Origin of the sequence: Bradyrhizobium iriomotense (genome assembly GCF_018129405.1) — a bacterium.
Taxonomy (GTDB): domain Bacteria; phylum Pseudomonadota; class Alphaproteobacteria; order Rhizobiales; family Xanthobacteraceae; genus Bradyrhizobium; species Bradyrhizobium iriomotense_B.
The window spans coordinates 56,975-169,023 of sequence record NZ_JAFCLP010000008.1 but is presented as its reverse complement, the minus strand read 5'-3'; the positions used below and the strand labels follow the sequence as shown (position 1 = coordinate 169,023).

Annotated in this window: 104 protein-coding genes (2 of these 104 running past the window's edge); 55 read left to right on the top strand and 49 right to left on the bottom strand. The window is 64.7% G+C overall.

The window, feature by feature from the left end:
* Positions 1 to 466, top strand: the 3' end of a protein-coding gene (locus JQ592_RS18990; protein WP_211404329.1) for a DUF2252 family protein. It extends 662 nt beyond the left edge of the window; only the last 466 of its 1,128 coding nucleotides appear in the window; its start codon lies off the left edge, out of view; the stop codon is at positions 464 to 466.
* 135 nt (positions 467 to 601) lie between these two features.
* Complete coding sequence (locus tag JQ592_RS18985) at positions 602 to 1,741, top strand: amidohydrolase/deacetylase family metallohydrolase (RefSeq protein ID WP_211404328.1); 1,140 nt, start codon at positions 602 to 604, stop codon at positions 1,739 to 1,741.
* Between the two features lie 7 nt (positions 1,742 to 1,748).
* Here JQ592_RS18985 and JQ592_RS18980 read toward each other — a convergent pair whose 3' ends face one another.
* Genes JQ592_RS18980 through JQ592_RS18970 form a run of 3 tightly spaced genes read right to left on the bottom strand, consistent with a single transcriptional unit; the run spans position 1,749 to position 3,245 of the window.
* Positions 1,749 to 2,342 carry a TlpA family protein disulfide reductase gene (locus JQ592_RS18980; protein WP_211404327.1) on the bottom strand — a complete coding sequence of 198 codons (594 nt, stop codon included), beginning with the start codon at positions 2,340 to 2,342 and terminating at the stop codon, positions 1,749 to 1,751.
* The gene (locus JQ592_RS18975) at positions 2,335 to 2,796 is read right to left on the bottom strand and encodes a DsrE family protein (RefSeq protein ID WP_211404326.1); all 462 of its coding nucleotides are present in this window, start codon (positions 2,794 to 2,796) and stop codon (positions 2,335 to 2,337) included. The genes JQ592_RS18980 and JQ592_RS18975 overlap by 8 nt, the downstream gene beginning before the upstream one ends.
* Before the next feature lie 20 nt (positions 2,797 to 2,816).
* Positions 2,817 to 3,245, bottom strand: a complete 429-nt coding sequence (locus JQ592_RS18970; protein ID WP_211404325.1) for a DoxX family protein — start codon at positions 3,243 to 3,245, stop codon at positions 2,817 to 2,819.
* 103 nt (positions 3,246 to 3,348) lie between these two features.
* Here JQ592_RS18970 and JQ592_RS18965 point away from each other — a divergent pair, with 103 nt between their 5' ends.
* Complete coding sequence (locus tag JQ592_RS18965) at positions 3,349 to 4,233, top strand: LysR family transcriptional regulator (protein ID WP_211404324.1); 885 nt, start codon at positions 3,349 to 3,351, stop codon at positions 4,231 to 4,233.
* Between the two features lie 34 nt (positions 4,234 to 4,267).
* Here the strand turns inward: JQ592_RS18965 and JQ592_RS18960 are convergent, their stop codons facing one another.
* Positions 4,268 to 4,993: an alpha/beta fold hydrolase gene (locus JQ592_RS18960; protein ID WP_211404323.1), complete on the bottom strand. Its 726-nt coding sequence runs from the start codon at positions 4,991 to 4,993 to the stop codon at positions 4,268 to 4,270.
* A 120-nt stretch (positions 4,994 to 5,113) separates the two neighbouring features.
* Here JQ592_RS18960 and JQ592_RS18955 point away from each other — a divergent pair, with 120 nt between their 5' ends.
* A complete protein-coding gene (locus JQ592_RS18955; protein WP_211404322.1) occupies positions 5,114 to 6,094 on the top strand; it encodes a helix-turn-helix domain-containing protein in 981 nt (326 codons plus the stop codon).
* Here JQ592_RS18955 and JQ592_RS18950 read toward each other — a convergent pair whose 3' ends face one another.
* On the bottom strand, positions 6,095 to 7,240 hold the full coding sequence (locus tag JQ592_RS18950; protein WP_211404321.1) for an acyl-CoA dehydrogenase family protein: 1,146 nt from the start codon (positions 7,238 to 7,240) through the stop codon (positions 6,095 to 6,097).
* A 126-nt stretch (positions 7,241 to 7,366) separates the two neighbouring features.
* On the opposite strand from JQ592_RS18950, the gene JQ592_RS18945 reads away from it, so the two are divergent.
* On the top strand, positions 7,367 to 8,044 hold the full coding sequence (locus tag JQ592_RS18945; RefSeq protein WP_211404320.1) for an alpha/beta hydrolase family protein: 678 nt from the start codon (positions 7,367 to 7,369) through the stop codon (positions 8,042 to 8,044).
* Between the two features lie 3 nt (positions 8,045 to 8,047).
* On the opposite strand, the gene JQ592_RS18940 is transcribed toward JQ592_RS18945, so the two are convergent.
* The gene (locus JQ592_RS18940; RefSeq protein ID WP_211404319.1) at positions 8,048 to 9,022 is read right to left on the bottom strand and encodes a ketopantoate reductase family protein; all 975 of its coding nucleotides are present in this window, start codon (positions 9,020 to 9,022) and stop codon (positions 8,048 to 8,050) included.
* 150 nt (positions 9,023 to 9,172) lie between these two features.
* On the opposite strand from JQ592_RS18940, the gene JQ592_RS18935 reads away from it, so the two are divergent.
* Positions 9,173 to 9,973, top strand: coding sequence for an enoyl-CoA hydratase-related protein (locus tag JQ592_RS18935; protein ID WP_211404318.1), 801 nt, complete (start codon positions 9,173 to 9,175; stop codon positions 9,971 to 9,973).
* A gap of 60 nt (positions 9,974 to 10,033) precedes the next feature.
* On the top strand, positions 10,034 to 10,954 hold the full coding sequence (locus JQ592_RS18930; protein WP_211404317.1) for a TonB family protein: 921 nt from the start codon (positions 10,034 to 10,036) through the stop codon (positions 10,952 to 10,954).
* Here JQ592_RS18930 and JQ592_RS18925 read toward each other — a convergent pair.
* On the bottom strand, positions 10,951 to 11,220 hold the full coding sequence (locus JQ592_RS18925; RefSeq protein ID WP_211404316.1) for a hypothetical protein: 270 nt from the start codon (positions 11,218 to 11,220) through the stop codon (positions 10,951 to 10,953). The two genes, JQ592_RS18930 and JQ592_RS18925, sit on opposite strands and share 4 nt — an antisense overlap.
* 161 nt (positions 11,221 to 11,381) lie before the next feature.
* Positions 11,382 to 12,266: a LysR family transcriptional regulator gene (locus JQ592_RS18920; RefSeq protein WP_211404315.1), complete on the bottom strand. Its 885-nt coding sequence runs from the start codon at positions 12,264 to 12,266 to the stop codon at positions 11,382 to 11,384.
* Positions 12,267 to 12,377: 111 nt separating this feature from the next.
* Here JQ592_RS18920 and JQ592_RS18915 point away from each other — a divergent pair, with 111 nt between their 5' ends.
* The 4 genes from JQ592_RS18915 to JQ592_RS18900 all read left to right on the top strand — a co-directional run bounded on the left by JQ592_RS18915 (position 12,378) and on the right by JQ592_RS18900 (position 16,506).
* Positions 12,378 to 13,745: an FAD-dependent oxidoreductase gene (locus tag JQ592_RS18915; protein ID WP_211404314.1), complete on the top strand. Its 1,368-nt coding sequence runs from the start codon at positions 12,378 to 12,380 to the stop codon at positions 13,743 to 13,745.
* Between the two features lie 33 nt (positions 13,746 to 13,778).
* Entirely contained in the window at positions 13,779 to 14,783 is a 1,005-nt protein-coding gene (locus JQ592_RS18910) for an ABC transporter substrate-binding protein (RefSeq protein WP_211404313.1), read from the top strand.
* Positions 14,784 to 14,915: 132 nt separating this feature from the next.
* Positions 14,916 to 15,689 carry an ABC transporter ATP-binding protein gene (locus JQ592_RS18905; RefSeq protein WP_211404312.1) on the top strand — a complete coding sequence of 258 codons (774 nt, stop codon included), beginning with the start codon at positions 14,916 to 14,918 and terminating at the stop codon, positions 15,687 to 15,689.
* Complete coding sequence (locus JQ592_RS18900) at positions 15,682 to 16,506, top strand: ABC transporter permease (RefSeq protein ID WP_211404311.1); 825 nt, start codon at positions 15,682 to 15,684, stop codon at positions 16,504 to 16,506. Before JQ592_RS18905 ends, JQ592_RS18900 begins: the two co-directional genes overlap by 8 nt.
* Positions 16,507 to 16,672: 166 nt before the next feature.
* Here the strand turns inward: JQ592_RS18900 and gtdA are convergent, their stop codons facing one another.
* Positions 16,673 to 17,713 (bottom strand): gentisate 1,2-dioxygenase, encoded by a 1,041-nt coding sequence (gtdA, locus tag JQ592_RS18895; RefSeq protein WP_211404310.1) that lies wholly within the window; start codon positions 17,711 to 17,713, stop codon positions 16,673 to 16,675.
* Positions 17,714 to 17,902: 189 nt separating this feature from the next.
* On the opposite strand from gtdA, the gene maiA reads away from it, so the two are divergent.
* Together maiA and JQ592_RS18885 are read left to right on the top strand one after the other, a co-directional pair.
* The gene (gene maiA, locus JQ592_RS18890; protein WP_211404309.1) at positions 17,903 to 18,535 is read left to right on the top strand and encodes a maleylacetoacetate isomerase; all 633 of its coding nucleotides are present in this window, start codon (positions 17,903 to 17,905) and stop codon (positions 18,533 to 18,535) included.
* Positions 18,525 to 19,037, top strand: a complete 513-nt coding sequence (locus JQ592_RS18885) for a MarR family winged helix-turn-helix transcriptional regulator (protein ID WP_211404308.1) — start codon at positions 18,525 to 18,527, stop codon at positions 19,035 to 19,037. Before maiA ends, JQ592_RS18885 begins: the two co-directional genes overlap by 11 nt.
* A gap of 209 nt (positions 19,038 to 19,246) precedes the next feature.
* Here the strand turns inward: JQ592_RS18885 and JQ592_RS18880 are convergent, their stop codons facing one another.
* From JQ592_RS18880 to JQ592_RS18860, 5 genes are all read right to left on the bottom strand, one after another.
* Entirely contained in the window at positions 19,247 to 20,860 is a 1,614-nt protein-coding gene (locus JQ592_RS18880; protein ID WP_211404307.1) for a benzoate-CoA ligase family protein, read from the bottom strand.
* Complete coding sequence (locus tag JQ592_RS18875; RefSeq protein WP_211404306.1) at positions 20,857 to 22,023, bottom strand: FAD-dependent monooxygenase; 1,167 nt, start codon at positions 22,021 to 22,023, stop codon at positions 20,857 to 20,859. Before JQ592_RS18875 ends, JQ592_RS18880 begins: the two co-directional genes overlap by 4 nt.
* A 189-nt stretch (positions 22,024 to 22,212) precedes the next feature.
* Positions 22,213 to 22,428: a hypothetical protein gene (locus tag JQ592_RS18870; RefSeq protein ID WP_008132706.1), complete on the bottom strand. Its 216-nt coding sequence runs from the start codon at positions 22,426 to 22,428 to the stop codon at positions 22,213 to 22,215.
* A gap of 120 nt (positions 22,429 to 22,548) precedes the next feature.
* Entirely contained in the window at positions 22,549 to 23,379 is an 831-nt protein-coding gene (locus JQ592_RS18865; RefSeq protein ID WP_211404305.1) for a hypothetical protein, read from the bottom strand.
* A 147-nt stretch (positions 23,380 to 23,526) separates the two neighbouring features.
* Positions 23,527 to 24,534 (bottom strand): NADP-dependent oxidoreductase, encoded by a 1,008-nt coding sequence (locus JQ592_RS18860; protein WP_211404304.1) that lies wholly within the window; start codon positions 24,532 to 24,534, stop codon positions 23,527 to 23,529.
* Between the two features lie 213 nt (positions 24,535 to 24,747).
* On the opposite strand from JQ592_RS18860, the gene JQ592_RS18855 reads away from it, so the two are divergent.
* From JQ592_RS18855 to JQ592_RS18840, 4 genes are all read left to right on the top strand, one after another.
* Complete coding sequence (locus tag JQ592_RS18855; RefSeq protein WP_211404303.1) at positions 24,748 to 26,043, top strand: dicarboxylate/amino acid:cation symporter; 1,296 nt, start codon at positions 24,748 to 24,750, stop codon at positions 26,041 to 26,043.
* 12 nt (positions 26,044 to 26,055) lie between these two features.
* A complete protein-coding gene (locus JQ592_RS18850) occupies positions 26,056 to 26,976 on the top strand; it encodes an amino acid ABC transporter substrate-binding protein (protein WP_211404302.1) in 921 nt (306 codons plus the stop codon).
* A gap of 119 nt (positions 26,977 to 27,095) precedes the next feature.
* Positions 27,096 to 27,281, top strand: coding sequence for a hypothetical protein (locus JQ592_RS18845; RefSeq protein ID WP_211404301.1), 186 nt, complete (start codon positions 27,096 to 27,098; stop codon positions 27,279 to 27,281).
* A 9-nt stretch (positions 27,282 to 27,290) separates the two neighbouring features.
* Positions 27,291 to 28,076: an IS5 family transposase gene (locus JQ592_RS18840; RefSeq protein WP_211404440.1), complete on the top strand. Its 786-nt coding sequence runs from the start codon at positions 27,291 to 27,293 to the stop codon at positions 28,074 to 28,076.
* A 276-nt stretch (positions 28,077 to 28,352) separates the two neighbouring features.
* Here the strand turns inward: JQ592_RS18840 and JQ592_RS18835 are convergent, their stop codons facing one another.
* Entirely contained in the window at positions 28,353 to 29,156 is an 804-nt protein-coding gene (locus JQ592_RS18835; RefSeq protein ID WP_211404300.1) for an ATP-grasp domain-containing protein, read from the bottom strand.
* 389 nt (positions 29,157 to 29,545) lie between these two features.
* Here JQ592_RS18835 and JQ592_RS18830 point away from each other — a divergent pair, with 389 nt between their 5' ends.
* The 3 genes from JQ592_RS18830 to JQ592_RS18820 all read left to right on the top strand — a co-directional run bounded on the left by JQ592_RS18830 (position 29,546) and on the right by JQ592_RS18820 (position 32,678).
* A complete protein-coding gene (locus JQ592_RS18830; protein ID WP_211404299.1) occupies positions 29,546 to 30,319 on the top strand; it encodes a ferredoxin--NADP reductase in 774 nt (257 codons plus the stop codon).
* Positions 30,320 to 30,715: 396 nt separating this feature from the next.
* Positions 30,716 to 32,377 carry an FMN-binding glutamate synthase family protein gene (locus tag JQ592_RS18825; protein ID WP_433996427.1) on the top strand — a complete coding sequence of 554 codons (1,662 nt, stop codon included), beginning with the start codon at positions 30,716 to 30,718 and terminating at the stop codon, positions 32,375 to 32,377.
* A gap of 61 nt (positions 32,378 to 32,438) precedes the next feature.
* A complete protein-coding gene (locus JQ592_RS18820; RefSeq protein ID WP_211404298.1) occupies positions 32,439 to 32,678 on the top strand; it encodes a PilZ domain-containing protein in 240 nt (79 codons plus the stop codon).
* Between the two features lie 200 nt (positions 32,679 to 32,878).
* On the opposite strand, the gene JQ592_RS18815 is transcribed toward JQ592_RS18820, so the two are convergent.
* The gene (locus JQ592_RS18815) at positions 32,879 to 34,174 is read right to left on the bottom strand and encodes a hemolysin family protein (RefSeq protein WP_211404297.1); all 1,296 of its coding nucleotides are present in this window, start codon (positions 34,172 to 34,174) and stop codon (positions 32,879 to 32,881) included.
* A 243-nt stretch (positions 34,175 to 34,417) separates the two neighbouring features.
* Between JQ592_RS18815 and JQ592_RS18810 the strand changes: the two genes are divergently transcribed.
* Positions 34,418 to 36,493: a methyl-accepting chemotaxis protein gene (locus JQ592_RS18810; RefSeq protein ID WP_211404296.1), complete on the top strand. Its 2,076-nt coding sequence runs from the start codon at positions 34,418 to 34,420 to the stop codon at positions 36,491 to 36,493.
* A 116-nt stretch (positions 36,494 to 36,609) separates the two neighbouring features.
* Positions 36,610 to 37,341 (top strand): sulfite exporter TauE/SafE family protein, encoded by a 732-nt coding sequence (locus JQ592_RS18805; protein WP_211404295.1) that lies wholly within the window; start codon positions 36,610 to 36,612, stop codon positions 37,339 to 37,341.
* 11 nt (positions 37,342 to 37,352) lie between these two features.
* Here the strand turns inward: JQ592_RS18805 and JQ592_RS18800 are convergent, their stop codons facing one another.
* From JQ592_RS18800 to JQ592_RS18790, 3 genes are all read right to left on the bottom strand, one after another.
* Positions 37,353 to 39,290, bottom strand: a complete 1,938-nt coding sequence (locus tag JQ592_RS18800; RefSeq protein ID WP_246820525.1) for a carbohydrate porin — start codon at positions 39,288 to 39,290, stop codon at positions 37,353 to 37,355.
* Between the two features lie 430 nt (positions 39,291 to 39,720).
* Entirely contained in the window at positions 39,721 to 39,984 is a 264-nt protein-coding gene (locus tag JQ592_RS18795) for a hypothetical protein (protein ID WP_211404294.1), read from the bottom strand.
* Between the two features lie 140 nt (positions 39,985 to 40,124).
* Positions 40,125 to 40,931, bottom strand: a complete 807-nt coding sequence (locus tag JQ592_RS18790) for a creatininase family protein (RefSeq protein ID WP_211404293.1) — start codon at positions 40,929 to 40,931, stop codon at positions 40,125 to 40,127.
* A gap of 153 nt (positions 40,932 to 41,084) precedes the next feature.
* On the opposite strand from JQ592_RS18790, the gene JQ592_RS18785 reads away from it, so the two are divergent.
* From JQ592_RS18785 to JQ592_RS18765, 5 genes are read left to right on the top strand one after another with little or no spacing between them, the layout of a single operon-like run.
* Positions 41,085 to 42,107 (top strand): ABC transporter substrate-binding protein, encoded by a 1,023-nt coding sequence (locus JQ592_RS18785; RefSeq protein WP_211404292.1) that lies wholly within the window; start codon positions 41,085 to 41,087, stop codon positions 42,105 to 42,107.
* Positions 42,108 to 42,117: 10 nt separating this feature from the next.
* Positions 42,118 to 42,933 (top strand): ABC transporter ATP-binding protein, encoded by an 816-nt coding sequence (locus JQ592_RS18780; protein WP_211404291.1) that lies wholly within the window; start codon positions 42,118 to 42,120, stop codon positions 42,931 to 42,933.
* Positions 42,930 to 43,748 carry an ABC transporter permease gene (locus tag JQ592_RS18775; RefSeq protein WP_211404290.1) on the top strand — a complete coding sequence of 273 codons (819 nt, stop codon included), beginning with the start codon at positions 42,930 to 42,932 and terminating at the stop codon, positions 43,746 to 43,748. Before JQ592_RS18780 ends, JQ592_RS18775 begins: the two co-directional genes overlap by 4 nt.
* Positions 43,748 to 44,737 (top strand): 2-hydroxyacid dehydrogenase, encoded by a 990-nt coding sequence (locus JQ592_RS18770; RefSeq protein ID WP_211404289.1) that lies wholly within the window; start codon positions 43,748 to 43,750, stop codon positions 44,735 to 44,737. The genes JQ592_RS18775 and JQ592_RS18770 overlap by 1 nt, the downstream gene beginning before the upstream one ends.
* Positions 44,737 to 45,429 carry an AprI/Inh family metalloprotease inhibitor gene (locus JQ592_RS18765; RefSeq protein WP_211404288.1) on the top strand — a complete coding sequence of 231 codons (693 nt, stop codon included), beginning with the start codon at positions 44,737 to 44,739 and terminating at the stop codon, positions 45,427 to 45,429. The genes JQ592_RS18770 and JQ592_RS18765 overlap by 1 nt, the downstream gene beginning before the upstream one ends.
* A 233-nt stretch (positions 45,430 to 45,662) precedes the next feature.
* Here the strand turns inward: JQ592_RS18765 and JQ592_RS18760 are convergent, their stop codons facing one another.
* Entirely contained in the window at positions 45,663 to 47,057 is a 1,395-nt protein-coding gene (locus JQ592_RS18760; protein ID WP_211404287.1) for a peptidoglycan-binding protein, read from the bottom strand.
* Positions 47,058 to 47,300: 243 nt separating this feature from the next.
* Here JQ592_RS18760 and JQ592_RS18755 point away from each other — a divergent pair, with 243 nt between their 5' ends.
* Both JQ592_RS18755 and JQ592_RS18750 read left to right on the top strand, forming a co-directional pair.
* On the top strand, positions 47,301 to 47,678 hold the full coding sequence (locus JQ592_RS18755; RefSeq protein ID WP_211404286.1) for a hypothetical protein: 378 nt from the start codon (positions 47,301 to 47,303) through the stop codon (positions 47,676 to 47,678).
* A 113-nt stretch (positions 47,679 to 47,791) separates the two neighbouring features.
* Positions 47,792 to 48,100, top strand: coding sequence for a hypothetical protein (locus JQ592_RS18750; RefSeq protein ID WP_246820511.1), 309 nt, complete (start codon positions 47,792 to 47,794; stop codon positions 48,098 to 48,100).
* Positions 48,101 to 48,168: 68 nt separating this feature from the next.
* Here JQ592_RS18750 and JQ592_RS18745 read toward each other — a convergent pair whose 3' ends face one another.
* Positions 48,169 to 50,076 (bottom strand): PQQ-binding-like beta-propeller repeat protein, encoded by a 1,908-nt coding sequence (locus tag JQ592_RS18745; protein WP_211404285.1) that lies wholly within the window; start codon positions 50,074 to 50,076, stop codon positions 48,169 to 48,171.
* Positions 50,077 to 50,372: 296 nt separating this feature from the next.
* On the opposite strand from JQ592_RS18745, the gene JQ592_RS18740 reads away from it, so the two are divergent.
* Positions 50,373 to 50,693, top strand: a complete 321-nt coding sequence (locus JQ592_RS18740; protein WP_211404284.1) for a YMGG-like glycine zipper-containing protein — start codon at positions 50,373 to 50,375, stop codon at positions 50,691 to 50,693.
* 18 nt (positions 50,694 to 50,711) lie between these two features.
* Here the strand turns inward: JQ592_RS18740 and JQ592_RS18735 are convergent, their stop codons facing one another.
* From JQ592_RS18735 to JQ592_RS18720, 4 genes are all read right to left on the bottom strand, one after another.
* Positions 50,712 to 51,497: a DUF4239 domain-containing protein gene (locus JQ592_RS18735; protein ID WP_211404283.1), complete on the bottom strand. Its 786-nt coding sequence runs from the start codon at positions 51,495 to 51,497 to the stop codon at positions 50,712 to 50,714.
* Between the two features lie 27 nt (positions 51,498 to 51,524).
* Positions 51,525 to 52,238 carry a RadC family protein gene (gene radC / locus JQ592_RS18730; RefSeq protein WP_211404282.1) on the bottom strand — a complete coding sequence of 238 codons (714 nt, stop codon included), beginning with the start codon at positions 52,236 to 52,238 and terminating at the stop codon, positions 51,525 to 51,527.
* Positions 52,239 to 52,329: 91 nt separating this feature from the next.
* Positions 52,330 to 53,148, bottom strand: a complete 819-nt coding sequence (map, locus tag JQ592_RS18725) for a type I methionyl aminopeptidase (protein ID WP_211404281.1) — start codon at positions 53,146 to 53,148, stop codon at positions 52,330 to 52,332.
* Positions 53,149 to 53,333: 185 nt separating this feature from the next.
* Positions 53,334 to 54,650 (bottom strand): mechanosensitive ion channel family protein, encoded by a 1,317-nt coding sequence (locus JQ592_RS18720; RefSeq protein WP_211404280.1) that lies wholly within the window; start codon positions 54,648 to 54,650, stop codon positions 53,334 to 53,336.
* 433 nt (positions 54,651 to 55,083) lie between these two features.
* Between JQ592_RS18720 and JQ592_RS18715 the strand changes: the two genes are divergently transcribed.
* Together JQ592_RS18715 and JQ592_RS18710 are read left to right on the top strand one after the other, a co-directional pair.
* A complete protein-coding gene (locus tag JQ592_RS18715) occupies positions 55,084 to 56,877 on the top strand; it encodes a potassium/proton antiporter (RefSeq protein WP_211404279.1) in 1,794 nt (597 codons plus the stop codon).
* Between the two features lie 276 nt (positions 56,878 to 57,153).
* Entirely contained in the window at positions 57,154 to 57,414 is a 261-nt protein-coding gene (locus tag JQ592_RS18710) for a PepSY domain-containing protein (RefSeq protein ID WP_211404278.1), read from the top strand.
* Positions 57,415 to 57,605: 191 nt separating this feature from the next.
* On the opposite strand, the gene modC is transcribed toward JQ592_RS18710, so the two are convergent.
* From modC to mepA, 5 genes are all read right to left on the bottom strand, one after another.
* Positions 57,606 to 58,268, bottom strand: coding sequence for a molybdenum ABC transporter ATP-binding protein (gene modC, locus JQ592_RS18705; RefSeq protein ID WP_211404277.1), 663 nt, complete (start codon positions 58,266 to 58,268; stop codon positions 57,606 to 57,608).
* Between the two features lie 2 nt (positions 58,269 to 58,270).
* Positions 58,271 to 58,966 carry a molybdate ABC transporter permease subunit gene (modB, locus tag JQ592_RS18700; protein WP_211404276.1) on the bottom strand — a complete coding sequence of 232 codons (696 nt, stop codon included), beginning with the start codon at positions 58,964 to 58,966 and terminating at the stop codon, positions 58,271 to 58,273.
* 26 nt (positions 58,967 to 58,992) lie between these two features.
* Positions 58,993 to 59,778 carry a molybdate ABC transporter substrate-binding protein gene (gene modA / locus JQ592_RS18695; RefSeq protein WP_211404275.1) on the bottom strand — a complete coding sequence of 262 codons (786 nt, stop codon included), beginning with the start codon at positions 59,776 to 59,778 and terminating at the stop codon, positions 58,993 to 58,995.
* Between the two features lie 192 nt (positions 59,779 to 59,970).
* Positions 59,971 to 60,474 carry a hypothetical protein gene (locus tag JQ592_RS18690; protein WP_211404274.1) on the bottom strand — a complete coding sequence of 168 codons (504 nt, stop codon included), beginning with the start codon at positions 60,472 to 60,474 and terminating at the stop codon, positions 59,971 to 59,973.
* Positions 60,475 to 60,795: 321 nt separating this feature from the next.
* Positions 60,796 to 61,740 carry a penicillin-insensitive murein endopeptidase gene (mepA, locus tag JQ592_RS18685; protein WP_211404273.1) on the bottom strand — a complete coding sequence of 315 codons (945 nt, stop codon included), beginning with the start codon at positions 61,738 to 61,740 and terminating at the stop codon, positions 60,796 to 60,798.
* Between the two features lie 417 nt (positions 61,741 to 62,157).
* Between mepA and JQ592_RS18680 the strand changes: the two genes are divergently transcribed.
* Complete coding sequence (locus JQ592_RS18680; RefSeq protein ID WP_433996425.1) at positions 62,158 to 64,368, top strand: EAL domain-containing protein; 2,211 nt, start codon at positions 62,158 to 62,160, stop codon at positions 64,366 to 64,368.
* A gap of 65 nt (positions 64,369 to 64,433) precedes the next feature.
* Here the strand turns inward: JQ592_RS18680 and JQ592_RS18675 are convergent, their stop codons facing one another.
* Positions 64,434 to 65,603 (bottom strand): acyl-CoA dehydrogenase family protein, encoded by a 1,170-nt coding sequence (locus JQ592_RS18675; RefSeq protein WP_211404272.1) that lies wholly within the window; start codon positions 65,601 to 65,603, stop codon positions 64,434 to 64,436.
* Positions 65,604 to 65,895: 292 nt separating this feature from the next.
* Between JQ592_RS18675 and JQ592_RS18670 the strand changes: the two genes are divergently transcribed.
* The 11 genes from JQ592_RS18670 to JQ592_RS18615 all read left to right on the top strand — a co-directional run bounded on the left by JQ592_RS18670 (position 65,896) and on the right by JQ592_RS18615 (position 78,893).
* Complete coding sequence (locus JQ592_RS18670) at positions 65,896 to 66,537, top strand: Spy/CpxP family protein refolding chaperone (protein ID WP_211404271.1); 642 nt, start codon at positions 65,896 to 65,898, stop codon at positions 66,535 to 66,537.
* A gap of 80 nt (positions 66,538 to 66,617) precedes the next feature.
* On the top strand, positions 66,618 to 66,872 hold the full coding sequence (locus JQ592_RS18665) for a DUF2933 domain-containing protein (RefSeq protein WP_211404270.1): 255 nt from the start codon (positions 66,618 to 66,620) through the stop codon (positions 66,870 to 66,872).
* Positions 66,872 to 67,546, top strand: coding sequence for a methyltransferase family protein (locus JQ592_RS18660; RefSeq protein ID WP_211404269.1), 675 nt, complete (start codon positions 66,872 to 66,874; stop codon positions 67,544 to 67,546). The genes JQ592_RS18665 and JQ592_RS18660 overlap by 1 nt, the downstream gene beginning before the upstream one ends.
* Positions 67,547 to 67,596: 50 nt before the next feature.
* The gene (locus JQ592_RS18655) at positions 67,597 to 68,304 is read left to right on the top strand and encodes an ABC transporter ATP-binding protein (protein ID WP_211404268.1); all 708 of its coding nucleotides are present in this window, start codon (positions 67,597 to 67,599) and stop codon (positions 68,302 to 68,304) included.
* A gap of 4 nt (positions 68,305 to 68,308) precedes the next feature.
* Complete coding sequence (locus JQ592_RS18650; RefSeq protein WP_211404267.1) at positions 68,309 to 70,672, top strand: ABC transporter permease; 2,364 nt, start codon at positions 68,309 to 68,311, stop codon at positions 70,670 to 70,672.
* A gap of 2 nt (positions 70,673 to 70,674) precedes the next feature.
* Complete coding sequence (locus tag JQ592_RS18645) at positions 70,675 to 71,913, top strand: efflux RND transporter periplasmic adaptor subunit (protein WP_211404266.1); 1,239 nt, start codon at positions 70,675 to 70,677, stop codon at positions 71,911 to 71,913.
* 95 nt (positions 71,914 to 72,008) lie between these two features.
* Positions 72,009 to 73,991 (top strand): class I SAM-dependent methyltransferase, encoded by a 1,983-nt coding sequence (locus JQ592_RS18635; protein ID WP_349630473.1) that lies wholly within the window; start codon positions 72,009 to 72,011, stop codon positions 73,989 to 73,991.
* A 227-nt stretch (positions 73,992 to 74,218) separates the two neighbouring features.
* Positions 74,219 to 75,631, top strand: coding sequence for an enoyl-CoA hydratase/isomerase family protein (locus JQ592_RS18630; protein WP_211404263.1), 1,413 nt, complete (start codon positions 74,219 to 74,221; stop codon positions 75,629 to 75,631).
* Between the two features lie 252 nt (positions 75,632 to 75,883).
* The gene (locus tag JQ592_RS18625) at positions 75,884 to 77,137 is read left to right on the top strand and encodes a serine hydrolase domain-containing protein (RefSeq protein ID WP_246820510.1); all 1,254 of its coding nucleotides are present in this window, start codon (positions 75,884 to 75,886) and stop codon (positions 77,135 to 77,137) included.
* 179 nt (positions 77,138 to 77,316) lie between these two features.
* A complete protein-coding gene (locus JQ592_RS18620; protein WP_211404261.1) occupies positions 77,317 to 78,279 on the top strand; it encodes a tetratricopeptide repeat protein in 963 nt (320 codons plus the stop codon).
* A gap of 200 nt (positions 78,280 to 78,479) precedes the next feature.
* Positions 78,480 to 78,893, top strand: a complete 414-nt coding sequence (locus JQ592_RS18615; protein ID WP_211404260.1) for an SRPBCC family protein — start codon at positions 78,480 to 78,482, stop codon at positions 78,891 to 78,893.
* A 245-nt stretch (positions 78,894 to 79,138) separates the two neighbouring features.
* Here the strand turns inward: JQ592_RS18615 and JQ592_RS18610 are convergent, their stop codons facing one another.
* The 4 genes from JQ592_RS18610 to JQ592_RS18595 form a co-directional block, all read right to left on the bottom strand.
* On the bottom strand, positions 79,139 to 79,933 hold the full coding sequence (locus JQ592_RS18610; protein WP_211404259.1) for an alpha/beta fold hydrolase: 795 nt from the start codon (positions 79,931 to 79,933) through the stop codon (positions 79,139 to 79,141).
* A 274-nt stretch (positions 79,934 to 80,207) separates the two neighbouring features.
* Complete coding sequence (locus tag JQ592_RS18605) at positions 80,208 to 80,921, bottom strand: helix-turn-helix transcriptional regulator (protein ID WP_211404258.1); 714 nt, start codon at positions 80,919 to 80,921, stop codon at positions 80,208 to 80,210.
* A 107-nt stretch (positions 80,922 to 81,028) separates the two neighbouring features.
* A complete protein-coding gene (locus tag JQ592_RS18600; protein WP_211404257.1) occupies positions 81,029 to 81,409 on the bottom strand; it encodes a nuclear transport factor 2 family protein in 381 nt (126 codons plus the stop codon).
* A gap of 112 nt (positions 81,410 to 81,521) precedes the next feature.
* The gene (locus tag JQ592_RS18595; RefSeq protein ID WP_246820509.1) at positions 81,522 to 82,100 is read right to left on the bottom strand and encodes a GNAT family N-acetyltransferase; all 579 of its coding nucleotides are present in this window, start codon (positions 82,098 to 82,100) and stop codon (positions 81,522 to 81,524) included.
* A 276-nt stretch (positions 82,101 to 82,376) separates the two neighbouring features.
* Between JQ592_RS18595 and JQ592_RS18590 the strand changes: the two genes are divergently transcribed.
* The 3 genes from JQ592_RS18590 to JQ592_RS18580 are packed head-to-tail and all read left to right on the top strand — an operon-like array spanning position 82,377 to position 84,863.
* Positions 82,377 to 82,796: a MarR family winged helix-turn-helix transcriptional regulator gene (locus JQ592_RS18590; RefSeq protein ID WP_211404256.1), complete on the top strand. Its 420-nt coding sequence runs from the start codon at positions 82,377 to 82,379 to the stop codon at positions 82,794 to 82,796.
* A gap of 27 nt (positions 82,797 to 82,823) precedes the next feature.
* On the top strand, positions 82,824 to 83,801 hold the full coding sequence (locus JQ592_RS18585; protein ID WP_211404255.1) for a Bug family tripartite tricarboxylate transporter substrate binding protein: 978 nt from the start codon (positions 82,824 to 82,826) through the stop codon (positions 83,799 to 83,801).
* 18 nt (positions 83,802 to 83,819) lie between these two features.
* Positions 83,820 to 84,863 carry an acetylserotonin O-methyltransferase gene (locus tag JQ592_RS18580; RefSeq protein ID WP_246820508.1) on the top strand — a complete coding sequence of 348 codons (1,044 nt, stop codon included), beginning with the start codon at positions 83,820 to 83,822 and terminating at the stop codon, positions 84,861 to 84,863.
* 228 nt (positions 84,864 to 85,091) lie between these two features.
* Here the strand turns inward: JQ592_RS18580 and lepA are convergent, their stop codons facing one another.
* Complete coding sequence (gene lepA, locus JQ592_RS18575; protein ID WP_211404254.1) at positions 85,092 to 86,903, bottom strand: translation elongation factor 4; 1,812 nt, start codon at positions 86,901 to 86,903, stop codon at positions 85,092 to 85,094.
* A gap of 114 nt (positions 86,904 to 87,017) precedes the next feature.
* Between lepA and JQ592_RS18570 the strand changes: the two genes are divergently transcribed.
* Entirely contained in the window at positions 87,018 to 88,643 is a 1,626-nt protein-coding gene (locus tag JQ592_RS18570; RefSeq protein WP_211404253.1) for a glycosyltransferase family 39 protein, read from the top strand.
* A gap of 94 nt (positions 88,644 to 88,737) precedes the next feature.
* Here the strand turns inward: JQ592_RS18570 and JQ592_RS18565 are convergent, their stop codons facing one another.
* From JQ592_RS18565 to JQ592_RS18545, 5 genes are all read right to left on the bottom strand, one after another.
* Positions 88,738 to 89,055 (bottom strand): HPr family phosphocarrier protein, encoded by a 318-nt coding sequence (locus JQ592_RS18565; RefSeq protein WP_080140673.1) that lies wholly within the window; start codon positions 89,053 to 89,055, stop codon positions 88,738 to 88,740.
* Complete coding sequence (locus JQ592_RS18560) at positions 89,052 to 89,453, bottom strand: PTS sugar transporter subunit IIA (RefSeq protein WP_007597752.1); 402 nt, start codon at positions 89,451 to 89,453, stop codon at positions 89,052 to 89,054. The genes JQ592_RS18565 and JQ592_RS18560 overlap by 4 nt, the downstream gene beginning before the upstream one ends.
* A 208-nt stretch (positions 89,454 to 89,661) precedes the next feature.
* Positions 89,662 to 90,090, bottom strand: a complete 429-nt coding sequence (locus JQ592_RS18555) for an HPr kinase/phosphorylase (RefSeq protein ID WP_349630472.1) — start codon at positions 90,088 to 90,090, stop codon at positions 89,662 to 89,664.
* A gap of 17 nt (positions 90,091 to 90,107) precedes the next feature.
* Complete coding sequence (locus tag JQ592_RS18550) at positions 90,108 to 91,904, bottom strand: sensor histidine kinase (protein ID WP_211404251.1); 1,797 nt, start codon at positions 91,902 to 91,904, stop codon at positions 90,108 to 90,110.
* Positions 91,905 to 92,023: 119 nt separating this feature from the next.
* The gene (locus tag JQ592_RS18545) at positions 92,024 to 92,725 is read right to left on the bottom strand and encodes a response regulator transcription factor (RefSeq protein ID WP_008542552.1); all 702 of its coding nucleotides are present in this window, start codon (positions 92,723 to 92,725) and stop codon (positions 92,024 to 92,026) included.
* Positions 92,726 to 92,966: 241 nt separating this feature from the next.
* On the opposite strand from JQ592_RS18545, the gene JQ592_RS18540 reads away from it, so the two are divergent.
* The 3 genes from JQ592_RS18540 (at position 92,967) to JQ592_RS18530 (ending at position 98,273) form a co-directional block, all read left to right on the top strand.
* Positions 92,967 to 93,716, top strand: coding sequence for a HugZ family protein (locus tag JQ592_RS18540; RefSeq protein WP_211404250.1), 750 nt, complete (start codon positions 92,967 to 92,969; stop codon positions 93,714 to 93,716).
* Positions 93,717 to 93,780: 64 nt separating this feature from the next.
* On the top strand, positions 93,781 to 96,372 hold the full coding sequence (locus JQ592_RS18535) for a CHAT domain-containing tetratricopeptide repeat protein (protein WP_211404249.1): 2,592 nt from the start codon (positions 93,781 to 93,783) through the stop codon (positions 96,370 to 96,372).
* Positions 96,373 to 96,656: 284 nt separating this feature from the next.
* On the top strand, positions 96,657 to 98,273 hold the full coding sequence (locus JQ592_RS18530; RefSeq protein WP_211404248.1) for a phosphoenolpyruvate carboxykinase: 1,617 nt from the start codon (positions 96,657 to 96,659) through the stop codon (positions 98,271 to 98,273).
* A 248-nt stretch (positions 98,274 to 98,521) separates the two neighbouring features.
* On the opposite strand, the gene JQ592_RS18525 is transcribed toward JQ592_RS18530, so the two are convergent.
* Together JQ592_RS18525 and JQ592_RS18520 are read right to left on the bottom strand one after the other, a co-directional pair.
* On the bottom strand, positions 98,522 to 99,337 hold the full coding sequence (locus JQ592_RS18525; protein ID WP_211404247.1) for an acyl-CoA thioesterase: 816 nt from the start codon (positions 99,335 to 99,337) through the stop codon (positions 98,522 to 98,524).
* A gap of 94 nt (positions 99,338 to 99,431) precedes the next feature.
* Positions 99,432 to 101,948, bottom strand: coding sequence for a glycogen/starch/alpha-glucan phosphorylase (locus JQ592_RS18520; RefSeq protein WP_211404246.1), 2,517 nt, complete (start codon positions 101,946 to 101,948; stop codon positions 99,432 to 99,434).
* Between the two features lie 202 nt (positions 101,949 to 102,150).
* Here JQ592_RS18520 and JQ592_RS18515 point away from each other — a divergent pair, with 202 nt between their 5' ends.
* Complete coding sequence (locus tag JQ592_RS18515; protein WP_211404245.1) at positions 102,151 to 102,384, top strand: hypothetical protein; 234 nt, start codon at positions 102,151 to 102,153, stop codon at positions 102,382 to 102,384.
* Positions 102,385 to 102,475: 91 nt separating this feature from the next.
* On the opposite strand, the gene JQ592_RS18510 is transcribed toward JQ592_RS18515, so the two are convergent.
* A complete protein-coding gene (locus tag JQ592_RS18510; RefSeq protein ID WP_211404244.1) occupies positions 102,476 to 102,766 on the bottom strand; it encodes a GIY-YIG nuclease family protein in 291 nt (96 codons plus the stop codon).
* A 193-nt stretch (positions 102,767 to 102,959) separates the two neighbouring features.
* Between JQ592_RS18510 and JQ592_RS18505 the strand changes: the two genes are divergently transcribed.
* Positions 102,960 to 103,391 carry a hypothetical protein gene (locus tag JQ592_RS18505; protein WP_211404243.1) on the top strand — a complete coding sequence of 144 codons (432 nt, stop codon included), beginning with the start codon at positions 102,960 to 102,962 and terminating at the stop codon, positions 103,389 to 103,391.
* A 148-nt stretch (positions 103,392 to 103,539) separates the two neighbouring features.
* Here JQ592_RS18505 and JQ592_RS18500 read toward each other — a convergent pair whose 3' ends face one another.
* Both JQ592_RS18500 and pyrE read right to left on the bottom strand, forming a co-directional pair.
* Positions 103,540 to 104,316, bottom strand: a complete 777-nt coding sequence (locus JQ592_RS18500) for a DUF2865 domain-containing protein (protein ID WP_211404242.1) — start codon at positions 104,314 to 104,316, stop codon at positions 103,540 to 103,542.
* Positions 104,317 to 104,563: 247 nt separating this feature from the next.
* Positions 104,564 to 105,127, bottom strand: a complete 564-nt coding sequence (gene pyrE, locus JQ592_RS18495) for an orotate phosphoribosyltransferase (protein WP_018647906.1) — start codon at positions 105,125 to 105,127, stop codon at positions 104,564 to 104,566.
* Between the two features lie 203 nt (positions 105,128 to 105,330).
* Here pyrE and JQ592_RS18490 point away from each other — a divergent pair, with 203 nt between their 5' ends.
* Positions 105,331 to 105,957 (top strand): glutathione S-transferase family protein, encoded by a 627-nt coding sequence (locus tag JQ592_RS18490; protein WP_211404241.1) that lies wholly within the window; start codon positions 105,331 to 105,333, stop codon positions 105,955 to 105,957.
* Between the two features lie 120 nt (positions 105,958 to 106,077).
* Here JQ592_RS18490 and JQ592_RS18485 read toward each other — a convergent pair whose 3' ends face one another.
* From JQ592_RS18485 to JQ592_RS18475, 3 genes are all read right to left on the bottom strand, one after another.
* Positions 106,078 to 106,713: a LysE family translocator gene (locus JQ592_RS18485; RefSeq protein WP_211404240.1), complete on the bottom strand. Its 636-nt coding sequence runs from the start codon at positions 106,711 to 106,713 to the stop codon at positions 106,078 to 106,080.
* A gap of 149 nt (positions 106,714 to 106,862) precedes the next feature.
* Positions 106,863 to 109,940 (bottom strand): DNA polymerase I, encoded by a 3,078-nt coding sequence (gene polA / locus JQ592_RS18480; protein WP_211404239.1) that lies wholly within the window; start codon positions 109,938 to 109,940, stop codon positions 106,863 to 106,865.
* Positions 109,941 to 110,182: 242 nt separating this feature from the next.
* Entirely contained in the window at positions 110,183 to 111,250 is a 1,068-nt protein-coding gene (locus JQ592_RS18475; protein WP_211404238.1) for an acyltransferase family protein, read from the bottom strand.
* Positions 111,251 to 111,443: 193 nt separating this feature from the next.
* Between JQ592_RS18475 and JQ592_RS18470 the strand changes: the two genes are divergently transcribed.
* Positions 111,444 to 112,049, top strand: partial view of a UDP-glucose dehydrogenase family protein gene (locus JQ592_RS18470; protein ID WP_211404237.1) — the start only. 708 nt of this gene lie beyond the right edge of the window; only the first 606 of its 1,314 coding nucleotides appear in the window; the start codon lies at positions 111,444 to 111,446; its stop codon lies beyond the right edge, outside the window.

Below are 112,049 nucleotides of genomic sequence, written 5' to 3'. Positions count from 1 at the left end.
CGCGACGCGCGTGGCGGGTGTCGGCAGCCTGGGCCGGCCGCGTTTCCTTGTCATCGCCGATTGGTGTGGCGGCCAGATCGTCAGGGAAGCCAAGGCGCTGGTGCCGTCGGCCTGGGACTGGGCGCATGACCAGCAGGGCAGGCTGCGCTTTCTCGATCTCGCAAAAGGTTCGTATCGAGCCCCCGATCCGCACCTCGCACTCGAACGTCAAAGCGGCTTCGTGATCCGGCGCCTTGCCCCCGACTCGCGCAAGATCAATCTCGGGGATCACGCGAACATGCGTCTGGAGCTCGATCTGCTCAACGTCATGGGCTTCGACATCGGTGCCATTCACGCCGCCGAGGGTGCGTTTGCGAGGATTGCGGCGGACTTGGGTAGGCGCGACGATGATTGGCTCCATGCCGCCGCAAAGGCTGCTGCCGCATTCGTCGAAGATGATTTCAGGGAGTGGTGCAGGCACAATTGATCTGTGGGCGGCCCTCATTCACCATCATTCCCGTGCTTTGCTCGGTTGGTGCAAGATTTGCTATAGGCCGATGATCGAGGCAGGAAGTGGCTTGGGCCGCGCCTGCCACGCCTTGCCACAATTCCGGAGACCATGATGCCTTTTGACTTGATCCTGCGCGGCGGAAGGGTCGTTGACCCCTCTCAGAAGCTCGATGCCGTGACGGATGTCGCTTTTTCGGGTGGCAAGGTTGCCGCGATCGGCTCCGGACTCAAGGCGGATCCGGGCACGGATGTGCGCGATGTCTCGCAGTTCATCGTGACCCCGGGGTTGATCGATCTCCACACCCATGTCTATTGGGGCGGCACCTCGCTTGGCATCGATGCCGAGGAATTTTGCCGCCTCTCGGGCGTCACCACGGCGGTCGATACCGGCAGTGCCGGGCCCGGCAATTTCGCCGGTTTCCGCAAGCATGTGATCGAGCCGAGCCAGGTCCGCATTCTCGCTTATTTGCACGTCTCGCATGCCGGCATCTTCGGCTTCTCGCACCGGATCATGGTCGGCGAGAGCGAGGAGCTGCGGCTGATGAATCCGATCGAGGCGGCCAAGGTGGCCGATGCCAACCGCGATCTCATCGTCGGCATCAAGGTGCGCGTGGGCTTGCATTCCTCGGGCACCTCGGGGCTGGTGCCGCTCGACATCGCGCTCGAGGTTGCCAACGAGGTCGGCATGCCGCTGATGGCGCATATCGACCATCCACCGCCGAGCTATGAGGACGTGCTCGCACGCCTGCGCCCCGGCGACGTTCTCACCCACGCGTTCCGTCCCTTCCCCAATACGCCGGCGACCGCGCAGGGCACGGTCAAGAAGGTCGTGCTGAACGCGCGCGAGCGCGGCGTGCTGTTCGACATCGGTCACGGCAAGGGCTCGTTCGCGTTCAAGACCGCGCGTGCGATGCTCGCCAACGGCTTCTATCCGGACACCATCTCCTCCGATATTCACCAGCTCTGCATTGATGGCCCGGCTTTCGACCAGGTGACGACCATGTCGAAGTTCCTGTGCATGGGCATGGAGCTCTCCGATGTGGTCGCGGCCTCGACGGTGAACGCTGCGATGGCGCTGCGGCGTCCCGAGCTCGGCAGCCTCAAGCCGGGCAGCGTCGGCGACGCCACGCTTGTTACGGTCAGGCAGGGCCAGTTCGACTATGAGGACGTCGTCGGCGAGCACCTGATCGGCGACAGGAAGATCGTCTCGGAGGGCGTCGTCATCGGCGGCCGCTGGTGGCATCCGAATTGAGACGGCACTAGCCCTGCTCGCGATAGAATTGCAGCAGCCGCGCGCCCGCGGGTGAGAGCCAGTCGGGTGCGCCTGCGACGTAGCCCTCGATGCGCCCGCCCATCCCGACGAGATAAGTGATGGGCATGCCGACGAGCGAGAATACCGCGGCCGATGCTTCGGCTGCCGCGCCGTAGCTGTCGGCATAGCAGGCGAGGTTCTGCACGGCGAGGCCGCCGAGAAACGCGCGGATCTTGCGGAGGTCTTTGGTGTCCGTGCAGATCGCGACGATGTCGAGGTGGTCGGGTCGCGATCCCGCAAGGCTTGCGAGCATCGGCAGATCGAGCTTGCAGGCCGCGCACCAGGTCGCCCAGAAGTTCACCAGCGTGATGCGGCCCGGTTTTGCCGTCACGATCGCATCCCGGCCGTGCAAATCCTGAAGCCTGAGTTGTGGCATCATCGCCCGCGGCCGCACCACCGTGAACTGGCTGCGGTCGGCCTCGAACACCGGTGGCCAGCCGTCCTGCGCGCCGCCTGTGCGCGGGACAGCGAGTGAGGCTACCGCGGCCATCAGGATCGATCGCCGCGACAGCGCAACGCCTTCGTGCGCCGCCTTACGCATGGATATAAGCCCAGCCCTTCAGTTGCAGATCGACGACGCGGCCGATCCCGAACGGGACGAGGCTTGCGCCTGGGATCAGCGGAATCGAGATCTGCTCCTTGGCTTCCGCGATCGTCTTTGACGAGGCGCACATGCTGTAGGTGAGATTGGGCAGCGACTGCCGCAGCGTCGCGAGCGGCTCGACCAGCGGCGTTTTGTCGGCGCGGAACACGTCGATGCCCTTGCCGTTGGCGACGACCTCGATCTGCAATCGCGCGCCCCGCTCCGCAAAATGCTTTGAGAGGTTGGCCGAGTAGCTGATCGCGTGACCCATGACATAGGGCTCGTTGCTGTCGATCAGGATGACGACGCCATCGGCGAGGCGATCCTCCCTGGCGGCGGCGGCGCCGCCGGCCGTGAGGATCGCGGTGCCGGCGAGCAGGCCCCTGCGGGACCATCGATTGGCAGGGATCATGGCGACGGCGCTCCTGCCGGTCAGAACTGCCGCGGTGCGATCGGGGCCTTGTTGTTGCGTCCCCACAGCACGAACACGGCGAGCGCCAGCAGGACGACATTGAGCGGCGCCACCGCGGCCTCGCCGCGCGAGAGATGGAAGAGGAGCGCAATCACCTGCAATACCGAGCAGCCGAGCGCAGCGAGCACCGTCAGCCGCGGCAGGATCCGCGTCAGCGCCGGCAGCAGGATGCCGATGCCGCCGGCGAGATCGACCAGCGCGATGGATCGAACGAACGTCTCGGAATACTGGCCGGCCCAGGGCATCATCGCGGCCAGCTGGGGAATCGGTGTGGTCAGCTTCACGAATCCCGCCGAGATGAAGACGAAGGCAAGGACGATTTGGGCGGCCCAGAGGCCGATGCGAAGGGCGCGGCCGGGGGTGGGGGGTTCGAAGGTGGTGGCGGACATGGTGGTTCTCCAAACGGTGAGGGTTGCCACCATTTGATGGTTTCTCCATTTTTGATCATTATATGTTTCAGGATAGGTTCCTTTCCTGGATGTTGATGATCTCATGGATTCCCTGGTCAGCATGAGGGTGTTTTGCCTGGTCGCAGAGCTGAAGAGCTTTGCGGCTGCGGCGCAGCGCCTGCGCATCTCCCCCGCCATGGCGAGCAAGCACGTGATGCAGCTCGAGAAGCGGCTGGGCACGCGGCTGCTCAACCGGACCAGCCGCCGCGTCAGCCTCAGCGAGAGCGGCACGCTCTATTTCGAGCAGGCGCGGCAGATGCTGGATTCGCTCGATGAGGTCGAGGCCGCCGTCAGCCATGCCACCGTCGTGCCGCGCGGCACGCTGCGGCTGACCGCGCCGGTGTGGATGGCGAACACGATCTTCGCAAGCGTGCTGGCGGATTATCAGGCGCGATATCCAGATGTGCGCCTCGACGTCGATCTCAGCGGGCGGCTGGTCAACCTCGTGGAGGAGGGATTCGATCTCGCTTTGCGCGCGACCGCCGCGCCCGACGAGGCGCTGATCGCGCGTCCGATCACCAACGTTCCGTTCTACATGGTCGCCGCGCCGGCCTACCTCAAACGCGCAGGGCGCCCGGCCAGGATCGCCGACATCGCCGGCCACGCGCTATTGCACTACGCGCTTTATCCCGGCGAGAGCTTTTCCTTCCAGGGCGAGAACGGCCCCGAGACCATCAAGCTCGATCCGGTGCTGCGCAGCGCCAACGAGACGCTGCTGCACATGGCCGCGCTCGAAGGCATGGGCCTCGCCTTCCTGCCGAAATGGCTGGTCGCCGCCGACATCGCTGCGGGGCGTCTCGAACACGTCATGCCGGAGCACATCGTCTTCGTCGGCAAGCTGTTCGCGGTCTATCCCAGCCGCAAATATCTCTCCGCGAAGGTGCGGACCTTCATCGACTTCGTCGCCGCCGACAAGCGGATGAGGTAGCTCCAGCGGACCACGAGATCAGCTGCGGGGCCCGTCAGTCGCGTCCCGCCTCCATGATCGCCTTGGCGAGGCGGGCCGGATCGGAGAAGCACAGCTCGTGGCTTCCCGGCACCTGCACCAGGCGGAACAGGCCGAGCTTCTCCGACAGACGCGGATGCCAGCCATAGCTGTGCGGCAGCGCGGTGTCCTCGGTGCAGTTGATGTAGGATTTTGCCAGCGGCATTTCGGCCGGGTTGGCCTTGAGCGCGATCTTGTCGGTGAAGGTCGCGAGCGGATGCGGATTGAGCACGTCATAGGCGCGCTGCGCCGTCTCGATATCGGCATCGTTGATGAAGGCTTCGCGCCAGACCGGGAATGGCAGCACCACCGAACCATCGCCGCGCTCGGCCGCGATCGCGTCGAACAGCCCGATATAGTGCGGCGGCACCATGTCGTTGAGGCACTCGCCATTGTTGGGCACGAAGGCGTTCCAGTAGACGAGACGGCGGATGCGCTCGGGCGCGAGGTCGGCGACACCGGTGATGACCATGCCGCCATAGGAATGGCCGAGCAGGATGACGTCCGTGAGATTGTTCTCGGCGAGGTAGTCGGCGACCGATTGGATCGCTTCCTTCAGCCCGGTCGTCTTGGTGTCCCCCGGGCGGTTGCCCTTGATCGTCGGCGTGTGGACCTGATGGCCGTGGGCGCGGATCGGGGCCGCCACAGGCTCGAACTCCGTGCCGGTATGCCAGGCGCCGTGAACGAGGACGTAGGTCGACATGTTGTGGCTCCTCCCGTGGGTGTGTTTAGATCGGCGCAGCGTCGCCGCGCGGCAAATGTGGACCGGCGACTGATTTGTTGCTTGGCTGGAAGTGAACCGGATTGGTCTCGGAGTGAACCGATGCAGCAGATCGAGCGCGCCGTTCCGTCACGCCAATCGGCCTGGAATACCGCGGGCCTGCGGCCGAACGAGCAATTCGCCTATTACCGCGAGGCGATCTGCCAGGCATTCATGAATCTGACGCCGGAGCCGACGGCCGCGGCTGGCTTTCCAGCTAGCGTCGAGCACGTCCGTCTCGGCGATGCCGCGATCAACCGCGTCGGCTTTCCCGAGCATGTGGTGCGCCGCTCCGCTGCCGACATCGCGGCGTCCGACCGCAGCTGCTTCTACCTCAACCTGAAGCTGGCCGGCCGCTGCCGCATCCAGCAGGATGGCCATGAGATCAGCCTCTCGCCCGGGCAGGTCGGAATCTTCGACAGCGACCGGCAGTTCGCCCTGCTGCATGATCGTGGTCCGCAATTGCAGGTGGCCTCGTTCTGGGTGCCGGCAGGCGCACTGCGCGAGCGGTTGCCGGCGTCGTTCGACATCACCGCCTGCCGCGTCTCAGACGATCCGTTCGTCGGCAACCTCATCGTGGAGACGGCGCGCACGCTGAGCGACGGAGCGCTGCGCATGACCGAGGACGAGGGCGTGCGGCTGTTTCGGGCGCTGATCGAGCTGGTTGCCGTCAGCCTGTCGCGGTGCAGCCGGGCAGGTGCTGCGGAATCGGAGAGCCTCACTGATGCGACCACGCTGGCGTTGAAACGCGCCATTCACCGGCGGCTCCGTGAGCCCGGCCTTGCGGTTGCTGATGTCGCCGACGCCGTGGGGATCAGCGAGCGCTACGTGCATAAGCTGCTGGCGCGATCGGGCTCCAGCTTCACCGAATATGTGATCGAGCATCGGCTCGATGGCGCGGCCAGGAATCTCAGGGATCCCGCCATGGCGGATCGGGCGATCGGCGCCATCGCGTTCGACTGGGGTTTCTCGGACCTCTCCCACTTCACGCGGCGCTTCAAGCAGCGTTTCGGCTGCCGGCCGCGCGACTGGCGTACGCGGTGATCACAGCGACCGCGCGATCAGCAGCTTCATGATCTCGTTAGTGCCGCCATAGATCTTCTGGATGCGGGAATCGATGAAGATGCGCGAGATCGGGTACTCCTGCATGTAGCCGTAGCCGCCGAACAGCTGCAGGCATTCGTCGGCAGTCTGGACCTGCTTGTCCGAGCACCAGTATTTCGCCATCGATGCCGTCACGGTGTCGAGATCTTTTGCGATGAGCCGCTCGATGCACCAGTCGACGAAGACACGGGCGATCATCGCCTCGGTCTTGCGCTCGGCGAGCGTGAAGGCGGTGTTCTGGAAATCCATCAGAGGCTTGCCGAAGGCCTTCCGCTCCTTGGTGTACTCGGTGGTGAGTTTTACGGCCCGCTCCATCGAAGCGACGGCGCCGACTGCGAGCGCGAGGCGCTCCTGCGGCAATTGCTGCATCAGCTGGACAAAACCCTGGCCTTCCTCCTTGCCGAGCAGGTTTTCCGGGGCTACCTGCACATTGTCGAAGAAAAGCTCCGACGTGTCGGAGGCGTGCAGTCCGATCTTGTCGAGGTTGCGCCCGCGCTTGTAGCCGTCCGCACCCGCCGTCTCGACCACGATCAGCGAAATGCCTTTGGCACCTAGCTCGCCGGTGCGCGCGACCACGACGACGAGATCGGCAGCCTGGCCGTTGGTGATAAAAGTCTTCTGGCCGTTGATGACGTAGGAATTGCCCTGCTTCTTCGCGGTGGTCTTGACGGCCTGGAGGTCCGAGCCGGTGCCGGGCTCGGTCATGGCGATGGCACCGACCATCTCGCCCGAGGCCATCTTCGGCAGCCAGCGCTTCTTCTGCTCCTCCGAGCCGTAATTGAGGATGTAATGCGCGACGATGGCGCTGTGCACGGAGACGCCGGTCGTCAGCTCCGGCACGGTGCTCTCGAGATCGTCGAGCACCGCGGCGTCATAGGCGAAAGTTGCACCCAAGCCGCCATATTCCTCCGGCACGCTCGCCAGCAGCGCACCCATCTCGCCGAGCCCGCGCCAAGCGAAGCGGTCAACCATCTTCTGCTCGCGCCATTTTTCCGCATGCGGGGCCAGGTCCTTGGCAAGATACTTCCGGAACTGGTCGCGGAAGATTTCGAGCTCTTCGGTCATCCAGGAGGAGCGGTAGGACATGGTTACCTCGGTTGATGCAGCGTTCCGGCTTGGTAGGCTAGTCGGCGGCGGCAATTATTGTGTTTTCAGGCTGCGCCGGTGACGCTACCAAGGCGGCCGTAACAGCGTCTGTCGGGATGTCTGATTGTGGCGACCAAAACTCAAGAGCTCAAGCTCGACATCGAACGCATCGGCACGGTCTCGGCGATCCTGACGCTGCCGGCCGATGCGCGCGCCTGCTATGTCCTTGCGCACGGCGCGGGTGCGGACATGCGGCATTCCTTCATGGAGAAGGTCGCGGCGGGCCTCGGCGAGCGCGGCATTGCGACGTTCCGCTTCAATTTTCCCTATATGGAAGAGAAGAGGGGGCGTCCCGACCAGCCCGCCGTCGCGCACGCCGCCGTTCGCGCGGCTGTCGCGGAGGCGGCGCGGCGCTGCCCCAGTCTCAAGCTTGTGGCGGGCGGAAAGTCGTTCGGCGGGCGCATGACCTCACAGGCGCAGTCCAAGGCTGCATTGCCTGATGTCAAAGGACTCGCCTTCCTCGGCTTTCCCCTGCATGCCGACAAGAAGCCGTCGTCCGAGCGCGCCGAGCACCTCGCCGGTATCACGGTCCCCATGCTGTTCCTGCAAGGCACCCGCGATGGGCTTGCTGATCTCAGCTACCTCAAGCCTGTCGTCGAGAAGCTCGGCCCGAAGGCGACGCTGCATCAGGTCGAAGGCGGGGATCACTCGTTTGCGGTGCTGAAGAAGTCCGGCCGCAGCAATGACGAGGCGCTCACAGAGGTGCTGGACGCGCTCGCAGCCTGGATCGACCAAATCGCCTGAAGTTCACGCCGAATACAGCCCCTTGTCGCGCGCCTTCTGGATCGCCAGCGCCGCGATCAGGTCGAGCGTCGGCGTCGACAGGCCGGCGGTGCGCGCGAAGGCGGCCGGGGCCCTCACCAGCACATCGATCTCCATGGCGCGGCCGAGCTCGTAATCCTGCAGCAGCGACGGCTTGTGGTTGGGGGCGGGGCCGCTGCGCGTGACGCGCTTGACCTCGGGGATGAAGTGCTGGGCAATGTCGTTGGCCTCGTTCAGCATGCGCGGAATGACCTCGGCAAAAGCGGGGTCGTCGCGCACGGCGCGCGCGGTCTGGCCGGTGAGCAGGCACAGCACCGAGAGCGACATGTTGGTCAGCAGCTTTGACCAGATCGCCTCGCGGATCTCGGCCACCGGCGGTGATTCCAGCCGCGCGTCGTTGAGGACGTTGCGGAGCTTGGTGATGCGCTCGCAATTGCGATCGTCGCATTCGCCGATCAGGAGGCGGTTGCGGTCGGGCGTCAGGTTCTGCACGACGCCGGGTGCGGTCACCTCGTTGGAGGAGAAGATGACGCCGCCGATGATCCGCTCCTTCGGAATGCAGGCGCGCAGGCGGCCGCCGGGATCGAGGAACGAAATATCCGGCGGTGTCGGATGCCGGGGCGGCAGGCCGATGTTGTACCACCAGGGAATGCCGTTCTGGGCGAACACGATGGCGGTGTCGTCCTGGAGCAGCGGCTTGATGCTGGAGACCAGCCCCGTCAGCGCAGTTGCCTTCAGCGTGGAGATCACGACGTCCTGGGGGCCGAGCTGGGCCGGATCCCCTGATGCGTTCACCTTGGCGGAAACCTCGGAATCGCCGACCCGTAGCTTGAGGCCGCCCGCGCGCACCGCCTCCAGGTGCGCGCCGCGCATTACGCACGAGACCTCATGACCGGCGCGTGCCAGCCGTACCGCAATGTGGCTGCCGACGGCGCCCGCGCCGAAAATGCAGATGCGCATGTGATGTCCCGTCCTGATCCCTTGGTGCCGTCAGAAGGCAGCATGACACAAGCCGCCATGCGATGGACGCGGCTGCCCTACGCCGGAAAGATATGGATCAAGGCGCGCGGCCTCGGCCATAGTGCGTGGCAAACAACCGGAGGATCGCCGATGACTGCCAGCCCTGTCCTGTGGAGCCTCGATGAGCGCGGGGTTGCGACCGTCACGTTGAACCGGCCGGAGGTGAACAACGCCTATGACGGCGCGCTGATCTCGGGCGTGCTGGCGGCCATGGACGAGCTGGCTAAGAAGCCGGCCTTGCGGGTCGTCGTTCTCAGGGGCAACGGCAAGCATTTCCAGGCCGGCGCCGACCTCAAATGGATCAACGGCGTGCGGCCGCAATCGACGGAAGCCAACGAGGCGGCCTCGCGTGCGACTTTCGAAGCCGTGCAGCGGCTCAACACCTTGGCCGTCCCGACGGTCGCCCTGGTGCAGGGCGGCTGTTTCGGCGGTGGCACCGGCGTGATCGCAGCCTGCGACGTCGTGATTGCGGCGGATAACGCCCTGTTCTCCATCACCGAGGTGCGCTGGGGCCTGACCGCGGCGATCATCATTCCGCAGCTCTGCGACGCCATTGGTGTACGGCAAGTCCGCCGTTACGCGCTCACCGGCGAGCGTTTCGGCGCCGAGGACGCCCGCCGCATCGGCCTCGTGCATGAGGTGGTGCCGCTCGCCGACCTCGAGACCGCAGGCCGCAAGGTGGTCGAGCAGCTGCTCGCCAACGGACCGGAGGCGATGGCCGAGACCAAGAAGCTGGCGCTGGAGAGCTCGTTCGGCGGCATGGCGGTGGACGATGCCGCCTACACGCGGCTCGTGCAGCTGCATTCGCGCAAGCGCCAGAGCGCGGAGGCCGCGGAAGGGCTGGCCTCGTTCGCAGAGAAGCGGGCGGGGAATTGGAGCAACCAAGGGTAGATTTTGCTCCAGCGATGTGCAGGATGGCCGCCACTATCGAGAGTGTGGGGCCGAGAGGTTATGGGTCGGAAGTCCATTCTTGCGCTATGGTTGATCGTCACAATCTGGCCCGCTCATGCAAGCTCCGATGACATCGTCATCTGCAACGACGAGAAGGTCGCCTCCGCCATACGCATCGAAGTTTGCACAAGACTGCTCGATCAGGAAAAGAACCGGGAGAGCCGGTCCCGACTGCTGGCCCGCCGCGCCGATGCCTATTTTGACAAGGACGACTTCGCACATGCGCTGACCAATTTCGACGAGGCGATTGCAAGTCATCCGGGGAATGCTGACGCCTTCATGCGTCGCGGTTTCCTGCACTGGTACCGTCTCGAAGATGACGCCGCGTTCAAGGATTTCGATGCGGCGCTTCGGCTTGATCCGACGCCATCGCGCCTGTTGTCCCGGGGGCGGAGACACGTTTTGCTGCGGCAGTTCGATGCTGGGATTGCCGACATGACGCGGGCGATCAAGCTCGATCCTCGCTCCAGGGACGCCTATGCGGATCGCGCATGGGCTTACAGCCGGAAGAAGGAATTCGATCGCGCGATCTCGGACTATGACCGCGTGCTCAAGCTTGACCCAAGTGACGGCCGCAGCACGCTGGCGCGTGACAGTGTGCGCGCGGCGAAGGGGGCAGGTGTGAAATCCATCGATGCATACGGGCACATGTTGTTTGCGCGGCTGCAGATCGAAAAATCCTATCCGCGGCAGGCCGCTCTGGACAAGGTCGAAGGGACGGCCGAACTTTCCTTTCGCATCTCCCATTGGGGATTGCTCGCGGCGAGTAGCGTGAAGACCAGCTCAGGCTCGGCCATGCTGGATGAGGCGGCGCTCAATACCCTCAGGCAGGCGCAGCCGTTCCCGCCGCTGCCGCCCGGCAGCAAGCCGGTGGAGGCCTTCGTGATCTCACTTGTCTATAAGCACTCGTCACAGCGTTAGCAGCCGCGGCAGATGTTGTTGATGCTGCGGTAGACGGCGTCGTCGTCCTGTCGCATCTGGCGCAGTGTTTCGAGCGTCGTGCTCTCGGTCGGCGCGGCGGGCTTGCGCTTCGCGGCAAGCTCTTCCTCCTGACGCTTGTAGCACGCCTCGCGATCGGGCTTGGCCTGGATGAAGCGGCAGTTTTGCTCCACCGCGGAGGCAGCGGTGGTTGAGATCGCGAGAACGATCAGGGCGGCGAATGCGTATTTCACGAATGTCGAATCCATGGCGGCCCTTCTCTCAGTTCCGTCACGCGAGAGCAACTGCGATGTTGTGACAGGCGCGCACCTCGTAGCCCGGATAAGCGAAGCGACATCCGGGAATGTCGCGAGAGTCCCGCATGTCGCTTCGCTCATGCGGGCTACCGCCGCCTCACGATCGACGCGGCTCACAGCGACGGCGCCAATGACGTTTTCAGCAGCGTCAGCAGCGCCTGCACCGCAGCGGCGTTGCGCCGCCGCTCGGGGATTGCAGCCTTCACCCACAATTCCGGAATCGGAAAGTCGCGCAGCACGGGCTTCAGCCTGCCGTCACGCAAGGCATCCGCGACGAGATAATGTGACATCAGCGCGATGCCGTTGCCGGCGATCGCGCTGCGCGCCAGCACGTGGCCTTCGTTGGAGGAGAGTAATGGACTGACCTGGATGCTGATGCGGCCGCGCGGCCCGTCAAAGATCCACTCCGGTCCCGTCGGCAGAAAACTGAGGCAGCGGTGCTCGACCAGGTCGCGCGGATGTTTCGGCGTGCCGTGCTTCTTCAGGTACGCGGGCGAGGCGCACAGCAGCCGCTTCAGCAGACACAGGGGCTCGTCGACCACACCGCCGAAGGAATGCGGGAAGGCGCCGATGGCGATGTCAAAGCCTTCGGTGACGGGATCGACCGGGCGATCGATCAGCACGATCTCGAGTTTTAATCGCGGGTTCTGGGTCTGGAAGGCGCTGAAGGCGTCGGCAAGGCGCGCCACCGTCAGCGAGGTCGGCGCCTTGATGCGGAGGTGATCGACCAGATCGTGGCCCTTCTCGCCCATGCGCGAGAGCAGGTCGGTGGCGTCAGTGACGACGCCGCGCGCGCGATGCACGTAGCGCTGGCCGGCCTCGGTCAGGCGCAATTGCCGCGTCGAACGGTGAAACAGCGGCGTGCCGATCCGCGCCTCCAGTTGCGTGACGCGCTTGGCGACGACGGAGGTCGAGACATTGAGCTTGCGTGCCGCGGCCGAGAAGCCGGCGGCATCCGCGGTGGCGAGGAAGGCCTGGAGGTTCACGAGGATGTCCATCTTCACCTTTCTCGATTCGTGAAAGCTGATCGCATATTTTGGTGGATTGTAGCCTGCTGCGCGTTAATTCATAGTCGCCCGCAAGCAAGGAATTTTGGGAAGGGACGCGCCATGCTGGCCACGACGATCGAAGAACCAGCGCGCAAAGTGCCGCTCTACGGCGAATATGAAGTCGTGGTGCTCGGCGGCGGTCCCGCCGGAATTGTCGCGGCGGCCTCCGCGGCGCGCGCCGGACGCAAGACGCTGCTGATCGAGCGCTACGGCTTTCTCGGCGGCATGGGCACGGCCGCCGGTGTTACCAATTTCTGCGGCCTGCACGGCAATGTCTACGGCAAGGCGCACCGGCTGGTGCAGGGCATGGCGTCCGAGCTGTTGGCACGCATTGATCTGCTCAATGGCCTCAACACGCCGCATCTGATCCTCGGCAAGGTCTTCGCTCAGGCCTACGACACCGCGGCCTACAAGATCGCGGCCGATCAACTGCTCGCCAGCCACGGGGTGAACCTCCTCTTCCATGCGCTCGGCGCCGGCGTGGTGATGGGCGATGACCGCCGCATCGACGCGCTGCTGGTCGAGACCAAGGCCGGACGCCAGGCGGTGCGCGCGGAGATCTTCATTGATTGCTCCGGCGACGGCGATCTTGCCGTGTGGGCCGGCGCGCCGTTCGAAATCGGCGACGAGCACGGTCATCCGCTTTATCCGTCGATGATGCTGCGTCTCAACGGAATCGATCCGGACAAGGCCGGCGAGGCCTGGCGCACCATCCCGCAATTGATGGAAAAGGCCCTTGCGGCCGGCACGCACACATTCCCGCGCAAGAGCGCGATCGTACGGCCGCAAAAATCCGGCATCGAGTGGCGGGTGAACTTTACGCAGGTCGCGCGCGAGGACGGCCACGCCATCAACGGCATCGAGCCCGACGATCTCACCCGCGGCGAGATCGAAGGCCGCAAGCAGGCGCTCGCCGCGTACGAGTTCTTGCGTAGCACGGTGCCGGGCTTTGAAAAATCCTACATCGTCGACCTGCCGCCGCAGCTCGGCATCCGCGAGACCCGCCGCATCAAGGGCGGCTACCAGCTCAGCGGCGAGGACGTGCTCGGTTGCGCCTCGTTCGAGGACTCCATCGGCGTCAACGGTTGGCCGATCGAGGCCCATGTTCCCGGCGATGTCGTCTTCACCTTCCCGCCGATCCCCGAGTCGCGCGGCTACAATGAGCTGCCCTACCGCATGCTGGTGCCCGAAGGCGTCGACAACCTCCTGGTCGCCGGCCGCTGCGCCTCGATGACCCATGAGGGCCAGTCGGCGGCGCGGGTCTCCGGTGCCTGTTTCGTGATGGGCGAAGCCGCCGGTTCCGCCGCCGCGCTGGCACTCTCCGGAAACCGCATTCCACGCGAAATCCCCATTGAAAAATTGCAGGAAACGTTGAAACAACAGGGCGCCTTTATCGGGCGGGATCAGCCCGTACCAGAAGGTCTGTGACGGGCTGCTAAAGAAGACGACGGAGGAAACGGGATGATCGGAATTGCACGGCTCGCAGCTGCTGGCCTGTTGGCGATCATGGCGATGGGCGCGGCGCGCGCCGAGGACGCGCTGAAGGCCAAGGTCGGCGTGCTCCGCCTGTCTTCCTCTGCGCCTGTTTTCATCGCGCAGGACAAGGGCTATTTTCGCGAAGCCGGCCTCGATGTCGAGCTCAAGTTCTTCGACGCGGCGCAGCCGATCGCGGTCGCCACCACCTCGGGTGATGTCGATTTCGGCGTCACCGCCTTCACCGCCGGTCTCTACAATCTCGCCGGCAAGGGCACGCTGAAGGTGATCGGCGGCATGAGCCGCGAGAAAGCAGGCTATCCCCTGATTGGCTATTTCGCCAGCAACAACGCCTATGCTGCCGGCCTGAAGACGCCGAAGGATCTTGCGGGCAAGCGCGTGGCGATGACCCAGGTTGGCTCGAGCTTTCACTATTCGCTCGGCCTGCTCGCCGACAAATACGGCTTCAAGCTTGCGGACGTGAAGATCGTGCCGCTGCAATCGCTGTCGAATGCAGCCGCCGCGCTGAAGGGCGAAACCGTCGATGCAGCGCTGCTGCCCATCTCCACCGCGCGAAAACTGATGGACGAGGGCGGCGCGAAATTCCTGGGCTGGGTCGGCGACGAGACGCCGTGGCAGCTGGGCGCGGTGTTCGCTTCGCCGAAGACGCTGACCAACAAGGCGCTGGTGACGAAATTCCTCGGCGTGCTCGCGAAGGCCGACCGTGAATATCATGACGTCATCCTCGCCGCCATGAAGGACGGTGTCGCGCCGATCAACGAGCAGACAAAACCGCTGCTGGAGATCATCGCAAAATACACCAACCTGCCGGTCGAGCAGGTGGTCGGCAACTGCGCCTATATCGACCCCGACGGCAAGCTCGACGTGAAGAACGTCGACAACCAGATCAAATGGCTGCAGGAGCAGGGCTTTGCCGACAAGGGTTTTGACGTGAATGCGATCATCGCCAAGGATTTTGTGAAGGCGGATTGATGTATCCGTCATTCCGGGGCGATGCGAAGCATCGAACTATGGTGCGCACTTGCGCACCTGAGAATCTCGAGGTTCCGGGTCTGATCCTTCGGATCATCCCGGAACGACGGAGAACAGGATAGACGAGACAGAATGGACCTGATCGCCAATCACATCACTCATCGCTTCGGCGATCTCGCCGTGCTCGACGACGTCTCCTTCACCGTCGGTGCGGGCGAGGTGGTGGCGATCGTGGGGCCCTCCGGCTGCGGCAAGAGTACGCTGCTGTCGATCCTCGGCGGGCTGTTGCAGCCGACATCAGGCGCGCCCGAGCTGCGTGGGGCGCCGCCCGCGGACAGTCTCAATCCGCTGACCTTCGTGTTCCAGGATTTCGCGCTGCTGCCCTGGGCGACGGTGGAGGAGAATGTCGAATTCCCGCTGCTGCACGCCCAGCTCTCGGCTGCAGAGCGCCGTGCGCTGGTCGACGATGCCCTGCGCCGCACGGGCCTGACCGATTTTCGCCAGACCTATCCGAAGCAGCTCTCCGGCGGCATGCGCCAGCGCGTCGGCATTTCGCGCGCACTGGCGGTGAAGCCTGCGATCCTGCTGATGGACGAGCCATTGTCGGCGCTGGATTCGCAAACGCGCGAGCTTTTGATGGAGGATTTTGTTCGCCTGCTCGCCGATGGGGGCATGGGCGCGGTCTATGTCACGCACAATCTCGAAGAGGCCGCGCGCCTTGCCGACCGCATCGTGGTGCTGTCGCGGCGGCCCGGCCGGATCCGCGAGGTCGTGACCGTGCCGATGACGCGCGCGGCGCGCGGCGAGGCGGCGGCGCGCGAAAAGCTGCTGGCGCTTCAGAACCAGATCTGGTCGCTGATCCGCAACGAGGCGATCGACGCCGAGCGCGAGGTCCAGCATGCTTGACCGCGCCCCGGCGGAAACTTCAGCGAAGGACGAAGCGACCCGGCGCGTCCGCTTTCGCGGCGCGGGCTTCGTGCCCGCCTCGAGCCGCTACGGCGGCTGGATCGCGCTCGCGCTCGTCATCGCAATCTGGCAGGCCGCCGGCAGCACCGGCCTCGTCAATGCGTTGTTCCTGCCGACGCCCTCAGCCATCGCGCGGGCGATCTACCAGCTCGCGATCTCGGGCGCGCTGTGGCAGCATCTGTCCGCTTCGCTGTTGCGCATCGGCGTCGGCTGGCTGCTCGGCACAGTGGCCGGCGTAGCGGTGGGATTTGCCATCGGCCTGTCGCGGCTGGCGCGCAGCGTCGGCATCACCTTCATCTCGGCGCTGTTCCCGATCCCGAAGATCGCGCTGCTGCCGCTGCTCATCCTCTGGCTTGGCATCGGCGAAGAGCCGAAGATCGCGACCATTGCGCTTGGCGTGTTCTTCTCGACCGCGATCTCTGTCTATAGCGGCGTCGATGCGGTGCCGCGCAACCTCATCCGCATGGCGCAGAGTTTCAACGTTCCTTTCGCCACGATCGTGCGCAAGGTGATCTGGCCGGGCGCGCTGCCCGCGATCCTTGCCGGCTTCCGCATCACCGCCTCCGTCGCGCTGCTGCTGGTCGTCAGCGCCGAGATGATCGGCGCGCAATACGGCATCGGCGCCTTCGTGCTGCAGGCCGGCAATCTGATGCAGACGGATCAGCTGCTCGCGGGCGTGGTGATCCTGTCCGTGTTCGGGCTTGCGGTGGGCAAGGTGATCGGCTGGCTGGAGACGCGGCTGTTGCACTGGCGGTAGTTGTCGTCCCGGCGAAGGCCGGGACCCATACCGCGTGATCTATCGAGGTCCGACGGTCGCCGTACCAACGAAGGCTCAACTACGAGCTTTCGCCAAACCACTCCCTGGGGTTATGGGTCCCGGCCTTCGCCGGGACGACACCGAGGGTGAGGCCAATGCCTCGGGCTCACGCGTTCCCGCGATCTTCGCGAAACAGGTCCAGCTTCTGCTGCACCGGCCGATCCGAGAAGCTGAACAGCACGGCGTCCTCATCCGCCTCGTGCGTCACCCAGTGCCAGCTCGGCACCACGAACAGATCGCGCGGGCCCCATTCGAACACGGCATCGCCGATGCGGCTGCGGCCACGGCCTTCGATGGGACAGAACACGGTGGCATCGGTCGAACGATAACGTGCGGTGTTAAAACCCTTCGGCAGCAGCTGGATGAAGGTGCCGATGGTCGGCATCGCGAAATCGCCGGTCTCGGGATTGCTGAACTTCAGCTTCAGCCCGTGGCAGGCGTCCCACTCCTGGCTCGTCCTGGCCTTCTCCAGCGCCTCGCGGGTATAGGCATAGGGATAGCTGAAGATCGGCGAGGTCTTCGAGCTGCGCTTCACATCGACCGGCAGCAGATTGTGGCCATAGCGCGCAAAGCTGTCGCCGGCCGGCTTGGTGATCTTCTGCTGGTCCTCCTTGGAGCCTTCCGCGAAGGAGCAGTCGAAGAACTGCACCAGCGGGATGTCGAGGCCGTCGAGCCAGAACATCGGCTCGCTGGTCTCGTTGGAATGGTCATGCCAGGTCATCGATGGCGTGATGATGAAGTCGCCGGGCTCCATCGCGGTGCGCTCGCCGTCCACCGCAGTGTGGGCACCCTTACCTTCGAGCACGAAGCGTAGCGCCGACTGGCTGTGGCGGTGCGCGGGCGCGACGTCGCCGGGCACCACCATCTGCACGCCGGCATAGAGCGAGGTCGTGATCTTGGATTGTCCGCGCAGGCCCGGGTTCTCCAGCACCAGCACGCGCCGCTCAGCTTCCTTGGCCGTGATCAGCTTGCCGGCCTCGGTCATGTAGTCGCGGATGACGTCGAATTTCCATAAGTGCGGCCGGCAGGCGCTCTTCGGCTCCGGCGTGATCAGGTCGCTCATCACCGTCCACAGCGCGGTGAGATTTTCGCCGTCGATCTTCTTGTAAAACGCCTCGCGTTCCGGCGTCTTGGTCACGGCTTCCATGGCGCGGCTCCCGTCGTCGTTCTCGTCGAGATTGACAGCATACTGACAATCTTTGTAGCGTCAATCTTGAACGTCTCTGATAGGTCGTCATTCCGGGGCGATGCTAAGCATCGAACCCGGAATCTCGAGATTCCAGGTTCGGCCCTTCGAGCCGCCCCGGAATGACAGAAAATATGAGGGAGGGTTCCGATGAAGCTGCACGGCTATTTCCGCTCAAGCGCCGCCTATCGCGTGCGAATCGCGCTGAACCTCAAAGGCCTTGGCGCCGAGCATCTGCCGCATCACTTACGCAAGGGCGAGCAATGTGCGCCCGCTTATCTTGCCATCAATCCGCAAGGCCTGGTGCCGGCGCTGGAGAACGATGCAGGCGCAGTGCTGACCCAATCGGTCGCCATCATCGAATGGCTCGACGAAACGCACCCCAACCCGCCGCTGCTGCCGAAGGATCCGCTGCGCCGCGCCAGGGTGCGCGCGTTCGCGCTGGCGATCGCCTGCGACACCCATCCGGTGCAGAATCTGAAGGTGCTGGCGCGGCTGCGCGAGCTTGGCCTTGCCGAGGAGAAGGTCCAGGACTGGGCCGCCTGGGTCAACCGCGAGGGCCTGTCGGCCTGTGAAACGTTGATCAAGAACGAGGCGGGCCCGTTCTGCTTCGGCGATGCGCCGACGCTCGCCGATCTCTGCCTGGTGCCGCAGCTCGCCAATGCGCGCCGCTTCGGCGTCGATGTCTCGGCCTATCCGCGCCTGCTCGCGGCGGAGGCCGCCGCCAAGGCGCTGCCTGCGTTCGCCAATGCCGCGCCGGAGCGGCAGCCCGATGCCGAGTAAACCAGCCGCTCCGATCACGATCGACGCGGTCTATGCCGCGCCGGGCTATCTGTTCCGGCGCATGCAGCAGATCGCGGTCTCGATCTTCATGGAGGAGTGCAAGGCGTTCGACCTCACGCCGGTGCAATATGCCGCGCTGATCGCCATCCACACCCATCCCGGCATCGACGCGACGCGACTCTCGGCCGTGATCGCCTTCGACCGCTCCACGCTCGGCAGCGTGATCGAACGTCTCCAGGCCAAGGACTATATCGAGCGCAAGCCGGCACCCGAGGACAAGCGGATCAAGCTGCTTTATCTGACGAAATCCGGCGCGGCGATCCTGCGCGAGATCATCCCCGCCGTCAAGCGCGCCCAGGCCCGCATGCTGGAGCCGCTCAAGCCCGCGGACCGCAAGGCGCTGATGGGGCTGCTGGTGCAACTCGTCGACCTCAACAACGATGCGTCACGGGTGCCGCTGCGGGCGGAGGACGCGCTGGAGCATTTGGGCAAGGGTGGGTGAGGGTGGTGTGGGCGAGCCGAGGTGGCAGCTAAAAACTCCGCTGTCGTCCCGGCGAAGACCGGGACCCATAACCACAAAACTTAGTTGGGCGAAGGCTAGAAATGACCAGCTCGTGCCACAACTATTGCTGCGGCGTATGGGTCCCGGCCCCCCGCGCGCAGTTGCGCGCTAGGCCGGGACGACAACGAATGTGTGGCGGCACTATCGCCTCACATCCTCAACAGCGCCTGCCGGTCGATCTTCCCCGTCCCCGTCTTCGGCAGCTCGTCGATAAAAATCACCTCGCGCGGATATTTGTACGGCAGCAGCTTGCTCTTCACATAATCCTGCAGCTTCCGCGTCGCCTCGCCCTGGTCCACCGCGCGGTTGTTCATCACCACCACGGCCTTCAGCGTCATGCGCCGGTCCGGCAGCTCGGCGGCGAAGACGGCGCATTCGCGGATATCGGGGTGGTCGGCGAGGCACAGCTCGACCTCGAGCGGGTAGACCCACTGGCCGGAGATCTTGATGAGATCATCGGCGCGGCCGCGGAAGAAGTGAAAACCGTCGGCGTCGCGGACGAAGCGGTCGCCGGTGTAGATCCAGCCGCCCTCGCGGATGGTCTCGGCGGATTTGTCCGGCCGGTTCCAGTACAGCGGTGTGTTGGAATCGCCGCGTACCCACAAGATGCCTTCCTCGTTGTCGCCGACCTCACGCCCGTCCTTGTCGCGCAGCGCGACCTCGTAGCCGGGCACGCGCAGGCCCGCGGCGCCGAGCTTCTTCTGTTCGGGACGGTTGGAGAGATAGATGTGCAGCACCTCGGTCGAGCCGAGGCCTTCGACGATCTCGAGCCCCGTGAGCGTCTTCCAGCCGTTGAAGACCTCTACCGAGAGCACTTCGGCGGCGGAGAGCGCCATGCGCAGCGACGAGAAATTCGTCTTCTCTGCGCCCTCGGCCTTGGTCAGCGAGGTATAGAGCGTCGGCAGGCCGAAGAAGACCGTCGGCTTGAACTGCTCGATCGCTGCGAAGATCGCCGCCGGCTTCGGCTGGCCGGGCAGCAGCAGCGTCGCCGCTCCCGCCGAGAACGGGAAGGTGACGGAGTTGCCGAAGCCGTAGGCGAAGAAGATTTTTGGCACCGAGAAGCAGATGTCATCCGGCGTCAGCTTCAGCACATTCCGGGCAAAGGCGACCTCGCTATAGGCCATGTCGTGCTGGAGATGCACGATGCCCTTGGGCCGGCCGGTGGAGCCAGAGGAATACATCCAGAACGCCATCTCGTTGCGATCGGTGTCCGCTTCGGTGAGCTCCGTCGGGAATTGCGCGAGCCAGCTCGTCGCCGCGACCGCGGCAGGCGCGGCATGCTCACCGACCGCGCCATTGACGACGATCAGCGTATGCAGCTTCGTGTCCTTGCATGCCTCCGTATTGAAGCGCGCACAGAATTCGGCGTCCGCCACCGCAACGGCAGCGCCGGAATCGGCGAGATAGAATTGCAGCAGGTCCGGCGGCGTCAGCGTATTGATCAGCAGCGGCACGAAGCCGGCGCGCACCGCGCCGAAGAAGGCGGCGGGATAAGCCGGCGTATCGTCGAGGAATAGCAGCACGCGGTCGCCGCGCGTGAGGCCGAGCGAAGCAAAGCCGTTGCCCCATTGGCAGGCCTCCGCGCAAAGCTCAGCATAGGTGCGCGTGCCCGCGGGGCCAATGAGGGCGAGCTTGTCGCCGCGGCCCTGGGCCAGATTGTCGAACAGCACGCGGCTCGCGTTATAGATCTGCGGAACGGCAAAGCCGATCTCGCAGGCGCCCGGGCTGTCGGCGGGCACTTGGTCACGAATCTCGTTTCTCATGCCGTAACCTCGCCGTCCGCATCCCCGCCGCCGCCTGCACCGTTCTTTGCGGCCTCGTACCGCGCCATGAAGGCCGGCGACATGTGGCGCAGGCGTGCATCGTCGATACGCCCGGAGCGGGTGATGTAGCTGTAGGCGAAATCCATCAGATCGAGCTGCATGTGCTGGGCGAAGTGCTCGTACCAGAATGCGCTGGTGCGCGCCGCATTGATGAGCTTCTGCACCACCGGCTTGCGTTCGGCCTGGTAGCGCTGCAGCGCGGTGGTCAGATGCGCGTCCGATTCCAACGCCTTGACCAGCGCGATCGCGTCCTCGATCGCAAGCCGCGTACCCGAGCCGATCGAGAAATGCGCCGAGTGCAGGGCGTCGCCGATCAGCACCATGTTCTTGAACGACCAGTGCTCGTTCCAGACCCAGGGGAAATTGCGCCAGACCGATTTGTTGGAGACGAGGCAATGGCCGCCGAGCGTGTCGGCAAACACCTCCTCGCAGACGCCCTTGGACTGCTCGAGGTCCTTGTAGGCGAAGCCATAGGCCTGCCAGGTCGCGTAATCGCATTCGACCAGGAAGGTGCTCATGGTCGGCGAATAGCGGTAGTGATGGGCGTTGAAGACGCCACGATCGGTCTTCACGAAGGTCTGCGACAGCGTGTCGAAGCGCTTGGACGTGCCGTACCAGACGAATTTGTTGGAGGAGTAGGACAGCGAGGTGCCGAAATCGCCCTCATAGGCGCGGCGCACCAGCGAGTTCAGTCCGTCGGCGGCAACGATGAGATCATGGCCGTTGAGCTGGTCGATCGCGTGAACCGGCGTGTCGAAGCGCGGCGTGACGCCGGCATCGAGCGCGCGCTGCTGCAGGAATCTCAGGAGCTCGAGCCGCCCGATCGAGGAGAAGCCGACGCCGTCGATGGCGACGCTGTCGCCATGCAGGTTCAGCGTGATGTTCTCCCAGCTCTCCATATGCGGGGCGATCGCGTCGACCGTCTCGGGGTCGTCGGCACGCAGGAACTCCAGGGCCTGATCGGAGAACACGACGCCAAAGCCCCAGGTCGCGTCGGCCGGGTTCTGTTCGAACAGGTCGACTTGATCCTCGGGATGACGCTTCTTCCAGAGATAGGCGAAGTAGAGCCCGCCGGGCCCCCCGCCAATCACGGCGATCCGCAACGTCTGCCTCCCTAATTGACAGTATACTTACTATCTAGGGGTAGACTAATGTGCTCCGACGTCCGGCGCCAGCGGAATTATCGGCAAGGCCGGCACGCCAAAGCTCGCTTTCGGATCCGCGTTTTACGCGTGTCCAAAATGCTCAGGCACGAACCATAGCCAAACCGGGCCGGATTGACCACCCAGGGGTCAGACGCAGCGCTTCACGTAGACGCCGTTCACCAGCACCCGGGTACAGCGGACCACCGGAACCGGCTTGCGGACCACGACGGCTGCGTTCGGCCCGGCGCAACCGGCGCGATAGACGCCGCGGGCGCACACCACCGCATTGGCGTCGGTGGCCTCGAACGTCATGGTTGCCCCAAAGGCGAGGAGCGCGGAAGCGATCAGCAGCAACGAACGCATGTCTTTCTCCCGGTCTTGTCGTGATTGAAATCGGATGTTTTGTCGTCGCAGCCGCGCGAAAATTCATTCGCGCGACGCTTCGTCATGATCACGCGCCCTGGCACGTGATCATGCCCCGCCTTAGCGTGCGGCGAACGGGGCGAGCACGTCCTTGCACGCGGGCGACAGCGAGGCGGCATTGTTGGAGATGCACTGGATGATGCGGCCGCCGCCGGGCGCGACGCCGGCACAGATGGTGCGAATGTCGGTGCCGCAGGCCGACCGGACGATGAACAGCTCTTCGCGCGGCAGCAATGGGCGCAGCACGATCACGGCCGGTGCCGCGGCAGGCGCTGCGGCTGCAGCCGGTGCAGCACCAGCAGCAGGCGCGGCCGCTGCCGCACCGCCGCCGAAAGCCGCATTCACGGCCTTGGCGCAGCCCGCCGACACCTTCGCCTTGTTCTTCTCCAGACATTCGAGCGCGGGCGCGCCGCCCGGCGGCACGCCGGCGCAAACCTTGGGATAGTCGCCGCGGCAGGCGCTCTTGATCGCGGAGACCTGCGCAGGGCTCGGCTGCTTTGGCGCTGCCGCTTTCGGGGCGGCTGCCGCTGCCGGTTTGGCCGCCGGCTCGGCGGCGGGCGCAGCTTCCGTCTTTGCAGGTTCAGATTTGGCGGGCTCAGATTTGGCAGGTGCCGCTTCGGTCTTCGGCGCGGCCGCCGGCTCGACCGCGCGAACCGCGGCCTGGCATCCCGACGACAGGCTGGACATGTTCTTGGCGAGGCATTGATACGCTTCGACGCCGCCGGGCGTCACGCTCGAGCAATGCGCCATGAAGTCCGAGCGGCATGCGGACCGGATCGCGCTCTTCTGGGCCTCGGTCGGCGCTTGCGCGAAGGCTCCTGTTGCAGTTGCGAAGAGCGCTGCCGCCAGCAACGCGGTACGCGCGGATGCATGTTTCAACGTGTTGAACATCTGAGTGAATTCCTGCCCGATCGGCAACGCCGACCATTTTGAAAAGGTATGCAAGCGCAATCGTCGCGAGTAGTGCCTCGCGAGCGGCATCTTTGGCCGCTTTGGTCTCTACCGCAAGTAGATAATGTTTATGCGATTGCTACGTATCTACGTCGTCAGCCTCACCATGCGCTTGCCGCGGTTCTCGCCGGCAAGCAAACCGATCAGCGCCTTCGGCGTGTTCTCGAGGCCATCGATGATGTCCTCTTGCACCTTCAGCTTGCCGGATTTCACCCAGGCCTGGAGATCGGCAAGCGCGCGCTGGCTGTCCTTCATGTAGTCCATCACGATGAAGCCCTGCATCACGAGCCGCTTCACCACGATCAGCCCGGGCACGCCGCGCGGGCCGTGCGCGGAGGGCGCGCCGTCATATTGCGAGATCGCGCCGCAGCAGGCGATGCGGCCGTAATTGTTCATTTGCGGCAGGCAGGCTTCCAGAATGTCGCCGCCGACATTGTCGAAATAGACGTCGATGCCTTTGGGCGCAGCCGCGCGCAACGCCTTGAACACGGCGCCGTCCTTGTAGTCGACGGCGGCATCGAAGCCGAGCTCGGAGGTCAGCCAGTGGCACTTGTCGGCGCCGCCGGCGATGCCGATGACACGGCACCCCTTGATCTTGGCGATCTGTCCGACGATCGAGCCGACCGATCCCGCGGCCGCCGAGACCACGACCGTCTCGCCCTCCTTGGGCTTGCCGATCTCCAGCAGGCCGAAATAGGCGGTGAGGCCGGCGATGCCGAACACGCTGAGCAGATGCGTCATCGGCTCGAGCTTCGGCATCTTCGTCAGATGCTTCGCCGGCACTGCGGCAAACTCCTGCCAGCCGGTGTCGCCGAACACGATGTCGCCCGCCGCGAGCCCCGTTGCCTTTGAGCTGATGACCTCGGCGATGGCGCCGCCGGCCATCACGCTGTTGGCTTCGACGGCCGAGCGATAGGTTGCGCCGTGCATCCAGGCGCGGTTGGCCGCGTCGAGCGAGATGTAACGCACGCGCAGCAAGGCCTCGCCGTCCTTCGGCTCCGGCATCGCGCCCTCGATCATCTTGAAATGTTCAGGACCGAGCTTGCCGCTGGGCTTTTCCACCAGCAGAATCTGATGATTGGTGTTGCCGCTCATGGCGTTCCCCTCTTCGTTTGTTTGACGATTATTGATGCAGCCGCCGCAAAGAAAACGTGCAAGCCGCGTTCGTTGTGCGCTGCATGAAGGCTAGATCGCGCAGGATCGTTTCACAACGGGAACATCCGGCCAACGCGATCACGCGCCAAGCGTGTTGCGTCATCGTTATATCTGCGACATCATGAAGCGGCCGGTGTTAGTGGGGGTCGTTCAATGTCGAACAGGTTTACGCAATACATCCTCGGCGCGATGGTGCTGGGCATCGTCATGGGCTCGGCGATCTACAACTTCCTGCCCGATACGCGCGCCGACTGGGCCTCCTCCATCAACCTGATCGCCATGATGTTCCTGCGCCTGATCAAGATGATCATTGCGCCGTTGGTGTTCGCGACGCTGGTCGGCGGCATCGCGCATATGGGAACCGGTTCGCGGCTCGGGCGCATCTTCGCCAAGACCATGGGCTGGTTCGTCAGCGCCTCCTTCGTGTCGCTGCTGCTCGGCCTCGTCATGGTCAATCTGCTTCAGCCCGGCGCGAACTTCCCCGGCACGCTGCCGCAGGCTGGGCAATCGACCGGCCTGCCGGTGTCGGCCTTCTCGATCGAGAAATTTCTGACCCATCTGATCCCGACCTCGATCGCGGATGCGATGGCGCAGAACGAGATCCTCCAGATCGTGATCTTCGCCGTGTTCTTCTCGGTGGCGATGGGCTCGATGCCGGAGCGGTCGAAGCCGATCCTGGCGATGATCGACGACGTCGCCCACATCATGCTCAAGGTGACGAGCTATGTGATGCTGTTCGCGCCGCTCGCGGTGTGGGCCGCCATCACCGCAACCGTCGCCAAGAACGGCCTCGGCGTGCTGTGGAAGCTCGTCGTCTTCATGGGCGGTTTCTATCTCGCGCTCGCGATCCTCTGGGTCATCCTGATGGTCGTCGGCTTCCTCGTGATCGGGCCGCGCTACAGCCATCTCCTGAAGCTGATCCGCGAGCCGCTGATGATCGCGTTCTCGACCGCGAGCTCGGAAGCGGCCTACCCGAAGACGCTGGAGGGGCTGACCAGGTTCGGTGCCTCGTCGCGGATCTCGAGCTTCGTGCTGCCGCTCGGTTATTCCTTCAATCTCGACGGCACGATGATGTACTGCACTTTCGCCAGCATCTTCATCGCGCAGACCTACCACATCGAGATGTCGCTCGCGACGCAGCTCGCGATGCTCGCGACCCTGATGATCACCTCCAAGGGCGTCGCCGGCGTGCCGCGCGCCTCCCTCGTCGTGATCGCCTCGACGCTGTCGCAGTTCGGCATTCCCGAGGCGGGCCTCTTGATGATCATGGGCATCGACACCTTTCTCGACATGGGGCGCAGCGCCACCAACGTGATCGGCAACTCGCTGGCGACCGCCGTGGTCGCGAAATGGGAAGGCGAGCTCGGGCCGGAGCACGAGCTCGGGCCGGGCGAGGTGGCAACGCCGGACATGGTGCCCGGCGAATTGCCCGCGATGGCCGGCCATTGACGGAGGTGCATCATGCGCCGCTCATTGGCGATATCGGGCAGCCTGTTGCTGGCAGCGTGTCTGCTGGCAACCGGCGCCTCAGCGCAGACGCGCGGCAGCGAAGGGCTTAGCCCGACGCTGTCGGCCATCAAGACAGCGCATACCGTGCGGCTCGGCTATCGCGAGAGCTCGCCGCCGTTCTCCTTCCTCGACCAGTCGGGTCGTCCGATCGGCTACAGCCTCGAACTGTGCGAGGCCATCGTCGAGGAGATCGGCGTCGAGGTCGACGATCCCAATCTCAAAATCGACTACGTCAAGGTCACCTCGGACGACCGCATCGATGCCGTGCTGCATAACAAGATCGACCTGGAATGCGGTTCGACCACCGCCAACGCCGAGCGCGGCAAGCGCGTCGCCTTCTCGCCCCTGATGTTCGTCGCCGGCACCAAGCTGATGGTGCCGAAAGCTTCCAGCGTGTCGGCCGTCACCGATCTGAAGGGCAAGACCGTGGTGGTGACGAAGGGCACCACCAACGAGCAGGCGATGCATGCGGTCGACAAGAAGTTCTCGCTCGGCCTCAACATCGTCACCTCGCCCGATCACGAGCAGTCGTACCAGATGCTCGCCGACGGCAAGGCTGACGCGTTCGCGACCGACGACATCCTGCTGTTCGGCCTGATCGCGCGCCACAAGGCGCAGGACAAGTTCCGCGTCACCGGCGACTATCTGTCCTACGATCCCTACGGCATCATGTTCAAGAAGGGCGAGCCGCAGCTCTCGGCCGTGGTCGAGCGCGCCTTCCGCAAGCTCGGCTCCAACCGCGACCTCGTCCCGCTCTACAACAAATGGTTCATCGCACGGCTGCCCACAGGCGAACGGCTGAACGTGCCGATCTCGCTGCAGCTGGAGGAAGCCTTCAAGGCGATGGACGATTCCGCCAGCGCGAATAATTAGGCGGCTTGTATTGCGATGATCGCGCCGCGATCTCGCTGCACCCTCTCCCCTTGTGAGGGCTTTGCGCAATTGCGGCCGCGTGATTCTCTAAAGCATGGCTGATTCTGGCGAGGGGAGCCATGGTTGAGCGCAATGTCGGTCAGATGAGCTTGGCGGACGGGCTGGTTCATGCGCCGCGAAGCAGCATCCTGGATGAGGTCGAAGCGGTCGTCGATTGGGCGCCGCTACGATCGCTGCTTGGCAAGCGGGGCGGCGCTGGCGCCGGCAACAGCAGTTATCCGGCGGAAGTCTTGCTGCGCTGCTAGCTCGCCGGGATATGGCACAATCTGTCTGATCCCGCCCTGGAAGCAGCGGTTGCGGATCGATTGTCGTTCCGGCGTTTTGTTGGCCTGAGCCTGCACGATCCGACGCCGGATCACAGCACGTTATGGCGGTTCCGGCAGGAGCTCGCCAAGGACGGGCTGATCGAGAAGATTTTTACCGAGATCAATCGGCAGTTGGAGGCCAAGAAGCTGATCCTCAAGCAGGGCACGCTGGTCGACGCCTCGTTGATCCCGGCGCGAGCCAATCCGCCACGCAAGCCGCGCAAGGATGCGGAGGAGAAGCCGCCCAAACCGTCAGCGGATCGCGATGCCCGCTGGGGCCGCAAGGGCAAGAAGAGCGTGTTCGGCTACAAGGTCCACACGGGTGTGGATGCAGGCCACACCCTCATTCGCCGCGTCCATGTGACGGATGCTTCGATCACCGACACCGAGCCGGCGGATCGCTTGTTCTGTGGCGATGAGAAAGCGGTCTACGGCGACCAGGCCTATTACACGCATGCCCGGCACGCACGGTTGAGAGAAGCCGGCATCAAGGACCGATTGATGCGTCGGCCCAACAAGCATCATCCCGAACTGCCACCGCGGCAGAAGCGGCGTAACAAGCTGATCGCCAAAGTGCGCTCAGCCGTCGAGCGTCCTTACGCCGTGTTCAAGGAGCACTACGGCCTGCGCCGATTGCGCTTCTTCACCTTCGAGCGCAACCAGGTGCTGATCGTGCTCGCCTGCTGCGCCTACAATCTGCGTCGCGCGGCTGGCGCCTTGGCCGCTCCACGCTAGCAGTCCGCCTGCGCTTGAAAAAGCAGGGGATAATGGAGGATGAAATGAGCGCAATGCTGCTCACTGCAGCGGACTCGGATCAAAAAAGCCCACTACGGCTCCCGGGCGCCAGACCAGACCTCTGTGCAAAGCCCTCCTTGTGGGAGAGGGTGGCTTCGCGAAAGCGAAGCCGGGTGAGGGGTCTCTATCCCCACGAGTGGTGTTGCGAGTGGAGAGAACCCCTCATCCGGCGCTTCGCGCCACCTTCTCCCACAAGGGGAGAAGGGAAGCAGGCGCTCAGCTTACCTCAGCAAACACCCGGTCCAGCGCCGCGTCATACGTCGCCTGCACCAGTTCTGGATGCAGTTTCGCCAGCGCTTCCATCATCACGCCGGAGTTGATCTCCAGCACGCGCCAGGAGCCGTCAACGCGCACCACGTCGATGGAAGCGAAGATGATGCCGATGGCGCGCGCGGCATCGACCGCGAGCTTCACGCAAGCCGTGCGAGCCTCGCCGGCCTCCAGCAGCACCGGCTTTGCACCAGCATCGAGATTGTGCCGCCAATCCGAGCCACGCTGCTTGCTGTAGACGACGAGGGGCACGTCATCGAGCAGCACCACACGGACCTCCTCCTCGATCGCGACATAGGGCGAGATCACGAGCCCCGTGCTCATCGAAAAAACCTCGCGGGCCGCGTGGTCGAGTTCTGCCACCATCGTCACCTTGAACACCGAGCGCCCCGATGTCCCCTCGTTCGGCTTCATCACGATGCCTTGCGGATTCTGCGCGAGCAGCGCCAGCATGGCTTCACGCCAGCCCGGGCCGGCGACGTGCACGCCCAGCCTCGGGTTGAGGAAGAGCTGATGCGGAATGCAGGGCACGTCCGCCAGCGTCAGCGCCTCGGCGGTCGCCGATTTGTCGTTGGCGAGGCGATGCGCGACCGCGCTGTTGAGGCCGATATCGTAGCCGAAGGCGAAGCGGCGCGTCTCGCCGAGGTGCATCGCGATCAGCCAGCCGCCGGCGCGGACATCGACCGCAATGCCGTGGCGGGCGCAATAGCGCCTGATCGCCTGGACGAAGATCCGCTCGCTGCCAGCCATCCGTTTCAGTCGCCTGTTTCGGTCGTTCCTGGCGCCAAAAGCCGCAAAAATGCGGGAATCGGCGCCGTACCGGGGTGAAAATCAGAGCTATTCTTAATGAAATTCTCGCGAGCGCGACGGAAATTAAGTGCTGCAATCGAGCCTTGGCGGGAAAAGAAATTGCCCGCTTCGCGCGCCCGGCAGCAGATTCATTAATGATGCGACCAGTTCTGCCGCAAATGCCGGTTTGATCGGCATCAATTGCATCCGAAACGAGGTTGATTATTGGTCTCAATGGCGTAGATCACACACGCGAAATCCTCCGCCATGGCAAATGGTGACCGCCCCCGATTTCAGGGCCGGGCAACGCTTTTGCCCTAAAACCGCAAATATTCGGAATATCGAAAATCATGAGCGCGTTTTACCGAGAGAAGGTTCTTTCCGTCCACCACTGGACCGACACGCTGTTCAGCTTCCGCGCCACGCGCGATACCGGCTTCCGGTTCCAGAACGGCCAGTTCGCGATGATCGGCCTCGAGGTCGACGGTCGTCCGCTGCTGCGCGCCTACAGCATGGCGAGCGCCAACCACGAGGAAGAGCTCGAGTTCTTCTCGATCAAGGTGCAGGACGGTCCGCTCACCTCGCGCCTCCAGAAGATCAAGGAAGGCGACACCATCCTGGTCGGCCGCAAGGCCACCGGCACGCTGATCACCGACAACCTGCTTCCCGGCAAGCGGCTGATGCTGCTCTCGACCGGCACCGGCCTTGCGCCGTTCGCCAGCCTGATCAAGGACCCCGAGGTCTATGACCAGTTCGAGTCCATCGTGCTGGTGCATGGCTGCCGCCAGGTCTCCGAGCTCGCCTATGGCGAGAAGCTGGTCGCGACCCTGCGCGAGGACGAGCTGTTCGGCGAGCTGCTCGCCGACAAGCTGGTCTACTACCCGACCGTGACCCGCGAGCCGTTCAAGAACCGCGGCCGCATCACCGACCTCATCAACTCAGAGCAGATCTTCAACGACATCGGGCAGTCGCCCCTCGACATCGCGACCGACCGCATCATGATGTGCGGCAGCCCGGCGATGCTCGAAGAGCTCAAGGTGATGTTCGAGAGCCGCGACTTCATCGAAGGCAGCGGCAACAAGCCCGGCCATTTCGTGATCGAGAAGGCCTTCGTCGAGCGCTAAGCGCCGCTCGTTATTTCGGTGTCGTCCTGGCGAATGCCAGGACCCATACGCACCGAATCAAGTTTGGCGAAGACTGGCTGTTGTCAGTCTTCGCAACAACCCCGTTTAGGGGTAATGGGTCCTGGCTTTCGCCAGGACGACGGCGGTGGCTAAGGCGTCTTGCCCCGCTAGCTGCTCCTGCTATTCCCGCCCCCTCTGCTGCGCTGCAAAAGCCTAACCTCTCGGCGGATTGATCTGCGCCGGCGGATTTCGCTAGCCTGAAACAAGGGCCGCGTCATATCCGTATGACAGGGGCGGGCGTATCGTACCGCCTCATGCCGGCGAGAGGATGGGATCGTGGCCGACAATAAAATGCAGGAATCGCCCAAACGTCTGGCACTGGCGGAGGAGGGGGTCATGGAGACCCTGCTGCTGCCATTCTCGCCGCGCTTCATCGTGCTGACGATCTGCGCGGTCGTCACCGCGCTCCTGATCGGCATCGGCATCGCCGACCACAAGATCTCGGACATCCTGCTGATCCCGATCCTGATCTTCGGCGCCCTGACGCTGCTCGGCGTCCGCGACCTCTTGCAGAAGAGCCACGCGGTGCTGCGCAACTACCCGATCTCGGCGCATATCCGCTTCCTGCTCGAAGAGATCCGCCCCGAGATGCGGCAGTATTTCTTCGAGAGCGAAAAGGACGGCATGCCGTTCTCGCGCGACACCCGCGCGGTGGTCTATCAGCGCGCCAAGATGGAGCTCGACAAGCGTCCGTTCGGGACCCAGGAGGACGTCTACCGTGAGGGCTATGAGTGGATGCATCACTCGGTCTCGCCGAAGGCGCACGCCGAGGAGAAATTCCGCATCACCATCGGCGGGCCCGACTGCAAGAAGCCCTACTCGGCCTCGGTGTTCAACGTCTCCGCGATGAGCTTTGGCGCGCTGAGCCCGAACGCGGTGCGGGCGCTGAATGCCGGCGCCAGGAAGGGCGGCTTCGCGCACGACACCGGCGAGGGCGGCTTCAGCCCCTATCACGCAGAGATGGGCGGCGACATCATCTGGGAGATCGGCTCCGGCTATTTCGGCTGCCGTCATCTCGACGGCTCCTTCGATCCCGAAGCGTTCGCGCGCGTCGCCGGCCAGGACCAGATCAAGATGGTCGAGCTCAAGATCAGCCAGGGCGCCAAGCCCGGCCATGGCGGCGTGCTGCCGGCGGCGAAGGTCTCGGAGGAGATTTCCAAGATCCGCGGCGTCGCCATGGGGGAGGACTGCATCTCGCCGGCCTCGCACCGCGCCTTCTCTACGCCTGTTGGCATGATGCAGTTCATCGCGGAGATGCGGCGCCTGTCCGGCGGCAAGCCGGCCGGGTTCAAGCTGTGCATCGGTCATCCCTGGGAATTCCTGGCGATCTGCAAGGCGATGCTTCAGACCGGCATCTATCCTGATTTCATCGTTGTCGACGGCAATGAAGGCGGCACCGGCGCGGCGCCGCTGGAGTTCATGGACCATCTGGGCATGCCGATGCGCGAGGGCGTCAATTTCGTCCACAACGCGCTGGTCGGCATCAATGCGCGCGACCGCATCAAGATCGGCGCCTCCGGCAAGATCGCCACCGCCTTCGATATGGCACGCGCGATGGCGATCGGCGCCGACTGGTGCAATTCGGCGCGCGGCTTCATGTTCTCGCTCGGCTGCATCCAGTCGCTGAGCTGCCACACCGACCGCTGCCCGACCGGTGTTGCGACGCAGGACCCGACCCGGGCGCGCGCGCTCTACGTGCCGCTCAAGATCGACCGCGTGCACAATTATCACCATGCGACGCTGCACTCGCTGACCGAGTTGATCGCCGCGGCCGGCCTCGAGCATCCGCAGCAGCTGCGCCCGATCCATTTCAACCAGCGGACGTCGACGACCCAGGTCAAATCCTTCGCACAGCTCTATCCGGCGCTGCGCCCCGGCGAGCTGCTCGAAGGCACCGAAGACCCGCGGTTCGCCGACGCCTGGCGGATGGCACGGGCGGAGACGTTTCAGCCGGCGGTGATCGCTCCGCCCGCGGCCACGTTGGGCCCGTTCGTGTAAATTCACCGCGAGCGAGGCTGGCAATTAGCATTTACTTCAACTTTGGGTGTAAATTCACCCTATGGACGAGCGCCGCAACAAAGCCAGGCATCGGGTGCTGAAGGCCGGAACGATCGAGTTCGGCGGCGGCGCGATCGACTGCACCGTTCGCAATTTCTCGGACACCGGCGCGGCGCTCGACGTCACCAGTCCGGTCGGCATCCCCGAACACTTCACCCTATTCATCCAGGCCGAGGGAACGCATCTGCCCTGCACCGTGGTCTGGCGCAAGGAAAAGCGGATCGGGGTGAGGTTCGGGTGAGGGGGTCTGGCGGTTTGGCGTGGGTGCCGACCACAAACTCCGCTGTCGTCCCGGCGAAGGCCGGGACCCATACCGCGTGATTTATCGGCAATGTGCAGGTAGCAGTACCGTGCAATTGCCAGTCATCGCCAAACTCAATCATGTGGCTATGGGTCCCGGCCTTCGCCGGGACGACACGTGGAGAGTTTAGCGTCCTCACCTCACGCCGCCGCCTGCTCACCCCGCCGGCTCGCCAGAATCTTGTCGATCCGCCGGCCGTCGAGATCGACCACCTCGATATGCCAGCCGCCGAGGTCGAAGGCGTCGCCGACATCGGGCAGCATGCTGAATTGCTGCAGCACGAGGCCCGCCACCGTGTTGAAGCGATGCGGCGGCAGCTCGATGCCGAGCAGCTCGCCGAATTCGTCGACCGGCATCCAGCCGGCGACCAGCAGCGATTCGTCCGCGCGCTTGACGTAAGCCGGCTCCGGCGGGCCTTCCTCGGAATGGAACGCGCCGACGATCGATTCCAGGATGTCGGCCGCGGTGACCACGCCTTCGAAGGCGCCGTACTCGTCATAGACGAAGCCGACGTGAACCGGAGCAGCCTTCAGGATCGTGAGCACGTCGCGGGCATCCGCCGACGCCGGAATGCTCGGCGCTTCGCGGACCAGCGCCCGCAGGTCGGGCGTGCGTTCGTTCATGTACGCGACCAGCAGGTCCTTGGCCTGGAGCACGCCGATCGGCTTGTCGCGATCGCCGTCGGAAGCCGGAAAGCGCGAATGCGGGCTCTTCGCGATGATCTCCTGAATGGTTTCCGGCGAGTCGTTCAAATCGATCTCGTCGACCTCCGTGCGCGGCGTCATGACGGCGCCGACCGGCCGATCGCCGAGCCGCATCACGCCGGCGATCATCTCCTTCTCGCCGGGCTCGAGCACGCCCGCGCTCTCGGCTTCGCTGACGAGGTGATGGATCTCGTCTTCCGAAACCTTCTCCTCGGCCCTGCCGCCGCGGCCGAGCAGCGTGAGGATCAGCTTGCCGGAGACGTCGAGCAGGAAGACGAGCGGCAGCGATATCTTCGCCAGCAGGTGCATCGCCGGCGCGACCCTGACTGCGATGCTCTCGGGGTCGCGCAGCGCCACCTGCTTCGGCACCAGCTCGCCGACGATCAGGGTGGCGTAGGTGATGAGCGTGACGACGAGGCCGACGCCAACGATGTCGGCAATGCCTGAGGACAGGCCGAGCTCGATCAGCCATTGCGTCAGCCGCTGCCCGAGCGTCGCGCCGGAGAAGGCGCCCGAGAGCACGCCGACCAGCGTGATGCCGATCTGCACCGTCGAGAGGAATTTTCCGGGATCGGCCGCCAGCGTCAGCGCCCGCTCGGCGCCGCGCACGCCCTTGGCTGCGAGCAGCGAGAGGCGGGCCGGGCGAGACGAGACCACCGCCAGCTCCGACATGGACAGGAGGCCGTTGATGACGATCAGGACGACGACGATGACGATTTCGACCGAGAGCATTGACGTTCCGAGGTAAGCAAGTATGGCAGGCGGCTGCCGGCACACGCATTGATATAGGTATTCAGTGCGGAAATGCTGGCAATTCTGTCGCATCCATCACCGCGAGGGAACCGCGTGACGGACTGTGTTCCGGGCGGTCTGCGACGACATGACATCCGCGGAACTACGGGCACGTGCTTAACGGGGCCTTAGTGGCCGCTGGCTAGGTTCTCCGCATTTGTAAATGCATTTGGGGGACCGGGGATGCGGATCGGGAAGCTTTTCGCGCTGTCGATGCTGACGGTGACGGTTTTTGCAGTCATCCTCGGCGCCGAGGTGCTGATACCCCAGGCGCGCATCTTCACGAACCGCTCCGACGCGATCAGGGCGGTCGACGCTTTTGGTGCGACCCTGATGGTCAGCCAGCAGGTCGCCGGCCTCCGCGCGCCGTACATCGGACCGATCTTCCAGGAAGGCGCCGCCACGCAGGCGCAGATCGACGCTGCCGCGAAGGCAGCCAAAGCCGCCGAAACCGCATTCGAGGCCGCCAGGCGCGCCATCATGGTGCTGGATGACGGCGCCGCGATGGCCGAAAATCTCGATCGTGCCGCGCGGCGGCTGAAGGAGATCAGCACGGCCGCAGATCGCGCGATGAGCGTTCCTCTGGCTGCACGCGACAGTTCTGCGATCAAGGGCTTCCTGCCCGGCGTCGCCGAGATCCTCGCCGGCATCGAACCGGTCATGAACCGCCTCGAAGCCAAGGTCATCAATGCCGATTCCTCGCTTGCGGCGCTATTGAACCTGGCGCGAACGGCGCAGGATCTGCGTGTTTCGGCCGGCAGCCGCGCCGCCTCGCTGTCGCCGGCGCTGAGCGCACGCCGGCCGCTCACGGCGGCCGAATTCTCGCTGATGGATCGCATGCAGGGCCGCGTCGAGGCCGACCGCGAGCGCATCGAGGCCGGCATCGATCAGCTTGGAAGCCCGCCTCGTATCGCCGCCGCGTTCAAGGCAGCGACGGAATCCTATTTCGGAAAAGCAGCGCCCGTTGTGGACAAGGAGATGCCTGCGGCGAGAGCAGACGGCAAATATGGGATCAGCGCCGAAGAACTCGCCAGCGTCATCGTGCCGGCTATCCAGATGTTCTATGGCGTGCGTGACGCTGCGCTCGCGGAAGCGGGTGAGCGCGCCTCGGCCTCGCGTGACGGCGCGCTGGCGATGCTGGCGCTTGCGGGCGTCGCAGTGCTGGCGCTGCTCGGCACGCTCGGCGGCGTGACCATGATGCTGCGCAGCCGCGTGGTGACGCCGCTGGCAAGACTAGCCGACGTGATCGGCACGCTCGCCGCCGGACGGCATGACGTCGAGATTCCGGCGACAGGCCGCAATGACGAGATCGGCCAGGTGGCGGGCTCGCTCCAGCACTTCAAGGATTCGCTCCTCGCCAAGAAGGCCGCCGACGAAGCGGCCGCGATCGAGGCCGAGGCGAAGCTCAAGCGCAGCCAGCGCATGGACCAGATCGCGCGCGATTTCGAGACCATGATCGGGGACGTCATCAACACCGTCGCGTCGGCGTCCTCAGAGCTCGAAGTGTCGGCGGGAACGCTGACGAGCACGGCCGAACAGTCCGAGCAGGTCACCGCGACCGTCGCAGCCGCGTCCGAACAGGCCTCCACCAACGTGCAGACCGTTGCCGCGGCGGCCGAGGAAATGGCCTCGTCGGTCGACGAGATCAGCCGGCAGGTCCAGGACTCCGCGCGCGTTGCCGGCGAAGCCGTGCAGCAGGCCGAGCGGACCAACGACCATGTCGGCGAGCTCGCCAAGGCCGCGGGGCGGATCGGCGACGTCGTCGAGCTCATCAGCCAGATCGCGGGGCAGACCAATCTCCTGGCGCTGAACGCCACCATCGAGGCGGCGCGGGCCGGCGAGGCCGGACGCGGCTTCGCGGTGGTCGCCTCCGAGGTCAAGGCGCTGGCCGAACAGACCGCCAAGGCCACCGGCGAGATCAGCCAGCAGATCTCAGGCATCCAGGCGGCGACCGAGGATTCCGTCGGCGCCATCAAGGCGATCGGCGACACCATCACGCGGATGTCGGAGATCGCATCCGCCATCGCCTCGGCGGTCGAGGAGCAGGGCGCGGCGACGCGCGAGATTTCCCGCAACGTGCAGCAGGCGGCGCGCGGCACCCAGCAGGTCTCCGCCAGCATCGTCGACGTGCAGCACGGCGCGAGCCAGACCGGATCGGCCTCCGCCAACGTCCTCGCCTCCGCCAGGTCGCTGTCGGGCGAGAGCACGCGTCTCAAGACCGAGGTCGGAAAATTCCTGGACGCGATCCGGGCAGCGTAACAAGGTCATTGTGGAAGGAACGAGCTTCACCTAGACTTGCATCCTGGGGATGTCGCAGCCTCCCCGTGAAGTGGTGATCCCACGCAAGCGCTGCTCGCTGATCTATGGAGCGAGCAATGGACGGGATCGCGATCGAGCTTCCGCTTTTTCTGTTGGCCACCTTCGCCGGCGCGTTCGTCGCCGGTCTCTCCGGCTTCGCCTTCGGCCTCGTCGCGGCATCGTTGTGGCTTTACGTGCTGACGCCGCTTCAGAGCGCCAGCCTGATCGTCGGTTTCGGCCTTCTGGTGCAGGGTTACTCAGTCTGGAAGCTGCGCGCGGCGCTCGACTGGCGCCGGCTGTGGCCCTTTGTGATCGGCGCCGTCCTTGGCGTGCCGGCCGGGGTGTCGCTTCTGACTTGGGCCGACCCGAAGAGCGTCCGCATCGCGGTTGGAGCTATTCTGATCGCCTATAGTCTGTACGCATTCTTCCGGCCGCAGCTCAAACTCGCGGCCGTCGTCCCGCCGGCCGCAGATATGACGGTCGGTTTCGTCAACGGCCTGCTCGGCGGGCTGACCGGCCTTGCCGGCATCGTCGTCACCATCTGGTGCAACCTGCGAGGCCTGCCCAAGGACGCGCAGCGTGCCACGTTTCAGCCGGTCGCGGTCGTGGTGTTCGCCATGGCGGCGCTCTGGCTCGGCGTCAAGGGATCGCTCACGCTCGACACCGTCAAGCTGTTCGCGCTCGGCCTGCCGTTCCTGTTCGCCGGCACGTGGCTGGGGCTGAAACTGTTCGGCCGGATCGACGAGGCCGTGTTCCGCAAGATCGTGCTCGCGCTGCTGTTCGTCTCGGGTGTCGCGCTCCTGTTCTGAGCCGTGGCGGCTCAGAACTCCCCGTGCAGCCGTCCTGAGAATACCGACACCGGACCACGATCCGCGTTGTAGGCGGGATTGACGATGAGCTGGTAGTCGGCGGTGAGCGTGACGTTCTTGTTCAGTGCGTAGGCGTAATAGGTTTCGAGGATGCGCTCCTTGCGGTAGTTGAGCGCGCCGTCGCCGACGAGAACACCGAGGCCGCCGGCGGCGAGGAAGTCGCGATAGTCCTGCGAAATCGCGTTGATCGCGCCGCCGATGCCGATCACGTCGTCGGGGCGGCCCCATTTCGTGCCCTTGATCGACAAGCCGCCGGACAGGCTGCGATGGATGTCGGTGAAGGCCAGCGTTTCGAAACGGCCGTCGTTCCAGCTCCAGCGCCCGAACAATCCGACGTCATCCGTGATCGCCTGCTCGAGGTTGAGCACATAGCCATACTTCAGGCGGCCGCGCCGGGTCTGGGCGATGTCGAGATTGAGCGCGGGATTGTCCAGCGTCTCGCGGAAGCTGCCCATGTTCGCACTGTCGACCCAGCCCATGGTCCGGAGCTTGCCGGGTTGGCCGAGCAGCGAGAAGCGCGTCTCGAGCTCGAGCACGTACTGGCCGCGCTCGCCGACCCTGGTGTCGAAATGATTCGAGTTGGACTCGGAGACCATCAGGAAATAGCCGCCGCGCAGCGCCCATTGCTTCTGGTTGAGCTCGGCCGTCACGCCGTAGGTGAGGCCGACCTTGTCGGCGGAATAGTCGAAGGCCCCCGGCGCCCACAGCGACCAGTTCATGAAGTCCTTGCGGGTGTCCTTGGCATAGGCGTTGCCGTCGAACACGTCGACCACCGCGAACTTGCCGGCCTGCACGGTGAGGCGGGACACGTCGACCTTCTGGCCGAGCTGGAGCTGCCCGCTCGCGAGCTCTTCCTGCTCGCCGCCGAAGCCGAAGGTCTGGCGCACGAACAGGCGCGAGGTGTTGTAGTGCGGGTAGGGGAAGTTCGACTTCTGCGCTTCGCCGTTGGGGAAGCCCGCCGCGCCGACCGTGTCGTTCAGTCCAAAGCCCTGGAGCAGCTCGGGATTGTAATAGACCTCGCCGCCGTCCCACAGCCGCGCGTTCAGGAACAGGCTGTTGCTCCAGGTGGCCTTGGCCTGCCGCGACGGCGAGAGCGAGTTCGGCCCGCTGTAGAGGGCGGGGAACGACGGATAGCCTTGCGGCAGATAGGTGCTCTGGCCGTGGATCTCCCAGCGATCCGATTCCGTGTCGATCAGCGAGCTGTTCGGGTTGTAGCCCGGCACGCCCGGCCAATCGACCTTGCGGTTGAGGCCGAGCCTGATGGTCTGGAAGTCGAGTGCGGAGGAGGTGTATTGCGCGCCCGTCGAGAAGGCGACGTTGGCGCTGTCGAAGCGGCTGTAGAGATATTCGAGCCGCGCACTCCAATGCGGCGCGAAGCCGTATTCGATGCCGGCGCCCGCAATCCAGCCCGGCCGCGTGTTCAGGATCTTCGGGACTGCTTCGCCTGAGGCCGGCGCGTCGAAATAGCGCTCGCCCATCCACGCGAAGCCGCCGGTGGCATAGACGAGCCACGGACCGCTGGTGTAGCCGACGCGGCCGCGCAGGCTGGCGGTGTAGTCCCATTGCTGCGTGACCGTGTTGGCCGGAGTTGCGAGGAACGAGACGATCGAATTCGAGGTGATGTAGTTGGGAAACGAGAAATCGCCTTCGACGCCGACCAGCCAGCCGGAGTTGAGCCGGTAATTGTAGCCCGCCTGCACGCCGCCGATCGTGCCGCTGAAGACGCCGCTGTCACTGATGGCAGTGCCATCGTTCAGCGCGAAGTGCGACGAGCCGCGGCTGTAACCGGCATGTGCGCCGATATAGAGACCGGTCCAGTCATAGACGGCTCTCAGGGCCGGTGCCTTCAGCGGCAGATCGGCCGCGCGGCCGACCGCGGGAAAAACCATCACGCCCGTGGCAATCGCCGCGGCCGTCCGCAAATACCTGTAACGGTGACCTCTCAACGTCAAAACGCACGCCCCCAAACGCGAATGTGTCCATTCGCCGCGATATCCCAGCCGATTCGCGGCCACTCTGTCATCAGGCCTCAGTTGCCGACGCGATCGGCCGAGATGATCTCGATTCGTCGCGACTTCGTCCCAAGCCCCTGAGCCTGTTGCGAACGTTATTGCGATTAATTCGCAATAGCAACTAGTGCGGATTGCCGCAGAGGATGGTTCGCACCGCTGTGTGACGGGGCTGCAACAATGTCTCGGGCCCAAAATGGTTGACCCGCCCGGGGGGACAGCCGGGCGGGTCGGGGGCACGACACGGGGTGGATGAGGCGCCCGTGTCGGACGCAGGATCCACGTGGGAGATCGGCCTCAGGTACTCAAATCAGTAGCAGGTACGAACGCGGCCGACGTACTGGCCGAAGGCGTTGTACTGGGCGACCCAGCCGCAGCGGTGATAGCCGTAGTAATAGGGATCGTTGCTGGCGGCGATCGCGGAGCCGACGACGGCGGCGGTGGCGATGCCGGCACCGACACCCCAGACCCAGCCGGGCTGCTTGGCTTCGGCCGCGGATGTGGTGGAAACGATGCTGCCGGTGACGGCGAGGGCAGCGAGAGCTGCGGCGGCAATCTTGGTCTTGATCGACATGTGAAACTCCATCCGGGGTTGAGGCGGTCCGTTGTGGCCCGCGTGCCCAGTTGGACGGAGGCATGCCGTGTCAGGTTCGAAAGCGCACCTGGCGCTCCCGGAAGTCGGTTATTTCCCAAATAGTTTCAATTGGATGCTGGCTAGCCGAGGGGGCCTTTGGCGAGCCTGTTCACGTCGAAGTTATCGACCTCGGCCAGCAGCTCGCAGAAGGCGGTCGCGCCCTGATCGATCAGCTGCTCGCCCTTCTCGGCGACGGCCAGCGTCGCATTGCCGACGGCGCCGCTGGCGTTCAGATCCTGCGCCTGCCAGGCGAACGGTGCGGGGCGCTGTGTCGACAGCCAGCGATACTGCTTTTCCAGCGCCACGCTGCTCGCGGGAAAATCCGCGATCGCATCCTTGCGCACCTGACCCGGATAGCGCGCCAGCATGATCGAGGTCTCGACCGCGCCGCCGTGAATGCCGTGGCGGACTTCATCGGCGGGGAACAATTTGTCCGCCCCTGATAGCCGCGACCACGACGTCGTCACCACGAACAGTTTTTGATGCGCGCGCAGATCCTGCGCCACCAGCATCATGGCCGCGCTGTTGCCGCCATGGCTGGTGATGATGACGAGCTTCCTCACGCCGCGCCGCGCGACCTCAGCGCCGATCTCTGTCCATTTCTTCAGCGCAATTTCGGTCGGCAGCGTCTGCGTGCCCGGATAGTCGATATGCTCGGTGGAAATGCCGACCGGTTCGACGGGGAGAAAGCTGGCCGGAATGTTCTCGGGCAGCACCTCGCGCACGCGCGCGAGATAGGCGTCCGCGATCAGCACGTCCGTCTCGAGCGGCAAATGCGGGCCGTGCTGCTCGGTCGCCGCCAGCGGCAGCACCGCGATCCAGCGCGACACATCTGCAGGGCCGGCATGAGCCCAGTTGATGTCGATCCAATCACGGGGCGGCGTCATCAAGGTTTCTTTGCCCGAATTTGTCACGTAATTTGGGGTATGAGGGGACGCGGGCCCGACCGGCTCGCGTCCCCGAACTTCATGCGGTTCTATCGCGTTGCCTTCACTTGAGCCAGACGCGATTGGGCCAGCCACGATCGACGGAGTGCCATCATGACCCCCTCTCATCTGCGGCGAGCGTTAACGGCAGGCCTGATGGCCGCTTTCGTCACTCTCGTGCCGGCGCGCGCCGAGACGCTCGACAAGGTCACCTTCGGCACCAACTGGGTCGCCGAGGCCGAGCATGGCGGCTTCTTCCAGGCGGTGGCCGACGGCACCTACAAGAAGTACGGCCTCGACGTCACCATCGTTCCCGGCGGTCCCAACGAGAACAACCGGATGCTGCTGATCGCCGGCAAGATCGATTTCTTCATGGCCGCGAACACGCTGATGTCGTTCGATGCGGTGGCGAACAACGTCCCGGTCGTCACCATCGCTGCGGTGTTCCAGAAGGATCCGCAGGTGATGCTGACGCAGCCCGACGCCAAGGTCGCCAAGATCGAGGACCTCAAGCCGCTGACGCTGTTCGTCTCCAAGGAGGGCATGACCAGCTACTTCCAGTGGCTGAAGTCCGAATATGGCTTCAACGAGAAGAACGTCCGCCCCTACAATTTCAATCCGCAGCCCTTCATCGCCAATCCCAAGAGCGCGATGCAGGGTTACGTCACCTCCGAGCCCTTCGCGGTCGAGAAGGCCGCCGGCTTCAAGCCCAGCGTGCTGCTGCTCGCCGATTACGGCTTCAACACCTATTCGACCCTGATCGAGACCCGCCGCGACATCGTCGAGAAGAAGCCCGATCTCGTGCAGCGCTTCGTCGATGCCTCCATGATCGGCTGGTACAATTACATCTACCGCGACAATTCCGCCGGCAATGCCCTGATCAAGCAGCTCAACCCGGAGATGACCGACGATCTGCTCGCCTATTCCGTCGCCAAGATGAAGGAATACGGCATCGTCGATTCCGGCGACAGCTTGAAGAACGGCATCGGCGCGATGAGCGACGAGCGCTACACCTCCTTCTTCAACAAGATGGTGAAGGCGGGCGTCGTGAAGGCCGATCTCGACTTCCGCAAGTCCTACACGCTGCGCTTCGTCAACAAGGGCGTCGGCGTCGAGCTGCGCCCGAGCAAGCCGTAGCACGCGGTCGATGTCCGCTGCCCAAACCTCGTCAGCCGTCGAGGCCAGCCTGACGGCTCTCGCCGTCAGCCTTCGCGGCGTGACGAAGACGTATGACAACGGCGTCATGGCGCTCGGCCCGCTCGACCTCGCCGTGCGCAAGGGCGAGTTCATCTCGTTGCTCGGCCCGTCCGGCTGCGGCAAGTCGACCGCGCTACGGATCATCGCCGCGCTCAGCGCAGCGTCGTCAGGCACCGTACGGGTGGCGCGTCACGAGGGCCCCACGCAGCCCGGCCATGGCATCGGCTTCGTGTTCCAGGAGCCGACCCTGATGCCCTGGACCAGCGTGCGCGAGAACGTGCGATTGCCGCTGAAGCTCGGCGGCGTCCCGAAGGCCGAGGGGCGCGCGCGTGCCGACGAGGCGCTGGCCAGCGTCGGACTCGCCGATTTCGCCGACGCCTATCCGCGCGAACTCTCCGGCGGCATGAAGATGCGGGTCTCGCTGGCGCGCGCGCTCGTCACCGATCCGGATATCCTCCTGATGGACGAGCCGTTCGGAGCCCTCGACGAGATCACGCGCTTTCGCCTCAACAACGATCTGCTCGCGCTGTGGCGCAGCCTTGGCAAGACCGTCATCTTCGTCACCCATTCGGTGTTCGAATCCGTCTATCTGTCACAGCGCGTCGTGGTCATGACGGCGCGGCCCGGCCGCATCCAGGCCGACATCCGCATCGAGACGGTCGAGCCGCGCGGTGAGGAATTTCGCACCTCCGCCGCCTATTCCGATTATTGCCGGCGCGTGTCGGCCGCGCTGGCGCCGTCCTATTCGGGGCAGTCGACGCTATGAACGCGCAAACGGCCTCCATCGCGAAACCGGCCGGCGCGCAGCGCGCGATGCGCTTTGTCTTGCCTGTCCTCGTGTTCGCGGCAGGACTTCTTGCCTGGGAACTCGTCGTTCGCATCAAGGACATCCCGCCTTACGTGCTGCCGGCGCCCTCCGTCATCGTCCTGACACTGATCAAGGACTGGGCGGTGCTGTCACAATCGCTCGCGACCACGCTGCTGACGACGCTCGAAGGCTTTGCCGCCGCCAGCATTGGCGGCATCGCGCTGGCGCTCTTGTTCAACCAGTCGAAATGGGTGGAATATTCGCTGTTCCCCTACGCAATCGTGCTCCAGGTGACGCCGGTGATCGCGATTGCGCCGCTGCTGCTGATTTATCTGGAGCAGCAGACCGCGGTCGTCGTCTGCGCCTTTATCGTCGCCTTCTTCCCGGTGTTGTCGAACACCACGCTGGGATTGAACTCGGTCGACCGCAATCTCGCCGGGCTGTTCCAGCTCTATGGCGCATCAAAGCCACAAACCCTGCGCTTCCTGAAGCTGCCGGCGGCGCTGCCCTACATCCTCGGCGGCTTGCGCATTGCCGGCGGCCTCTCTCTGATCGGCGCGGTCGTGGCCGAGATTGCGGCCGGAACGGCCGGCGCCGGCTCCGGGCTCGCCTACAGGATCGCCGAGTCGGGCTACCGGTTGAACATACCCCGCATGTTCGCCGCGCTGCTTTTGTTGTCGCTGGCCGGGATTGTCATCTATGGGGTGCTGGCGCTAGTTTCCCACCTCGTTTTACGGCGCTGGCATGAAAGCGCGCTTGGAAAGGAAAGCTGATGTCTACCGGTTCGATTTCGTCCGAAAAGATCGACCTTTTGATTTATGGACCGGTGCGGCCGATCCTCGAGAGCGGGTTTTCCGATCATTTCGTCGTGCACAAGGCCGAGACGCGCGGTGATCTCGAGCGCCTGACCCCGGCGATCCGCGAAAAAATCCGCGGCGTGGCGGTGACCTATCACACGGTTCGCGCCGACAGGGATTCGCTGTCGCAGCTGCCCAAGATCGAGATGGTGGCGAGCTTCGGCGTCGGCTACGACCACATCGACGCAAAATACGCGGCCGAGCACAACATCATCGTCACCAACACGCCCGACGTGCTGACCGAGGAGGTCGCCGACGTCGCGATGGGCCTTCTGATCTCCACCTTGCGCGAGTTCATCAAGGCTGACCGCTATGTGCGCTCCGGGCTCTGGCAGACGCAGAACTATCCGCTCAGCGTCGGCTCGCTGCGCGACCGCAAGGTCGGCATCGTCGGCATGGGCCGGATCGGCCAGGCCATCGCGCGCCGGCTCGATGCCTCGCTGGTCCCGGTGGTCTATCACTCCCGCAATCCGTCCAAGGACGTCTCCTACAAGCACTATCCTGATCTGATCGAGATGGCGAAGGCGGTGGACACCTTGATGGTGATCGTGCCGGGCGGCGCCTCGACCAACAAGATGATCAATGCCGAAGTGCTCAAGGCGCTCGGCCCGCGCGGCGTGCTGATCAACGTCGCGCGCGGCTCCGTGGTCGACGAGCCGGCGCTGATCCAGGCGCTGAAATCAGGCGCTATCCTCGCCGCCGGTCTCGACGTGTTCGCGGCCGAGCCGAATGTGCCGGACGAGCTCAAGACCATGCAGAACGTCGTGCTGCTGCCGCATATCGGCTCGGCTTCCGTGGTGACGCGCAACGCGATGGACCAGCTCGTCGTCGACAATCTCAAGTCCTGGTTCGCCGGCAAGGCGCCGCTGACGCCGGTTGCGGAAACGCCGTTCAAGGGGCGCTGATGAGAGTTCTTCGGGTTCTCGCATTCGCGATCGGGGCATGTGTTGCCGCGATCGGCGCTGCGCATGCGCAGGATGCGACGAGCCTGAAGAAATCGATGCCCGGGCAGTGGGAGCTTTCGACCACCGAGCGCAGCAAGACCTGCGTCGTCACGCTCAAGGCCGATGCCGCAGGCCAGGGTTACAAGCTGGAGCTCGAGCCGGCCTGCAAGACCGCGCTGCCCTTCACCAAGGACATCGTCGCCTGGAGCGTGAAGGGCCTCGACATCGTGCGCTTGCAGGATGCGACCGGTGAAGCCGTGATCGACTTCACCGAGGTCGAGGCCGGCATCTTCGAGGGCCTGCGCCAGGGCGAGGGCGTCTACATCCTGCAGGACCTCGCCGCCGCACGCTCGATGGCCAAGTCGATGGACCAGATGATCGGCGACTGGTCGATGGTGCGCGGTAACGGTCAGCCGGTGTGCGGGCTGACGCTGACCAACACGGAAGCCGGACAGGACAATTTCCAGGTCTTCCTCAAGCCGAGATGCGATGCGGCCATTGCGCAGTTCAATCCGACGCAATGGCGGCTCGAGCGCGGCCAGATCATCCTGATGTCGAAATCAGGCGATGTCTGGCAGTTCGAGGCCGACGACAACGCGCAGTGGCGGCGCGTCCCCGACACCGCCGATCCCCTGATCATGCTGCGCCAGTAGGCGCCGCCGCCTCATCCGCCGCTGTCGTCCCGGGGCGCGAAGCGAGCCCGGGACCCATACCCCCAGGAAGTGGTTGTTGCGCGAGGTGATCACTCCGAGCCTTCGCCAAAATTTGCCCTGTGGTTTTGGATCCCGGGCTCGCGCTGCGCGCGCCCCGGGATGACGGGCGCGCCGCGAAACGTGACCTATCCTGAGGGCCCGCCGTGGGCGGGCGTCTCGAAGGATGGCCGTGCCTACGTCGTCACCTTCGGCGGCGGCGCGGTGCCCTGCGCCCATTTCTCCAGCTTGCCGAGCACGCCCCAGGCGGTGAGCGCGAGCGAGATCGGCATCGCGAACTGACCGAGGCCCGGCACCGCCGAGACGATCGTGCCGAGCAGCCCTGCAAGACCTCCTGCATTGGGGCTCGCCGTCACCGACGAGAGCAGCGCAGTGATGAGCGAGCCGCCGATGCCGAGCGCGGTCTTCTTGCCGTCGAGCAGCTTGCCGATGGTCTCGCCCAGCGCGCCGTTGACTTGGCCCAGCACGGGCTTGCCGTTCTTGCTGAGCAGCGTGCTGAGCAGGTCGACGACCTGTTTCAATTGATCGACAGGAGCGGGGTTGGTCGGGGTAACCGGTCCTGGCATCGGCGTCGTCTTGTTGTTGATGAGAGAGAACAGCCGCTCGAACAGGCTGATCGGATCATTGGTGGCAGGCAGCGTATTGCCTGGTGTCGTCGGTCCCGGAATCGTTCCGCCGCCGGCCGGTGGCCGCAGCACCTGCGCGAGGTCTTCCAGACGCTTCAGGACCTGGGACAGGTCGCCGCTCTGCATGACCCCTCCCGGCTGGGTCGCGCGCGTGATGGCGGCGACCGTGGCGCCGTCGAGAAGGCCGGTATCCCTGAGGCCGTTCTGCTGCTGAAACTGCGAGACCGCGGCCCTGGTCTTCGGGCCGCTGATGCCGTCCTCGGCGAGCGGCGGGTTGGCGCCGAGCCTGTTGAGCGCCTGCTGCATCAGCACGACCGTCGCGGCCGTATCGTCCTCCGGCTCGATGCGGCCTGCGAATTGCGGGCTGCCGTCGAGCGTGATCGAGGAATCCAGCGCCAGCATCGCATGCAGGATCACGGCCGTGCCGAGCTGGGAATCGACGTGGTTGGGGTCGAACACGTGGTCGCGGACGAATTTGCCGGGCCTTGCCTCGGGCGGGCCGTACAGGTTCGAGCCGCCGTAGAGATAGGGCGAATTGACGCCCTTGGCGTGGTAGCCGAAGCCGTTGAACGCCTCGAGACGGAACAGCATCCGCGCGATGCCCCAGTCCTGCGCGCCGATGAAATTCTCGATTCTGAACGCGTCCACGGCGCCGTCGATGAAGGTGGCAAACGGGCCGCGCCCCTTCGGCACGATGGTCGTCACGCGATGAAGCGACTCGCCGTTGCCGAGATAGGTGTCGAAATCGAAATTGGATTCGCGGTAATGGCAGAGCGCCGTAAAATACCAGGGAACGCCGGTCAGCCGCTCGATCTGCTGATAGGTCGCCTTGCCGCTGAGCGCCTTGCGTGCGACTGCATTCGCATCGGCGAGGCGTCCGGGCCGGATCTCGAGACTGGCCCAATTGCGCTCGTATTCACTCCTCAAACTCTCGAAGGACACCATTTCCCGCTCCCGCAAATGAATGAATGATCGAATCTCCGGGCAATCAAAGTGAACCGGGCGCCGTGATCGGCGCGTGACTTCAGCGTGATTGCTGCAAATCTGGCAGGTTGCCGGCTCTGCACATGTGAACTGGGTTACAGCGTCCGCGCGAAAATGAGCGTCAGGTGGCGGGATCGCCCGCGAGGGAACCAGCGGTGTCGTTCGCCCGTTAGCAATGGGACAGGATCCTGCAAGGAGGCCTGCATGGCCAAGCGCGTCCTCGCGATCGGCATCGAACCCGGCGTTGCCGATTACAGCGCATTCCCGCAGCTCACGCCGGATCTCGTGCGCAACTATATCGAGGCGCAGCTGCTGCGCCTGCGCGATCGCGGCTTCGAGGTCACGAGCTGCCTGATCGATGTCGACGCGGCCGCGGAAGCCAGCGTCGCGGCGGCGCTGCGTGAGGAGCGCTTCGACTGCATCGTGATCGGCGCCGGCCTGCGCGAGCCCAGGGAGCGGCTGCCGCTGTTCGAGAAGGTGCTCAACCTCGTCCATCGCCTCGCGCCGGAGGCCGCGATCTGCTTCAACACCACGCCGGCAGACACCGCCGACGCCGTGCAGCGCTGGATCGAACCAGGATGACAGGCTCACGGCCGGTTTGAGCCGGTGGGCATCGACCCTTCAATACAACCACCCGTTGACGTCAGTGGCATTGTGGAACAATCATGTGCCTCGTCATCACCGGTGGGAATCCCATGTCCAGATTTATGCTGCTGCTCGTCTGCGCAACGATCCTTGCGGGCTGCGATGCCGTCAGCACGGTGACGGAAGGGTTCAAGCAGTCGAAAGCCGTGGCGGCCGACCTCGAGCAATCGACCGGCGTCAAGCCGCAGGTCGGATTCAACTGGCACAATGGGCGGCTGCTATCGGTCACGGTCCAGTTCCCGCGGCCCTATGAAGACAAGCCCCTGAACGAGCTCGCAGGGTTGGTCCGCGAGGCCGTCACCACCGAATTCAAGCAGACGCCGGAGCACATCGTCGTCGCCTTCGTGCTCGTCAAGTGAGGCTGCCGCGACCAAAGTCCCGTGAAGCCAAGCACCGGGACGCGTACTCATAGATCGTGTCGCTTCGCCTATTGCCCGTCCACGGAGAAGGCGAGCAGCACGTTGCCGGGTGCGGTACCATAATTTGTGTAGCCCGAGTTGACGTAGAGAATGCCTCCGGCGATCACCGGTCCCGGTCCATCGAGCGAGCCGCCATGCGCCGATACGCCGTTTACGGTCGCATAGTCCCGCATGGTGTCGACGTCCCAGATGATTTCGCCGCTCTTGGCGGCATAAGCCCGGAGGTGGCCGTCCAGTCCGCCGGAGAACACCACACCAGGAGTCGCCGTTACTGCAGCCGACTGCGCAGGGCTGCATCCCGGCCGATCTCCGCAGCCAGGATGTGCGGCGTGCCAGACGATCTCGCCCGTCGCCTGGTTCAACGCGTACAGCCCGCCGCCCTGACTTGGATCGAGCTTCATGGGGATCCCAAAGACCGATTTCTGCGCGCCGGCGGTGGACGGTGGCACGGTCTTCAGGCCGACATCCGACACCGCGACATAGACGTTCGCATCATCCGCAGCCGAGCCCCATTGCACGCCGCCGAGCGTGCTGCCGAGTCCCACCCGGCGCTGCCAGATGATTGCACCATCGCGGTCCGGATCGAGCGCGTACACGATGCCGGATTTCTGGCCGGCAACGAGCGCACGACGTCCGTCATGCAGATCGACCAGGATCGGAGAGGAGCCGAAATCGAAATCGGGTCCCTTGGTACCGGGGCAGTTGGCGCGATACTGGCCGCTGCACGCGATGTTGTAGGCATCACCCTCGGTCATCTGTCGCGACCAGGCGAGCCGCCCCGTGCCCAGATCGAAGGCCACAAACGCGTCGGAGGTCGTGGAAGCCGGGTCCAGATAGCTGTCGCCCGTCGTCGCATAGATCCGATTTGTCTGGAGGTCGACGGTCGGCGACGACCAGATCGCGCCCCCGGAGGGTCCGAAGAGCTGGACACCGATCTCGTTGAGGCGGATTGGCTGGGCCGGCGGGCTGACATAGCCGCGCCACAGCACCTCGCCGGTCCTGGCGTCGAGCGCGGCAATCAGACCGCGGAACGTGCAGCAGGAATAGCGCGGATCGATCGCCAATACCTCCTCGACGGAGGAGACCGGCACGTAAAGCACATTGTTGGCCAATGTCGGCGCGCCCGTGATCACGGCTCCCGCATGCGCATCCACACGTCTCCTCCACAGCAGCTTTCCGCTCTCGGCATCGAGCGCATAAGCTTCACCGCGCTGATCGCCGAAATAGGCGGTCGTGCCGCGCTCATCCTCGCCGATGGTGATCGCGGTGCGTACGCCGAAGCCGGCGTCGAACACCCAGCGTTGGCAGCCAAGTCTGGCATCCAGCGCATAGACCTTGCCACCCGCACTGCCCACGAAGACCCGGCCGCCCCAAACCGTCGGCTGCGCGTAGGCTCTGGTGTCGCCGGGAAAGCCGAACGCCCATTTGAGCTTCAGGCGCGGAACATCGTCCGGCGAAAGCTGGGCCATGCCAGCGGGTTGAAACCGGTGTTGAGCGATATCGACGCCCCAGCCGTTCCAGCGCGGCAACGAAGCGTCCGCAAGCGCGGGGGCCCGCTCGCCACACGTGGAATCCGGCAGCGGCTGCTGCTGCTCCGGCGTTGTTCCGACGAGATAGCGAACGATTGCCTGAATTTCGTCTTGGCTCAGGTCGCGCCCCTGCTGGCTCATCATGCCGAACATCAAGGTAAAGCTTATCCGCTCAGGCCTGAATTGCCGCAGCGCGCTGGCGTCAGGCGCGCGTGCCACGCCACCCTCGTGGCAGGATGAGCAGTGCGTGCGGTAGAGCGCCTCGCCACGCGAGTACAGCGCCTCCTCCGCATGATCCGGAAGCACGCCAATGAGCAATATGCCAGCGCCAAGCAGGAGGCGCGCGGAGAGACTGTATCCAGAGCGGTACCCGGCCGTACTCGTCATTCTCGCCACCCTCGCATGACTGAAGCGTGTTTCGGCAACAGAAGATCAGCGCGCGGTCGTCAATGCGTACCACGCTTACACAACCAAAGCGAGCGCGACGGATCCAGGTGACCGGTGGCTGGTCATCAGGATCAAACGATGCCGTCGGGTTACGGCGCGCTGTGACAGGCTCGCCGCCGACTGTCCTGCCCTCGTTCAACTCGGCAATGGTGCCGGGAGCCGCAAGGCAGGCGAATTTGATCTGGCCCGAATCCCGCCGGGCGTTAAAATTTGCCTCTCCAAAAGGGGAGGGGAACATGCCCAGAAGTCTTCGCATTGGAGGTTTCGGAATCGCCGCATGTCTGACGGTCGCAATGGCGGTGCCGGGGCATGAGGCGGCGGCGCAGGATGCCGTTGGCGGTGCGATCATCGGCGGCGTCGGCGGTGCGATCCTCGGCGGCGCGCTCGGCGGAGGCCGTGGCGCGGCCATCGGCGCCGTCGTTGGTGCCGGCACGGGCGCCGCGATCGCCTCCGAAGGCGAGCGCCGCCGCTCCGGCTACTACGCCTATCAGCGCGGCTGCTACATGCAACGGCCCGATGGCTATTACGTCCGGGTCGATCCCCGCTATTGCTATTAAGGCGCGAGCGGCCGCGCTCTAGCTCTTCGCTGTCTCCGGCATGATCTGCAGCAGCGGCTCCGGCTGGATCGAGATCTGGCCGGCGAACGGCCGGTCGTGCGCGGCGATCAGCAGGACGGAGGTGGCGACCCCGGTCGCGAACAGGCCCATCGCGACCGCCGATCCCAGGCGGTTGTCGCAATGGACGAGGCCGATCACCAGCAGCGCGCAGGCGGCCTGGAGGTATAGGCACCACCATTTGACCGGGTTCACCGCGGCGAGGCTGACGATGATCCGCTGCCGCCGTGCGTCCAGCGCCTGCTCCAGCGCGGCGATCAGCTCGCGCTGCACATTGGCCTGACCGGTGCCTTGCGGCGCCATCGTGATGACGAGCTGCAGGGCATCGGCGAGCGCAGGCGGCGTCACCTTCAGCGAAGCCTCCTGATGCGCCATCATCGGCCATTCCACGGCGACGGCCTGTCCCACATAGTCGCGGACGAGGCCGCGCAGCTTCGCATCCTGCTCCGCCGGCAGGCCGGCGGCGAGCAGCACGGCGCTGCGCAGCGCGCTGGCCTCGCGGCTCACCGCGGCGCTGGCACGGTCGCTGTCGCCCCAGACCTGCGCCGCGGTGAAGGCGACGAACAGGCCGAAGATGATGCCGAGCACCGGCAGCATCCCCGGCGAGATCGCCTTCAGCGATTTGGCGCGCTCCTCAGTCGCGGCCAGCGCGACGCCCGCGAAGATGGCCGCGGCCAGGGAATAGGTGAATCCGAAGATCACCAGCGCCATCCAGGGCAGCGGCAGATTGTGCAGCCAGTCGCTCATACTGCTCTTGCTACTTGATTCGGGGTTCTAGATCAGCCGCATCCCGCGCAGGCTGGCGTGGCCGCTTCTGCCGACGATGATGTGATCGTGCACGGCGATCCCCAGCGGCTTTGCGATGTCGATGATCGCTTTCGTCATCTGGATGTCGGCCTGGGAGGGCGAGGGATCGCCGGAGGGGTGGTTGTGCACCAGGATCAGCGCGGTCGCCGACAATTCCAGCGCGCGCTTGATCACCTCGCGCGGATAGACCGGGGTGTGGTCGACGGTGCCGGTCTGCTGCACCTCGTCGGCGATCAGCTGGTTGCGCTTGTCGAGGAAGAGCAGGCGGAATTGCTCCTTGTCGGCGAACGCCATGCTGGTGCGGCAATAGTCGATCACCTCGTTCCACGACGACAGCGCGTTGCGGCTGTTGACCTCGCCCTTGGCGACGCGATGTGCGGCTGCGGCGATCAGCTTGAGCTGGTTGATCGCGGATTCGCCGATGCCGTCGATCTCGCGCAGGCGCGCCACGGGCGCATGGACCACTTCGGCGAACGAGCCAAAAGTCTTGATCAGCGTCTTCGCCAGCGGTTTTGTGTCGCGCCGCGGCAGCGCCGGAAACAGCGCCATCTCCAGCAGCTCGTAGTCGCTGAGCGCATCCGCGCCCGCGCTGTAAAAGCGCTCGCGCAGCCGTTCGCGATGGCCGTGATAGTGCGGCGCATCCTCCGGCTTGCTCTTGTCGTGGTCCGGCTTGGCGGGCATCGGCCGCCAGTTTTGCCGGGGAACTCCGCTTTTGCAACCGTCAATTGCGGCAGCAAATCCGATTCACCCTGGCCGGCGCCCCCCTAGGGGCTCACCCGATCTGCTTCTCGCCGTGCCGCTCCGACAGCGTGAAGATCTCGACACCCGTCGCCGTGACGCCGACGGAGTGCTCGAACTGCGCCGACAGCGAGCGGTCGCGGGTCACCGCGGTCCAGCCGTCGGAGAGGATCTTCACATGCGGCTTGCCGAGATTGATCATCGGCTCGATGGTGAAGAACATGCCGGGCTTGAGCTGCACGCCTTCGCCGGGCCGGCCGATATGGATGATGTTCGGCTCGTCGTGGAACATGCGCCCGAGGCCATGGCCGCAGAAATCGCGCACCACGCTCATGCCCTGCGGCTCGACAAAGCTCTGGATGGCGTGGCCGATGTCGCCGGTGGTGGCGCCGGGCTTCACGGCGGCGATGCCGCGCATCATCGCTTCATACGTCACCTCGATCAGCCGCTCGGCCTTGCGCGCGATCGGGCCGACCGCATACATCCGGCTGGAATCGCCATACCAGCCGTCGACGATGAAGGTGACGTCGATGTTGACGATGTCGCCTTCCTTCAGCGGACGGTCGCCGGGCATGCCGTGGCAGACCACGTGGTTGAGCGAGGTGCAGGTCGAGTAGCGATAGCCGCGATACATCAGCGTCGCCGGATAGGCGCCGTGGCTGAAGGCGAAGTCGCGGACGAATTCGTCGATCTTCGAGGTCGGCACGCCGGGCCCGACGATGTCGGTGAGCGCGTCGAGGCACTTGGCCACCAGCGCGCCGGCCTTGCGCATGCCGGCAAAGGCGGCTGGCCCATGCAGCTTGATCTGTCCGGTCTTGCGCAGGGAGGTATCGGTGGCTTCGACGTAGCTCATGCTTGTGCGGTCTTCCGGGCTGATCTCGATGTCGGTGGAAAGGCTTGATTTCAGGCCCTAATTTAATGATTGCCCGCCTTCGTGCAAGCCAAGGCAGAGCGTTTTCGAGCGAAGTGGCCACCGGTTCGCGTGAAGAAAACGCGTCAAAACAAGAATCTTACCGGTCCTTGCGCCCGAAAGCGGGCTTAATTCGGGACTTCCACGGTGGTTTCCACCGGCAGGGCGCCGCCGCGGATGCGGATTTCGCGGACGGGGTAGGGAACCCGGATGCCCTCGCGCTTGAAGGCGTCCCACAGCGCCAGCATCACGTCGCTCTTGACGTTGTCCATGCCGTCGGGGTCCGCGATCCAGAAGGTCAGCGAGAATTTCATGCCGGCTTCCGTGAACTCGGTCAAAATGCTGTTCGGCGCCTTGCCCTTGGTGGCGCGCGGATGGGCGGCGGCGGTCTCGGCGGCGAGCTTGGTGACCAGGCGCGGGTCGGCGTCGTAATTGGTGCCGAAGGCGATCTTCACCAGCGTGTTCTTGTCGGTATAGGTCCAGTTGACGACCTTCTGCGTCACCAGATCCTCGTTCGGCACCAGGAATTCGCGCCCGTCGCCGGCGGCGACTGAAATATAGCGCGTCTTCATCGCGCTGATCCGCCCGGTGTTGTCGCCGATGGTGACGAGGTCGCCGGGCTTCACCGATTTGTCGGCGAGCAGGATGATCCCCGAGATGAAATTGGCCACGATCTTCTGCAGGCCGATACCGATGCCGACGCCGACTGCGCCGGAGAACACCGCAAGCGCCGAGAGATCGATGCCGACCGCGCCGAGCGCAATGACAATTGCGACCGCAAGAAGCCCGATACGGATGATCTTGACCAGCAGCACCTGCACCGATGGCGTCAGGTCGGTCGTCGAATTGATCCGGCTCTCGGCGAAATTGCTGGCGATGTTGGTGGCCCACAGCGCGATCAGCAGCAGCGCGCCGGCCTTGATCACCAGCAGCGGCGTCAGCCTGAGGCCGCCGAGCACGATCGCGAAGGAGTCGAGCAGATCGACGGTGGTGTCAAGCTGGCCGATGATGGACAGAGCCGCGACGAACCAGGCCGTGATCGACACCAGCTTGACGATGAAGGCGTTGCGCAGCACCGAGGTCACCAGCCGGATCACGAGCCAGGCCAGCCCCATCTTGGCGGCGACCATCAGGAGATAGCTGCGGCTCGGCCAGGTCGCGTGGTACATCACGACGCGCGAGATGATCACGAGCAGGGTGAACACCGCCGTCGAGGCGCTCGACATCATCACCCGCGAGAAGTGCCGGAGCGGCAGCGGCCAGCCCATGGCCAGCGATGTCATGTCGACGCGGTTGCGAATGCCGGCTTCCGCGGCATAGGCGATGCCGGCTGCCGCGAGAATGAGACCAAATTGCAGGTAGAACCAGGGTGAGGAGATTTCCGCGCCGACACTGCGTGCGGTCGTCTGCACGAACTCCATGAAGTCTTTGAGGTCCATGTCCATCGGTCTCGTCGGGAAACGGGGCAGGTATTGATTCGAGGGCGCCGCAGAATCCCACAAAGGGTGCGGCCCGGCCATCGATACACCGGTAAGTGAAGCGCGTTAAGGCCGCAAAATACGGGCAGATTGCCGCGAGCGGAAGAAAATGGGTTGGCGCGCGAGTCTGCCGACGATAAGGATGCATAAGCACATGTTTTTGAGATGGGAAATTCCGTCGAGGGCGGCGCGCTTCGCCTCTCCCCGCTTGCGGGGAGAGGCCGAAATTCGAGCGCAGCTTGAATTTCGGGTGAGGGGGACTCTCCGCGAGTCCAACTCTTACCACCCTCGCGGAGACTCCCCCTCACCCCACCCTCTCCCCGCAAGCGGGGCGAGGGAGTGCCCGGCCGGTGGCCCCCTGACCTGAATTCGTTGATCACCCGGAAACCCGCAGCACCGCATGGCTTCCCTCGACTCCGTCAGCCTCGCCATATTGCTCGGCGCCGTCCTCGTCATGGCCGGCATCCTGTCGAGCCTGCTTGCGCTGCGCTTCGGCGCGCCCCTGCTGCTCGTCTTCCTTGTCATCGGCATGCTCGCCGGCGATTCCGGCCCCGGGCAGCTCCAGTTCGACGACGTCCGCACCACCTATCTGGTCGGCTCGGTGGCGCTCGCCCTGATCCTGTTCGACGGCGGCTTGCGGACGCGCTTTGCCAGCATCAGCACCGTGCTTGCGCCGTCCGTGGTGCTGGCCACCGTCGGCGTGCTCCTGACCGCGGTGGTCACCGCGCCGTTCGCCAAATACGCGCTCGATCTCAACTGGGCGGAATCGCTGCTGGTCGGCGCCGTCGTGGCCTCGACCGACGCCGCCGCGGTGTTCCTGCTGGTCCACACCCAGGGCCTGCGCCTGCGCCCGCGCGTCGGCGCGACGCTGGAGGCGGAGTCCGGCACCAACGATCCCTTCGCGATCTTCCTCACCTTGATGCTGGTCGAGTACATCTCGCTGGGAACGGGCACGGCGGGTCACGTGCTGATGGAGTTCTTGCAGGAGGCGGTGCTGGGCGCCGTCGTCGGCTTCTTCGGCGGACGCCTCGTCGTCATCGCGCTCAACCAGGTGGCGCTGCCGCAAGGCCTGCATGCGCCGTTCGTGACCACGGCGGCGCTGGTCATCTTTGGCGGCTCGCAGATCATGCATGCCTCGGGCTTCCTCGCGGTCTATCTCGCCGGCATCATCATCGGCAACCGGCCGACGCGTGCGCATAATTCGGTGGTGACCTTCCTGGATGCGGCGACCTGGCTGGCGCAGATCGTGATGTTCGTGCTGCTCGGCCTGCTGGTTTCGCCGAGCCGGCTCGGCTCCAGCGTGCTGCCGGCGGTCGCCGTCGCGCTCGTCCTGATGCTGGTGGCGCGCCCACTCGCGGTGTTCGTGTGCCTCGCGCCGTTCCGTTTCAACTGGCGCGAAAAGATCTTCATCGCCTGGACCGGCCTGCGCGGTGCGGTCGCGATCTTCCTGGCGTCGATCCCGATGCTGGTCGGCCTGTCCAAGGCCTATCTCTATTTCGACGTCGCCTTCGTCGTCGTCATCATCTCTCTGTTGCTGCAGGGCTGGACGCTGGCGCCTGCCGCGCGCAAGCTGCACGTCGCGCTGCCGCGCGCCGAGCGCGGCCCGCGCCGCGTCGAGCTCGATCTGCCCGGCCAGCTCGAGCAGCAGCTGGTCGGCTATCCGGTGCGTCCCAAGAGCCTGTATTTCCGCCGCGGCCTGATCCCGTCCTGGTCGAAGCCGACGCTGGTGATCCGCAACGAGAACATCCTGACGCCCACGGAAGCCGATCCGATCGCGCCCGGCGACTACATCTACCTGCTGGCGCCGCCGGAAAAGGCCGAGTCGCTCGACCGCTTCTTCGTCGACATGCAGCCGAGCACGGCGCCCGATCCGCATCTGCTCGGCGACTTCATGGTTTCAGGCGAGCACACGCTGGCGGAGCTTGCCGGGATCTACGGCGTCAAGGTGAGCGACGACGAGAGCAAGCTGACGCTCGCCGACTATTTCGACGTCCATCTCGACCGCGCCCCGAAGGAGGGCGCCGAGCTCGCGCTGGACGAGATCGTCCTCGTCGCACGCAGCATCTCCGGCGGCCGCGTCAACGTCGTCGGCCTGCGCCTGCCGGAAGAGGACGAGACACCGCCGCCGCTGACACGCCGGCAGGCGCTGCGGAAGAAGCTCGCGGATTTGTGGACGTCGGTGGCGGGGGTCTGACGCTGCCGTAGGGTGGGCAAAGGCGCCCTTGCGCCGTGCCCACCAACAGAAACGATGCACCGCGCGCGAAGAGCGCGCCCTTGCCCACCCTGCGAAAGTCGTCGCGAGGATATAATCGCCTCGTCGCGTTCGCCACGATGACATTGCCAGATAACCGCCACCAAATCGCCGCAACCGCCGAAGATTTGCGCGGCTTCGTGACTCCTGGTTCCGGAACGCTCCGCGGCGCTGCTCGTTCTTCGCGTGACAGTCAACGTCTTTGACAGGAGCAGTTCCATGCGAAGTTTCATCCTGCCTGCCATCGTCGCGATCGGTCTCGGATCGGGCGCGCCGGCGATGGCCTATGACACCGGCGACCAGATCTCGATGCAAGTCGCGCTCGATGTCGCGGCCGACATCGGCGTCATGACGGTTTCTCACACTCAGTTCCTCGGCGATGAATGGCAGATCGAAGGCCGCGATCGCGCCGGGCGCTGGATGGAAGTCGATGTCGATGCCCGCACCGGCGAGGTCCGCAACGTCGACCGCGGCTGGTAAGGCCGAAGCGACGGAAGTGCTGAAACGCGAGATCTCTCTCCAACGTCGTCCTGGCGAAAGCCAGGACCCATTACCCCAGGGAGAAGTGTTGCCGGGAATGGTAACCGCGAGTCTTCGCCAAACCACTGACGGTGGCAATGGGTCCTGGCTTTCGCCAGGACGACGGCGGAGGGTGGGTCGGCATCACGACCTCACGTCAGCACCTTCACCCCGCCGAACGACGTCACGCGGCCCTGCTTCAGCATCACGATTTGTGTCGCGAGCTGGCGCAGTTCGGCGGCGTCGTGGCTGACATAGACCATCGGCACATTGGCCTCGTCGCGCAGCCGCACCAGATAGGGCAGGATCTCGAGCTTGCGGGCCTCGTCGAGCGCGCCGAGTGGCTCGTCGAGCAGCAGGAGGCGCGGCTTTGACAGCAGCGCGCGGCCGAGCGCGACGCGCTGGCGCTCGCCGCCGGAGAGCTTTCCGGGACGACGGTCCAGCAAGGCGCCGATATCGAGCAGGTCGATGATGCGCTTGTGTTGCGCCGGGTCGGGCGCAAGTCCGTTCATCCGCCGTCCGTAGTCGAGGTTCTGCGCGACGCTCAGATGCGGAAACAGCCGCGCATCCTGGAACACATAGCCGATGCGGCGGCGCCAAGTGGGCACGTGAATGCCGGCCGCGGTGTCGTCGACGGTCTCGCCGTCGATCACGATGGTGCCGCGGTCGGGCCGCAACAGGCCGGCGATCATGTTGACCAGCGAGCTCTTGCCGGCGCCCGAGGCGCCGAACAGGCCGATGACGCGGCCCTCGCCGGTGAAGGACGCGTGAAGCGAGAACTCGCCGAGCTGCTTTTCGACGTCGACCCGCAGCATGGTCAATTCCCGTGCAGGCGCTGCGTGGCGCGGCGGGCGAACCATTCGGCCGCGATCAGTGCGCCGATCGCGAGCACGATCGAGACGATCACGAGCCGGCCCGCCGCGGCATCGCCGTCGGGCGTCTGGATCAGCGAATAGATCGCGGAGGAGATCGTCTGGGTTTCGCCCGGAATGTTGGAGACGAAGGTGATGGTGGCGCCGAACTCGCCGATCGCCTTGGCAAAGCCCAGCACCATGCCGGCGAGCACGCCCGGCAGCGCCAGCGGCAGCGTCACCGTGAAGAACACTTTCCACGGCGCCGCGCCCAGTGTTTCGGCGGCCTGCTCGAGCCGGCGATCGATCGCCTCGATCGACAGCCGCATCGGGCGCACCAGCAGCGGAAACGCCATCACGCCGCAGGCGAGCGCCGCACCGGTCCAGCGGAACGCGAAGACGATGCCGAGATTGTCCGCGAGAAAGCCGCCGACGAGGCCGCGGCGGCCGAAGGTGAGCAGCAGCAGATAGCCGGTGACGACAGGCGGCAGCACCAGCGGCAGATGCACGACGGCATCTAACACCGACTTGCCCCAGAAATCCTTGCGCGCGAGCAGCCACGCCAGCGCGACGCCGAACGGCGTCGCGACCAGCGTAGCAACGACGGCGACCCTGAGCGAGAGCAGGATCGCCGTCCATTCGGCAGGAGAGATCTCGAGCATCAAGTCTTAATATCAGGTCGCAAAAATCAGGTGGTCGGACTGATCAGGAACTTGAATCCGTATTTTTCCAGAATGGTCTTGGCCGCGGTCGAGCGCAGGAAGGCGAGATAGTCATTCGTTTCGCTCTTCGCGCTTGTGGTCGCGGCGACCGGATAGATGATCGCGGGATGCGAATCCGCCGGGAAGGTGCCGACGATCTTCACGCCGGGCTCGACCTTGGCGTCGGTGGAATAGACGATGCCGAGCACGGCCTCGCCGCGGGCGACCAGCGTCAGCGCGGCGCGCACGCTCTCGGCCATGGCAAATTTCGGCTCGGCGGCCTGCCAGGCCCCGAGGCTCGTAAGCGCGGCCTTCGCGTACTTGCCGACCGGCACGGACTTGACGTCGCCGGTCGCGATCTTGCCGTCGCCGGCGAGCTTGGCGAGGTCGAAGCCCTGCGCGATCGCGACGTTGTCGATCTTGGAATCCCTCGGCGCGATCAGCACGATGCTGTTGCCGAGCAGGTTGACGCGAGTCGGCTCGTTGATGGTCTTCTTGGAGACCGCGTAGTCCATCCAGTCGGTGTCGGCGGAGACGAACACGTCGGCCGGCGCGCCCTGCTCGATCTGCTTGGCCAGCACGGAGCTTGCGGCATAGCTGACACTGAACTTGATGCCGGTCTTGGCGGTGTAGGCGGCGTCGATCTCGTCCAGCGCGTTCTTCATCGAGGCCGCGGCGAACACGGTGATGGTTTTGTCCTCCGCCACGGCGGGCGAGAGGCTCGCGCCCGCGAGGATGACGAAAGCGGTGAAAAGTCCGGTGATACGAAACATGGATAGCGCTCCGTGCGAGCTTGCGCGCGCAGGCAACACGCGCAAATCTGGCGTTGGTTGGGTCAGGTATGCGACGGCGGAAGCGCTGTTCCACGGTCCCTTGCGACGGCTTACGGCCGGCAGGGATATCGCAGTGCAAACATAGCAGGCCGGGGCTTCAGGTCAAAGGCGACCGTTTGACCAATGGAGGGGCTACTGGGCCGCCAGGATGGCGATCGAGAGCGCATTGTCCTTGGCCCCGCTGACCTGGAGGACAAGCGGCTGCGCCGACAGCTCGTATTTCATGGTCTTGCGGATGCCGTCGCAATCGGTCGCACCGCTGAAGGCCACGGGCTTGAGGAAATGGCCGTCCTGGACCACGTCGACCCAGGCCCCGGCCGACAGGCTGATCGTGTACAGCCCGGCCTTCGGCGCCTTGATGCTGGTGAAGCCGGCAAAGCTGCCGTCCTTCGGCGCCCGCTCCGGCGGCGTCGGCAATTTCGCTTCGCTCGGGGCGACCAGCCCCAGCGTGATGGCCGACCCGGGCACCGCCGCCTGCTCGCTCCCCGAGGCGAGCCTTGTACGATCCGGTGCAGTCAGCGCGGCGCGCTCGCGCTCGATCGGCCATTTGAACTTGTCACAGCCGCTCGGCTCCTCGGCGGCGAGGGCAGAGGTCGCGCTAAGCAGGAGCGCAGCGAGGAAGGAGAGGACGCGCATGTCAGATCCCATCGTTGGCCACGCAAACGGCGCGAGGCGTGCGGTCAGGCTTGTTGAAAGACGGGATGCGCATCCCGGGATGCCGCGGGCTTACGGCACGGCGGCCAAGCGATCCTAGCGCATTTGGATGGCACGAACCAACCAACGAGTTCGTCGTCCTGGACAAGCGCAGCGAAGCGGAGCGCCGATCCAGGACCCATTACCCCAGGGAGAAGTTTGGCGAAGACTCGGGGTTGTCAGCTCGCGCCACGACTCCTCCCTGGGGTAATGGGTCCTGGCTTTCGCCAGGACGACGGCCGAATGTTTGGTGGCAGCGGCACCCTACGGCTTCGCATCGCCCGCATGCAGTACCGCCTTGCAGGCCGCCGGCATCTGCGCCAGCGTCATCGGCGGCTTGGGCTTCGGCGGCTCCGGCGGCGGCTTGGGATGCAGCACGGCATCCGAGAACCAGTAGGCGAGATCGGCGTCCTTGCAGCCTTCGTCCTCGGATTGCGACGGCTGGCCCTCGCAATCGCCGGCGCCCGCCGGGCAGCGCATGCGGATGTGGAAGTGATAGTCGTGGCCCCACCAGGGGCGGATCTTCGACAGCCATGAGCGGTCGCCCTTGGCCTCGCGGCACAGCGCCTTCTTGATCGCGGCATTGACGAAGATGCGTTGCACCGCCGGCTCCTGCGCGGCGTCGCGCAGAACCAGCACATGGCCTTGTGTGAACACCTTCGGATCGATGTCGAGCCGGTCCTGCCGCACCATCATCACCGCCGACATCTCCTCGCGCTCCTCGCGCGAGAGGCGGCGGTCCGGCATCGGCGTCAGCCAGATGTCGGCATCGAGGCCGATCTGGTGGCTGGCGTGGCCTGACAGCGCCGGTCCGCCGCGCGGCTGGGCGATGTCGCCGACCAGGATGCCCGGCCAGCCCGCGTCCTTGTGCGCCTTGGCCGCAAGGCGCTTGATCAACGCGATCATGTCGGGATGGCCAAAGTTGCGGTTGCGCGACAGCCGCATCACCTGCCAATTGTCGCCGTTGAGCGGCATCTGCGCGGCGCCGCCGATGCAGCCCTTGGTGTAAGAGCCGATGACATGAGCCGGCCCTTTCGAGGGCAGCAGTTTTCGCGCGAAAAGCTCTTTGGCGCCGAGATGCGGATCGTTGGGATTGGCGAGCGGCGGCAGCGGCTTCGGATTGACGCTGCCCTTGTCCTGGGCCAGCGCGCCGCCGGCGGCCAGGAGTGTCGTCAAAAGCAGGAGAGGGGCGAGGCGGCGGGGACTCATGCTGAGTCGTTATAACCCAACGCCGCGTCAGGGTTAAGAATTAGGCTTGTCAGCCGGGTGCAACCTCACGGCGTCGCAGTTTTTTGTGTCGTCCGGCCACATTTTTAACGGCGCGATAACCGTATCCTGCGTTGACCAAAATTCGTGCGCGGAGTGAGGGAACGCAGCGGCCCGCATGCAATCGGGCGCGATTTCGGAAATGATTCAAGCGCGCGCGTAATTTTGCGCCAGCGCGCCCATCTGATTGCGACGACGGAATGGGTTTGACGCGTCGGCCGGCGCATTTTGCGCCTCGCAAACAGGCAGAAGTGCCAGTGAACGGTCTGCAGTTCCGTGGCCGGGCCGGCGAAGATTACTTTTTTTTCAGACACTTGCCCCAAAACTTGCGGCCACAGGGCGCGACTGGGACATGTGACGTTGAGTTTGGGGTCTCGAAAACAAAAAAGGCGAAAGCGCAACGAGCTTGGTACGGCCGGCAGCCGGCCGCGCAAGCCGCGATTCGCGCGCGCGCCGCATTCGGCCGTTGCACAGGACGAGCTCCTGCAAAGCCGCGCAGAGGCGGAGGCCGCGATCGCGGAGGCGCGCAAGGCGCATGAGCGGCTGCGCCAGGCCATCGACATCCTGCCGCAGGGCATCGTGTTTCTCGATGCCGAGGGGCGTTACGTCCTCTGGAACAAGAAATACGCCGAGATCTACAGCAAGACCGCCGACCTTTTCGCCGAAGGCGCACGCCTCGAAGACACGCTGCGCGTCGGCGTCGCGCGCGGCGACTATCCCGAGGCTGAAGGCCACGAGGACGAGTGGATCGCCGAGCGGCTGCAAAAGCTCTATCAGCCCGGCGCACGCCATGAGCAGAAGCTGGCGGACGGCCGCGTCATCCTGATCGACGAGCGGCTGACCGACGACGGCGGTGTCGTCGGTCTGCGCGTCGACATCACCGAGCTGAAGCAGCGCGAGGCCTCGTTCCGCCTGCTGTTCGACGGCAATCCCGTTCCCATGATCATCTGCGCGCTCGACGACGAACGCATCCTCGGCGTCAACGATGCCGCGATCGCCCATTATGGCCATAGCCGTAGCGAATTCGAGAAGCTGACGATCCGCGCCCTGCAGGCCTTCGACAGCGAGCCGCCCTGGACCATCGATGTGACCGGCGAGGAACAGGCCGGCCGCACCTGGAAGCACGTCAAGGCAGACGGCGCGCTGATCGACCTTGCGATCTATTCCCGCGAATTGACCTATGCCGAGCGGCCGGCGGTGCTGCTGGCGCTGATGGACATCACCGAGCGCAAGCGCGCCGAGGCGCGGCTCGCCTTCATGGCCCAGCATGACGGGCTCACCGGGCTGCCGAACCGCAACCTGCTGCGCCAGCAGGTCGACGAGATGCTGCTGCATACGCGCCGCAGCGCCGAAAAGGTCGCGGTGCTGATGCTGGGGCTGGACAATTTCAAGGCGGTCAACGACACCTTGGGACATGCCATCGGCGACAAGCTGCTGCGCGGCGTCGCCAAGCGGCTGCGCTCCACCTTGCGCGAGGAGGACGCGCTGGCGCGCCTCAACTCCGACGAGTTCGCGATCGTGCAGAGCGGGCTCGCCCGGCCGGAAGACGCGGTGGGACTCGCAAAACGCCTGCTCGAGGCCATCGCCGATCCCTATCTGCTCGACGGCCATTCCGTGGTGATCGGCGCCTCCATCGGCATCGCGATGGCGCCGGGCGATGGCGATGATTCCGAGAAACTGCTCAAGAGCGCCGACATGGCGCTGTCGCGCGCCAAGCTGGATGCGCGCGGCACCTTCGCCTTCTTCGAGGCCGCGCTCGATGCAAAAGCGCAGAGCCGCCGCAAGATCGAGGTCGAGCTGCGCGATGCCATCCAGAACGACGTGCTGCGTCCCTACTATCAGCCGCTGATCGACCTCCAGAGCGGCCGCATCACCGGCTTCGAGGCGCTGGTGCGCTGGCCCCATGCCGAGCGCGGCATGGTCTCGCCGGCCGAGTTCATTCCGGTCGCGGAAGATACCGGCTTGATCAATCCGCTCGGCGGCCTGATGCTGCGCCGGGCGTGCCTGGATGCCGCGACCTGGCCGGACGACGTCCGCGTCGCCGTCAACCTGTCGCCGCTGCAGTTCCGCAGCGGCAATCTGCTCTCGATGGTGACGGACGCGCTGAAGCATTCCGGCCTGCCGCCGCGGCGGCTCGAGCTCGAGATCACCGAGACGCTGCTGCTCGAGAAGAGCGCGCAGGTGCTGGCGACGCTGCATGCCTTGCGTACGCTCGGAGTACGCATCTCGATGGACGATTTCGGCACCGGCTATTCCAGCCTCAGCTATTTGCGCAGCTTTCCCTTCGACAAGATCAAGATCGACCAGTCCTTCGTGCGCGATCTCGGGGCCAATCGCGAGGCGCAGGCGATCATCCGCTCCATTGTCAGCCTCGGCAAGGGCCTCGGCGTCACCATCACCGCCGAAGGCGTCGAGACCGAAGCCGAGCTGAGCTGCCTGCGCACCGAGGGCTGCGACGAGGGCCAGGGTTTTCTGTTCAGCAAGGCCCGGCCCAATATCGAGATCATCAGCCTGCTGCAGGCACAACGCGGCATCGACGCCGCGGACGAGGACGCCGCGCTGGTGGCGTGAGCCGATACTGACGTAAGGGACGCGCCGCTCTCTCACTCCCTCGCCCCGTTCTTGCGGGGAGAGGTTCAGTGAGCCGCTTGCCGTTCAGCCCCCGCCAAAATCGCCTTTCCCACATCCTCGTAGTGCGTATCCCGCGCCTGGATCTGCTGCGCGATCGCGTGCATGTCGCGAAACCGCCGCTCGAACGGCTGGCTGCGGAACACCGCGGTGGCGCCGGCCATGTGATAGGCGGTGTCGACCACCTTTGCCGACTGATGGATGGTCCAGGTCGCCGCCAGCCGGACCGCGCTGCGATGCGCCGCGCTGAATTCGCCGGTCGCGACTAGGTCGCGCCACATTGCATTCGCCGTGGCATAGAGATAGGCGCGCGCGGCCCGCAAATCGCCCTCGGTGCGGCCGATCAGTCCCTGGACCGCCGCGTTGTCGCGCATGGCGCCGGCCGCCAGCGACTGATGCTTTGCGCGCGCGAGCGCGATGGCGGCATCCAGCGTGGCACGCGCGACGCCGAGCGAGACCGCGGCGAAGCCGAGGCTGAATGTCGAGCCGGTGCCGATCTTGTAGAGCGGCCCCGTCTCGCGCAGCGCGGGCGATACGTCGCGGAACGCCGTGAAGCGCTCGGGGATGAACAGGTCCGTCACTTCGTATGAGTCCGTGCCGGTGCCGGCGAGCCCGATTGCCTGCCAGACGTCGTGCAACGTCGCGCGCGCGACCGGAAACAGGATGGTGCGCACCTCCGGCGAGCCGTCGGCATTTTTGCGCGGCACACCGTCACCATTGACGATGCGGACATGCGCTCCCAGCCAGCTCGCCTGCCGCGAGCCCGAAGCAAAATCCCAGCGCGCCGTGACGCGATAGCCGCCCTCGACCGCGCGCGCCTCATGCGCGATCGCGCCCCAGGCGAGGACGCCGGGCGCGGTGTTGAAGATCTCATGCGCGGTGTCGTGATCGAGCCAGGCCGCGATCATCGCGCAGACGCTGCATTGGCCGAGGCACCAGGCGGTCGACGCATCCGCCTTGGCAATCTCTTCCAGCATCTGCATGAAGGCCTCCGGCGCGGCCTCGCTGCCGCCGAGGCTCTGCGGCAGCAGCGCGCGATAAAACCCGTTCTCGATCAGGGCGGAGACCACGGCCGGCGTCAGCCGCCGCGTCCGTTCGATCTCGTCGGCTTCGCCAGCGATCAGCGGCGCGAGCGCGCGGGCACGTTCGACCAGGCCAAATCCGGAAGCTGCGTTCATTGCTGCGTTTCCTCGCCCATTCTTGTTGTGAGCGGTAGAGGCGCGGATGGTCGTCTATTTGGCCGGGAGGATCAAGACAGAGGAATGGCGGTCCACTCGGCACGGCCATAAGGCGTCCTGCGGGTCTCGGCCTTGCCGAACTGCCGCATCTCCTCCTTGCCTCCGCGGACCGGCCTCAAGCGACGAACTTTCGCGATGCTCCGTGACCGCGGTTTTCTTTGACCTCGGTCAACTCGCTTGCGGAGGGCGGTCGTCATTATGGATCCAGATGCGGAATCTCAGGAGAACCAAGATGCGACGCCCGGCGCTTGCGGCAGCCCTGCTGCTCACGGTCCTCGGTAACCCCTTGCTCGCGCAATCGCCTGCCGAGCACCAGGGCCATCATCCGGATCAGAAGGACGCTCCTGCGGCCAATCCGGCCACGCCGCGCAGCACCGCCCCATCCCAGGGCAAGATGGGCGGCGACATGATGAACATGACGGGCGGCAACATGCCGATGCCCGACATGATGCGGATGATGGACATGATGCGTCAGTCCGGCGGTGACTGCATGAGCGGAATGGAAACGATCGACCGTGTCGAAGGGCGGATCGCGTTTCTGCGGGTCGAACTCAAGATCACGGACGCTCAGGTACCGACCTGGAATGCCTTCGCCGACGTGTTGCGCGCGAACGCCAAGGCCCTCGGAGAGCTCCGCAGGTCGATGGCCGGTTCCGGATCCGAGAGCTTGGTGGATCGGCTGACCTCGCAGGAGAAATGGCTGTCGGCCCGACTGGAGACCACCCGCGCGACGAGGTCCGCACTCACAAACCTCGTCGGCATCCTTTCCGACGAGCAGAAAAAGACCGCCGACGAATTACTCGCGCCGCAGATGGGCATGATGCCGATGATGCAAGGTGGCCGAATGGGCGCCATGCCGATGCAAGGCAAGTGAGGACTCTGCCGGGACCTTGACGTGAATCAACTATGATGACGACCGCGCCGCTATGCTCTCGATAGCTGCAGGAGCGTCTCATGACGGTGCAGGACCATTCCGGGCTTCGAGAGCGCCCGCAAGGGAGCATCTCCACCAAGACCAGGGCGGGCCTCGTCCTGATCGGATTTCTGGCCATCGCCGCTGCGCTGCTGTTCACCGAGCACAGGGCCCACGTGCTCGGGCTCCTGGTCTGGCTCCCGCTCCTCGCCTGTCCGCTGATGCATTTCTTCATGCATGGCGGACATGGTCATCATCACGGCGGCAGCCGGCCGAACGATTCGAGGAGCGCGTGATGCACGACGCCGCGCCCGCCTACGGTCTCTGGAGCCTCGTCATCGTCAACTCGGCGGTGTTCATCCTGTTTGCCTACAGCTTCTTCAAGCCGCAGACCTCTCGCGACTGGCGCTCCTTCGGCGCCTTCAGCGCGTTCCTGGTGGCGCTGTTCGTGGAGATGTACGGCTTTCCGCTCACCATCTATTTCCTTTCGGGCTGGCTGCAGTCGCGCTACCCGAACGTCGACTGGTTCTCCCACGACGCCGGCCACCTGCTCGAGATGATGTTCGGCTGGAAGACCAATCCGCACGCCGGACCCTTCCACGTTCTCAGCTACGTCTTCATCGCCGCCGGCTTCATCCTGATCTCGGTCGCCTGGAGGGTGCTGTACGAGGCGCAGCAGACCCGCAGCCTGGCCACCACCGGCCCCTACAACTACGTCCGGCATCCGCAATATGTCGGCTTCGTGCTGGTGATGTTCGGCTTCCTGTTGCAGTGGCCGACGATTCTGACGCTGGCGATGTTTCCGGTGCTGACCGTCATGTACGTGAAGCTTGCCAGGGACGAGGAGCGCGAGGCCCGAACCGAGTTCGGCGAGGCTTATGCGCGGTACGCTGCGCAGGTGCCGGCATTCTTTCCCCATCTCAACCGGCGACCCGGTCAGGACTCTTCCGGCGGCTATCGTCACGGCTGACCTTCGCGCGAGGAGATGCCGGCGAACGGCACTGGCTTGAAAGGACGTCGATGAGCGTGCCCGTCTTCACCGCAAAGGCGCTGACCAAGACCTACGTCTCCGGCGAGGTGATGGTGCATGCCCTCAACGACGTCGACCTCGACATCGCCGAGAAGGAAGTGGTCGTGCTGCTCGGCCCTTCCGGCAGCGGCAAGACCACGTTGCTCAACATCATGGGCGGTCTCGACCGGCCGACCAGCGGTCGGCTGTTCTTCCGCGATCTGGATCTGACCGATCTCGAGGACCGCGAGCTGACGAAGTATCGCCGCGACCATGTCGGCTTCGTCTTCCAGTTCTACAATCTGGTGCCGAGCCTCACGGCTTTCGAAAACGTCGCGCTGGTCACCGAGGTCGCCAGGAACCCGATGCGGCCCGCCGACGCCCTCGCGCTGGTGGGGCTCGAGGAGCGGATGCATCACTTTCCCGCCCAGCTCTCCGGCGGCGAGCAGCAGCGCGTCGCCATCGCCCGCGCGATCGCGAAGCGCCCGGCGGTGCTGCTCTGCGACGAGCCGACCGGGGCGCTGGATTCGAAGACCGGCATCCGCGTCATCGAGGCGCTGCTCGGCGTCAACCGGCAGCTCGGGACCACCACGGTCATCATCACCCACAACGCCAGCATCCAGGAGGTCGCCGACCGGGTGCTGTTCTTCGCCGACGGCCGCATCTCCCGCATCCGGACCAACGAGGCCCGGCGGGAAGCCGCCGAGCTCACCTGGTGACGACATGAAGGTGCTCGACATCAAGCTGTTTCGCGACGTCAGGCGGCTCTGGGCGCAGGTGCTCGCCGTTGCGCTGGTCGTCGGCGGCGGGGTTGCGACGCTGGTGCTCGCGGTGGGCTCGCACCGATCGCTGGAGGAGACGCGGATCGCATATTACGAGCGCTACGGCTTCGCCGATGTGTTCGCGCAGGCGAAGCGGGCACCGAAGGCGCTCGGCGACAGGATCGGCGAGATCCCCGGCGTCGCCGCCGTCGATACCCGCATCGCCAAGCTGGCGCTGCTGGACATTCCCGGCTTCTCCGCGCCTGCCAGCGCGCAGTTCGTTTCGCTGCCGGACAGCGGCGAGCAGCATCTCAACCGGCTCTACATGCGCTCCGGGCGGCTGCCGGAACCGGGACGGACGGAAGAGGTCGTCGTCAACGAGCCGTTCGCCCGGGCGCACGGCTTCGCCGAGGGCGCGCGGTTCTCCGCCATCCTCAACGGCAGGAAGCGCGAGCTCGTCATCGTCGGCACCGCGTTGTCGCCCGAATTCGTCTACACCGTCGGACCGGGGGACCTGATGCCGGACGATCGCCGCTACGCCATCGTCTGGATGTCGGAGAAGGCGCTCGCCGGCGTCTACGATCTCGACGGCGCCTTCTCTGCGGTCGCGGTCAAGCTGCAACCCGGCGCCTCCGAGCGCGAGGTGATCCTGCGGCTCGATGCCCTGCTCGACCCGTTTGGCGGGCAGGCGGCCCATGGCCGCAAGGACCAGACTTCGCACGCCTGGCTCGACCATGAGCTCGACATGCTCAACAATATGAGCCGCACGCTGCCGCCGATCTTCCTCCTGGTCGCAGCCTTCCTTGTCAATCTCACCTTGACTCGGCTGGTTGCGCTCGAGCGCGAGCAGATCGGCCTGCTGAAGGCGCTGGGCTATTCCGACGGCGGCATCGTGCTGCACTATTTCAAGTTCGTCGCCTTCATCGTCGTGATCGGCATCGTGCTGGGCGGCGTCGCCGGCACCTGGCTCGGGCTGCGCGTCACCGCGCTGTTCGGCGACTTCTTCCACTTTCCGTTCCTGGTGTTCGCGAAGGCACCGGACCTGTACCTCACCGCAGGCGCGCTCAGCGCGGCGGCTGCGGCGATCGGCGCGTTCCGGGCGCTGCGCGAGGTGGTGAAGCTGCCGCCCGCCGTGGCCATGCAGCCGCCGGCCCCGCCGGTCTATCGGCGACTGCTTCCGGCGCGCATCCAGCTCGACCGGATCGTGTCGCAGCCGACGCTGATGATGATCCGCAACATCGCGCGGCATCCGGTGCGAGCCTTCTTCACCGCGCTCGGCATGGCGCTGGCGACTGCGATCCTTGTGGTCTCGCTGTTCACGCGCGACAGCATGGAGCACCTGACCGACGTGACCTACTTTCTCGCCGACCGGCAGGATGCAACCATCGGCTTTGCCGAGAAGCGGATCGGAAATGTCGTGGAGCAGGTGAACCGTCTTCCGGGCGTTCTCGTCGCCGAGCCGTTCCGCGAGGTGCCGGTCCGGATTCGCCACGGCAATGTCGAACGTCGCATCGTCATCAGCGGCCGGCCCGCCGACGCCGACCTTCGGCGCATCATCGACGTCGAGCTTCGCCCGGTCGTGCTCCCGGAGACGGGCCTCGCCATCTCCGGCATGCTCGCGCATATCCTCGGCGTCGGGCCCGGCGATAGCGTCGAGGTCGATCTGCTGGAGGGCGCCCGGCGAACCGTCACGGTGCCGGTCGTCGCGACCGTCGAGGACTATTTCGGCATCAAAGGCATGATGGAGATCGAGGCGCTGCGCAAGCTGATGCGCGAGGCGCCCGTCGTGACCAGCGTCAATCTCAGCCTCGACGAGAACCGGACGGAGGACTTCTACATGGCGGTGAAGTCCATGCCGACGGTCGGCGGCGTGGCGCTGCAGCGCGTCTCGCTGGCGAATTTCCGCAAGACCGTCGCGCTGCTCGTCACCACGATGGCGAGCATCTACACCGGCCTTGCCGCCGTGATCGCGTTCGGCGTCGTCTACAACAACGCCCGCATCTCGCTGTCCGAACGGGCGCGGGAGCTCGCCAGCCTGCGCGTGCTCGGCTTCACGCGCGGCGAGGTGCTGCGCATCCTGCTGTTGGAGCTCGCCATCCTCACGCTGGTCGCCCAGCCGCCCGGCTGGCTGATGGGCTACGGCCTCGCCTGGGTGATGAAGACGAACCTCGCCGGCGAATTGATGCGCGTCCGCCTCGTCGTCGAGCACTCGACCTATGTCGTCGCCACGTCCGTCGTGGTGCTGGCCGCCATCGCCTCCGCCGCTGTCATCCGTGAACGCATCGACAAACTGGACCTCGTCGCGGTCCTCAAGACGCGAGATTAGCCATGCCCGCGAACTGGACCAAACGTATCATCGGCGCCGCGCTTCTGGGCGCGATCGTGGCAGGGCTGGTCTGGTTCGCCTGGCCGCGGCCGGTTCTGGTCGATCTCGCGACCGTCGCGAAAGGACCCATCGAGGTCACGGCGGACGACGACGGCAAGACTCGCGTGCGCCACGTCTACACCGTCTCGGCGCCGATCGCAGGGAAGGTGCTGAGGATTTCGCATCCGCTCGGCGAGCAGGGGCCCTCGCTCCACGTCGGCGACGAGGTTGCCGCCAGCCAGACCGTCGCGCTGATGCAGCCGGCGCTGCCCGGCTTCATCGATGCGCGCTCGCACGACCAGCTGCAGGCCGAGGTTTTGGCCGCAGACGCCGCCATCCAGCAGCAGGAGGCGGAAGTGCAGCGGATCGAAGCCGCGCTCGACTTTTCGCGGACCGAGTTCCAGCGGGCGCAGACGCTGCTGCGGACGCAATCCACCTCGGCCCAGGCCCACGACAAGGCGAAATTCGAGGTGGCCACCAATGAGGCCGCCTTGAAGAGTGCCAAGGCCCAGGTCGAAATGCGCCGCGCGGTGCGGACCAGCCTGGTGGCGCGGCTGATGAACCCCGCGAGCGCCGTCCCGTCGGCGGAGCCGACCTGCTGCGTCCGGGTGCTGGCGCCGGCAAGCGGACGGGTGCTGAAGATCATCCAGGACAGCGAGACGACGGTTCTGCCCGGGACGCCGCTGGTCGATATCGGCAACCCGCTCGATCTCGAGGTCGTGGCCGACCTGCTCTCGACCGACGCGGTCCAGATCAAGGTCGGCGCGCCGGTGCGGATCGACGGCTGGGGCGGTCAGCCCATCGCGGGAAAGGTGGTCCGGGTCGACCCGGCCGGCTTCCTGAAAGTCTCCGCGCTCGGCATCGAGGAGCAGCGCGTCCGCGTGACCATCGATTTCACCGACCCGCCTGAGAAGTGGGTGACGCTCGGACACGACTATCGCGTCATCGTCCACGTCACCACCTGGAGCGCTCCCGACGCGCTCACCGTGCCGGTCAGCGCCTTGTTCCGGCAAGGCGGTCAGTGGGCCGTCTTTGTCGACGAGAACGACCGCGCCAGGACAGTTCCGGTCCAGATCGGCCACCGCAACAGTCGCACCGCCGAAGTTGTCGCGGGACTAGCCGCAGGCGACCGCGTCGTGCTGCACCCGAGCGACCGCATCAGCCACGGGATCAGGATCGCGCAGCGAGCAATCGCTCCATGATGCCAAGAAGCGCAGCGGCTAATTTCGCCTGATTTCGCGCGCGAGGACGTTCAATCCAGGGAGCAATCTGTCCCGTTCTCGTTCGGTCAGGTCGGATGTCGATTGAAACGGCTGCCGCGATCACGCGCATCTTTGGTCCGTGCCGGATCGTGCAATGGAATGCCCGCGATCCGAATCTGCTGCATGAGCTGCTCCTCACGGGATGCGATGCCCACGCCGTCGGTCAGGGGACATTCGAGCATCCGCGCTGGATTGCGCGCGGCAGCGATGCGCGCGTTCCATCCAAGCCCATCGCCGTTGTCGAAATCGCCGGGAAAGAGACGCTTTTCCTGATCGATACGCTCACGGCGCAGGATCAGCTGCAAAGCCTGTTTCTCATTGGTCCCGGCATCGCCGGCCTTCGTGCGCCGCTCGAGAACCGGCTGTTCGCGCGGGGATGGCGGCGCCATCCGGCCTCGCTCGCCGCCTCCGACTACGAGCGCATGCAGGATGATGTGCTGCCGCGCCATGCCGTCTACCAGCGCATCCCGGCGGAGGCCGCCTCGCGATGGCCGGTGAAGACCTTGCTGGACGAACGCAATCTCCATATGGACATGCTGCGCGAAAGCGGATCGCGTGCCGATGCGCATGTCGTTCGCTATGCGCTGGCCGCTTCGCTCGTCCGTCCCGGCGACACCGTGCTCGATTGCGCGTGCGGCCTTGGATACGGCTCCGCGGTGATCGCCGCGACAAGCCAGGCATCGCAAATCATCGGCGTCGATGTCGATGCCGCGGCCGTGGCCTATGCGCATGCGAATTACGGCGGCCAAAGCCTGCGCTTCGAGACAGCAGATGCCTCGCGCCTCCAGCACCTTGCCGATGCATCGGTCGATCTCATCGTCTCGATGGAGACGATCGAGCATGTCGAGAACTGGACAGCCGTGGCGAAGGAGTTCGCACGGGTGCTGAAGCCGGACGGGCGTCTGGTCGCCAGCGTTCCGGACCGATGGGCGGACGAGACCGGAAGCGATCCCAATCCGTATCACCACCACGTCTTCGATTGGGCAAAATTGCGCGAGGGGCTGGTCGAGGATTTCGTGATCGAAGCGCGCTACACGCAGACGGCGCCGGGCGGTTTCAAATGGCCGCAAGCCGCCCGCCGGCTGGCCCGCGTGCCCCTCGACAGCGATGTCGAGGGAGAATGGATCCTGGTTGTTGCCTCCGCCAATCCCTTCGCCAGGGCCGAAGAGCTGCGCGACTCATTCCGCCACCCCGCGTTCGCCGACGCGCTGTCCGCGAGCGGAGCGGCGGCGCTCGATTTCGGCGGATGCTACGACAATCCATGGCTGTACCGGACACTGGTCCAGGTCGGTGAGCGCCTCGACGACGCGGCGGTCCTCGGCCGGCTCGCCGGCTGGGTTGCCGACAATGCCCGTCCGGACTCGGCGGACCGGGGCGCGGCCCTTTGCGTTGCAGGCTATCGCATTCTCGAACGCCGCCGGACGCAGCAGACCGGCGAACTGATCCGGCGGATCGAGAGCTATTGCCAGAGCACCCGGCACACGACGAACCCCCATGTGCAGCGCTGGCGCATCTCGCTGGCGTTTCTGGCGGGCTGCCTGTGCGAGCTGTCGGGTGCGCTGGATGACGCCCTCAAATGGTTCGCGCTCGCGGCCGAGCTGGACTGGCGCTCTTTCTCCCCGATCCTGACCACCAAGACCATTGCAGCGGCCTTTCATGCGGCTCGCATTGCCCTGACATTCGACGACGAGACGGGCGCACGTTCGTTCTTCCGGATCGGTTTCGAGACGGCTCTGGAAGCCGCGCGCAGCAACCCTGCGGATTTTGCCGGCTCGGTTGAATCCCCGATTCCATTCGGCCTCGTCGAGCTCGGCGAGGTCATGGACATGGGCGGCCAATGCGCGGTCGCGATCGCAACGCTTCCGCTCTGGCGGCGTGCGCCCGGAGCCTTCTGGTCCCGGGTGGATACCAAGCGCTTCGGACTGCTGGCCTGGAATCAGGCGCTCGAACGCGAAAACGCCTGTCTGCGCGGCCAGCTTCAGAACGTGCGTGCCCGGGTCGATACGACTGTTTCGTGAGACCGCGGTTGCCCCTCTACCTGGCGAAATCCAAAACCGGGCCGCGCCATCGGCCGGCGTGTGCTTTGGATGAGAAAGCGGTCGCCAGCTCATGGACGCGGTATGTCGGTATGTTACACTTGCAAGACACGCCAACTGCTCGTCAATAGCATTTGGCACTTTGCTGCCGATATCTCATTTCTGTAACGTGTCCTTTGCTCCACCTCCGCCTTGCTTCGGGGTGTCCAATGCTTTCAATGCCTCGTGAACAGCATTCACCGGTGCTCACCGCCGCGCTGCCGAGCGCCGAGACTGACTCATTTCTGGCAATTCGCGACCGCGCAGTCGCAACCGTCGCAGAGGCAGATTTGCGTGCTGCGATACTGGCTGGCCGTTCGTTGCTCGCGCGACTGCCGCTGCGATCGCAGCGGACGCCGGCGCAAAAGAAAGCCGGCGAAGCCATTGTCCATCTGACTGCCGACGCTGCGTGGCGATTTTTCCGATGTCACGCCGTGTCGGCGTACGGCGACCTCACGCGCGAGGGCACGCGATCCCTTCGCGTGGATGCGCTCCTTTGGGAAGCTGCGGCACGCTGGCCGGATATTTTACCTACTCAGGCCGAGTTGGCTGCCGAGAGCGATCGCATGCAGGCTGACAAGGATGGCCTCGAGATTCATCAGGGTCTGTTCGTCAGCCAAATCATGGCCAATGTCCAGACAGGGCATCACTTGATGCGTTCGATGTTGCGCCCCCGGGCTGAATCGCTGGCGCTTCTGCCCGAATTTGTCGCCACTGGCTACGTCGATTTGGGCACCGCACGTGTAAAGGTGCAAGGCGAAGCGGGCCATGTGACCATTCACAACGAACGATACCTCAATTCCGAGGATGACACGGTGGTTGGTCCGCTGGAGATCGCGACGGACCTGGCGTTGCTGCATCCGGAAGTCAAGATCGGAGTGCTGCGTGGCAGCCCAGTCGATCATCCGAAGTACCAAGGCCAACGCGTGTTTTCATCGGGGATCAACTTGACGCGGATCTACCAGGGCAAACAGAGCTATCTGTCTTTCCTGTTGCGAAGCATGGGGCTGCACAACAAGCTCTACCGCGGCGTGTTGATCGAGAATGAACCCGATCGCCTTGATGCGCCGATTGAGGAGCCTGAGCGCACCTGGGAGAAATTGTGGATTGCCGCCGTCGACAAATTCGCAATCGGCGGCGGCTGCCAGCTCCTGCTCGTCGTCGACTACGTGATCGCTGAGGCGGGCTCCTACTTCAATCTGCCCGCGCGCAAGGAAGGTTTCTTGCCCGGCGCCGCGAACCTGCGGCTGCCGCGCTTTGTCGGTGAACGGTTGGCGCGGGAGGCGATTTTGTTCGATCGTATGTTCTACGCCGACACGCCCGAGGGCCGACTGCTCGCTAACGAAGTCGTGCCGTCCGAGGAGATGGATTTGGCTGTCTCACGCTGCATCGAGCGCGCCATTGGATCGGGAATGGTGAGCCCTGGTGCAAATCGGAAGGCCATCCGGCAGCAAACCGAGCCGCTAGAAGCATTACGCAAGTATCTGACGACCTACACCTTCGAGCAGGCTTTCCTGCATCTTAGCGATCAGCTGATCGTCAATCTTGAAAGGCACTGGAACGCGCGGCAACGAAAGCTGTAAGCGTCGCGCTCTGCATGGTCGCTTCCTGTCATTCGCGTCGATCAGGTTTGACTATGACCACGGGCGGGTTACCCAAAGAGCCGACGGCAGGACGTGCATTGATATTCGAGGCTATGTGGCACATGCTGACACTGCCCACCCTTGGTGATAGCATGCCTCTCATCAATGCACGCACACGCCAGAACGTGCGAGGAGGCAAGTCCAATGCACTGGGGAGCGCTCTGCAGGCCGCGCAGTTGCCGCGGGCTTTTCTTGGCCATCCTTCTCGCCTCCGCGCTCTGGGCGCCCTTGGCACGCGCGCAGGACGTCCGAAGCTCTCCCCGCGAGCCGGGGCCGGTCTTTTCGGAGAGCGGGCCCGATGCCGAGCTCTACGGCGCGGCTGCCGGCTATCCGCTCGGCACGCGGGGGACCGCCACCCCGCTCGACAAGCTCGTCGGAGTCTACAGCCATTTCGACGAGATCTATCCCTCGCGCCCGATCGCTCGCGCGACGGCGCCCTGGCAGTTCAAACGCGCGCCGGAGCCATCGATCGCCTACAGTTTCGGCACGGAACGGCTGAGCATCGCGGATTACCTCAAACGCAACCCGGTGACCGGACTCCTGATCGCCAGGGACGACACCATCCTCTACGAGCACTATCAATATTCGCGGACCGACCACGACCGCTTTCTCTCGCAGTCCATGGCCAAGACGCTGGTGGCCATGCTGGTCGGGATCGCGGTCTCGGAGGGACGGATCAAGTCGATCGACGACCTCGTCTCGACCTACGTCCCCGGCCTTGCAGGAACTGAATACGGCAACACATCCATCCGCGCCCTGTTGAACATGTCGTCGGGCGTCGAGTTTTCGGAAGTCTATGACGGGAACGATGACATCGCCCGGCTTGGACGAGCCTTGTTCGGTGGAGAGGCAAAAGATCCCGCCGCCGTCGTCGCGCAGTTCAATACAAGAACCGCACCGCCGGGGACCCGATGGCACTATGCGAGCGTCGAAACCGAGATCCTGGGTCTGGTCCTGCGCGCCGCAACGGGGACCCCGGTTGCCGACTATCTCCATGACCGGATCTGGGACGCCATCGGCACCGAAGCGGATGCCTCATGGGCGATAGACGGCAGCGGGCAGGAGATTGCCTTTTGCTGCTTCAACGCAACCTTGCGCGACTATGCGCGCCTGGGCCGGCTGCTCGCACACGACGGCGCCTGGGAGGGCCGTCAATTGATCCCCCGGCAGTGGCTGCTGGATGCCACGACCGTCAGACCAAGCGATGGCCATCTCGCTCCCCGCGTGGCCACACCCTATTTCGGCTACGGCTATCAGGTGTGGCTCCTCCCCGGCGAGCAGCGCAGATTTGCGCTGCTCGGCATCCGCGGTCAGGTCATCCTGGTCGATCCAGCCTCGAAGCTCGTCATGGTGCACACGGCCGTTCGCCAGAAGCCGTCCGAGCCGGGAGCCCTCAGAGAGCCGCTGGCGTTGTGGTCCGCCGTGCTGCAACAGCTCGGGCAATGATGATCTGATGACGCCCGCCGACGGCTTACGGCCGCGCTGTCGCGCGGTCGATCGCGCTCGTCCTCCTGGCCGGGACTTCGCGGCTAGGCCGTCGCGTCGCGGCCCGTATTGAACCTGTCCGGCCTCCGGGAGCACCAACGGCGCGTAGGTCCCTGCTATCAGCGACGAGGGAAGGCGCGATGAAGGCCCTGAAAGCATCGATCCGTGTTGCAGTCGCCACGCTTGCCTTGAGCCTGTCGTTCGGCGCGCCATCCTATGCCAAAGAGGATGAGGCGGGCACGCTCACGCGGCAGATGAAGGAGCTTTATCGGGCCGGGAAGTACATGGAAGCGCTGCCACTGGCCCAGAAGTCCCTGGCCCTTCGCGAGAAGGAGTTTGGCCCTGATGACGCGGGCGTCGCGATGCCGCTGAACGACCTCGGCACGATCCATTACAATCTCGGCCAATACGCCGTTGCCGAGCCGCTGTACAAGCGCGCGCTGGCCATCCGGGAAAAGACGCTCGGTCCGGATCATGCGGAAGTCGCAATGGTGCTGAACAATCTGGGCGATCTCTATCGCGCGGAAGGGCGCTACGCGGAAGCAGAGCCGCTGCTGAAGCGATCGATCGCCATCGACGAAAAAGTGCTCGGCGCCGACGATCCGTCGATCGTGTTGCCGCTGAGCAATCTCGGCGCCGTCTATAGCAGCCAGGGCCGATACGATCAGGCCGAGCCGCTGTTCAAGCGGGGACTGGCCGTGCTCCAGAAAGCGCTCGGCCCCGACGATCCCGAAGCCACGGTGCTGATGAACAATTTGGCCGATGCTTACATCAATCGGCATCGCTATGCCGATGCCGAGCGGCTGCTGAAGCGGTCGATGGTGGTGACCGAGAAGGCGTTCGGGCCTGATCATCCCGACATCGCGCAGGCGCTGAACAATCTGGCTGCGCTCTATGCGCGCCAGGGGCGTAATGCCGAAGCCGAGCGGCTGTTCAAGCGGTCGGCGGTCACTTTCGAGAAAACCCTCGGTCCCAACCATCCGGATCTCGCCGGTGTCCTGGAGAACCTCGCCGGTCTCTACAAGGATCAAGGCCGCTATGCCGATGCCCAGCAGGTCCTGAAACGGTCGATGGCCATCCGGGGGAAGACAAGGCCGATCTGACGTCGCCAGCGGGTGGCCAGCAGACATGCTGACGACACTTTTCCAACTTTTTTTGCGCATTGACGGCCGGACCATGTCGGCATGGACCGGTCTCGATCGTCCTTGGGTGGACACGTCGCGGACGTGCCGGAGATGGACCCGGCATACGTGACGTGATGTCGTCGATTCGAGCCGTCAAAGTCGCAACTGGAGCAATACCCATGAGGATCACCGTCGAAACCAGCGTCGCCGCCCCCATCGATCAGGTCTGGCGTGCCTATACGACGCCTGCCGATATCGTGAAGTGGAACGCCGCGTCCGACGACTGGCATACGACCAGGGCGACGGTCGACCTGCGGGACGGCGGCGCCTTCTCCTCGCGCATGGAGGCCAAGGACGGCAGCATGGGCTTTGACTTCGCCGGCACCTACACGAAAATCGTCGAACACAAGCGGATCGAATATGCGTTCGGCGATCGAAAGGCCGAAGTCGAGTTCGACCCCGGTCCGAACGGCATTGTCGTCCGCGTCGTCTTCGACAGCGAACCGACGCACTCGGTCGAGCAGCAGCAAGGCGGCTGGCAGGCGATCCTCGACAATTTTGCGCGGTACGTCCAGGCGAAGAAGAAGACGTAGAACGCGAGCACGGCTTTCGTAGCGTGGGCAAAGGCGCGGAGCGCCGTGCCCACCGCTCTTTCCGACGGCACACAAGCTAGTGGGCACGCTTCCGCCGGTCAGCTCGTAGGATGGGTAGAGCGAAGCGAAACCCATCAAACTCATCCCCACAATCGGGTCGAGCTGACGAGAAGTGAAAGTTCGCCCGGCAGGGTGATGGGTTTCGCAAGAGCTCAACCCATCCTACGAGCTTGATCAGATCGATCTCACGCGGCTTTGGTCAACACGTCCGTCAACCAATCCGGCTCGGCAATCATGACCGAGTGGCCGGACGTCGTGTTTTCGAGGACCGTCCAGGAGCTGTCCGCCCTGCACTCCGCCGCCGCCTTGTCCATGGCAGCCAGCTGGAATTTCGGTAGGCGGATGTAGGTCTTCTTGGCCACCTTTTCGCGCGCTCCCGAGAGCTTGACCGGCTGCAGGAAAGTGCCGACGGGGTGCGGAGTGACCTTCGACAACACCCAGGCAACATCCTTCGGGTCGTTGAATGCAGTCGGAGGAAGCGCTTTGGGAGCCGGACGGCTGATCGCCCCCTCTTCGATCGGGAAGGGGACCAGGTCTCGAAGCGACTGGCCGTCCGCGGGCTTGATGGCATCAACCCAGACGATGGACGACACCCGGCTTCCGATGCGCTCGAGCGCGCCAGATGCCGGACAGCCACCATAGGAATGGGCAACGAGGCAGATGTCCGTCAGGTCCTCCCATTCGACGAGATTGGCGATGTCGGCAATGTGCGTGTCGAGGGTGATGTCCTTGTTCAGAAGGTGCGAGCGTTCCGCCAATCCGGTCAGCGTCAGCGCATACACGCGATGCCCCTGCCTTTGCAGGCGTTCCGTGACGCGATGCCAGGACCAGGCGCCGTAATAGGCTCCGGGAACGAGCACATAGGCTCTCTGGGCCGATTGCGCGCGGGCCGGATCGATGAATGCGCTTGAGGCCAATGCAGAGGCCGAGCCTGCCGCAGCGCCAAGGAGTCTGCGACGCGTGATGCTTGAACGGATCATGAAATAACTCCGCTGGATTGAATGATTGATACTTGAAAAAATGCACGTGCCTGATCGTGCAGGCTCATCCTAGGGAAAATGACGGCCAACGCCAATGTCGCACTTGGGTGTGGAGGCGGTCTTCGAGGACAATTGCCGAGGCCGGTATTTCCAGCCCGTAGGATGGGTAGAGCGGAGCGAAACCCATCAAACCTTATCCTCACATGTAGGATCGAGCTACGCTCGCTTGGGCGATGGGTTTCGCAAGAGCTCAACCCATCCTACGAGCTTCGCGCTATCCTTCAAGCCGTTCAAGGAGTGCCTTACGGCGATCTGCGTCAACTTGCGCCCGCCATTGCTTGACGAGGTCGCGCCGGCGGCCGGGATAGCGTTCGCTCTTGAGCCGGAGCTTTTCGATCCGATCCGCCCGGAAGGAGCGAAAGTCCTTCCTCATTTCGCACCAGCCGGCCAGGACGCGCCGGGAGTCGAAAAAGGCGACGCCAATCGGCCAGATCGTCCGGGTGGTCTTCGCGCCTTTCGGATCGCGATACACGATGGAAAGCTTGTGCTGGTCGCGCATGGCCTGGCGCACAATGCGGAGATCGACGGCCTCAAGCTGCTTCGGCCTGCGCCCGACATGAAAGGCATTGTCGTCGACCTTGTGTCGCAGCTCCGACGGGAGCACGGCGCCGATTTTCGCGAGCGCATTACGCGCTGCCAGCGCGAACTCTTCATCGGTCTGGCGGGATACCCATTGGGCACCGAGTGCCAGCGCCTGGATTTCCTGCTCGGAGAACATCAGCGGGGGCAGGAGAAAGCCGGGCTGCAGGACATAACCAAAGCCCGGCTCGCCCTCGATCTGCGCGCCGAGTGCCTGCAAGTCGGCGATGTCGCGATAGATCGTGCGTAGCGAGACGCCCGCCTCGGTAGCAAGATTGCTGCCCGACACCGGATGACGGTGCCGCCGCAGGATTTGCATGAGGACGAACAGTCGCTGGCTCTTGGACATGCTGCAAATCTAACACCTATCCTGCCAAAGATTGGCAGTCGATTTCCGCTCAGGGCGGGCGGCACGGCTTCGGGCAGCCGCGCCGCTTGATGACCTAGACCGGATTCTTAGCGCGGTTGGACCGTCGCCGCGTAGGCAGAGAACGGAGCCGCGTCGTAGATCACCTCGGTCGACACGATCTTGCCGTCCCTCACCTTGAAGAGTTCCGCAACCATGGCGTTGGCAACCGGATGGGTGTCCGCGTTGTAGACGACTACGGCATGCTGATCGTCGCCGTAGATGGCGAGGAGCGTCACCTTCCGGAGCATGCGGGCAAACCCGTCGTGGAACTCGCGAAACTTCGAGGTCCCGACGATCCGCCCGCGCGGTGATGTGCAAACGATGTCGTCCGCCGAGATGGAGATGACGGTATCGACGTCTTTGCGTGCGATGGCCTCGACATAGGTGTTGGCGATCTGCACTGCCTCGCCGCTGCTTTGGTTATTCATGGTCTTCCTTTCAGTGATTGGTGCACTGAAAAAGACCTAGCGCAGGGCAGTGACAGATTCTGGCAGTAGGAAATCGGCGCTGCCGGGACCTAACCCGGACCTGCCGTCGACTTCATCTGCTAGCAGTTGTATCGAGCATCGTTCTTTGGTGGGACCAGGCCAGACCGACAACGCGGCTAAATCCAATCGCCTCCCAAAACTGCGCTGCAGCCTGATCGCCTGCATGTACAGTCATGGTCGAAACGCTTCCTGCCGCATCGTGCAACAGCGCCATGGCAATGGCGTAGGCAACATTGCGCCGTCTGAACTCGCGATGCACGTAGAACCGTCGCATTCTCCACGTCGGTTGCCCTGTCGGTGCAGGTTCGTCGGTCATCGCGCCGATGCCCGCTAGTCTGCCGCCGAGATAATAGGCGTATGCTGCATGAAAGATGGCGGGAGTCTCTGTTAACTCAGCGGCCAGGCGGGTCATCTGCCGATGGCCATCCGCCATTGCATCCGCCTCCAGGTCAGCGAAGCCGGCCGGCAATTTGTCGACTATTCGTTCAAGTCTAGGGTCCATCACGCCAGGAACCTTATCAGACACGGTCAGAACTGCCTTGGCCGGATACGGATCTCGTGGGACGGCTAGAGTGACTTGTCCGCCGTAGCTCGACAAGCGAAGGCGGAAGCGAAACCCATCAAACTTCATCCTCGCCATCGGATCGAGCTAGCAAGAGTCACGAGATACTGCGTCCGCCTCTCAGGGCGATGGGTTTCGCGAGAGCTCGACCCATCCTGCGAGCTGGCGAATCTGGGCCCAAGTACCGAATACGAGGCCTTGACTCGCCCAATAACTATTGAGATAATAACAATTATGACGATTACAAGAGAGATCATCTCGGCGGACCGGTCGTCCCGGGTCGAGGCGGAAGCGGCTTTCCCGCACTATCGCCGCGTTCCGGCCTACCTGATCCGGCGGCTCCACATGATTTCGACCGCCGTCATTGCGGAGGAGTTCGAAGGCGAGGACATGCCGGTGTCGCAATGGGCGGTGCTGACCATCATCGAGGCCAACCCCGAGATCGATCAGAGCCGCCTCGCGGGCGTCGTCAGCATCGACAAGACGAACACGGGACGTTTGGTGGATGAGCTCGAAGCGAAGGGCCTAGTCGAACGGCGCGTCAATGAGGCTGATCGGCGGGTATGGATGCTTCGCTGCACCCCGCTTGGGCACAAGGTCCGAAAGCGGTTGCGCCCGCGCGCCCTCGCGACGCAGGAAATGCTGCTGTCGTGCCTCGAGCCGGCAGAACGAGAGCTGTTTATCGATTTGATGTCGCGCGTGGTTACGGCGAACGAAAAATACGCCCGGCCCGGAGCCGGCCGCCGGAAACCAAAATCACGTTAGAGCGGGAACACTCCCGAAGGAGCACGCATGAGCATCTTCAGTCGCTCCGTTGCTATCGTCGGTTTTCTCCTCGGTCTCACCTCTTGCTGCGGTTCTGCGGTCTTTGCCGCCGACTGGCCGCATCGCACCGTCCGTTTGATCGCACCCGTGCCGGCGGGGACGGCAGCGGATTTAAGCGCGAGGCTCTTCGCGGAGCAACTGTCCCGTCGCTGGAGTCAGGCCGTGATCGTAGAGAACCGGCCGGGAGCAGATGGAGTCATCGGCGTTTCCGCCTTTCTCGGAGCCGACGATGATCACATGCTGCTGTGTGCCATCTCGGCGGTCGTCACCGTTCATCCGATCACGAATGCGAAGCTGCCCTATGATCCGGTCCGCGAGCTGGTCCCGATCGCCCCGACTTCGGACGTCGTGCTGGCGATAGCGGCGCCAGCCAAAAGCCCAATCGGCTCGCTCGGCGGGCTGGTGCAAGCAGCGCTCGCCCAGCCCGGCAAGCTGAACTGGGCCAGTTCGCCCGGTCTTCCTCCGTTCGTCGTCGGAGGGTTCTTCAAGAATGCGAAGCTGGATCTCACCCTGGTGCCCTATCGGGAGCTTGCCCCGGTTCTTCAGGATCTCGGCGAAGGCCGCATCGACATCTATGTCGGTTCGCTGGGTGTCATCATGCCGCAGGTGCACTCGGGCCGCGCGCGCCTCCTTGCGATCGCGGGCGAGGCACGGGCGCCGCTTGCTCCCGATGTGCCTACGGTCATCGAAGCCGGATTCCCCGCGCTTCGCATGGAGGGCGTGGTTGGATTCTTCGGAAAGCGCGGCATGCCCGACGCGATGCGCGACCGGATTGCATCGGATGTCAGCGCGATCGCGAACGAACCTGACATCCGCGAAAAACTGGCCGCAGTCGGGCAGGCGGCTCGTTCCGGAAACGCCGCCGACTTCGCCGCTCTGCTGAATGAATACCATCGACGCCTGACGGGGCTGGCGAAAGCAATCGATTACCAGGTGTCGCAGTGACCGGGCGCGACGCCGTCCTTGCAGCAATTTGACGTTTCATTCATGGAGGACCGGCAAGTGACATCCAATCCTCGACTGGATCTGCTCGGCCTCATCAATGGTTTTCAAATCACGCAGGCCATTCATGTCGCCTCAGTCCTGCGCGTAGCGGATCATCTGAAGGATGGCGCGCGTCGGATCGATGAGCTCGCAATCCTGACAAAGAGCCATGCCGATTCCCTGTACAGGCTGCTGCGCGCGCTCGCTGCAATAGGGGTGTTTCACGAGGGCGAAGACAGGGCGTTTGCGCTGACTCCGATGGGTGATTGTTTGCGCACGGATTCGGCGGCATCGATTGGCGCGTGGGCGGAAGTCGTGGGAGCTCCGTATTACTGGCAGGCCTGGGGCCATCTCTTGCACAGTGTCGAAACCGGCGAGAACGCATTCAAGAGCCTGAATGGCCAGGGCGTATGGCAGTTCCGCGCCGAGCATCCCGAGCATGGCGCAACGTTCGACCGGGCCATGACCGAACATTCGCGCGGCAGCGCCGAGGCCGTAATCCGCGCGTACGATTTCTCCCCGTTCGGCCATGTCGTGGATGTGGGCGGCGGGCAAGGCCTGTTGTTGTCCGCCATCCTGCGCGCTCACCCCCGCGTCCGCGGCACCTTATTCGATCAGCCCACCGTGGTGACGAGAGCAAGGGCCGTATTGACGGAAAGCGGCGTCATCGAACGATGCGACATCGTGGGTGGCAGTTTCTTCGAAGCGGTTCCCGGTGGCGGCGATGCCTATGTGATGCGGGTCGTCATCCACGATTGGGAGGACGAAGAAGCAGTCGCAATATTGAAGGCGTGTCGGCGTGCGATGGGACAGACTGCAAAGCTGCTTCTCATCGAGCGGCTCGTCGCACCACCAAACGAGATGCCCGCAACCAAGTTCAGCGATCTGAATATGCTGGTGTCGCCAGGCGGGCGAGAGCGAACGCGCGAGGAATTTTCAGATCTCTTCGCCAGATCCGGCTTCGCGTTGACGGCGGTTTTGCCGGCCGGCCTGCACAACGTGATCGAGGCTCAACCGCTCTAAGCGCCCGGATCATCGTGGACCCTGCATCGGATAGATGCCAGCGTCACAGACGGCGCGATGATGCCATCATGCCCCTGTTTTGCCCGACGGGTCAAGTCTATTTCGCTAAATCAGAATTCAGAAAAATCGTAGTTCTATTAAAGGGCCGGCTACTGTGCATGGGGTTGTTTTCGCACTTTTTTGTTTACCGGCCCCGGAGACCGGGCCGGCTCGCCCCAAGTCCCTGCCTCAGCTGTCCACCTTCAGCGCGGCAATAAAAGCTTCCTGCGGGATGTCGACCTTGCCGAACTGCCGCATCTTCTTCTTGCCTTCCTTCTGCTTCTCCAGAAGTTTGCGTTTGCGCGTGATGTCGCCGCCATAGCACTTGGCGGTGACGTCCTTGCGCAGCGCGCGCACGGTCTCGCGGGCGATCACCTTGCCGCCGATCGCCGCCTGGATCGGAATCTGGAACATGTGCGGCGGGATCAGCTCCTTCATCTTCTCGACCATGGCGCGGCCGCGCCCCTCGGCGCGGGTGCGGTGGACCAGCATCGAGAGCGCGTCGACCGGTTCGGCGTTGACCAGGATCTGCATCTTGACGAGATCGGCCGGCTTGTAGTCGGTGAGATGATAGTCGAAGGAGGCGTAGCCCTTGGAGACCGACTTCAGGCGGTCGTAGAAGTCGAACACGACCTCGTTGAGCGGCAGATCGTATTTCACCATGGCGCGGGCGCCGACGTAAGTGAGCTCCTTCTGCGAGCCGCGGCGGTCCTGGCACAGCTTCAGCACGCTGCCGAGATATTCGTCGGGGGTGAGGATCGTCGCCTCGATCCAGGGCTCCTGGATCTCCTCGATCTTCACCACGTCGGGCATGTCGACGGGATTGTGGATCTCGAGCTCGGTGCCGTCGGTGAGCTTCATCTTGTAGATGACGCTCGGTGCGGTCGCGATCAGGTTGAGGTCGAACTCGCGCGACAGCCGCTCCTGAATGATTTCCAGATGCAAGAGACCGAGGAAGCCGCAGCGGAAGCCGAAACCGAGCGCGGCGGAGGTTTCCATCTCGAAGGAGAAGCTGGCGTCGTTGAGGCGCAGCTTGCCCATCGCGGCGCGCAGCGTCTCGAAGTCATCGGCGTCGACCGGGAACAGCCCGCAGAACACCACGGGGATCGCCGGCTTGAAGCCCGGCAGCATGTCCGCCACCGGCTTCCTGTCGTCGGTGATGGTGTCGCCGACGCGGGTGTCGGCGACTTCCTTGATCGCGGCGGTGATGAAGCCGATCTCGCCGGGGCCGAGCTCGTCGACCTGCTGCATCTTCGGCGTGAAGAAGCCGACGCGCTCGACGTCGTAGGCCGCGCCGGTGCCCATCATGCGCACGCGCTGGCCCTTCTTCATGGTGCCGTCGACGATGCGCACCAGCACGACGACGCCGAGATAGACGTCGTACCAGCTGTCGACCAGCAGCGCCTTCAGCGTCGCGTCGCGATCGCCCTTTGGCGGCGGCAGGCGGGTGACGATGGCTTCCAGCACATCGGGAATGCCAAGGCCGGTCTTGGCCGAGATCATCACCGCATCGGACGCGTCGATGCCGATCACGTCCTCGATCTGCTGCTTGACCTTCTCGGGCTCGGCCGCGGGCAGGTCGACCTTGTTCAGGACGGGCACGATCTCGTGATTGTTGTCGAGCGCCTGGTAGACGTTGGCGAGCGTCTGCGCTTCGACGCCCTGGCTGGCGTCGACCACCAGGAGGGAACCCTCGCAGGCCGCCAGCGACCGCGAGACTTCGTAGGCGAAGTCGACATGGCCGGGCGTGTCCATCAGATTGAAGATGTAATCCTTGCCGTCCTTGGCGCGGTACGAGAGGCGCACCGTCTGCGCCTTGATGGTGATGCCGCGCTCGCGCTCGATGTCCATGGAATCGAGCACCTGCTCCTTGCCCGCCATCTCGCGGTCGGAGAGGCCGCCGGTCATCTGGATCAGGCGGTCGGCCAGCGTCGATTTACCATGGTCGATATGGGCGACGATGGAGAAATTGCGGATGTTGGAAATGGGGACGGTCGTCATGGGCGCGGGATACCACTCACATCCCCGTGCGGCAACCATATTGCTGTATTTTCAGGGCCTTTCTTCACGGCAAGCTGATTCCACGGCAGGCCAAAACGCGCTAGCAAACGGGCCATGTCGACCACCTCGATCCCCTCCGCCAGAACGCGGGCGAAGACCCGCTTGAGTTACAACCGTTTCCGGGCCTGGCTGGTCGCCTGCGCGACCCGGCCCGAGGCGCGGCTGTGGCTGGTGATCCAGGTCGCGGCCTTGCATGCCGTGCTCTGGACCTTCATCCTGATCAATCTGAAGGCGGCGCAGGACGTTCACATGGACGTCGCAGAAGCCTGGGGCTGGGGCCAGAAATTCCTGTGGGGCTATGGCAAGCACCCGCCGCTGTCGGGCTGGGTCGCCGGCCTCTGGTTCAGAGTGTTCCCGGCGACGGACTGGGCGACCTATGCGCTGGCAATGGCGACCGTCGGCGTCGGCATGGTGATCTGCTGGCTGCTGAGCTTGCGCGTGGTGGATGCGCGGCGCGCGTTCCTGGTCGTGGTGATGATCGCGCTCTATCCGATCTTCAATTTCAAGGGCTTCAAGTACAACCCCGACCTGCTCCAGCTCGTCACGCTGCCGCTGCTGGTGCTCGCTTATCTCAACGCCTTCGAGAAGCGGACATGGCAATCGGGCATTTGGCTCGGCCTTGCCGGCGCGCTGGCGCTGATGACGAAATACTGGGTGCTGACCATGATCGGCGCCATCGGCCTTGCCGCGTTGATCCATCCGGAGCGGATGAAGTTCCTGACGTCGCCGGCGCCGTGGGTGGCGATCGCGACGATGCTGGCGGCGATGATCCCGCACATCGTCTGGCTGGCGGAGGCGCATTTCGTGCCGCTGGCCTATGCCGGCGACACCTACAGCCTCGATGACAGCCGTCTCGTGCATCAGCTCGTGGCCGGCTATGCCTTGCATAATGTCGCGTTGCTGGCGCTGCCGGTGGCGCTGGCCGCGCTCGCCATGGCGTGGGTGCCGCCGTGGCTCAAGCTGCTGCTGCGCGCGCCTTCGCGCATCGTCACGCGCGCCTGGGCGCGCGGCGCCAATCCGGGCGTCAATGTTGCGCAGGCGCTGAACGTCTGGATCGTCCAGATCATCGTCGCGGTCGGCCCGCCGCTCGGCGCGCTGGCCTTCAGCATCTACATGAAGACCGACTGGGGCATCTCGCTGTTCTTCCTGGTGCCCTTAGCGCTGGTCGCGATCCCCGCGCTGCGCGTGCAGAGCGCTGTGCTGTTCAACATCGCCGCGATCTGGCTCGTGCTCAGCGTTGCCACGCTTGCCGCATCGCCCTGGATCGCCGCGCGCGAGATGGCCGCCAATGCCGGCAACGCACAGATCTATGGCGCGCGCTCGGAGCTCGCGCGCGAATTGACGGAAGGCTGGCACACCCGCTTCGGCTCGCGCTGGGCCGTCGTCGCCGGCACGATGGAACAGATCCAGCCGCTGGTGTTCTACAGCCCGGATCATCCGTCCGCGCTGCTGCCGTTAGAGGCCTGGGATTCCGGGCTGACCTCGCGTGACGACGCCAAAAAGTACGGCTTCATCGGCGTGTTCGATCCAACCGACGGCCGCCTGCCGGCGTTCGAGAAATGGGTGTCGGAAGTCGCGCCGAACGCCGAGCGCATCGTGATGACCACGCGCCGCTTCACCCACGGCAAGGCCGGCCCGTCGATGAGCTGGAACATCTACATCGCGCCGCCGGGGAAATAAGGTTGTTGTCGTTCCGGGGCACGCGAAGCGTGAACCCGGAGCCTCGAGATTCCGGGTCTGGTGCTTTCGCACCATCCCGGAATGACGGTGAGGGTTAAACCCCTTCCTCGTTGAACTTGCTTTCAACGAGCTCGGTGATCGCCGCAAGCGCAGCTTCCGCATCATCGCCTGCCGCCGCTACCGTGATCGTCGTGCCAGGACCCGCAGCGAGCATCATCAGGCCCATGATCGAGGTGCCGCCGACGGTCTCGCCGCCGCGCGTCACCCACACTTGCGCGTTGAAGCGCTCGACCGCCTGGACGAATTTCGCCGAAGCGCGCGCATGCAGGCCGCGCTTGTTGATGATCAGGAGCTCCTTGGAGATCGCGCCCGCGGGCACGCCTGCCGCCGCTTGTGGCGCGTCGTCGCTCATTTGCCGGCGAGCACGCGGCTGGCGATGGTGACGTATTTGCGGCCCGCTTCCTGCGCCATCGCGATCGCGTCCGGCAATGGACGCTCCTCGCGCACCTTGGCGAGCTTCACCAGCATGGGCAGGTTGATGCCCGCGAGCACTTCGACCTTGGGCCGGCTCATGCAGGATATCGCGAGGTTCGACGGCGTGCCGCCGAACATGTCGGTGAGGATCGCAACGCCGTCGCCGGAATCGACGCGGTTAACCGCCTCGATGATGTCGCTTCGGCAGAGATCGGAATCATCTTCGGCGCCGATCGTGATCGCTTCGATTTGCTTTTGTGGGCCCATGACGTGTTCAAGCGCCGCCTTGAATTCGTCGGCAAGGCGCCCGTGGGTCACAAGTACTAGACCAATCATCGGAAAACTCCTCGCGGGCGCTTTTGGTGCACCGCACGAACGCGCCACTTTGACCATCCAGAGCCCCTGCGCAAGAGGGGATGTTGCGTATCTCCCTGAATCTATACGGATGGATGAGGGGAGCTGCGCCGGTCTACTCGGTCGCGATAGTGGGGTTCATATGGTTACCATTTCCCTTCAAACAATTGCCTGAGGGCTTAGCAGAAGGTTAACTCTTGGTAGTGGTCAAGGCTGCGACAACCAAGGGGAGGGGCGAATAGTCGCGGCTGACCGGGATTCGCGGTATTTCGACACCGAAAATGCTTGTTTTCAGGGATTCGGCTGCAGGAAGCCGTTCCGCGTCTTGAGCGTCCAGATCGACCACGAGGCCGACGGTCGCATGCTCCACGAAGTCGCAGCGGCGGATTCCGAGGCCGCGAATTTCGATCAGGCCGGCCAGAACAGGCGCGGGACGCACCTCAATTTCGTTGCCGACTGTCGCCAGATGGACACGGTCATCACCGACCAGAACGGCCCTTTCGAGCACGCCTGACCGTCCCGCCATGATCAAATCGAAGGCAAGGCGCGATTTGCCGGAGCCCGAGGGACCGCGGATCAACACTGCGATCTGTCCGACCTTGACGGCGGTGGCGTGCACGCTGGGCCCGCCCTCGCTCATAGCGCCGGCAGCCTCACCACGAAGCGCGCACCGGCAATTGTCGGGACGCCCTCGTCGTCCGGCGGGCCTGCGCGATTCTCCGCCCAGATACGCCCGCCATGAGCGTCGACGATCTGCTTGGAGATGGAGAGCCCGAGGCCGGAGTTCTGGCCGAAGCCCTGATGCGGACGGTCGGTGTAGAAGCGCTCGAAGATGCGCTCCAGTGCGTCGTCGCGGATGCCGGGGCCGTCGTCGTCGACCACGATCTCGATTTCACCGCGGACGCGGCGGCAGGTGAGGCGCACCTTGCTGCCGGCTTCCGAGAACGACTGCGCGTTGGAGAGCAGGTTGGAGACCACCTGTCCCAGTCGCGAGTCGTGGCCGGTCACCGCGAACGTGTCGGTCGGCCCGCGGCCCTCGAAGCGTGCCTCGACCGCGACGTCGTGGCCGAGCTTGGTTTCGTTGGCGACGGAGACCAGCGTGCCGAGCAGGCGCCTGAGATCGACAGGGATCGCATCCTGACGCTGCAACTCGGCATCGAGACGGCTGGCGTCGGAGATGTCGGAGATCAGGCGGTCGAGCCGCTTGACGTCGTGCTCGATCACCTCGAGCAGGCGCGCGCGGCTGTTCTCGTTGCGCGCCAGCGGCAACGTCTCGACTGCGGAGCGCAGCGAGGTCAGCGGGTTCTTCAATTCATGGGCGACGTCGGCGGCGAACATCTCGATCGCCTCGATGCGGCTGTAGAGCGCGTTGGTCATGTCGCGCAACGCGCCGGACAGATGCCCGATCTCGTCGCGGCGGCGGGTGAAGTCGGGGATCTCGACGCGGGTCTTGATGCGGCGGCGGACGCGCTCGGCGCTGTCGGCGAGCCGGCGCACGGGACCGGCGATCGTGCTGGCGAGCAATAGCGACAGCATGATCATGACCGCGGCAGCGACGCCGCCGACCTTCAGGATGGCGAGGCGCTCGGCGGTCACCATCTGGTCGATGTCGTCGCCCTGCGTGGACAGCATCAGCGCGCCGTGGATGGCGCGCGAGCGCAGCACGGGCACGGCCACCGAGACGATCACCTCGCCGCGCGCATTGACCCGCACCATCGAGCGCTTCTGGCCCTGCAGCGCATCGCCGACTTCCGCATAGCCATTGCCGTTCTCGGGTCCGAGCTCGCGGTAGAGCGGCAGGTCGCCGCGGTTCAGCCAGGTGCGTACCGCGACCATGCCGCGCTCGACCATGCCAGGTTTCTCGGCGGGCGGCGGCAGGTTGTAGCGCAGCACGTTTTCGAGGTTGCGGCTGTCGACCAACAGGCTGCCGTTCGGATCGTAGATGCGCGCGCGCGTCTTGGTCGGCGAAATCAGCGTGCGCAGCACCGGTGCGACGCGCTCCGGATTGATCGGGAAATCCAGCGGCGAATAGTCGTCCGAGCCGCCATAGGTCTCGCCCGGCTTGAGGTCGAGCAGCCGATCGGGGTCGATGGTGATGGCATTGGTCTGCACGGTCGCGGAGGCCGCAATGGCGCCGGCGATGATCTCGGCCTGCACCAGGAGGCTCTGCGCGCGCGCGTCGATCAGGCCGGCGCGGAATTGCGACAGATAGAGGATGCTGGCAACCAGCGCGACGAGGCCGGCGAGATTGAGCGAGACGATGCGGCGGGTCAGGCTCGAGAAGGACAGCGCGAAGAAGAACTGTCCGGCGCGCTTGAGCCAGTTCAGCGGCCGCCAGCCCTGCGGCTTGTCTTCGACGACGTGTTCCGGAGCGCCGTCGGATGCGATATCCCCGGCGCTCTGGTTCGTGTCAGGCTGCGTTCGGTCCAGCAATGCTTATGCCCGCGTTAGGACAGCTCGTGGCAATGGTCCCCGCATCCTAGAGCCATCCCGGTCGTGATGGAATCAGAACCGGCGATGCTCTCAGTCCTTCGTGAAGGCGCCTGCCGCCCTCAGGCTTCCTTGAAACGGTAGCCGACGCCGTAGAGCGTCTCGATCATCTCGAACTCGTTGTCGACGACCTTGAACTTCTTGCGCAGCCGCTTGATGTGGCTGTCGATGGTGCGGTCGTCGACATAGACCTGATCGTCATAGGCGGCGTCCATCAGAGCGTTGCGGCTCTTCACCACGCCGGGCCGGGTCGCGAGCGCCTGCAGGATCAGGAATTCGGTGACGGTCAGCGTCACCGGCTCGTTCTTCCAGGTGCAGGTATGGCGTTCCGGATCCATGCGCAGCAGGCCGCGGTCGAGCGCCTTGGCGTCGTTCTCCTTCGGCGCGACGGTCGGGTCCTTCGGCGCCGAGCGGCGCAGCACGGCCTTGACGCGCTCGACCAAAAGGCGCTGCGAGAACGGTTTGCGGATGAAGTCGTCGGCGCCCATCTTGAGGCCGAACAGCTCGTCGATCTCTTCGTCCTTGGAGGTCAGGAAGATCACCGGCAGGTCGGATTTCTGCCTGAGGCGACGCAGCGTCTCCATGCCGTCCATGCGCGGCATCTTGATGTCGAGGATGGCGAGGTCGGGCTGGGTGGTGCGGAAACCGTCAAGCGCGGAAGCGCCGTCGGTGTAGGTCATGATGCGGTAGCCTTCGGCTTCCAGCGCGATCGAGACGGATGTGAGAATGTTGCGGTCGTCGTCGACCAAAGCGATTGTGGGCATGAGCCTCTGCTTTCTGCTTTCCGTTTGGGTCGTGGCTTGAAACGGCGAGCAATCCAGTGATGCGCCGCATACATGGGTGCCGAAGTTGGCATTCGAACCTTGTCACCGAGCAATGCAAGCTGGGCTGAAGTGTGACCAAGTTCCGCGAAACACGGCAGATTCGCCGCATCTCGTCCCATAACCGGGCCCCCGTTTACCCGAAAAAAGGCCCCCCATGCAACCACCTGACCCGAGAAAGCCGATGCAACCGACCCCCGATTTCGACCCCGCAAAGCTCGCCAAATCGCTGCTGAGGCGGTCGCGGCAGGGCGCTCTCGCAACGTTGATGGTGGGTTCCGGCGATCCCTATTGTTCCCTGGTCAATCTGGCGAGCCACCCGGATGGCTCGCCCGTCTTGCTGATCTCGGGGCTGGCCGTGCACACCAGGAACATCCTCGCCGATCCCCGGGTCTCCCTGATGCTGGACGAACGTGCGTCCGGCGATCCCCTGGAAGGGGCCCGGATCATGCTGTCCGGGCGGGCGGAACAGGCCGGGGAGGAGAGGGAGCTGCTCCAACGACGGTATTTGGGTGCCCATCCGTCGGCGGAAGCCTTTGTTTCGTTTAAGGACTTTTCGTTCTTCCGGATCCGCCCCACGGGCACCCATCTGGTCGCCGGCTTCGGCCGGATCGTCGACCTCAAGCCCGAGCAATTCCTCACCGACCTCAGCGGAGCCGAGGACCTGCTGGCGGCCGAGGAGGGCGCCGTGGAGCACATGAATGCCGACCACCGCGACGCCATGAACCTCTATGCGACCAGGCTGCTGGGCGCGCCCGCCGGTGACTGGCGCTGCACCGGCTGCGACCCCGAAGGCCTCGACATGCAGGACGGCCAGACCGCGTTGCGGCTGGACTTCCCCGAGCGGGTGACTGACGGCACGGCACTGCGCAAGATGCTGGTCCGCCTCGCTGGCGAGGCGCGCAAGACGATGGACCAGAGCGCAAGCCTTTGAACGCTGCCGCCCATCGCCGCGACCCAAGACCGTGATGGTTTTCGGGCTCGCAGCGAGAGGGATCATGGCGCGTCATCGTCTGGCATTGGCCGCGGGCCTTGGGCTTGCGATCACCATGTTGCTTGCCACTCCCGCCCTGGCCCAGAAGGGCGATCTCGCCGCGCAGGGCGCGCGGATCAACGCGCTCATCAGTGCCGGCAAGTATCCGGAAGCTCTGCCGCTCGCGCAGGCGATGGTCGCGCGCCTGGAGAGTGACAACGGCCGCGAGCTTTCCGCCGCGCTGAACAATCTCGGCCAGGTCTATGCCGGCCAGGGCCGCGACGATCTGGCGGAGCCGGTCTACAAGCGCGCCATCGCGCTGATGGAGAAGGCGCTCGGTCTCGACACCGTCTTGATCGCACCGGAGCTGAGCAATCTCGCCGCCCTGTATCAGCGGCAGGGCCGCTTCGCTGAAGCCGAGCCGCTGTTCAAGCGCGCGCTTGCCGTCAGCGAAAGGAGCCTGTCGCGCGAGCATCCCGATGTCGGCCGGGCCCTCAACAATCTCGCCACGCTCTACGTGAAGCAGGAGCATTTTGCCGACGCCGAGCCGCTGTTCCAGCGGGCGCTCGCGATCTATCAGAAGGCCGCAGGTCCAGAGCATCCCGCGGTCGCCACCGTCCTGAACAACATCGGCCAGGTCGATCGCGACCTCAATCGCGATGCCGATGCCGAGGCGCCGATCAAGCGCTCGCTCGCGATCCGCGAGAAGGTGCTGGGAGCGGACCATCCGGATGTCGCGCGCTCGCTGAACAATCTCGCCGGGCTCTACGAGCACCAGCAGCGCTATGCGGATGCCGAGCCGCTGTATCGCCGCGCGCTGGCGATCCGCGAGCGTGCGCTTGGGCCGGACCATCCGGACACCCTGACCTCGACCGGCAATCTCGCCTATTTCCTCTACGTCTCCGGGCGCACCGCCGATGCGCTGCCGCTGGCGGAAAGGACGCTTGCCAGCGGTCGCGCGCAGCTGCGCGTGGTGCTGCCGATCCTGTTCTCCGCACGGCAGCAGCATCTCCTGCCCGAAGACAAGGCGCTGAACGAGGCGCTCGCCGCGATCCAGCGCGGCACGCAATCCTCCGCAGCATCGGCCGTCAACAAGCTCGCGGTGCGGCTTGCCGCCGGCAGCGACCGGCTGGCCGAGCTCGTGCGCAAGGACCAGGATCTCGGAGCCGAGGCCGAGGCGCTCGACAAGGCGATCATCACGGCGGTGTCCAAGCAAGCCGGGCAACGCGATGTCGCGGCCGAGCAGCGCAGCCGCGCGCGGATCGCGGCGATCGCGAGCGAGCGTGCAGGCCTGCAGAAGACGCTCGCCGTCGAATTTCCTGACTATGCTTCGCTCTCCAACCCGCTGCCGCTCGCGGTGAAGGACATCCAGCCGCTATTGTCGGCCGATGAAGCGATGACGATCTATTCGGTCGTTGACAAGCAGAGCTACGTCATCGCGATCACGCGCGAGGGCGTGGACTGGAAGCAGGTTCCGCTCGGCGCGGACGCGCTGACGCAGAAGGTGTCCGCTTTCCGCAAGGGGCTCGACGTCGGCAAGGCGCGCGATGCCTCCGGCAAGTCGGGCCTGTTCGATCTTGCGCTCGCCCATGAGCTCTACACCGCGCTGCTCGGGCCGGTCGAGGCGCTGACGAAAGACAAGCGCAGCCTTCTGGTGGTGCCGTCAGCGGCGCTGACCGCGTTGCCGTTTCATCTGCTCGTCACCGAGACGCCGCAAGCTGCGATCCCGGACAAGCTCGAAGGCTATCGCAACGCCGCCTGGCTGTTGCGGCGTCAGGCCGTCTCCGTGCTGCCGTCGGTGATCAGCCTGAAATCGCTGCGCGCCTTTGCGCGCCGGGATCAAGGCGTCAAGCCGATGACCGGCTTTGGCGATCCCGTGTTCAACCCTGCAGCCGAGGGGCCGGCCGACCGGCGCGCTGCGGGCGGCAAGGTTGCCGCGCGCAGCATCGCGACGATGGCCTATACCGACTTCTGGCGCGGCGCCGGTGTCGATCGCGCGCAGCTTGCGAAAGCGCTGCCGCAATTGCCCGACACCGCCGACGAGCTGAATGCGGTCGCGAAGGACGTCGGAGCCGGCGAGGTCGACATCCATCTCGGCCGCGATGCCAGCGAAACGACGCTCAAGCGTGCAGCGCTTGCTCAATACAGCATCATCTACTTCGCCACTCACGGTCTTGTTGCAGGCGACGTCAAGGGACTGGGTGAGCCGTCGCTCGCACTCTCCATTCCCGATCAGCCTTCCGACATCGACGACGGCCTGTTGACCGCGAGCGAAGTCGCCCAGCTCAAGCTCAATGCGGATTGGGTTGTGCTGTCGGCCTGCAACACCATTGCCGGCGACAAGCCCGGTGCGGAGGCGTTGTCCGGGCTGGCACGCTCGTTCTTCTACGCCGGCGCCCGCGCGCTGCTGGTCTCGCATTGGGCAGTGGATTCGGAAGCTGCCACGCGCTTGACCACATCGACTTTCGCGCTGCTCAAAAACGAACCAAAAATCGGTCGTGCCGAAGCTTTGCGCCGCGCCATGTTGACGTACGTTGATGACGCTTCTTCACCGCGCAATGCATATCCCGCGCTGTGGGGTCCGTTCGCGCTCATCGGCGAAGGCGAGGTACGATAGGCCGCATCGGCGATTGTGCGTCGCAATAACCCGATGTAACGGCGAAACGCCCATTTGGTTGCGCGATCATCTGCGATTTTTTGATGCGCCTGCTCAGAGCTGACATGCGCGACGTTTGGCGCGGTCCTTGAATAAACCAAATCCTGCGGGATCAGCTTGGCAACGCCAGCGTTCATCAGTATTAGGTCGTCCAGCCGAGGCCGGATGGCCTACTATTCACGGTGACCGCGATGGTGCCAAAGTTTGGTCGCGCTGAGTGTCGCGGGTTCTAGGAGGATTTTTTCGTGCAAGAGACGGGCGTGCGCAACGGTGCCTTCGGCGCCGACAAATTCGGCTTAAAGAATCTCAAGCAAGTTCACTGGAACCTGGGTGCGCCGCAACTCTATCAATACTCGCTCTCCGCGGGCGAGGCGGTGCTGTCTGCTGACGGAGCGCTCTGCGCCGACACCGGGGAGTTCACCGGCCGCAGCCCCAAGGACAAGTTCACGGTGCGTGACGCCTCCACCGACAAGAAGATGTGGTGGGCCGGCAACCAGTCGATCACCGCGGAGCAGTTCGAGGCGCTCTATCAGGACTTCCTCAAGCACGCCGAAGGCAAGTCGCTGTTCGCGCAGGACCTCTATGGCGGCGCCGATCCTGCCTACCGGATCAAGACGCGCGTCTTCACCGAGCTCGCCTGGCATTCGCTGTTCATCCGCACGCTCTTGATCCGCCCCGAGGCGATCGAGGTATCGACCTTCGTGCCGGAGCTCACCATCATCGACATGCCGAGCTTCCGCGCCGATCCGAAGCGCCATGGCGTCCGCTCGGAGAACGTCGTCGCGATCGACTTCGCCCGCAAGATCGTGCTGATCGGCGGCTCCTACTACGCGGGCGAGATGAAGAAGTCGGTCTTCACCACGCTGAACTATTACCTGCCCGAGCGCGGCGTGATGCCGATGCACTGCTCGGCCAATGTCGGCGCAGGCGGCGATACCGCGATCTTCTTCGGGCTATCAGGCACCGGCAAGACCACGCTGTCGGCCGATCCCAACCGCACGCTGATCGGTGACGACGAGCACGGCTGGGGCCCGAACGGCGTCTTCAATTTCGAGGGCGGCTGCTACGCCAAGTGCATCAAGCTGTCGCAGGAAGCCGAGCCGCAGATCTATGCGGCCTCGACCCGCTTCGGCGCCGTGCTCGAGAACTGCGTGCTCGACGAGGACACCCGCGTGGTGGATTTCGACGACGGCTCGAAGACGGAGAACACGCGCTCTGCATATCCGCTCGACTTCATCCCGAACGCCTCGCGCACCGGCCGCGCGCCGCAGCCGAAGAACGTGGTGATGCTCGCCGCCGACGCCTTCGGCGTGTTGCCGCCGATCGCAAAGCTGTCGCCGGCGCAGGCGATGTATCACTTCCTGTCCGGCTACACCGCCAAGGTCGCCGGCACCGAGCGCGGCCTCGGCAACGAGCCGCAGCCGGAATTCTCGACCTGCTTCGGCTCGCCCTTCCTGCCGCTCGACCCCAGCGTCTACGGCAACATGCTGCGCGACCTCATCGCCCAGCACAATGTCGATTGCTGGCTGGTCAACACCGGCTGGACCGGTGGCAAGTACGGCACAGGCTCGCGTATGCCGATCAAGGTGACCCGCGCTCTGCTCACCGCGGCGCTCGACGGCTCGCTTCGCAACGTGGAATTCCGCACCGACAAATATTTCGGCTTCGCGGTCCCGACCGCGCTGCCGGGCGTGCCGGCCGAGATCCTCAACCCGGTCAACACCTGGAAGGACAAGGACGAGTTCGACAAGACCGCCCGCGCGCTTGTCGGCATGTTCCAGAAGAACTTCGCCAAGTTCGAAGCCCAGGTCGACGCCGAGGTGCGCGCGGCGGCTCCGGACGTGAAGCTGGCGGCGGAGTAGGCTCTCGCTCTGTCTTCAATGCAAAAGGGCGGCCGTGAGGCCGCCCTTTTTGTTGGTGGTGCTTGTGAGCACCGGAGTACGCCACACACTCGGTGTCGTCCCGGCGTAGGCCGGGACCCATACCGCGTGATCTATCGAGGGAGTGCGGTGCAAGTACCGGCGAAGAAAACGTCGCTACGAATCTTCGCCAAACCCCGGCCTGTGGTTATGGGTCCCGGCGTTCGCCGGGACGACGTTGGGGAGGGGCCTCAGGCCTTGAAATACGCGATCTGCGTCGTGGTCGCGAGCAGCCTGCCATTCGGCGACCACAGTTCGGCGTTCTGGTCGGCGTAGCTCTTGTGCATGACCTTCGAATCCACGGTCGCCAGCACGCGCGTGATGTCTTCAGCCGCGAGCTCTTCGCTGTCGGTGTGGAAATAGGTCGTCAGCGACACCGTGCCGAACGGCACCAGCTCGCGCCGCGCGTGGAAGATGCGGCCGAAGAAGGCGTCGGACATCGACATCAGCGACAGCATGTCGAGCTGGCGCGGCGTGCGGTCGCTGATCCAGATTTTCGAATAGGTGCTGGCAAGCTCGGCCTGCGGCGGGCCGATCCGCATCTCGCCCTCGACGAAGCGGAATTCATACTGGTTGGCCCACGACGCCGAAATCCTGGGGAATGGCAGCGTCTGTTCGAACGGCTTTGCATCCGGGGCCTTCGCCACCCTGTGCTCCCAGGATGGCCGCCGTTCGGCGAACACCGCGGTGGCGAGCGTTGCGACCTCGCCGCCGCCTTGCGACAGCTCGACGCTCCAGTGCTGGCTGGAGCGGTTGGCCTTTACCAGCCGCACGTCGAGATCAAACGGGCCCTTCGCGATCGGCGCGCAATAATTGACGGTGACGGCGAGCGGATCGCCGGCGCGTTCGGGATGGTCGATCAGCGCGCGTAAGATAGTCGCGGCGGTGGCGCCGCCGAACGGGCCGACAAAGGCCCAGTAATCGTCGCTGGTGTGCCCTTGCCAGCTGCTGTCACCCGCACTGATGCGCGTGGCGTCGTCGAAGGGATGCGGGAGCTTGGCGTGCATTGTTTGATCCGGCTTTCAATGACGGACGTCATATCACGTCCGACGCCGGTTTGTGCAATTACCTCTGGGGTAGGCGATTTCACGCCGCGGAAAATCAGCCCGCGACGTCGCGCAGGTCCGGCAGCACCGGCGTGGTCGGGTTGACCGGCACGTTCCAGATCTCCTCGGCATATTCGCGGATGGTGCGGTCGGAGGAGAACCACGCCATGCGCGCGACATTGAGGATGGAGGCGCGCGTCCAGGCCGGCGCCACCTGCCAGCGCGCGTCGACCGCGCGCTGCGCCTCGTAATAGGAATCGAAGTCGGCGCTGACCATGTAATGGTCGAGATAGCGCAGCGCGTGTGCGATGGACTCGAAGCGGCCGGGATCGCCGGGCGAGAATTCGCCGGCGCCGACCGCATTGATGGCGCGCTGCAGTTTCGGCGACCTGCGGATCACGTCGGAGGCATCCAGCCCCTGCTTGCGGCGGATCATCACGTCCCCGGCTTCCATGCCGAAGATCGCGATGTTCTCGGCGCCGACGTGGTCGCGGATCTCGATATTGGCGCCGTCGAGGGTGCCGATGGTGATGGCGCCGTTCAGCGCCAGCTTCATGTTGCCGGTGCCGGAAGCCTCCATGCCGGCGGTCGAGATCTGCTCGGAGAGATCGGCCGCGGGAATGATGACTTCGGCGAGGCTGACATTGTAGTCGGGCAGGAAGGCGACCTTCAGCTTGCCGCTGATCGCGGGATCGTTGTTGACGACTTCGGCGACGTCGTTGATCAGCTTGATGATCAGTTTCGCATAGCGATAGCTCGCCGCCGCCTTGCCGGCGAAGATCTTCACCCGCGGCACCCAATTGCCGTTGGGGTCGTCCTTGATCGCCTGGTACAGCGCGACCGTCTCGATGACGTTGAGCAGCTGGCGCTTGTATTCGTGGATGCGCTTGATCTGCACGTCGAACAGCGCGCCGGGGTCGACCTTGATGCCGAGCCGCTCGCCAATCAGGCGAGCCAGCGCAGCCTTGTTGGCGTGCTTGACGGCACGGAATTTCTTCTGGAATTCGACGTCGCTGGCGCGGGCCTCGATCAGGCTGAGCTGGGTCGGATCGTCGAGCACGGCCTCGCCGCAGGTCTCGCGTAACAGGTCGGTCAGCTTCGGGTTCGCCAGCATCAGCCAGCGGCGGAAGGTGATGCCGTTGGTCTTGTTGGTGATGCGGCCGGGATAGAGATGGTTGAGATCGTGGAACACGGTCTCGCGCATCAGGTCCGAATGCATCGCCGAGACGCCGTTGATGCGATGCGAGCCGACGAAGGCGAGCTGGCCCATCCGAACGCGGCGGCCGCTTTTCTCGTCGATCAGCGAGACCGAGGCGCGGAAGTCGATGTCGCCCGGGCAGCGCGCTTCGGCGAGCGCCAGATGCTGCACGTTGATGCGGTAGATGATCTCGAGATGCCGCGGCAACAGCCGCTCGAACAGCTCGACCGGCCAGGTCTCCAGCGCTTCGGGCAGCAGCGTGTGGTTGGTGTAGGAGAGGGTGGCGACAGTGATTTTCCAGGCCTCGTCCCAGCGGAAATTGTGCAGGTCGACGAGGATGCGCATCAGCTCGGTGACGGCAAGGCTCGGATGGGTGTCGTTGAGCTGCACCGCGACCTTCATCGCGAGGCTGCGGAGCTGGCCGTCGGAGGTGAGGTGGCGGTTGACGAGATCCTGGAGCGAAGCCGAGACGAAGAAATATTCCTGGCGCAGCCGCAGCTCGCGGCCCGCAGGGCTTTCATCGTTCGGATAGAGGAATTTGCAGATCGCCTCGGCGCGGGCCTGTTCGGACGAGGCGCTGACATAGTCGCCGGAGTTGAAGACATCGAGCTTCAGCGGATCGGGCGAGCGCGCCGACCAAAGCCGCAGCGCATTGACGTGCTGGCCACGCCAGCCGACGATCGGCGTGTCATAGGCGATCGCCTGCACCGTCTCGGCCGGATGCCAGATCGCGCGGTCGCGGCCCTTGTCGTCGACATGCTCGACGCCGCCGCCGAAATGGACGTGATAGATCACCTCGGGCCGCTGCAATTCCCAGGGATTGCCGAAGCTCAGCCATTCGTCCGGATATTCCTGCTGCCAGCCTTGATTGATGATCTGGCGGAACAGGCCGTAATCGTAGCGGATGCCATAGCCGATCGCGGGGATCGACAGCGTCGCCATGCTCTCCATGAAGCAGGCGGCGAGCCGTCCGAGACCGCCATTGCCGAGCGCGGCATCCGGCTCGCATTTGCGCAGCTCCGGCAGCGAGACGCCGAGATCGCCGAGCGCGACCTCGAAGATCTTGAAGAGGCCCATGTTGTTGAGCGCATCGGTGAAGAGGCGGCCGATCAAAAATTCGAGCGAGAGATAGTAGACGCGCTTGCGCCCGGCATCGTAGCTGCGCTTCTCGGCGCTGAGCCAGCGATGCACGATGCGGTCGCGCAGCGCCAGCGCGGCGGCCTGGTACCAGTCGTGCTTCGTCGCCATGCCTGCGTCCTTGCCGATGGCAAGGCGCAGCTTCGCCAGGATCGCGCCCTTGATCTCAGCCAGCGCGAGCTCGTCGATGGGCTGGCCGGGGGCGGGAAAATTTGGCTGGAACGATTGATCTTGCAAGGCCGTCACTTCCTGGTCGAAACAACACCACTGAACCTACGCGTCCTGCGCCTGCTCCGGAACCATCGCTGGCGCGGGCGGCACTGCGCTGGCGCAAATTTATGCAAGGAACGGGCCGTTTGGGAACCCGGACGAGCACGGAAAGACGCGGATTTCCTGCTAGCATGGCGGTCAATTCAGCCAGCAGTGTGGAGGAGATGCCATGCGACTGTTGATCGAAATCGCCGCCGCCACCTTCCTCGTCGTCTGCATCACCGCCTCCAGCGCGGCATTCGCCGCCGGCAAGATCGGCCGCAGCGCCGATGGCCTCAGCTGCGGCTTTGCTGTCCCGCAAAATGCCTCACCCGCCACCCGCTGCGCCGCCATCAAGCGCCAATGCGGCGGCAAGTTCTACGCGAATGCATGCGGGGACAGGTTGGTGTCGGCGGCGAATTGACGGGGATGGTGCAGCGGATGCAGCGTTGTTTGAGCGCGAGCTTCCACCACATCGTCGTCCTGGCGAAAGCCAGGACCCATTACCCCAACTGTCAAATGAGGCCCGACTGGTCATTCCAGTCGGGATTTTCCTGCTCGATCAGTTTGATCTTCCAGTCGCGCTTCCAGAACTTCAGCTGCTTCTCTCGCGCGATTGCTTCTTGCGGCGTCGCGAACGCTTCGACGTGAACGAGACGGAAGATCTTGTACTTCTGCACGAACTTCGAGCCACGTCCCGAGCGGTGCAACTCGATACGCGCGTGTAGATCATTCGTGATGCCAATATAAATCGTGCCGTGATGGCGGCTCGCCAGGATGTAGACGTAGTAGCTGCCTGCGCTCATGTGGCCTCAGCTCGCAAAAGCAACGCTGACCGGGGTAATGGGTCCTGGCTTTTCGCCAGGACGATGATCTCAACAACCAACCCTTCACCATCAGAACAAATTAAGAACACTTTAGCAAGTCTTTGATATATCATTGTGATTCGGCGCGTTGCCGACACAATATCTAGCATCTGCAAGACTTCGCGAGGACTACATGTCCACCATTGCCTTCGACCAGTTTGCCCTCACCCGGATCGCCGATTTCGCGCGCTCGCTGTCGCGGCTGCATCAGGCGGCGCGGCGGCAGAGGATCGACGACGACCAGTTCGACCGCGAGTTCAACGCGGTTTGCCAGTCAATCTGGGGCTACACCATCGACGACATCAGCGACGATCTGTTCTCGACCGAGGATCACCTGTTTCTCGACACGCTGGACGAAGCGCATGCGCGCATCTTCGCAGCCGAGCAGGGTTATGACCTCATAGGCGAGACGGTCATGCTCACCGACTGGTGGGGATTCTGCTGGATGATCCTGGCCGAGAAGCGCGGCCTCCTGACGTCGGAGAACCGCGCCGCCGCGCGCGCTGCGATCGAGGAGAAATATCTGGCGGCGCCGAACGTGATCGGGGTGATCATCGGGCGATAGGTGCCGCAACCTCCGTCATTGCGAGCGTAGCGAAGCAATCCAGAATCTTTCCGCGGAGGGATTCTGGATTGCTTCGTCGCATCAGCGCAAAATTGCTACGCAATTTTGTCGCGAGCTCCTCGCAATGACGGCCTGGAGAGAGTTAGGGCTACTCCAGCCCCGCGCGCTTCGCCGGCTTCGGCGTCTTTGGCACCGTCACATCAGGCAACGCCTCGCGCACGATCTCGGCCGGGGCTGGCGCATCCGCCGACACCGTCTCCGCGCGCACCGGCGCCACCTTCATCTCGCCGAGGCGGGCGCGAACCTGCGCGGTGAGGCCGGGATAGGAGGCGACGGGGGTGAAGTCGGCGGTCTGGTCGTTGCCGACGCGGATGCCGGTATAGGCGACGAGGCCGTCGGAGGTCGCAATCACGTCGCCGGCCTTCAGCGAGGAGTCGAGCGCGAGATCGACCGGCGCAAGGCCGACCGGCTCGCGCCCGTTGCAGGTGCAATCCGAACGCAGCGCCTTGCGATAGGCGAACGCGTTCTCGCTGTCGGCGTAGCGCTCGCCGGTCTGCGAATAGGCGCCGTCGATGGAGGAGCCGAAATAGACCTTGGTTGCGGTGGCGGGACAGAATGCCTGACACATCTGCGCGGGCGAGACGAGGCCGCGCATCAGCGGGAAATATTTGCCGTCACAGCTGCGCACGCAGAAGGCAGGTCCGGAGCCGCCGGCCGCGGCCGAGCGTGTGGGCGGCACATATTGCGGGGTTGCGGCATTCTGCTGGCCGGTGAAGGGATCGGTGTAGGAATTCGCCTGCTGCGGCACCTCGCGCTGCGGCCGCTGCTGTTGCATCCCGCCGAAGAAGAAGTCGAACAGGCCCTCGGCCGAAACCGGGGCCGGAGCCGCGAGCAGCGGAGCTACCAGGGTGGCGGCCACAAGCATCGCGCGACGCCGCCGGCGCGCATGGGACATGACTGTACGCAATGCTGACTCCACCCGACGCTACTGAACCGGCTGGGACCATCAGGCCTCAGCACATGATTCACGATAAAGCGGGATGGTAAATGAGCAGTTGAGCGGAGGCGGTTTCAAGACGAGGCGGTGGCCTCTTTAAGGCCGCGCGCAGCTTTGGACGGATGGTTGCTTTCGGGGCACACCGAGGCATGGCGGCGAAGGATGTTTCGCCGCCTCACGCCTTCAAGAACTCCGACGCTTTGTACAGCGAGCGGAACGGCAGGCCGGCCGCACCGAAGGTGTCGGTGGCGCCTTCCTCGCGGTCGACCATGGTCAGCACCAGCACCACTTCGGCGCCGGTCTCGCGCACGGATTCCACCGCCTTCATCGCCGAGCCGCCCGTGGTGGTGACGTCCTCGACGATCACGACGCGCTTGCCGGCCAGCGTCTCGCCCTTGGGCAGGCCTTCGATCGCGAGCTTGGCGCCGTGCTCCTTCGGCTTCTTGCGCACGAAGAAGGCGGCGATCGGATGGCCCTTGATCCAGGAGATCTGCGCCAGCGCGCCGGCGAGCGGCACGGCGCCCATCTCCAGCCCGCCGATGAAATCGAGCTGGTCGTCCTTCAACGCCTCGTAAGTGAGCTCGGCCAGCAGGGTCGCCCCCTCGGGGTCGAGCATGGTCGGCTTGAGGTTGAAGTAGAAATCGCTCTTGCGGCCCGACGCGAGCGTCACCTCGCCACGGCCGAATGAGCGCCGGCGGATGATCTCGAACAGGCGGGCGCGGGAAGCGGATTTCGACACGGCGGTCCCTCGAACAGCGTTTTTGGAGGAGGCGGAATTTATCCGCGACGGCGGCGACATTCCAGTGGGGGCAGGCCCCGCAAGATCACCGTCAACAGGGCATCGCCCGCGGCGATCGGACAGCCACCATGCCCGACCGCTGGTTGAAAGACCGCGATGTCCTGGGCTAGTGGGATGCCAGCAATGCGGGAAGGAACAGCCAAATGACCATTGAGCTCCACACCTGGAATACGCCGAACGGCCGCAAAATCTCGGTCGCGCTGGAGGAAATGGGGCTGCCCTACAAGGTGATTCCGGTGAACATCACCAAGGGCGAGCAGATGGCGCCGGAGTTCCTGAAGCTTTCGCCCAACAACAAAATTCCCGCCATCCTCGATCCCGAGGGTCCGGACGGCAAGCCCGTCAGCATCTTCGAGTCCGGCGCGATCCTGCTCTATCTCGGTGAAAAGACCGGCAAATTCCTGCCGAAATCGCTTTCCGCGCGCATCCCGGTCTACGAATGGCTGATGTGGCAGATGGGCGGCTTCGGCCCGATGCCCGGCCAGGTGCACCATTTCATCGCGCTCGAGAACGAGCAGGACCGCGCCTATGGCCTGAAGCGCTACATGGCCGAGACGCGCCGGCTCTACGGCGTGCTCGACCGCCGGCTTGAAGGGCGCGACTTCGTTGCCGGCGACCTCTCGGTTGCCGATTTTGCCATTTTGGGCTGGGCCTGGCGCCATCCTCGCCACAAGGTTGATCTGGCGGACTTCCCCAACGTCAAGCGCTGGTACGAGGCCCTGATGGCCCGCCCGGCGGTGAAGCGGGGGATGGAGGCGAAGCTGGATTGAGCGGACGGTGTCATCGCCCGACTTGATCGGGCGATCCAGTATCCCAGAGGCGGCAGTGATTGAGCCGAGAGGCCGCGGCGTACTGGATGCCCCGGTCAAGCCGGGGCATGACAGTGTGCCTCACACCTTCTTCGCCTCGACCGCCATCCGCACCGCAAGCCCGGCCAGCACGGTGCCCATCAGCCAGCGCTGCACCAGCATCCAGCTCGGCCGGCTCGCCAGGAACAGCGCGATCGAGCCTGCCGCGAGCGCGATCATCGCATTGACGCTGACGCTGATCGCGATCTGGATCGCGCCCAGCACTACCGACTGCGTCAGCACGCTGCCGGCTGTGGGATCGATGAACTGCGGCAGCAGCGCCAGATACAGCATCGCGATCTTCGGGTTGAGCAGGTTGGTGACGAAGCCCATCGCGAACAATTTGCGCGGGCTGTCGATGGCGAGCTTCTTCACCTGGAACGGCGAGCGCCCGCCCGGCTTCACCGCCTGCCAGGCGAGCCACAGCAAATAACCGGCGCCGGCAAAGCGCAGCGCGTCATAGGCGAAGGGAATGGCGAGCAGCAGCGCCGTGATGCCGAACGCCGCGCACAGCATGTAGAACACGAAGCCCAGCGCCACGCCGCCGAGCGAGACGATGCCGGCCGCCGGCCCCTGCGTGATCGAGCGCGAGATCAGATAGATCATGTTCGGCCCGGGCGTGAGCACGAGGCCGAGGCAGACGAGGGCGAAGCCGAGCAGGGCGGACGTGTGGGGCATGACTGAACCGGTGCGGGAGATGCAGAGGTTCTAATATGCGAAGGGCGGCAGGGCCATCGCGCAATTGCTCGGAGGACAATTGAGTGCCTCGCCGCGCACTCGCTGCACTCCCGCGCCCCGTTCTTACGGGGAGAGGTGAAGGGGCCCCGCTAATGCGCCTCGTCCCAATTGTTCGCTGCGCGCGCGTCGACATGCAGCGGCACCGACAGCAGCACGGCGGGGAACGGTGCGTCCTGCATGACCTTCTGCACGACGGGCAGCGTCGCTTCGACCTCGGCGTCCGGCACCTCGAAGATCAGTTCGTCATGCACCTGGAGCAGCATCTGCGCCGAGAGCTTCTTCTCGGCGAGCGCGTCCTCCACCCGCGTCATGGCGCGGCGGATGATGTCGGCGGCGGTGCCCTGCAGCCGCGCGTTGATTGCCGCGCGCTCATTGAAGGCGCGCACCGAGGCGTTCGAGGCCTTGATGTCAGGGTAATGGCACTTGCGGCCGAACAGCGTGGTGACGTAGCCGTGGCTCCGGCAGAAATCGCGCGTCTCGTCCATGTAGGCGCGGATGCCGGGGAAGCGCTCGAAATATTTCTTGATGTAGGCGGACGCCTCTTCGCGCGCGATGCCGAGCTGGTTGGCGAGGCCGAACGCGGAGATGCCGTAGATGATGCCGAAATTGATCGCTTTCGCGCGGCGGCGGATCTCGCTCGGCATGCCCTTGATCGGCACGCCGAACATTTCCGAGGCGGTCATCGCGTGAATGTCGAGGCCGTCACGAAACGCCTGCTTCAGCACGGGAATGTCGGCGATTTCGGCGAGCAGCCTGAGCTCGATCTGCGAATAGTCGGCGGAGACCAGCTTGTGCCCGGGTGTGGCGATGAAGGCGCGGCGGATCTTGCGGCCGTCCTCGGTGCGCACCGGAATGTTCTGCAGGTTAGGCTCGTTCGACGACAGCCGTCCCGTCGTGGTCGCGGCCAGCGCGTAGGTCGTGTGCACGCGATGGGTCTGCGGGTTCACATAGGTCGGCAGCGCGTCGGTATAGGTCGATTTCAGCTTGGAGACCTGGCGCCACTCCAGGATCTTCTTCGGGAAGTCGTGGCCTTGCTCGGCGAGATCGTCCAGCACCTGTGCGGTGGTGGACCACGCGCCGGTTTTCGTCTTGGTGCCGCCTGATAGTCCCATCTTGCCGAACAGGATGTCGCCGATCTGCTTGGGGCTGCCGACATTGACGGGCTCGCCCGCGATCTCCTGGATTTCGGCCTCGACCCGCGCCGCGGTCTGGGCGAAGTCGCCTGATAGCCGCGACAGCACCTGGCGGTCGATCGAGATGCCGCGCCGTTCCATCCGCGCGAGCACTGACACCAGCGGCCGCTCCAGCGTCTCATACACCGTGGCCATGTGCTCGGCGATGAGGCGCGGCTTCAGCACGCGCCAGACCCGCAGGGCGATGTCGGCGCCTTCGGCCGAGAGCGGCGCGGCCTTGTCGATCGGGACCTGGTCGAAGGTGATCTTGCCCTTGCCGCTGCCGAGCAGCTCGCTCTCCTTCAGCATGGCATGGCCGAACCAGCGCTCGGACAGCTGCTCCAGCGCGTGCGAGCCGCGGCCGGCGTCGAGCACATAAGAGATCAGTTGCGCATCGTCGATGTTGCGCAGGGTGATGCCGTGCTGCGCCAGCATCACGGCGGTGAATTTGGCGTCGAAACCGATCTTGAGGATGCCTGACGATTCCAGCACCGGCCGCAGCGCTTCGATCGCATCGGTATGCTTGATCTGGTCGGGCGCAAGGCCGGCGTCGAACAGGCCGGCGCCGCCGCCGGACTGTTTGTGCGCCAGCGGTACATAGCAGGCCTCGTTCGGCGCCAGCGCCAGCGCGATGCCGCAGAGATCGGCCTGCATCGGATCGATCGAGTTTCCTCGAAGCTCGATCGCGACATGACCCGTGTCATGAATGCGCGCAATGAAGGCGTTGAGCTCCTTCAGCGACTTGATCGCCTGGTACTTGGCTCGCTCGACCGGAAGCTTGCGCAGCGCCTCTTCACGCGCTGCGGCGAGCGAGATCGGCGCGCCCTTCGGGCTCGCGGCCTTGTCCTCCTTGCCCGCTGATTTGTTGGGCTCGTTCGGTCGGGCCTGCGGTGCCGCGCCGGTGCCCGGCGCGGGCACGATGTCCGAGGGCGGCAGCGGCGAGAAGACGCTGGCGCCGGTGGCATAGCCGGGATCGGCATCCACATTGGAGGGGTCGATCTGCGAATATTCGGCGACGCGGCGCGTCAGCGTGGTGAACTCCATCGCCTTCAGGAAGGCGATCAGCTTGCGCGCATCCGGCTCGTGGACCGCGAGGTCGTCGAGCGGCACCTCCAGCTCGACCTTGTCGTCGAGCAGCACGAGCTGCCGCGAGATCCGCGCCTTCTCGGCATTATCGAGCAGCGCCTCGCGCCGCTTCGGCTGCTTGATCTCGGTGGCGCGGAACAGGAGCTGCTCGAGGTCGCCATATTCGGTGATCAGCTGTGCCGCGGTCTTGATGCCGATGCCGGGTACGCCGGGAACGTTGTCGGTGGAATCGCCGGCGAGCGCCTGCACTTCCACCACCTTCTCCGGCGGCACGCCGAACTTCTCGATCACCTCGGGGATGCCGATGCGGCGATCCTTCATGGTGTCGTACATCATGATCTTGTCGTTCACGAGCTGCATCAAATCCTTGTCGGAGGACACGATGGTCGTGGTGGCGCCGCGCGTGGAAGCCTGCCGCGCGTAGGTCGCAATGAGATCGTCGGCCTCGAAGCCCACCTGTTCCAGGCAGGGCAGGTCGAAGGCGCGCACCGCCTCGCGGATCAGCGCGAATTGCGGGATCAGATCATCCGGGGCCGGCGGCCGGTGCGCCTTGTACTCGGGATAGATCTTGTTGCGGAAGGTGATCTCCGACTTGTCGAAGATGATCGCCAGATGCGTCGGCCGGTCGTTCTCGGGCATGTCGCGCAGCAGCTTCCACAGCATGTTGCAGAAGCCGAGCACGGCATTGACCTGCAAGCCGTCGGACTTGCGGTTCAGCGGCGGCAGCGCGTGATAGGCGCGGAAGATGTAGGAGGAACCGTCGACCAGGAACACATGATCGCCCTTGCCGGCCGCCTTGGCCGCGACCGGTTTGGCAGCAGCTGTCGCAGCGGGCTTGGTTTCGGCGGCAGCCTTTGGCGCGGCCTTGGTGTCAGCTTTGGTGGAGGTCTTCGGGGAGGTTTTGGGCATGGCCGCAATGTATGAATTTTTGCGGGGTTTGACAGCCTTGGGAGGGGGATTTTTGGCGCGATTCCCACACCTCTCGTCGTCCCGGACAAGCGCGCCTCAAGCGCGCGCAGATCCGGGACCCATAGCCACGGGGAGTAGTTTTGCGAAGGCTCGTGGTTGCCATTTCCCGCCATAACCACTTCCTGGGGTTATGGGTCCCGGCCCCCGTGCGCAATTGCGCACTAGGCCGGGACGACAGCGGATTACTCCGCCGCCTGCAACACCGGCCCCGCCTTTTTCGGCGCGATCCAGAACGCGTTCGGCCGCTCGAACAGGAAGTGCGCGTTAAGCCGCAGCGCAACCTGCCAGATTGCGAGCGCGCCAATCACGCCGGCGACGGTGACGATCAGCGACACCGTGCCGATATCAGGGATGATGCCGGTGCGGAGCAGCAGGGTCCGCGTCGCCGCCATCGGCAGAAAGAAGGCGAGATAGATCACGATCGAATGCTCGCCGCAGAAGCGGAAGAAATTCAGCCAATGCGCGCGTGCGAGCAGCGTGCCCATGGTGATGATGGCGCAGGCGCCGGCGAAGCCGAGCACGAGCGAGACGATCTTCCATTCGCTGGCGCCGAGCGCGACGAGGCCGGCATTGACCAGCGCCCAGGTCGCGAGCGCTATGAGCGCCAGCGCGGGATGCCTGCGCGCGCGATCCGACAGCGCGAACACGGTGGGCGCGAACAGATAGCCCGAGTAGAAATAGACGAAGCGCGCGCAGAACTCGTCGATCGCGGTCCAGCCGGTCGAGATGCGCGCCGTCTCCAGCGCCGCGGCGATCAGCCAGATCGCGAGCGGCGGGATCCTGCGTGTCAGTTTTGTGACGACGAAGAAGACCGGCAGCAGATAGATGAACCAGAGCGTGCCGAACGGCTCGATGAAGGATTCGAGATAGAGGAGGCCCACCTCGCGCCAGCTCGTCTCGGCCGCAAAGGCCGGCGCCTTGAAGCCGAACTGGATTGTCACCCAGACGACATAGAAATAGGCGAAATGCATCACCTTGCGGTCGAGATAGGTTCGCCAGTCGCGGTCGATCACGAGCGGCAGGAACAGGCCCGAAATCAGGAAGAAGTCCGGCATCCGGAACGGCTTTGCGAAGGCCACGGCGACATGCATGAAACCGGTCTCGCCGGCGGCGAGCTCGACCCCCAGCACCGAATGCATCATCACGACCATGACGATGCAGATGCCCTTGGCATAGTCGACCCAGTCGACACGCGCGGCGGCCGGAGCCTTGATGGCTCCGTGTGCTGCGATTGTGCCTGATGAAGCCATGGTGTTCCTTTTCGAGGCGTGTTCCGCCCGGCTTTGTGCGGCCGCGGGGCAGTTTGGGGCCTTGCGGTTTCCGACTTCTTTACCGGTTCAATTCGCGTGCCGGTTTTTGCGCGCGGACTGTTCCCTCACTACCGGAAAATGCTAAACCGCCCCGCATTGGGGTTTCGTTAACCAAGCCAGAACAGGGTTTTTCATGCGAATCGCGATGATCGGAACGGGCTATGTGGGACTGGTGTCCGGAGCCTGCTTTGCGGATTTCGGTCACGACGTCACCTGCGTCGACAAGGACGAGAAGAAGATCGCGGCCCTGCACCGCGGCGAGATCCCGATCTACGAGCCCGGCCTCGACGAGCTGGTCGCAACCAACGTCAAGGCCAAGCGGCTCGACTTCACCACTGACCTGTCCAAGCCGGTCGCGGATGCCGATGCCGTGTTCATCGCGGTCGGCACCCCCTCGCGCCGCGGCGACGGTCACGCCGATCTGTCCTACGTCTACGCCGCCGCAAAAGAGATCGCGCAGTCGCTGACCGGCTTCACCGTCGTGGTGACGAAGTCGACCGTGCCGGTCGGCACCGGCGACGAGGTCGAGCGCATCATCCGCGAGACCAATCCGAAGGCGGACGTCGTGGTCGCCTCCAACCCCGAATTTCTGCGCGAGGGCGCGGCGATCCGCGACTTCAAGTTCCCCGACCGCGTCGTCGTCGGCACCTCCGACGAGCGCGGCCGCAAGGTGATGGGCGACATCTATCGCCCGCTGTCGCTGAACCAGGCGCCGCTGATGTTCACCGCGCGCCGCACC

Bases quoted from the DNA above. Each gene is read 5' to 3' on its own strand.
- JQ592_RS18870 (WP_008132706.1), bottom strand. From the start codon at position 22,428: ATGCGTTCGTTGCTGCTGATCGCTTCCGCGCTCCTCGCCTTTGGGGCA.
- JQ592_RS18780 (WP_211404291.1), top strand. From the start codon at position 42,118: ATGTCCGCTGCCCAAACCTCGTCAGCCGTCGAGGCCAGCCTGACGGCT.
- JQ592_RS18605 (WP_211404258.1), bottom strand. From the start codon at position 80,921: ATGTCCAAGAGCCAGCGACTGTTCGTCCTCATGCAAATCCTGCGGCGG.
- JQ592_RS18855 (WP_211404303.1), top strand. From the start codon at position 24,748: ATGTCGAACAGGTTTACGCAATACATCCTCGGCGCGATGGTGCTGGGC.
- JQ592_RS18795 (WP_211404294.1), bottom strand. From the start codon at position 39,984: ATGTCGATCAAGACCAAGATTGCCGCCGCAGCTCTCGCTGCCCTCGCC.
- map (WP_211404281.1), bottom strand. From the start codon at position 53,148: ATGAGCTACGTCGAAGCCACCGATACCTCCCTGCGCAAGACCGGACAG.
- JQ592_RS18815 (WP_211404297.1), bottom strand. From the start codon at position 34,174: ATGCTCTCGGTCGAAATCGTCATCGTCGTCGTCCTGATCGTCATCAAC.
- gtdA (WP_211404310.1), bottom strand. From the start codon at position 17,713: ATGGAAGCCGTGACCAAGACGCCGGAACGCGAGGCGTTTTACAAGAAG.
- JQ592_RS18975 (WP_211404326.1), bottom strand. From the start codon at position 2,796: ATGATCCCTGCCAATCGATGGTCCCGCAGGGGCCTGCTCGCCGGCACC.
- JQ592_RS18905 (WP_211404312.1), top strand. From the start codon at position 14,916: ATGGACCTGATCGCCAATCACATCACTCATCGCTTCGGCGATCTCGCC.
- JQ592_RS18750 (WP_246820511.1), top strand. From the start codon at position 47,792: ATGTCCAGATTTATGCTGCTGCTCGTCTGCGCAACGATCCTTGCGGGC.
- JQ592_RS18715 (WP_211404279.1), top strand. From the start codon at position 55,084: ATGGCTTCCCTCGACTCCGTCAGCCTCGCCATATTGCTCGGCGCCGTC.
- JQ592_RS18660 (WP_211404269.1), top strand. From the start codon at position 66,872: ATGCACGACGCCGCGCCCGCCTACGGTCTCTGGAGCCTCGTCATCGTC.
- JQ592_RS18525 (WP_211404247.1), bottom strand. From the start codon at position 99,337: ATGCACGCCAAGCTCCCGCATCCCTTCGACGACGCCACGCGCATCAGT.
- JQ592_RS18650 (WP_211404267.1), top strand. From the start codon at position 68,309: ATGAAGGTGCTCGACATCAAGCTGTTTCGCGACGTCAGGCGGCTCTGG.
- JQ592_RS18880 (WP_211404307.1), bottom strand. From the start codon at position 20,860: ATGAGAAACGAGATTCGTGACCAAGTGCCCGCCGACAGCCCGGGCGCC.
- lepA (WP_211404254.1), bottom strand. From the start codon at position 86,903: ATGACGACCGTCCCCATTTCCAACATCCGCAATTTCTCCATCGTCGCC.
- JQ592_RS18760 (WP_211404287.1), bottom strand. From the start codon at position 47,057: ATGGTGTCCTTCGAGAGTTTGAGGAGTGAATACGAGCGCAATTGGGCC.
- JQ592_RS18850 (WP_211404302.1), top strand. From the start codon at position 26,056: ATGCGCCGCTCATTGGCGATATCGGGCAGCCTGTTGCTGGCAGCGTGT.
- JQ592_RS18820 (WP_211404298.1), top strand. From the start codon at position 32,439: ATGGACGAGCGCCGCAACAAAGCCAGGCATCGGGTGCTGAAGGCCGGA.
- JQ592_RS18935 (WP_211404318.1), top strand. From the start codon at position 9,173: ATGACTGCCAGCCCTGTCCTGTGGAGCCTCGATGAGCGCGGGGTTGCG.
- JQ592_RS18745 (WP_211404285.1), bottom strand. From the start codon at position 50,076: ATGACGAGTACGGCCGGGTACCGCTCTGGATACAGTCTCTCCGCGCGC.
- JQ592_RS18610 (WP_211404259.1), bottom strand. From the start codon at position 79,933: ATGATCCGTTCAAGCATCACGCGTCGCAGACTCCTTGGCGCTGCGGCA.
- JQ592_RS18510 (WP_211404244.1), bottom strand. From the start codon at position 102,766: ATGAGCGCAGGCAGCTACTACGTCTACATCCTGGCGAGCCGCCATCAC.
- JQ592_RS18620 (WP_211404261.1), top strand. From the start codon at position 77,317: ATGAAGGCCCTGAAAGCATCGATCCGTGTTGCAGTCGCCACGCTTGCC.
- JQ592_RS18655 (WP_211404268.1), top strand. From the start codon at position 67,597: ATGAGCGTGCCCGTCTTCACCGCAAAGGCGCTGACCAAGACCTACGTC.
- JQ592_RS18535 (WP_211404249.1), top strand. From the start codon at position 93,781: ATGGCGCGTCATCGTCTGGCATTGGCCGCGGGCCTTGGGCTTGCGATC.
- modA (WP_211404275.1), bottom strand. From the start codon at position 59,778: ATGTTTCGTATCACCGGACTTTTCACCGCTTTCGTCATCCTCGCGGGC.
- JQ592_RS18545 (WP_008542552.1), bottom strand. From the start codon at position 92,725: ATGCCCACAATCGCTTTGGTCGACGACGACCGCAACATTCTCACATCC.
- JQ592_RS18910 (WP_211404313.1), top strand. From the start codon at position 13,779: ATGATCGGAATTGCACGGCTCGCAGCTGCTGGCCTGTTGGCGATCATG.
- JQ592_RS18755 (WP_211404286.1), top strand. From the start codon at position 47,301: ATGGCCAAGCGCGTCCTCGCGATCGGCATCGAACCCGGCGTTGCCGAT.
- JQ592_RS18925 (WP_211404316.1), bottom strand. From the start codon at position 11,220: ATGGATTCGACATTCGTGAAATACGCATTCGCCGCCCTGATCGTTCTC.
- JQ592_RS18665 (WP_211404270.1), top strand. From the start codon at position 66,618: ATGACGGTGCAGGACCATTCCGGGCTTCGAGAGCGCCCGCAAGGGAGC.
- modB (WP_211404276.1), bottom strand. From the start codon at position 58,966: ATGCTCGAGATCTCTCCTGCCGAATGGACGGCGATCCTGCTCTCGCTC.
- maiA (WP_211404309.1), top strand. From the start codon at position 17,903: ATGAAGCTGCACGGCTATTTCCGCTCAAGCGCCGCCTATCGCGTGCGA.
- JQ592_RS18930 (WP_211404317.1), top strand. From the start codon at position 10,034: ATGGGTCGGAAGTCCATTCTTGCGCTATGGTTGATCGTCACAATCTGG.
- modC (WP_211404277.1), bottom strand. From the start codon at position 58,268: ATGCTGCGGGTCGACGTCGAAAAGCAGCTCGGCGAGTTCTCGCTTCAC.
- JQ592_RS18980 (WP_211404327.1), bottom strand. From the start codon at position 2,342: ATGCGTAAGGCGGCGCACGAAGGCGTTGCGCTGTCGCGGCGATCGATC.
- JQ592_RS18775 (WP_211404290.1), top strand. From the start codon at position 42,930: ATGAACGCGCAAACGGCCTCCATCGCGAAACCGGCCGGCGCGCAGCGC.
- JQ592_RS18830 (WP_211404299.1), top strand. From the start codon at position 29,546: ATGAGCGCGTTTTACCGAGAGAAGGTTCTTTCCGTCCACCACTGGACC.
- JQ592_RS18505 (WP_211404243.1), top strand. From the start codon at position 102,960: ATGTCCACCATTGCCTTCGACCAGTTTGCCCTCACCCGGATCGCCGAT.
- JQ592_RS18740 (WP_211404284.1), top strand. From the start codon at position 50,373: ATGCCCAGAAGTCTTCGCATTGGAGGTTTCGGAATCGCCGCATGTCTG.
- JQ592_RS18800 (WP_246820525.1), bottom strand. From the start codon at position 39,290: ATGGTTTTTCCCGCGGTCGGCCGCGCGGCCGATCTGCCGCTGAAGGCA.
- JQ592_RS18950 (WP_211404321.1), bottom strand. From the start codon at position 7,240: ATGTCCTACCGCTCCTCCTGGATGACCGAAGAGCTCGAAATCTTCCGC.
- JQ592_RS18515 (WP_211404245.1), top strand. From the start codon at position 102,151: ATGCGACTGTTGATCGAAATCGCCGCCGCCACCTTCCTCGTCGTCTGC.
- JQ592_RS18600 (WP_211404257.1), bottom strand. From the start codon at position 81,409: ATGAATAACCAAAGCAGCGGCGAGGCAGTGCAGATCGCCAACACCTAT.
- JQ592_RS18940 (WP_211404319.1), bottom strand. From the start codon at position 9,022: ATGCGCATCTGCATTTTCGGCGCGGGCGCCGTCGGCAGCCACATTGCG.
- JQ592_RS18785 (WP_211404292.1), top strand. From the start codon at position 41,085: ATGACCCCCTCTCATCTGCGGCGAGCGTTAACGGCAGGCCTGATGGCC.
- JQ592_RS18835 (WP_211404300.1), bottom strand. From the start codon at position 29,156: ATGGCTGGCAGCGAGCGGATCTTCGTCCAGGCGATCAGGCGCTATTGC.
- JQ592_RS18570 (WP_211404253.1), top strand. From the start codon at position 87,018: ATGTCGACCACCTCGATCCCCTCCGCCAGAACGCGGGCGAAGACCCGC.
- JQ592_RS18670 (WP_211404271.1), top strand. From the start codon at position 65,896: ATGCGACGCCCGGCGCTTGCGGCAGCCCTGCTGCTCACGGTCCTCGGT.
- radC (WP_211404282.1), bottom strand. From the start codon at position 52,238: ATGCCCGCCAAGCCGGACCACGACAAGAGCAAGCCGGAGGATGCGCCG.
- JQ592_RS18635 (WP_349630473.1), top strand. From the start codon at position 72,009: ATGTCGATTGAAACGGCTGCCGCGATCACGCGCATCTTTGGTCCGTGC.
- JQ592_RS18920 (WP_211404315.1), bottom strand. From the start codon at position 12,266: ATGGACATCCTCGTGAACCTCCAGGCCTTCCTCGCCACCGCGGATGCC.
- JQ592_RS18865 (WP_211404305.1), bottom strand. From the start codon at position 23,379: ATGTTCAACACGTTGAAACATGCATCCGCGCGTACCGCGTTGCTGGCG.
- JQ592_RS18790 (WP_211404293.1), bottom strand. From the start codon at position 40,931: ATGACGCCGCCCCGTGATTGGATCGACATCAACTGGGCTCATGCCGGC.
- JQ592_RS18965 (WP_211404324.1), top strand. From the start codon at position 3,349: ATGGATTCCCTGGTCAGCATGAGGGTGTTTTGCCTGGTCGCAGAGCTG.
- JQ592_RS18810 (WP_211404296.1), top strand. From the start codon at position 34,418: ATGCGGATCGGGAAGCTTTTCGCGCTGTCGATGCTGACGGTGACGGTT.
- JQ592_RS18690 (WP_211404274.1), bottom strand. From the start codon at position 60,474: ATGCGCGTCCTCTCCTTCCTCGCTGCGCTCCTGCTTAGCGCGACCTCT.
- JQ592_RS18960 (WP_211404323.1), bottom strand. From the start codon at position 4,993: ATGTCGACCTACGTCCTCGTTCACGGCGCCTGGCATACCGGCACGGAG.
- polA (WP_211404239.1), bottom strand. From the start codon at position 109,940: ATGCCCAAAACCTCCCCGAAGACCTCCACCAAAGCTGACACCAAGGCC.
- JQ592_RS18485 (WP_211404240.1), bottom strand. From the start codon at position 106,713: ATGCCCCACACGTCCGCCCTGCTCGGCTTCGCCCTCGTCTGCCTCGGC.
- JQ592_RS18765 (WP_211404288.1), top strand. From the start codon at position 44,737: ATGAGAGTTCTTCGGGTTCTCGCATTCGCGATCGGGGCATGTGTTGCC.
- mepA (WP_211404273.1), bottom strand. From the start codon at position 61,740: ATGAGTCCCCGCCGCCTCGCCCCTCTCCTGCTTTTGACGACACTCCTG.
- JQ592_RS18970 (WP_211404325.1), bottom strand. From the start codon at position 3,245: ATGTCCGCCACCACCTTCGAACCCCCCACCCCCGGCCGCGCCCTTCGC.
- JQ592_RS18845 (WP_211404301.1), top strand. From the start codon at position 27,096: ATGGTTGAGCGCAATGTCGGTCAGATGAGCTTGGCGGACGGGCTGGTT.
- JQ592_RS18885 (WP_211404308.1), top strand. From the start codon at position 18,525: ATGCCGAGTAAACCAGCCGCTCCGATCACGATCGACGCGGTCTATGCC.
- JQ592_RS18915 (WP_211404314.1), top strand. From the start codon at position 12,378: ATGCTGGCCACGACGATCGAAGAACCAGCGCGCAAAGTGCCGCTCTAC.
- JQ592_RS18585 (WP_211404255.1), top strand. From the start codon at position 82,824: ATGAGCATCTTCAGTCGCTCCGTTGCTATCGTCGGTTTTCTCCTCGGT.
- JQ592_RS18490 (WP_211404241.1), top strand. From the start codon at position 105,331: ATGACCATTGAGCTCCACACCTGGAATACGCCGAACGGCCGCAAAATC.
- JQ592_RS18900 (WP_211404311.1), top strand. From the start codon at position 15,682: ATGCTTGACCGCGCCCCGGCGGAAACTTCAGCGAAGGACGAAGCGACC.
- JQ592_RS18825 (WP_433996427.1), top strand. From the start codon at position 30,716: ATGGAGACCCTGCTGCTGCCATTCTCGCCGCGCTTCATCGTGCTGACG.
- JQ592_RS18565 (WP_080140673.1), bottom strand. From the start codon at position 89,055: ATGAGCGACGACGCGCCACAAGCGGCGGCAGGCGTGCCCGCGGGCGCG.
- JQ592_RS18770 (WP_211404289.1), top strand. From the start codon at position 43,748: ATGTCTACCGGTTCGATTTCGTCCGAAAAGATCGACCTTTTGATTTAT.
- JQ592_RS18595 (WP_246820509.1), bottom strand. From the start codon at position 82,100: ATGAAGTTTGATGGGTTTCGCTTCCGCCTTCGCTTGTCGAGCTACGGC.
- JQ592_RS18735 (WP_211404283.1), bottom strand. From the start codon at position 51,497: ATGAGCGACTGGCTGCACAATCTGCCGCTGCCCTGGATGGCGCTGGTG.
- JQ592_RS18645 (WP_211404266.1), top strand. From the start codon at position 70,675: ATGCCCGCGAACTGGACCAAACGTATCATCGGCGCCGCGCTTCTGGGC.
- JQ592_RS18500 (WP_211404242.1), bottom strand. From the start codon at position 104,316: ATGCTTGTGGCCGCCACCCTGGTAGCTCCGCTGCTCGCGGCTCCGGCC.
- JQ592_RS18720 (WP_211404280.1), bottom strand. From the start codon at position 54,650: ATGGACATGGACCTCAAAGACTTCATGGAGTTCGTGCAGACGACCGCA.
- JQ592_RS18475 (WP_211404238.1), bottom strand. From the start codon at position 111,250: ATGGCTTCATCAGGCACAATCGCAGCACACGGAGCCATCAAGGCTCCG.
- JQ592_RS18860 (WP_211404304.1), bottom strand. From the start codon at position 24,534: ATGAGCGGCAACACCAATCATCAGATTCTGCTGGTGGAAAAGCCCAGC.
- JQ592_RS18630 (WP_211404263.1), top strand. From the start codon at position 74,219: ATGCTTTCAATGCCTCGTGAACAGCATTCACCGGTGCTCACCGCCGCG.
- JQ592_RS18675 (WP_211404272.1), bottom strand. From the start codon at position 65,603: ATGAACGCAGCTTCCGGATTTGGCCTGGTCGAACGTGCCCGCGCGCTC.
- JQ592_RS18955 (WP_211404322.1), top strand. From the start codon at position 5,114: ATGCAGCAGATCGAGCGCGCCGTTCCGTCACGCCAATCGGCCTGGAAT.
- JQ592_RS18805 (WP_211404295.1), top strand. From the start codon at position 36,610: ATGGACGGGATCGCGATCGAGCTTCCGCTTTTTCTGTTGGCCACCTTC.
- JQ592_RS18540 (WP_211404250.1), top strand. From the start codon at position 92,967: ATGCAACCGACCCCCGATTTCGACCCCGCAAAGCTCGCCAAATCGCTG.
- JQ592_RS18710 (WP_211404278.1), top strand. From the start codon at position 57,154: ATGCGAAGTTTCATCCTGCCTGCCATCGTCGCGATCGGTCTCGGATCG.
- JQ592_RS18560 (WP_007597752.1), bottom strand. From the start codon at position 89,453: ATGATTGGTCTAGTACTTGTGACCCACGGGCGCCTTGCCGACGAATTC.
- JQ592_RS18985 (WP_211404328.1), top strand. From the start codon at position 602: ATGCCTTTTGACTTGATCCTGCGCGGCGGAAGGGTCGTTGACCCCTCT.
- JQ592_RS18590 (WP_211404256.1), top strand. From the start codon at position 82,377: ATGATTTCGACCGCCGTCATTGCGGAGGAGTTCGAAGGCGAGGACATG.
- JQ592_RS18615 (WP_211404260.1), top strand. From the start codon at position 78,480: ATGAGGATCACCGTCGAAACCAGCGTCGCCGCCCCCATCGATCAGGTC.